100 protein-coding genes and 2 pseudogenes (2 of these 102 only partly in view) are annotated in these 115343 nt (G+C 47.8%); 46 read left to right on the forward strand and 56 right to left on the reverse strand.

Annotation, left to right across the window (positions count from 1 at the left end; translation table 11 throughout):
* The 9 genes from ACSF8W_RS01085 to ACSF8W_RS01125 all read left to right on the forward strand — a co-directional run.
* Positions 1-150: the final stretch of an OsmC family protein gene (locus ACSF8W_RS01085; RefSeq protein ID WP_500844312.1), read on the forward strand. It extends 378 nt beyond the left edge of the window; the window shows 150 of its 528 coding nt (coding positions 379-528); its start codon lies beyond the left edge, outside the window; the stop codon is at positions 148-150.
* Positions 151-1095: 945 nt separating this feature from the next.
* A complete protein-coding gene (locus tag ACSF8W_RS01090; protein ID WP_500844313.1) occupies positions 1096-1479 on the forward strand; it encodes a VOC family protein in 384 nt (127 codons plus the stop codon).
* Positions 1480-1504: 25 nt separating this feature from the next.
* Positions 1505-1867, forward strand: a complete 363-nt coding sequence (locus tag ACSF8W_RS01095) for a cupin domain-containing protein (RefSeq protein ID WP_500844315.1) — start codon at positions 1505-1507, stop codon at positions 1865-1867.
* Positions 1868-1954: 87 nt separating this feature from the next.
* Entirely contained in the window at positions 1955-2362 is a 408-nt protein-coding gene (locus tag ACSF8W_RS01100; protein WP_500844317.1) for a DUF1330 domain-containing protein, read from the forward strand.
* Between the two features lie 497 nt (positions 2363-2859).
* Positions 2860-3261 carry a hypothetical protein gene (locus tag ACSF8W_RS01105; RefSeq protein WP_500844319.1) on the forward strand — a complete coding sequence of 134 codons (402 nt, stop codon included), beginning with the start codon at positions 2860-2862 and terminating at the stop codon, positions 3259-3261.
* 11 nt (positions 3262-3272) lie between these two features.
* A complete protein-coding gene (locus tag ACSF8W_RS01110) occupies positions 3273-3854 on the forward strand; it encodes a GrpB family protein (protein ID WP_500844321.1) in 582 nt (193 codons plus the stop codon).
* A 256-nt stretch (positions 3855-4110) separates the two neighbouring features.
* Entirely contained in the window at positions 4111-4590 is a 480-nt protein-coding gene (locus ACSF8W_RS01115) for a P-loop nucleotide/nucleoside kinase family protein (protein ID WP_500844323.1), read from the forward strand.
* 236 nt (positions 4591-4826) lie between these two features.
* A complete protein-coding gene (gdhA, locus tag ACSF8W_RS01120; RefSeq protein ID WP_500844325.1) occupies positions 4827-6173 on the forward strand; it encodes an NADP-specific glutamate dehydrogenase in 1347 nt (448 codons plus the stop codon).
* A gap of 251 nt (positions 6174-6424) precedes the next feature.
* Positions 6425-7378: a sensor domain-containing diguanylate cyclase gene (locus ACSF8W_RS01125; RefSeq protein WP_500844326.1), complete on the forward strand. Its 954-nt coding sequence runs from the start codon at positions 6425-6427 to the stop codon at positions 7376-7378.
* Between the two features lie 48 nt (positions 7379-7426).
* Here the strand turns inward: ACSF8W_RS01125 and ACSF8W_RS01130 are convergent, their stop codons facing one another.
* The 3 genes from ACSF8W_RS01130 to ACSF8W_RS01140 all read right to left on the reverse strand — a co-directional run bounded on the left by ACSF8W_RS01130 (position 7427) and on the right by ACSF8W_RS01140 (position 11342).
* Positions 7427-8269 (reverse strand): AraC family transcriptional regulator, encoded by an 843-nt coding sequence (locus tag ACSF8W_RS01130; protein ID WP_500844327.1) that lies wholly within the window; start codon positions 8267-8269, stop codon positions 7427-7429.
* Between the two features lie 97 nt (positions 8270-8366).
* Positions 8367-9023 carry an NAD(P)H-dependent oxidoreductase gene (locus tag ACSF8W_RS01135; protein WP_500844328.1) on the reverse strand — a complete coding sequence of 219 codons (657 nt, stop codon included), beginning with the start codon at positions 9021-9023 and terminating at the stop codon, positions 8367-8369.
* Positions 9024-9248: 225 nt separating this feature from the next.
* On the reverse strand, positions 9249-11342 hold the full coding sequence (locus ACSF8W_RS01140; protein ID WP_500844330.1) for a TonB-dependent hemoglobin/transferrin/lactoferrin family receptor: 2094 nt from the start codon (positions 11340-11342) through the stop codon (positions 9249-9251).
* A gap of 210 nt (positions 11343-11552) precedes the next feature.
* Here ACSF8W_RS01140 and ACSF8W_RS01145 point away from each other — a divergent pair.
* The 3 genes and pseudogenes from ACSF8W_RS01145 to ACSF8W_RS01155 all read left to right on the forward strand — a co-directional run.
* A pseudogene (locus tag ACSF8W_RS01145) lies at positions 11553-11714 on the forward strand (DUF6500 family protein); the annotation flags it as partial.
* Between the two features lie 52 nt (positions 11715-11766).
* Positions 11767-12021, forward strand: a complete 255-nt coding sequence (locus tag ACSF8W_RS01150) for a hypothetical protein (RefSeq protein WP_500844331.1) — start codon at positions 11767-11769, stop codon at positions 12019-12021.
* A gap of 174 nt (positions 12022-12195) precedes the next feature.
* Positions 12196-12789, forward strand: a complete 594-nt coding sequence (locus tag ACSF8W_RS01155) for a GNAT family N-acetyltransferase (protein ID WP_500844332.1) — start codon at positions 12196-12198, stop codon at positions 12787-12789.
* A gap of 79 nt (positions 12790-12868) precedes the next feature.
* On the opposite strand, the gene ACSF8W_RS01160 is transcribed toward ACSF8W_RS01155, so the two are convergent.
* Positions 12869-13501 (reverse strand): SDR family NAD(P)-dependent oxidoreductase, encoded by a 633-nt coding sequence (locus tag ACSF8W_RS01160; protein ID WP_500844334.1) that lies wholly within the window; start codon positions 13499-13501, stop codon positions 12869-12871.
* Between the two features lie 417 nt (positions 13502-13918).
* On the opposite strand from ACSF8W_RS01160, the gene ACSF8W_RS01165 reads away from it, so the two are divergent.
* The 3 genes from ACSF8W_RS01165 (at position 13919) to ACSF8W_RS01175 (ending at position 15334) form a co-directional block, all read left to right on the forward strand.
* Positions 13919-14194: a hypothetical protein gene (locus ACSF8W_RS01165; protein ID WP_500844336.1), complete on the forward strand. Its 276-nt coding sequence runs from the start codon at positions 13919-13921 to the stop codon at positions 14192-14194.
* Positions 14195-14358: 164 nt separating this feature from the next.
* On the forward strand, positions 14359-14622 hold the full coding sequence (locus ACSF8W_RS01170; protein WP_500844338.1) for a hypothetical protein: 264 nt from the start codon (positions 14359-14361) through the stop codon (positions 14620-14622).
* Positions 14623-14662: 40 nt separating this feature from the next.
* Positions 14663-15334 (forward strand): HD domain-containing protein, encoded by a 672-nt coding sequence (locus ACSF8W_RS01175; protein ID WP_500844339.1) that lies wholly within the window; start codon positions 14663-14665, stop codon positions 15332-15334.
* Positions 15335-15963: 629 nt separating this feature from the next.
* On the opposite strand, the gene ACSF8W_RS01180 is transcribed toward ACSF8W_RS01175, so the two are convergent.
* The 8 genes from ACSF8W_RS01180 to ACSF8W_RS01215 form a co-directional block, all read right to left on the reverse strand.
* Positions 15964-17286: a DUF1501 domain-containing protein gene (locus tag ACSF8W_RS01180; RefSeq protein ID WP_500844341.1), complete on the reverse strand. Its 1323-nt coding sequence runs from the start codon at positions 17284-17286 to the stop codon at positions 15964-15966.
* A gap of 2 nt (positions 17287-17288) precedes the next feature.
* Positions 17289-19055: a DUF1800 domain-containing protein gene (locus tag ACSF8W_RS01185; RefSeq protein WP_500844342.1), complete on the reverse strand. Its 1767-nt coding sequence runs from the start codon at positions 19053-19055 to the stop codon at positions 17289-17291.
* Positions 19056-19464: 409 nt separating this feature from the next.
* A complete protein-coding gene (locus tag ACSF8W_RS01190; RefSeq protein WP_500844344.1) occupies positions 19465-19986 on the reverse strand; it encodes an NADPH-dependent FMN reductase in 522 nt (173 codons plus the stop codon).
* Positions 19987-20225: 239 nt separating this feature from the next.
* Complete coding sequence (locus ACSF8W_RS01195; protein ID WP_500844346.1) at positions 20226-22298, reverse strand: heavy metal translocating P-type ATPase; 2073 nt, start codon at positions 22296-22298, stop codon at positions 20226-20228.
* Complete coding sequence (locus tag ACSF8W_RS01200; protein WP_500844348.1) at positions 22295-22621, reverse strand: YtxH domain-containing protein; 327 nt, start codon at positions 22619-22621, stop codon at positions 22295-22297. Before ACSF8W_RS01200 ends, ACSF8W_RS01195 begins: the two co-directional genes overlap by 4 nt.
* On the reverse strand, positions 22614-22919 hold the full coding sequence (locus ACSF8W_RS01205) for a magnetosome protein MamC family protein (protein WP_500844349.1): 306 nt from the start codon (positions 22917-22919) through the stop codon (positions 22614-22616). The genes ACSF8W_RS01200 and ACSF8W_RS01205 overlap by 8 nt, the downstream gene beginning before the upstream one ends.
* 6 nt (positions 22920-22925) lie before the next feature.
* Complete coding sequence (locus ACSF8W_RS01210; RefSeq protein WP_500844350.1) at positions 22926-23951, reverse strand: hypothetical protein; 1026 nt, start codon at positions 23949-23951, stop codon at positions 22926-22928.
* Positions 23948-24280: an HMA2 domain-containing protein gene (locus ACSF8W_RS01215; protein WP_500844352.1), complete on the reverse strand. Its 333-nt coding sequence runs from the start codon at positions 24278-24280 to the stop codon at positions 23948-23950. The genes ACSF8W_RS01210 and ACSF8W_RS01215 overlap by 4 nt, the downstream gene beginning before the upstream one ends.
* A 108-nt stretch (positions 24281-24388) precedes the next feature.
* Between ACSF8W_RS01215 and ACSF8W_RS01220 the strand changes: the two genes are divergently transcribed.
* Positions 24389-24781: an HMA2 domain-containing protein gene (locus ACSF8W_RS01220; RefSeq protein WP_500844354.1), complete on the forward strand. Its 393-nt coding sequence runs from the start codon at positions 24389-24391 to the stop codon at positions 24779-24781.
* Between the two features lie 148 nt (positions 24782-24929).
* Here the strand turns inward: ACSF8W_RS01220 and ACSF8W_RS01225 are convergent, their stop codons facing one another.
* Entirely contained in the window at positions 24930-25376 is a 447-nt protein-coding gene (locus tag ACSF8W_RS01225) for a hypothetical protein (protein ID WP_500844356.1), read from the reverse strand.
* A 316-nt stretch (positions 25377-25692) separates the two neighbouring features.
* Between ACSF8W_RS01225 and ACSF8W_RS01230 the strand changes: the two genes are divergently transcribed.
* The 3 genes from ACSF8W_RS01230 (at position 25693) to ACSF8W_RS01240 (ending at position 27059) form a co-directional block, all read left to right on the forward strand.
* The gene (locus ACSF8W_RS01230; RefSeq protein WP_500844973.1) at positions 25693-26022 is read left to right on the forward strand and encodes a DMT family transporter; all 330 of its coding nucleotides are present in this window, start codon (positions 25693-25695) and stop codon (positions 26020-26022) included.
* Positions 26023-26035: 13 nt separating this feature from the next.
* The gene (locus ACSF8W_RS01235) at positions 26036-26272 is read left to right on the forward strand and encodes a hypothetical protein (protein WP_500844357.1); all 237 of its coding nucleotides are present in this window, start codon (positions 26036-26038) and stop codon (positions 26270-26272) included.
* A 238-nt stretch (positions 26273-26510) separates the two neighbouring features.
* Complete coding sequence (locus ACSF8W_RS01240) at positions 26511-27059, forward strand: copper chaperone PCu(A)C (protein WP_500844359.1); 549 nt, start codon at positions 26511-26513, stop codon at positions 27057-27059.
* 81 nt (positions 27060-27140) lie between these two features.
* Here the strand turns inward: ACSF8W_RS01240 and ACSF8W_RS01245 are convergent, their stop codons facing one another.
* From ACSF8W_RS01245 to norV, 3 genes are read right to left on the reverse strand one after another with little or no spacing between them, the layout of a single operon-like run.
* On the reverse strand, positions 27141-27491 hold the full coding sequence (locus ACSF8W_RS01245; RefSeq protein ID WP_428480127.1) for a TehB family protein: 351 nt from the start codon (positions 27489-27491) through the stop codon (positions 27141-27143).
* A gap of 46 nt (positions 27492-27537) precedes the next feature.
* Positions 27538-28689 carry an NADH:flavorubredoxin reductase NorW gene (gene norW / locus ACSF8W_RS01250; protein ID WP_500844361.1) on the reverse strand — a complete coding sequence of 384 codons (1152 nt, stop codon included), beginning with the start codon at positions 28687-28689 and terminating at the stop codon, positions 27538-27540.
* 3 nt (positions 28690-28692) lie between these two features.
* Positions 28693-30201, reverse strand: coding sequence for an anaerobic nitric oxide reductase flavorubredoxin (gene norV, locus ACSF8W_RS01255; RefSeq protein WP_428480125.1), 1509 nt, complete (start codon positions 30199-30201; stop codon positions 28693-28695).
* A 248-nt stretch (positions 30202-30449) separates the two neighbouring features.
* Between norV and norR the strand changes: the two genes are divergently transcribed.
* A complete protein-coding gene (norR, locus tag ACSF8W_RS01260; RefSeq protein ID WP_500844363.1) occupies positions 30450-32009 on the forward strand; it encodes a nitric oxide reductase transcriptional regulator NorR in 1560 nt (519 codons plus the stop codon).
* A gap of 71 nt (positions 32010-32080) precedes the next feature.
* Here the strand turns inward: norR and ACSF8W_RS01265 are convergent, their stop codons facing one another.
* The 6 genes from ACSF8W_RS01265 to ACSF8W_RS01290 all read right to left on the reverse strand — a co-directional run bounded on the left by ACSF8W_RS01265 (position 32081) and on the right by ACSF8W_RS01290 (position 36760).
* Complete coding sequence (locus ACSF8W_RS01265) at positions 32081-33427, reverse strand: sigma-54-dependent transcriptional regulator (RefSeq protein ID WP_500844365.1); 1347 nt, start codon at positions 33425-33427, stop codon at positions 32081-32083.
* A 295-nt stretch (positions 33428-33722) separates the two neighbouring features.
* On the reverse strand, positions 33723-34232 hold the full coding sequence (locus ACSF8W_RS01270) for a hypothetical protein (protein WP_500844367.1): 510 nt from the start codon (positions 34230-34232) through the stop codon (positions 33723-33725).
* 8 nt (positions 34233-34240) lie between these two features.
* On the reverse strand, positions 34241-34915 hold the full coding sequence (locus tag ACSF8W_RS01275) for a C39 family peptidase (protein ID WP_500844368.1): 675 nt from the start codon (positions 34913-34915) through the stop codon (positions 34241-34243).
* A gap of 118 nt (positions 34916-35033) precedes the next feature.
* Positions 35034-35627 carry a hypothetical protein gene (locus tag ACSF8W_RS01280; RefSeq protein WP_500844370.1) on the reverse strand — a complete coding sequence of 198 codons (594 nt, stop codon included), beginning with the start codon at positions 35625-35627 and terminating at the stop codon, positions 35034-35036.
* A gap of 178 nt (positions 35628-35805) precedes the next feature.
* The gene (locus ACSF8W_RS01285; protein WP_500844372.1) at positions 35806-36141 is read right to left on the reverse strand and encodes a carbon storage regulator; all 336 of its coding nucleotides are present in this window, start codon (positions 36139-36141) and stop codon (positions 35806-35808) included.
* A 40-nt stretch (positions 36142-36181) separates the two neighbouring features.
* A complete protein-coding gene (locus ACSF8W_RS01290) occupies positions 36182-36760 on the reverse strand; it encodes a hypothetical protein (RefSeq protein ID WP_500844374.1) in 579 nt (192 codons plus the stop codon).
* Between the two features lie 445 nt (positions 36761-37205).
* Here ACSF8W_RS01290 and ACSF8W_RS01295 point away from each other — a divergent pair, with 445 nt between their 5' ends.
* The 3 genes from ACSF8W_RS01295 (at position 37206) to ACSF8W_RS01305 (ending at position 39247) form a co-directional block, all read left to right on the forward strand.
* Positions 37206-38255, forward strand: a complete 1050-nt coding sequence (locus tag ACSF8W_RS01295; protein WP_500844376.1) for a transporter — start codon at positions 37206-37208, stop codon at positions 38253-38255.
* Between the two features lie 139 nt (positions 38256-38394).
* Positions 38395-38793 carry a DUF2750 domain-containing protein gene (locus ACSF8W_RS01300; RefSeq protein ID WP_428477768.1) on the forward strand — a complete coding sequence of 133 codons (399 nt, stop codon included), beginning with the start codon at positions 38395-38397 and terminating at the stop codon, positions 38791-38793.
* Between the two features lie 91 nt (positions 38794-38884).
* Complete coding sequence (locus ACSF8W_RS01305; RefSeq protein ID WP_500844377.1) at positions 38885-39247, forward strand: HopJ type III effector protein; 363 nt, start codon at positions 38885-38887, stop codon at positions 39245-39247.
* Between the two features lie 110 nt (positions 39248-39357).
* Here the strand turns inward: ACSF8W_RS01305 and ACSF8W_RS01310 are convergent, their stop codons facing one another.
* Positions 39358-39690: a hypothetical protein gene (locus ACSF8W_RS01310; protein WP_500844378.1), complete on the reverse strand. Its 333-nt coding sequence runs from the start codon at positions 39688-39690 to the stop codon at positions 39358-39360.
* A gap of 234 nt (positions 39691-39924) precedes the next feature.
* Between ACSF8W_RS01310 and ACSF8W_RS01315 the strand changes: the two genes are divergently transcribed.
* The 8 genes from ACSF8W_RS01315 to cspE all read left to right on the forward strand — a co-directional run bounded on the left by ACSF8W_RS01315 (position 39925) and on the right by cspE (position 50165).
* Positions 39925-40737 carry a nucleotidyltransferase family protein gene (locus tag ACSF8W_RS01315; protein ID WP_500844379.1) on the forward strand — a complete coding sequence of 271 codons (813 nt, stop codon included), beginning with the start codon at positions 39925-39927 and terminating at the stop codon, positions 40735-40737.
* Positions 40738-41079: 342 nt separating this feature from the next.
* Positions 41080-41868 (forward strand): nucleotidyltransferase family protein, encoded by a 789-nt coding sequence (locus ACSF8W_RS01320; protein WP_500844380.1) that lies wholly within the window; start codon positions 41080-41082, stop codon positions 41866-41868.
* Positions 41869-42103: 235 nt separating this feature from the next.
* Positions 42104-42682: an HdeD family acid-resistance protein gene (locus ACSF8W_RS01325; protein WP_500844381.1), complete on the forward strand. Its 579-nt coding sequence runs from the start codon at positions 42104-42106 to the stop codon at positions 42680-42682.
* 221 nt (positions 42683-42903) lie between these two features.
* A complete protein-coding gene (locus ACSF8W_RS01330) occupies positions 42904-44115 on the forward strand; it encodes an efflux RND transporter periplasmic adaptor subunit (RefSeq protein ID WP_500844975.1) in 1212 nt (403 codons plus the stop codon).
* 9 nt (positions 44116-44124) lie between these two features.
* Entirely contained in the window at positions 44125-47274 is a 3150-nt protein-coding gene (locus tag ACSF8W_RS01335; RefSeq protein WP_500844383.1) for an efflux RND transporter permease subunit, read from the forward strand.
* The gene (locus ACSF8W_RS01340) at positions 47267-48865 is read left to right on the forward strand and encodes an efflux transporter outer membrane subunit (RefSeq protein ID WP_500844385.1); all 1599 of its coding nucleotides are present in this window, start codon (positions 47267-47269) and stop codon (positions 48863-48865) included. Before ACSF8W_RS01335 ends, ACSF8W_RS01340 begins: the two co-directional genes overlap by 8 nt.
* 284 nt (positions 48866-49149) lie before the next feature.
* Positions 49150-49638: a hypothetical protein gene (locus tag ACSF8W_RS01345; RefSeq protein WP_500844386.1), complete on the forward strand. Its 489-nt coding sequence runs from the start codon at positions 49150-49152 to the stop codon at positions 49636-49638.
* A gap of 314 nt (positions 49639-49952) precedes the next feature.
* Positions 49953-50165: a transcription antiterminator/RNA stability regulator CspE gene (cspE, locus tag ACSF8W_RS01350; protein WP_428446033.1), complete on the forward strand. Its 213-nt coding sequence runs from the start codon at positions 49953-49955 to the stop codon at positions 50163-50165.
* Positions 50166-50978: 813 nt separating this feature from the next.
* On the opposite strand, the gene ACSF8W_RS01355 is transcribed toward cspE, so the two are convergent.
* Positions 50979-52265: an L-cysteine desulfidase family protein gene (locus ACSF8W_RS01355; protein WP_500844388.1), complete on the reverse strand. Its 1287-nt coding sequence runs from the start codon at positions 52263-52265 to the stop codon at positions 50979-50981.
* A gap of 739 nt (positions 52266-53004) precedes the next feature.
* Here ACSF8W_RS01355 and ACSF8W_RS01360 point away from each other — a divergent pair.
* Complete coding sequence (locus ACSF8W_RS01360; protein WP_428477758.1) at positions 53005-53313, forward strand: hypothetical protein; 309 nt, start codon at positions 53005-53007, stop codon at positions 53311-53313.
* Between the two features lie 147 nt (positions 53314-53460).
* Here the strand turns inward: ACSF8W_RS01360 and ACSF8W_RS01365 are convergent, their stop codons facing one another.
* Together ACSF8W_RS01365 and mrcB are read right to left on the reverse strand one after the other, a co-directional pair.
* Positions 53461-54006 carry an NUDIX hydrolase gene (locus tag ACSF8W_RS01365; protein WP_500844977.1) on the reverse strand — a complete coding sequence of 182 codons (546 nt, stop codon included), beginning with the start codon at positions 54004-54006 and terminating at the stop codon, positions 53461-53463.
* A gap of 71 nt (positions 54007-54077) precedes the next feature.
* Positions 54078-56507, reverse strand: coding sequence for a penicillin-binding protein 1B (gene mrcB / locus ACSF8W_RS01370; RefSeq protein WP_500844391.1), 2430 nt, complete (start codon positions 56505-56507; stop codon positions 54078-54080).
* Between the two features lie 198 nt (positions 56508-56705).
* Here mrcB and ACSF8W_RS01375 point away from each other — a divergent pair, with 198 nt between their 5' ends.
* On the forward strand, positions 56706-57173 hold the full coding sequence (locus tag ACSF8W_RS01375; protein WP_500844393.1) for an exoribonuclease R: 468 nt from the start codon (positions 56706-56708) through the stop codon (positions 57171-57173).
* 69 nt (positions 57174-57242) lie between these two features.
* Here the strand turns inward: ACSF8W_RS01375 and ACSF8W_RS01380 are convergent, their stop codons facing one another.
* The 3 genes from ACSF8W_RS01380 to ACSF8W_RS01390 form a co-directional block, all read right to left on the reverse strand.
* Positions 57243-58949: a phospho-sugar mutase gene (locus ACSF8W_RS01380; RefSeq protein WP_500844395.1), complete on the reverse strand. Its 1707-nt coding sequence runs from the start codon at positions 58947-58949 to the stop codon at positions 57243-57245.
* Between the two features lie 207 nt (positions 58950-59156).
* Positions 59157-61115: a DEAD/DEAH box helicase gene (locus ACSF8W_RS01385; RefSeq protein WP_500844396.1), complete on the reverse strand. Its 1959-nt coding sequence runs from the start codon at positions 61113-61115 to the stop codon at positions 59157-59159.
* Positions 61116-61370: 255 nt separating this feature from the next.
* On the reverse strand, positions 61371-63068 hold the full coding sequence (locus ACSF8W_RS01390) for a sensor domain-containing diguanylate cyclase (protein ID WP_500844398.1): 1698 nt from the start codon (positions 63066-63068) through the stop codon (positions 61371-61373).
* Between the two features lie 374 nt (positions 63069-63442).
* On the opposite strand from ACSF8W_RS01390, the gene ACSF8W_RS01395 reads away from it, so the two are divergent.
* On the forward strand, positions 63443-65461 hold the full coding sequence (locus ACSF8W_RS01395; RefSeq protein WP_500844400.1) for an exoribonuclease II: 2019 nt from the start codon (positions 63443-63445) through the stop codon (positions 65459-65461).
* Between the two features lie 134 nt (positions 65462-65595).
* Positions 65596-66171, forward strand: a complete 576-nt coding sequence (locus ACSF8W_RS01400) for a DUF1415 domain-containing protein (protein ID WP_500844402.1) — start codon at positions 65596-65598, stop codon at positions 66169-66171.
* A 553-nt stretch (positions 66172-66724) separates the two neighbouring features.
* On the opposite strand, the gene malG is transcribed toward ACSF8W_RS01400, so the two are convergent.
* From malG to malE (ACSF8W_RS01415), 3 genes are all read right to left on the reverse strand, one after another.
* Entirely contained in the window at positions 66725-67615 is an 891-nt protein-coding gene (gene malG, locus ACSF8W_RS01405; protein ID WP_500844404.1) for a maltose ABC transporter permease MalG, read from the reverse strand.
* 11 nt (positions 67616-67626) lie between these two features.
* Positions 67627-69210 (reverse strand): maltose ABC transporter permease MalF, encoded by a 1584-nt coding sequence (malF, locus tag ACSF8W_RS01410; RefSeq protein ID WP_500844406.1) that lies wholly within the window; start codon positions 69208-69210, stop codon positions 67627-67629.
* A gap of 63 nt (positions 69211-69273) precedes the next feature.
* Positions 69274-70455: a maltose/maltodextrin ABC transporter substrate-binding protein MalE gene (malE, locus tag ACSF8W_RS01415; protein ID WP_500844408.1), complete on the reverse strand. Its 1182-nt coding sequence runs from the start codon at positions 70453-70455 to the stop codon at positions 69274-69276.
* A gap of 696 nt (positions 70456-71151) precedes the next feature.
* On the opposite strand from malE (ACSF8W_RS01415), the gene malK reads away from it, so the two are divergent.
* From malK to ACSF8W_RS01430, 3 genes are all read left to right on the forward strand, one after another.
* The gene (gene malK / locus ACSF8W_RS01420; RefSeq protein ID WP_500844410.1) at positions 71152-72261 is read left to right on the forward strand and encodes a maltose/maltodextrin ABC transporter ATP-binding protein MalK; all 1110 of its coding nucleotides are present in this window, start codon (positions 71152-71154) and stop codon (positions 72259-72261) included.
* Positions 72262-72361: 100 nt separating this feature from the next.
* Positions 72362-73297: an alpha/beta hydrolase gene (locus ACSF8W_RS01425; protein ID WP_500844412.1), complete on the forward strand. Its 936-nt coding sequence runs from the start codon at positions 72362-72364 to the stop codon at positions 73295-73297.
* 142 nt (positions 73298-73439) lie between these two features.
* Positions 73440-73625 carry a hypothetical protein gene (locus tag ACSF8W_RS01430; RefSeq protein WP_500844414.1) on the forward strand — a complete coding sequence of 62 codons (186 nt, stop codon included), beginning with the start codon at positions 73440-73442 and terminating at the stop codon, positions 73623-73625.
* Between the two features lie 194 nt (positions 73626-73819).
* On the opposite strand, the gene ACSF8W_RS01435 is transcribed toward ACSF8W_RS01430, so the two are convergent.
* The 3 genes from ACSF8W_RS01435 to ACSF8W_RS01445 form a co-directional block, all read right to left on the reverse strand.
* Positions 73820-76633, reverse strand: coding sequence for an amylo-alpha-1,6-glucosidase (locus ACSF8W_RS01435; protein WP_500844416.1), 2814 nt, complete (start codon positions 76631-76633; stop codon positions 73820-73822).
* 93 nt (positions 76634-76726) lie between these two features.
* Positions 76727-77911, reverse strand: a complete 1185-nt coding sequence (gene malE, locus ACSF8W_RS01440) for a maltose/maltodextrin ABC transporter substrate-binding protein MalE (protein ID WP_500844418.1) — start codon at positions 77909-77911, stop codon at positions 76727-76729.
* Positions 77912-78077: 166 nt separating this feature from the next.
* Positions 78078-79295: a potassium/proton antiporter gene (locus tag ACSF8W_RS01445; RefSeq protein ID WP_500844420.1), complete on the reverse strand. Its 1218-nt coding sequence runs from the start codon at positions 79293-79295 to the stop codon at positions 78078-78080.
* A 344-nt stretch (positions 79296-79639) separates the two neighbouring features.
* Here ACSF8W_RS01445 and ACSF8W_RS01450 point away from each other — a divergent pair, with 344 nt between their 5' ends.
* On the forward strand, positions 79640-79831 hold the full coding sequence (locus ACSF8W_RS01450) for a hypothetical protein (RefSeq protein ID WP_500844422.1): 192 nt from the start codon (positions 79640-79642) through the stop codon (positions 79829-79831).
* A 136-nt stretch (positions 79832-79967) separates the two neighbouring features.
* Here the strand turns inward: ACSF8W_RS01450 and ACSF8W_RS01455 are convergent, their stop codons facing one another.
* The 3 genes from ACSF8W_RS01455 to ACSF8W_RS01465 all read right to left on the reverse strand — a co-directional run bounded on the left by ACSF8W_RS01455 (position 79968) and on the right by ACSF8W_RS01465 (position 82022).
* Positions 79968-80360: a EutQ-related cupin domain-containing protein gene (locus ACSF8W_RS01455; protein WP_500844424.1), complete on the reverse strand. Its 393-nt coding sequence runs from the start codon at positions 80358-80360 to the stop codon at positions 79968-79970.
* Positions 80361-80471: 111 nt separating this feature from the next.
* A complete protein-coding gene (locus ACSF8W_RS01460) occupies positions 80472-80768 on the reverse strand; it encodes a hypothetical protein (protein ID WP_500844425.1) in 297 nt (98 codons plus the stop codon).
* Between the two features lie 102 nt (positions 80769-80870).
* Positions 80871-82022, reverse strand: a complete 1152-nt coding sequence (locus ACSF8W_RS01465; RefSeq protein ID WP_500844427.1) for an iron-containing alcohol dehydrogenase — start codon at positions 82020-82022, stop codon at positions 80871-80873.
* A 565-nt stretch (positions 82023-82587) separates the two neighbouring features.
* Here ACSF8W_RS01465 and gfa point away from each other — a divergent pair.
* Positions 82588-83154 carry an S-(hydroxymethyl)glutathione synthase gene (gene gfa, locus ACSF8W_RS01470; RefSeq protein WP_500844979.1) on the forward strand — a complete coding sequence of 189 codons (567 nt, stop codon included), beginning with the start codon at positions 82588-82590 and terminating at the stop codon, positions 83152-83154.
* A 299-nt stretch (positions 83155-83453) separates the two neighbouring features.
* Positions 83454-84602 carry an S-(hydroxymethyl)glutathione dehydrogenase/class III alcohol dehydrogenase gene (locus ACSF8W_RS01475; RefSeq protein ID WP_500844428.1) on the forward strand — a complete coding sequence of 383 codons (1149 nt, stop codon included), beginning with the start codon at positions 83454-83456 and terminating at the stop codon, positions 84600-84602.
* 115 nt (positions 84603-84717) lie between these two features.
* Here ACSF8W_RS01475 and ACSF8W_RS01480 read toward each other — a convergent pair whose 3' ends face one another.
* The 3 genes from ACSF8W_RS01480 to ACSF8W_RS01490 form a co-directional block, all read right to left on the reverse strand.
* Positions 84718-86556, reverse strand: coding sequence for an alpha-amylase family glycosyl hydrolase (locus ACSF8W_RS01480; RefSeq protein WP_500844430.1), 1839 nt, complete (start codon positions 86554-86556; stop codon positions 84718-84720).
* A 122-nt stretch (positions 86557-86678) separates the two neighbouring features.
* Positions 86679-87599 carry a MalM family protein gene (locus ACSF8W_RS01485; RefSeq protein ID WP_500844431.1) on the reverse strand — a complete coding sequence of 307 codons (921 nt, stop codon included), beginning with the start codon at positions 87597-87599 and terminating at the stop codon, positions 86679-86681.
* Between the two features lie 182 nt (positions 87600-87781).
* Positions 87782-89095 carry a carbohydrate porin gene (locus tag ACSF8W_RS01490; protein ID WP_500844433.1) on the reverse strand — a complete coding sequence of 438 codons (1314 nt, stop codon included), beginning with the start codon at positions 89093-89095 and terminating at the stop codon, positions 87782-87784.
* Between the two features lie 372 nt (positions 89096-89467).
* On the opposite strand from ACSF8W_RS01490, the gene glgX reads away from it, so the two are divergent.
* Positions 89468-91423, forward strand: a complete 1956-nt coding sequence (glgX, locus tag ACSF8W_RS01495) for a glycogen debranching protein GlgX (RefSeq protein WP_500844434.1) — start codon at positions 89468-89470, stop codon at positions 91421-91423.
* Between the two features lie 123 nt (positions 91424-91546).
* Here the strand turns inward: glgX and ACSF8W_RS01500 are convergent, their stop codons facing one another.
* From ACSF8W_RS01500 to ACSF8W_RS01535, 8 genes are all read right to left on the reverse strand, one after another.
* Entirely contained in the window at positions 91547-93127 is a 1581-nt protein-coding gene (locus ACSF8W_RS01500; RefSeq protein WP_500844435.1) for a BCCT family transporter, read from the reverse strand.
* A gap of 62 nt (positions 93128-93189) precedes the next feature.
* Positions 93190-94389 carry an FAD-binding protein gene (locus tag ACSF8W_RS01505; protein ID WP_500844436.1) on the reverse strand — a complete coding sequence of 400 codons (1200 nt, stop codon included), beginning with the start codon at positions 94387-94389 and terminating at the stop codon, positions 93190-93192.
* The gene (locus ACSF8W_RS01510) at positions 94377-95174 is read right to left on the reverse strand and encodes an electron transfer flavoprotein subunit beta/FixA family protein (RefSeq protein WP_500844438.1); all 798 of its coding nucleotides are present in this window, start codon (positions 95172-95174) and stop codon (positions 94377-94379) included. The genes ACSF8W_RS01505 and ACSF8W_RS01510 overlap by 13 nt, the downstream gene beginning before the upstream one ends.
* 29 nt (positions 95175-95203) lie before the next feature.
* Positions 95204-96889 carry an FAD-binding oxidoreductase gene (locus ACSF8W_RS01515; protein WP_500844439.1) on the reverse strand — a complete coding sequence of 562 codons (1686 nt, stop codon included), beginning with the start codon at positions 96887-96889 and terminating at the stop codon, positions 95204-95206.
* Positions 96882-97910: an FAD-binding protein gene (locus ACSF8W_RS01520; protein ID WP_500844441.1), complete on the reverse strand. Its 1029-nt coding sequence runs from the start codon at positions 97908-97910 to the stop codon at positions 96882-96884. The genes ACSF8W_RS01515 and ACSF8W_RS01520 overlap by 8 nt, the downstream gene beginning before the upstream one ends.
* Positions 97907-98971, reverse strand: coding sequence for a hypothetical protein (locus tag ACSF8W_RS01525; protein WP_500844443.1), 1065 nt, complete (start codon positions 98969-98971; stop codon positions 97907-97909). Before ACSF8W_RS01525 ends, ACSF8W_RS01520 begins: the two co-directional genes overlap by 4 nt.
* Positions 98971-100461 carry an FAD-binding oxidoreductase gene (locus tag ACSF8W_RS01530; protein WP_500844444.1) on the reverse strand — a complete coding sequence of 497 codons (1491 nt, stop codon included), beginning with the start codon at positions 100459-100461 and terminating at the stop codon, positions 98971-98973. Before ACSF8W_RS01530 ends, ACSF8W_RS01525 begins: the two co-directional genes overlap by 1 nt.
* Before the next feature lie 65 nt (positions 100462-100526).
* Positions 100527-101306 (reverse strand): SDR family NAD(P)-dependent oxidoreductase, encoded by a 780-nt coding sequence (locus ACSF8W_RS01535; protein ID WP_500844446.1) that lies wholly within the window; start codon positions 101304-101306, stop codon positions 100527-100529.
* Between the two features lie 451 nt (positions 101307-101757).
* Between ACSF8W_RS01535 and ACSF8W_RS01540 the strand changes: the two genes are divergently transcribed.
* The 3 genes from ACSF8W_RS01540 to ACSF8W_RS01550 all read left to right on the forward strand — a co-directional run bounded on the left by ACSF8W_RS01540 (position 101758) and on the right by ACSF8W_RS01550 (position 105591).
* Positions 101758-103206, forward strand: coding sequence for an FGGY-family carbohydrate kinase (locus tag ACSF8W_RS01540; RefSeq protein ID WP_500844447.1), 1449 nt, complete (start codon positions 101758-101760; stop codon positions 103204-103206).
* Between the two features lie 166 nt (positions 103207-103372).
* Complete coding sequence (locus tag ACSF8W_RS01545) at positions 103373-104767, forward strand: MFS transporter (RefSeq protein WP_500844449.1); 1395 nt, start codon at positions 103373-103375, stop codon at positions 104765-104767.
* A gap of 161 nt (positions 104768-104928) precedes the next feature.
* Positions 104929-105591 carry a glycerol-3-phosphate responsive antiterminator gene (locus tag ACSF8W_RS01550; protein WP_500844451.1) on the forward strand — a complete coding sequence of 221 codons (663 nt, stop codon included), beginning with the start codon at positions 104929-104931 and terminating at the stop codon, positions 105589-105591.
* A 98-nt stretch (positions 105592-105689) separates the two neighbouring features.
* On the opposite strand, the gene ACSF8W_RS01555 is transcribed toward ACSF8W_RS01550, so the two are convergent.
* The 5 genes and pseudogenes from ACSF8W_RS01555 to ACSF8W_RS01575 form a co-directional block, all read right to left on the reverse strand.
* Positions 105690-106220 carry an MltR family transcriptional regulator gene (locus ACSF8W_RS01555; protein WP_500844453.1) on the reverse strand — a complete coding sequence of 177 codons (531 nt, stop codon included), beginning with the start codon at positions 106218-106220 and terminating at the stop codon, positions 105690-105692.
* 139 nt (positions 106221-106359) lie between these two features.
* Positions 106360-107388: pseudogene (locus ACSF8W_RS01560) on the reverse strand (PTS mannitol transporter subunit IICBA); the annotation flags it as partial.
* Between the two features lie 117 nt (positions 107389-107505).
* Positions 107506-108651, reverse strand: coding sequence for a mannitol-1-phosphate 5-dehydrogenase (locus ACSF8W_RS01565; protein ID WP_500844455.1), 1146 nt, complete (start codon positions 108649-108651; stop codon positions 107506-107508).
* Between the two features lie 216 nt (positions 108652-108867).
* Positions 108868-110841, reverse strand: a complete 1974-nt coding sequence (locus ACSF8W_RS01570) for a PTS mannitol transporter subunit IICBA (protein ID WP_500844456.1) — start codon at positions 110839-110841, stop codon at positions 108868-108870.
* A 587-nt stretch (positions 110842-111428) separates the two neighbouring features.
* Positions 111429-113072 carry a glycoside hydrolase family 13 protein gene (locus ACSF8W_RS01575; protein ID WP_500844458.1) on the reverse strand — a complete coding sequence of 548 codons (1644 nt, stop codon included), beginning with the start codon at positions 113070-113072 and terminating at the stop codon, positions 111429-111431.
* Positions 113073-113326: 254 nt separating this feature from the next.
* Here ACSF8W_RS01575 and ACSF8W_RS01580 point away from each other — a divergent pair, with 254 nt between their 5' ends.
* The gene (locus tag ACSF8W_RS01580; protein ID WP_500844460.1) at positions 113327-114235 is read left to right on the forward strand and encodes a LysR family transcriptional regulator; all 909 of its coding nucleotides are present in this window, start codon (positions 113327-113329) and stop codon (positions 114233-114235) included.
* Positions 114236-114314: 79 nt separating this feature from the next.
* Here ACSF8W_RS01580 and ACSF8W_RS01585 read toward each other — a convergent pair whose 3' ends face one another.
* Both ACSF8W_RS01585 and ACSF8W_RS01590 read right to left on the reverse strand, forming a co-directional pair.
* Positions 114315-115187 carry a mechanosensitive ion channel family protein gene (locus ACSF8W_RS01585; RefSeq protein WP_500844462.1) on the reverse strand — a complete coding sequence of 291 codons (873 nt, stop codon included), beginning with the start codon at positions 115185-115187 and terminating at the stop codon, positions 114315-114317.
* A 1-nt stretch (position 115188) separates the two neighbouring features.
* Positions 115189-115343, reverse strand: partial view of an ATP-binding protein gene (locus ACSF8W_RS01590; RefSeq protein WP_500844463.1) — the end only. Its footprint extends 2197 nt past the window's final position; the window shows 155 of its 2352 coding nt (coding positions 2198-2352); the start codon falls outside the window, past its right edge — the gene reads right to left on this strand; its stop codon occupies positions 115189-115191.

The raw sequence follows: 115343 nt of genomic DNA on the forward strand, positions 1-115343 counted from the left end.
CAGAACATGACTTGTGAAGTCAAGATGAAGGTCCGAGAAGGGACGGATTCAACGCAGTTAGAACGCCTCCAATCTGCAGCAAAGGCATGCTGTGTTGTTCAGCAAACACTTAAGTCCCCCCCACCCGTAGAGACGACATTTATTTCCTAAAGCCCGTCCATTTTAGATGAAAAACAAAAACTTGCTCATGTCGGTGACAAAACTGCGCTCAGGTTTTGTCACTGTTGCAGTAAATCTGTTGTGGTCAACCATCTGCGAACAGTAAATTAGTTGATTTATCAACCTTAGATAGCATAGTAGCCTCTGCAGTCATATTCGAATCATCCCCCATCATTTGATAATGATATTCAGCAGGCCCATTCAATTAGACCATTTGTCATAAAATACATATAAAACCTTTTAAACTTTAGGGTAAATATTGTAATAACCCTCCCCCTTTTTCTACAACGCCATTTTCTGCGGACCTCAGACTTTTTGACATCTCTCGCAGAATCCCCTTTTCTTGGTGTTTATCCTGCAAACCAATCAGGCATAGTAGAAGAATGACATTTATAAATGCACGGACAGCGTGAAGGCGGTAGCATTAAGATCCTCGCTTTGTCATACAAAACATCAAGGATATGCCGTGAATTACCGTATAATCTACAAGCACAATCGTTATTTCCGGCCATACATAAAAATAATATGTGCTCTTTTCCTACTCCTCTCATTAAGTGGATGTGGAATATTGTACGCCACGACATTAATAGGGCTCTGTACTTTTCAACCTGACCTGACGATTACACCAGACACAGTGCCTCACGCTATCGTTGGGCAGCTCTACCATACTGAGATTTCCGTTTCTAACGCTAATACCCCTATTAGTAAGATAATTCTGATAGGAGACCTGCCCGCCGGCCTTAATTTTACCGTTAACAATGATGAAATGGCGACAATTCACGGTGTAGCCACTGAACGCGGTACATTCCCCATTCGTATTTATGCATCAGCTTATGGCACACAATGTGTTGGTCAGGAGGGAATGAATCCGTATGAGCTGGTAAGTATGGACAAATAAGAAACCATGCTTCCCTGTTTTAAACATAAGGACCAACTATGAACATGAATCAAGTCACGTTCGCGGTGAATGATATGGATGAGTCTGTGGCGTTTTACAACACGCTAGGCTTAATTCAGATAGTGAGTGATGAGCACTATGCCCGCTTCGCGTTACCCGACGGTGATGCCACCTTTTCTATTTACTTGGACCCTGACAAGCAGACGTTGGAACCCAGAGGCGTGGTCTATTTTGAACATGAACAATTGGATGAATTGGTCACCGCTTTAAAAGAAAAAGGGATTACCTTTCTCCAAGAGCCTGTCGATCAACCCTTCCTATGGCGAGAGGCGATATTGAATGACCCATCAGGCAACAAAATCAAACTCTACTGGGCGGGTGAAAACCGTTTGAATCCGCCCTGGCGGATCAAGGATGAGTAATACGAATGCGCAATAAGGAATCGCCATGAAATCAACAACACAATATTGGAACCCATTATTACTGAGTCATCATAAAGAATGGGAAGTCATTGAAGGTTCTGATGGGAATTTGAGCCAGATTACCCTCGCAATGGATGAAACCAGCGGCGACTATACGCGCCTCACACGGTTTGTCGATGGGTATCATACCCAAGCTTTTGGCGCAAAAAGCCATGCCTACCCGGAAGAAATTTTTGTGGTTTCAGGGCGGCTTTACGATGAAGCCTTTGATATGTGGTTAGAACCGGGTCACTACGCCAGCCGTCCGCCCGGTGAGGTGCATGGTCCTTTTCTTGCTGACGGTGACGTCATTATTCTTGAGATGTCTTACCCCAGTCAAAGCCTTTAATGCTTGATACTGCATATTGAGCATATCTCCCCCCCCCCAAAAAAAAACAAACAAAACAAACAAAACAAAACAATAGGAAGATCAAACATGGACGTCATTAATAAACTCTATCCATCCGATGAGCAGATGGAAAAATTAACCGCATCCCCACACACGGGGGAAATCCATCTACTCAATTTATTTAAATTTCGAGAGAAAGCCATCTACGCAGATGGGCGTGAATCTAACCTCACCGGCAAGGAAGCGTACGACCTTTACGGACGTCCCATGCTAGACGTACTCAAACAGTATGGGGCTCACGTTATTTTCTACTCAGAGATAACCGATCTCATCATCGGGCATGTCGACGAACTCTGGGATGGTTTCGTCATTGTCAAATACCCATCACGTCAGGCCCTTCTCGACATGACGGCCTCTGAGGCATTTAAAGCACTCAGCATTCACCGAGAAGCAGGCTTAGCAGGGCAACTCAACATAGAGACACAAGTGCCTTAATTCACGATTCAAAAAGACAATTTACGGTATCAAGGTAGAGTAATGGAAAACAAAGACACGGTAAAAATACAATCCGAAATTCGGGATGAAATGAAGGAAATGAATGCCCAGATTAAATGACTGACCAATAAAGCCACAGAAGCGATGGAGAATGATGAAAATGCAAATCGCGATGCAATGGATCGTGCAGACCAAGACAACAAAAAATCGAAGATTGAACTCTATATATTTGTCCTCCTAGCCATCGCACTCTTTGCCCTGTATTTTTTTGATTTAATTTAGTCGAATCAAACCCTGATTAATAATAAACACTGAAATCACAATGAAAAATCTCATTGATGATATTGTCGTATTAGACAAAAAAACATGAGTGCCATTATTGCAAAATCCGGTGGCTTGTTCCGTCACAGTAATAACGCTATCACCTCACTCGCAGGACGCATCATTCAATGATGTGGCCTGCACAATACATTAAGTACATTACAGGAATAGGTAACATGAAAAGTAAGCATATTTTGTTTTCAGCCATATTGAGCTTATGGGGGCTGTGTTTTCTTGGCGCAACACAAACCAATATGCAAGATATACTTCCGTTACTCAACACCACGTGGTTTGATGCGGTTAATGCGCTGATTGTTAGCAGCATCATAGGTCTTACACTTTCCTTTTCGCCTGTTCGTCAGTACGTAAATCATCACCCTTTTGGCAAAATTGTCACGGGAGTAGTCCCCGGTGTCATCGGGTTAGGTGCTGTCGGTATCGGTGTCATTGGGGCCCTCATCGTATACATAAAAACCGGTGATGTGGCACTCATTCGCATACCCTTGCATGCATCAGTGATTGGCTTAGCATTATTTAGTTGGTACGGCGTGTTACATTTTCGTCAACAGAATGTGTAGTGAGTCAGGCAATGAAAAAAAGCAATTTAATCCCCCAACTTAAGGCATTAGATGTTGGCTTAGCCCGGGGAACGGTACATCTTGCGCACTCCCATGAAAACTGGGCAAAAGCATTTAACCTCATCACCAGCATGCTGGTACCGCAATTGGGTAACGTAAACATTCACCATATCGGAAGCACCGCGATTCCAGGGTGTAGCGCCAAACCCATCATTGATATCGGAATAGGCCACCGTGAAGCCACTTCATTTCAGCAAGAAGCCCTATTGTTAACTGAACTGGGCTTCACCAGCAAAGGAGAATATGGCATAGGTGGACGATCTTACTTTACTTACTACAGTGAAGATGGCCATTTTGATTTTATTCACCTCCATGCGTTCCACCATCATCATCCGGCTTTGCACAATCACTTGGCTTTTCGTGATGCACATTTGCAAGACGCCATCCTCGTCAACGCATACAGCACATTAAAAGCGTCACTGCTCGCCAGTGGGATCTCTCGGCAAGATTACCCTCATGCAAAATCTGGCTATATACAACACGTGCTATCACGCCATCCGCAGAACACCTCCCCAGACGACGGTAATAAATGAAAGTCATGAAGGCTGCACGCGACTCAGTAAAAAGACAAGTTATGTGGTATCAAATAACTGGTCAATAACGCTTGGCTGAAAAACAAAGGAGCCGCTTCTAGTGAAACTTTCAGCGACAAAAACGAATTTAAATGCTTATATAACCTTCAAATGACTTACCACCCTGATCTGTTCTATTGAAATGTGAGCTTTTTCAACTTTACTCAACAAATCGCATTTACCTTTGCAAACAGGGAGCGATTATCAAGGAGTCGCCATGTCTAAAATTTATCTTATCTGTGGCTTTATTGGTTCAGGAAAAACTACCTATTCTCACGAACTCGCACAGTCAGCATCCGCTTTTCGCTTCTCGATAGATGAATGGATGATCCCGTTATTTGGCGAGCACATGCCACGGGAGGATTTCAACCACCGTTTAGAGGTACTGACCGAACAGTTTAAACGCGCAGCAGAACAACTGATTCATTTGGGTATTCCGGTGATTTTTGATTTGGGCGTCTGGTATAAGGCACAGAGGGTGGTGCTGAGTGACTGGGCAAAAAGCATTGATGCTGACTTTGAGCTGATTTACCTCAAATGCCCGTTTGAAACCTGTCGAGCCAGAGCGATAACCCGTAATGACACCCGTTCAGAGAATAGTTTTGAAATGACGGACGAAATGCTTACGCTATTTTGGTCATGGTTTGAAGAACCGGGTGCTGATGAGGCATTCACTCTCATTCAGCGTGATACGTAATAATAGTGCTTGTAAATGGCATTTCTATCGATATGTGACTCTACACCAATACATTACTCCTCTCTCATAATAAACAAAACAAAATAATTTATTTCCAGATTTGGAAGTGCCGTAAAAACACATTCATATTGTTTAGGGGCGGGATCACGTCCCTGCTATAACAACGGTTGGAATAATAATACCTATCCAAACACAACCTCATTACATGGCAGTTTTTACGTTTACAGGAGTTCGACATGAAAGAAGCGGTGCTTAAAGACGCCTTTTTGGCCCGTGTTGCCAGCAATAACCCCCACCAGCCCGAATACCTTCAGGCCGTCACGGAAGTGATCGCCTCTATTTGGCCTTTTGTTGAAAAAAATCCCCACTATATTGACGCTGGTATCCTCGAGCGTCTGGTGGAACCGGAAAGATTGATCCAGTTTCGTGTCAGCTGGGTCGACGACCAAGGCAAGGTGAACGTTAACCGTGCATTCCGCGTTCAGCACAATTCCGCTATTGGCCCTTATAAAGGCGGTATGCGCTTTCACCCATCTGTTAACTCATCGGTGCTTAAATTCTTAGCCTTTGAACAGACGTTTAAAAATGCCTTAACCACCCTTCCTATGGGCGGTGGTAAAGGAGGCAGTGACTTTGACCCGAAAGGTAAAAGTGATAATGAGATTATGCGTTTCTGTCAGGCTCTCATGCTGGAACTCCACCGTCACTTGGGTGCTGACACGGATGTGCCCGCAGGTGATATTGGTGTAGGCGCACGTGAAGTCGGCTTCATGACAGGCATGATGAAAAAACTGTCGAACAGTGCGGAATGTGTGTTTACAGGTAAAGGGTTGTCGTTTGGGGGCAGCTTGATTCGTCCTGAAGCGACTGGCTATGGGCTGCTGTATTTTGTCGAAGCCATGCTCAAAGAAAAAGAGCAAACGCTTGCGGGTAAACGTGTGGGCGTGTCGGGTTCCGGTAATGTAGCGCAGTACGCAATTGAGAAAGCGATTCAAATGGGCGGCCGCGTGATCACAGCCTCTGACTCAGACGGCACAGTGTACGATCCTGAAGGTTTCACCCCAGAAAAACTGGCGATTCTGATGGACGTGAAAAATGAGAAGCGCGGTCGTGTGGCAGATTACGCTCTACAGATGGGCCTTGAATACAGCGAAGGGGAAAAACCTTGGCAATATGAAATGGATGTGGCTTTGCCTTGCGCCACGCAAAACGAACTGAATAGCCATGATGCTGAAATGTTGGCAGGAAACGGGGTTCAACTTGTTGCTGAAGGCGCCAACATGCCAAGTACGGCAGAAGCGGTAGCTGTATTTAACCATGCCGGTATTTTGTATGCGCCTGGCAAAGCGTCAAATGCAGGAGGGGTTGCAACGTCGGGATTAGAAATGAGCCAAAATGCGCTTCGCCTTGGGTGGGGTCGTGAAGAAGTTGATCAACGCTTGCAAGATATCATGCGCCGTATTCATGGTACCTGTGTGGAATATGGCCGTGATGAGTCCGGCCACGTAAACTATGAACTGGGCGCGAATATCGCCGGTTTTGTGAAAGTCGCTGACGCCATGCTGGCACAAGGGGTCTGCTAGACAACGACAACCCTAAGCGTAAGCGCCTTCGCTGATACTTCCATCGGAAACCCATATTGGGTTTCCGATTGTTTATCTCACTGACCCCTTGCATCACCGAGGTCCTCCATCCGCGACATTCGCCGCGCATACCAAATGAGACACAGATCATAAGAGTCAAACAAAAAAGTGATCGTGAGCGACTATTGTCGGCGCTGTTCAAAAACAGGTTGTAATATGTGCATCTCAGGTAACGGTTATAAGGCATATTAATGGAAGTAACGATTGAACTATTAACAAAAACAATCAATACGGTCAAAAATAATATTGCCGTGACCGATAATGACTTTCAGATTCAATTTACCAATGCCGCTTGGGATCAGTTTGGCATACTCAACGGTGTGCCGTCTGATTTTAACTGGGTGGGCGTCAATTACTATTTACCCTGCCAAACCTCGGCACAGCACGGGGATGAATTCAGCCAACTGGCGATAGACGGGCTAGAAAAACTGCGTCAAGGTGAACTTGATGAGTTTAAATTGGAATACCCTTGTCACAGCCAAAATGAAGAGCGCTGGTTTTTGCTCGAAGTCACAACGTTCAATATGGACAAGGCACGCTATTATGTGATTTCGCACATGGATATTACCCATCGCGTCGAGCTGGAAAGGGAAGCTTTACGACTGTCTAAACTCGATGGCCTCACTCACATCAGTAATCGCCGCGCTTTTGATGATTTCATAGAATCTGAATGGCGACGCTGTCGCCGAAACACGTTCCCGCTCTCTTTATTGTTGATTGATGTGGATGATTTTAAATTCATTAATGACACCTATGGGCATCAGGCGGGCGATGCTTGCTTACTGCAGATTGCGCAAATCCTACAAAAATACACGGCAAGAGCCTCTGATATGTGTGCACGCTTTGGGGGCGATGAGTTCATTGTGGCATGGAGCCATATCTCACCCGAACAAGCAGTATCATTGTCACAATCCATCTTGCATGACATTAACCAAATTACCGTCGGAGATAACGAATGCGGCTATCACGATACGGTGTCTGTCAGCCTCGGATTAAGTTCAACCATTCCAGATTGCGACAACCATCATATCCTGCTGTCTCAAGCCGATACGTTTATGTATCAAGCAAAAGAGGCGGGTAAAAACACCCTTGTGTCGGATACCACCGCGCACTCTCATGAACCGTTCACAGTTTGCTGTGGCTGACGGGTTATCCCCCCTCCTTTATTATGCCGATAAACAACGAGGCAGTGATCACTGATGATCTAATGGATTGACCCCACCGTAAACATCAATGGTTAAGCCTCTCTCGCTCACATAGGTATTTGGCGTGAGTCCAAGCTGGCTTTTCACATAACGAATAAGATGAGGCTGATCGCTAAAACCAAATTGCAGGGCAACGGCGGTCCAATCGATGGTGTCTGCGTCGCGTTGATACAGGTATTCAAGAATGGCTTCCAGCTTCCGCATAGATTGGCATTGTTTGAGCGTAAAGCCCGTAACGCGACGAAAGCTGCGTTCAAGGGTACGTTGAGAGCAAAACACACGATCCCCCAGTTCGGCAATCGCCGTGGTATCAAGCAGTGGCAATGCTTTTTCAACCCATTGACTGTGTCTGTCTTGTTGGCCTGTTGCCAACCAAGGTGCCAGTAAACGATCCAATTGCTTTACACATGTATCGGTATCATGTCGTGCCAAAGCAAACAACGTTGGCAATTCGGTGATCCCTAACCATTCCGTTAGATTAACGTCGACCACCTCATCACACGTAGGATGCTCGTAATTTGGTATATCAAGTGCGTACAGTGCACCTATCTTAAATTTCACCCCAATATGGATGAATGCCTCAGTATGATCGATCAAATAGGTTTGTTGATGAGGAAACATCCAATGGCAACCTTGGCCTTGAGCAACATTGCCTGCGATATCATAGTGATAACGATGTTCAACAGGCGACAAGATTAAATGGGCGCAGGGATCCGGATTGAGTTTCGGGAAAGCAATGCCTTGCGATCCCGACGTTTTTTCTATCATCCAATAGCATTCAACGTATTGGCCAACAAGGGATGACTGAGGGGGAGATAACCAATGGAGCATGACCGCTTTTTTCCTCACTGATAACGGTGTTCTTGCCACAAACAAAAAAGGCAGTAAACACAACGTGCTTACTGCCCAGTATATCGCTTTTCAATGATTATGCTGTAACAAGCACATCATCCATCGCTAGACGCGCTTTTGGTAGACCGTGGTTATAGTCTTCACCGTCTTTGTGGTAGCCGATAGCCAGTGCAAGTTCACACACGTGGCCATCCAGTTCAGCGGCAAATTGTTCACCGATCAAGGTTGGGTCAACCCCTTCCATTGGTGTGGAGTCGATACCTAAACGCGCAAGCGTATGCAGAATGTTACCCAGTGCAATGTACACTTGTGCTTTTGTCCAGTTACCGTTGAAACCAGCGTCATCGGTGTTCGCTTCCGCGAAGGCATACGCCCCCATGAACATGTCGTACATGTCTGCAGGCAAGTGACCGCAGGTGACTTCCGCATCCACACGCTTGGCAAACTTCTCTTTGGTGAAGTTAGGATCGTAAGCAAAAAGAATAGTGTGAGACGCTTCTTTCGCATGCGCTTGGTTAAACTGGTGCATGTTGGCAAACGTATCGTGGAAACGTTGCTTCGCCGCGTCTGACTCGACAATCACGAATTTCCATGGCTGCGAGTTAATAGAAGATGCTGACATACGCAATGCTTCTTTGATCACGGCCATATCGTCTGCCGAGATACGCTTCGCTGCATCGTATTTTTTCGCTGTGTAACGTGTATTAAGATCGTTAATGATTGGATGAGACACGTATTTACCCTCTTCGTTTGTTCTGCCAGTGTCGATGCCTTCCGCATCAAGCACCGTACTTATCTCGAAATTGGGTTCATCATAGCGTTTTGATTCAGATTGATAATACCGACTTTCTGTAATTCACTATTTAGTTTTTGTTTATAATCACCCCACACACAAACAAAAAGCCCGACAAGTATGCCGGGCGTGGGACGTAACTATCCGCGTAACACAATAAGAAGATTAAAATTCATACTTCGCTGTAATCGACCAGTTGCGGCCCGCTTCGGTCAAATCTTTGTTTTCTGACGTTTGGCCACGTACATCATTCCAGTTGTAGTACGCTTCATCCGTCAGGTTGAACACACCCGCACGTAACGTCAGATCCTTGATCGGTTTGTAATACGCGATTAAATCCACCACGGTCGCACTTGAGATGGGCAATATGTCATCGCCATTGATGTCGCTGCGGCTTTTCGAAGCCGTGTAGTTTATGTTCAGTGTCGTACCCCAATTGCTGACCGAATCATAGTTAAAGCCGGCCACAAGATTCCAAGGGTTTACGCTGTTTAACGGATCATTGTTGCCGTCTTCCCCTTCGGTATACGCCGCAGCAACACGCGAACTGAAGCCTTCAACAGGCATAAAACCATCCCACCTCAGTCGATTCGAAAACTCAATACCTTTAATGGTCGCTTTACCGATATTCACGTATTGGAATACGGCAGGATCCATCATCGGAATAAAGCTGCCAGATACTTGTTGCTGTTCAATAAAGTTATCGTAATCGCTGTAGAAAATGGCGATTTCACTGCTTGAGATCGCCGTGTGATGACGCCAACCTAACTCATAAGAAAGGCTTTCCTCTGCTTTCAAGTCTGGGTTAGGCTTATTCACGTAACCGTGCATCGGGTTACCAAACGAATAAAAGAGCTCTTGAAAATCAGGGGCGCGGAAACCTTGGCTGATCTGCGCGAACACACGGTGTTCATTATTGAGTTTGTAAATCGCCCCTAGACGTGCAGTAAAGGCGGAGTCTGAGAATTTTTTGTATTCGTTATCTGGGTTTCCACTCGGGTTTTCACTGGCATCGCCCGGATCCGTTTCAAAAGAGTCATACCGAATCCCGGGGGTGATAATGGCATTGCCCACCGTGATTTCATCTTGCAGGAAGAAACCGTAACGACGCTCGCTGGCAGAGGGAATGTAGAAAATTTCGCGATCGGTCCCCGTACTGTTGAACTCACTGTTAATGTTCTTGATGTCTTTATCTAAGTACGATGCGCCATACACCAGATAGTGCTCAACGCTGCCCAGTGTGACGTATTTATCCATTTGCAGATCAAACTGATAGCCGTCATCTTTGTAAATGTAATCTTTCCGTTGATTATTCGTGCCTTTCACACGCTCAGTGACGCCATTTTCTTCTTTGCTTAGCCAATCAAACTGCCACGTTAACGTATCGGCCACGGGTGCCTGCATGGCCCAAATGTGCTTTAGGCCAATTTGATATTGCTCGGTACTGTCTTCACTGGTGCCGTCGGTGTAACCACGGTAAGTTTGATCGCCTTCACTGTCATTGTGCAGGTAATTACCGGTAAATTCTAAACGGTGCGCATCATTAAATTGGTTCTGCACTTTCAGTAATACATTGTCTGCGCTGGTATCTGCATTAAGCGGTTCACCAAAGTTGTCCAGCTCACTGCCGTCACGACGGGTATAACCGACTAAGGTTTCGAGTCCACCGGTTTGATTTGCCACCGCGACGGACTCACTGAACGTGCTGTCTTCCGATGAATAATTAAACTTGGCATGCCCGCCCCACTCACGACCTTTTAAAAAATCCGACGGATCTTTGGTTTCAAAGGCCACAATCCCACCAATAGCATCGGAGCCGTGCAATGAGGACGCCGCCCCTTTCACCACTTCAACCGCTTTAATCATATCCGTATCGACTTCAACGCGGGCTGAATTGATAAAATTATTACCCGTATCAAATTGGTTACCTTGTGATACACCATCCACCAGCACTTTTATTCGGTTACCTTCGATACCGCGAATATTAATACTTTGCACCCCTTGGCGCGCATTGGTTTGTACACTAACCCCCGGCGTGTATTGGAAAAGGTCCTCTAAACCGGTGATCATTTCTTCTTCAATATCTTGGCTAGTCACAACAGCCACAGACGCTGCGGTGTCTTCAAGCTGGCTATTAGTACGCGTGGCGGTCACCACCACTTCATCCAACGTATATTCTTGTGCAGTAACCCCTTGAGAAAGGGCCAATAAAATAGACGCAGTGAGTACAGATTGTTTATAACGATGGGTTGTCAGCATGACTTCAAATCCTTTGAAAACGTTACATAAAAGGGAAAACCGTCGCATTCTATTTTGTTTGAATGATAATTACTATCATTATCATTACGTTTTATTGATTTTATCCATCTTCATGCTTTTGCATCACACAGAAATGCACCTAGGACATAAAGCTCGCTCGTTTGGATTGTCAATGTATTGTTTGAAATGAGTTGTTAATGGATTGTTTACAATGTGGGCGTGTCGTTTTATGCCTTCTTTGCCAATAGAAATGATGACCCTGCCTTATTGATGGAAGCTGCTACATGGTGGATTCAAACCCATCAATTGGATCACTTTGAGAAAGCCAAAAAGATTATTGCTATGGTGGAAGCGGAGCGTGATGGCGATTAACATCGCATGGTATAGTGGCTGATTATTGACAAGTTATAACGACAACGCTTTTATGGATAACACCGATTTTCTCGATTACCTCACCGCTGAATTTAAGCTGTATCACCGTATTCCCACGCAGGAAACACAAGCCAGACGCGATAAAAAACAATTCATCGCAGGCTTGATGAAAGCCTCTCGCTTCTTCGGTGTCGGGTATGATGAACTGCAAGCGATTATCGACAATGAACAACGCAAAGACGCACCGTTATTCACGACATTGGATGAGATGCTGGCTGTGCCTGCTTACCTTCGACATCCAAAATAGTCATCACGTTACCCTTGAATTCAAATAAATAGGTACAACATTCCTCTTCATTTTGCAGGGACGCAAAAATAGAGTCACGAATGTATTTAGCGTCCCAGCATAGTGACCTCACCACACAGGTAATACACGCAAGCAACGACACCAAAACCCCCCCACAAAGACAAGGACTGCATTATGTGGCTAACAGAAACAGAATTAACATCACGTACTATTACCCTTATCCCCTTGCGCCGCGCTCATGCTGATGCGCTGATTGCGGCAGCCACTGATGGCCAACTCTGGGAGCTCTGGTTTACCGGTGTACCAGATGCGACGACCATTCACGATTACATTACCCATGCATTAGAAGAGCAAGCCATCGGGCGTGCATTGCCTTTCGTGGTACGAGATAATGTGACTGGCGATATCATGGGTACGACGCGTTTGTGTAATGCCGATACAAAAAATAAGCGCCTAGAAATTGGTTACACCTGGTATGCAAAGTGTGTTCAGCGATCCAGCGTGAATACCGAATGCAAGCAATTGCTGCTCACTCATGCCTTTGAAAATCTTGACGCGATCGCGGTGGAATTTCGTACCCATTGGCACAATCAGGCATCCCGACAAGCCATTGCTCGCCTAGGCGCAAAACAAGACGGCGTGTTACGCAATCACCAAGTCATGCCGGATGGCTCTTATCGCGACACCGTGGTGTTTTCTATTATTAACCATGAATGGCCCGCCGTGAAAATGCACCTTCGCCATAAGTTAGCGGTAAACAGAGATTAATTAACGTGGTGAGAAATACCGTCGAGCAACAGGCTGCTCGACGGTATATTGATTTGTTATTTTAGGCTCGGAACGAAAATCAGTAGGTCATCTTCGGATCAACACATTGGTAAATCTGCCCGATACTGGCGGTATCACTCAATAATGTGTGCGCAAGCCTTGCCACTTCACTGCGTGTGATCAGACCATGCACTTCACCGCCTTGAGAAAGCACACCGCTATTTGTCGCCTCCCCTTCTTTCAAACCTCCCGGACGTACAATCGTGAAATCTAGCGCACTACTTTGCAACCATGCTTCTGCCAATGATTTTTCACGCACTGCTGCGCCAAATCCTTGCTTGGCACGATCAGAAAGGTACTGCCACGAATCCCCACACCCGAGTGATGTGATAAGCAAGAAGCGACCAATGTTCGCCTGTTCTAATGCATCAATCACATAGCGATGACCAATATAATCCACGGGGATATCAGCATGGAAACTGCCCATGGTGGAAATCACCCATGCCTCCTGAGGTAATGCGGCCACCGTTTCGACCACTTGCGCTTGAACCGTTGCGTCACACGACAACGTTGGGATCCCCATTGCTGCCAAACGGGCATTCTTCTCTGGGTTTCGGGCAATCGCAATCACCTGAAAACCTTGCGCATAAAAATAGTCGGCCATCGCGGCCCCTAAGCCACTCGCAGCACCCCAAATCGCGATAGTTTGCATCACTTACCTCACAATACTAATGAAAATGATAATAGTTTGCATTTATTTATTTGGAAATGCTACTTTTCTGACAGAATTCTTTTTCCGCTCTCTTTATGCCTCCGTCTCAACCATGCGTGTTGCACTTACTCTCTGAACTCAAGCACAAATCGTCTGGCGTTTCATACGTACCTACACATTCAACGCTGTTTTTTAAGTTCATGCACACACTCATACCCACAAAGGCATGTGCGTAAATGCATGCTGTTCAGTGATATAACACCAAAAAAGAAGGAACGTCCCTGTTGTTTGACACCACTTGAACATAAGCTCAAGGCTGACTTGTATCATGCTGAAAAACAACGTACTCAATACCAACGTTCAATGCATTTATTTCGCCTTAACCATAATGGATGGGCGAATTATCTAAGGAATTTCATGGACACCTTCCGCACCCTGTTAGCCACGTGCTTTTTTCTCGTGGGTTGTTATTTCGCGATAAGTATCGTGGTGTCTGACTTTTCTTTAGCTTTATTATTTTCAACATTGTTTGCTTTTATCACGGCACACTTCGTCCTGCCGAGTGATTATCGTCGTCGTGAAAATGGATGGGGAGCGTTAGATTGGGTCTGCGTCTTTATTGACATCCCCTATTGGATCACCGCGTTTATCGGACGCTTTATTGCACGCATTACCATCAATCTTTTTGATTGAACGCCACTTGCAAGCGAAACTCTTGGGATAACTCGCAAACACTAGGTATGATGCTGTTCCTGTCATTGTATTGAAATACCATAACCACCAACACTTTGACTGACACTGATTGTATTGTACATATTCCACCGTGTGATGCATTCACACAAAGATAGGACACCACGTTGTTATTTAAAATCCCGCTGCTCATCATGCTCTTATATTATCACGCACAAAGTCAGCACTCTGTCCGTGCCGGTTTATTGTGGTTTGGTGGTATTTTTTTCCTTACTGCCGTCACAGCCTCTTTAAACGGGTATACGTTGGTACACGTTATTTTATCAACGTTTATCGCCTTACTGTATTTTCACTTATTGGAAAAAGCAGAGAACCTATTACTCTGGTGGCCAACCATGATTTTAGGGGCGGCGGCACTCATTATTTTTTAAATCAACGTGTACAACGTCTATCAATGATGGAGCTTTCTTCATGCCATTATCGCAACGGTTCACGGCACTGTTTAGCACAAAATATCAATCGCTTGCATTGCGATGTTTTGATGTATTAACTGAACATTACAGTGAATCGCACCGGCATTATCATACCCTGCATCACGTGACTGCCTGTCTAAACCAACTCGATAATCTCCACTTAGACGCACGGCACGAAGGAAATACGGATTATTTATCAGCGAATTACCGTGATTTAGCCTTGTCGCTTTGGTTCCATGATGTGATTTACGATCCGACACAACAGGATAATGAAGCGAAAAGTGCGCAATTTGCACAGCAGTGGCTGCGCCAACTCAACGAACCCAATCGCACCATTACAGCCGTTAGCGCCTATGTTTTGACCACGGCACACACAACCAAACACACGATCGATAACACGGCAATCAATACGCACGCGGCAGACACTCTACTGGATATTGATCTCAGCATACTCGGCGCACCAGTCGCACACTTTCAGCAATACGAAACAGCCATTCGCCAAGAATATCTTTTCGTACCAGAGCCACAATACCGACAAGGCAGAATCGCCGTATTACAGCACTTCTTGGATTCCCCCCCTATCTACCGTACCGAGTTATATCAACGTCGGTATGAACAACAAGCCAGACTGAATCTCAACGCAGCCATTCAACAACTGCGCGCTTTGTAGCGTTTAATAAGATAGGACGACACAGTGTGGCATTCGCGATTGGCTTTGCAGGGTTATAGGGCATGTTCAGCGCGGGAATAAAAAAAGCCTCCGCGAGGGAGGCTGTTCATTCTTTATTTTTTCGCTTTCTTAGCTTCTTCTAGAATTTCTCTCATTCGCTGAGCTGAAATACGTGGCTTACCCATAATACTTCTCCTTGTAACAATGAGATACGCTTATTACTGATGAGGTGTCAGCGTGTTAAGTGATATCTATACTTTCAATTAGGTTCAAATCCAATATACCTAACCCACCAAATTTTTAAACATATAATTAACCAGCAAACAACGTAGACTTGACATATTATTGCGCGCGTAAATTATAAAAAACCGCCCAACAAACAGCATCTACACCTATCAATCACCGCCATCTATGCGTATAAGCTCTGTTTATTAACAACACATACGTACACAGCCCACATTCACTTGTGTGATTGGACGCTAAAATTCAAGTGGTAATAATTTTGCGTGCACAGATAAATTGTGACACGAATCAACAATAACTCACCACCAATCAGTTCCGTATCCCTCCCACCTTAGAACGACGATCTCCCCGCCCACCGCATAATCAGCAGGGAGATAAGCGTAATATTAAGTGAGGGACACCACATCGAGTCGTTCAAACTCGGTGTAATTTGGGAAAACCTCTTTCAAAGTACGCTCTGTTGCGCCCATCCATCGACCAAGGCTGATATTGATCTGATCCGTCGCTATCGCAGGCAGCAAACGTCCGCGTTCTACCGTATCTGGCCCTTCTACCGTGTAATCTGGCCACGTACCGATAAACGCATTGCCGTTCACTGGTCCGCCCATGATCAATTGATGCCCGCCCCAACCATGGTCGGTCCCTGTACCGTTGGCTGGAATACGACGGCCAAAGTCAGACATCGTCATGGTGACCACGTCGTCATGCAACCCGAGCGCTTTTAAATGTGCATTGAAGGCCGCCATCGCATCGCTTAACTCTGCAAATTTTTCCTTGTGTGTATTCTCTTGATCGACATGTGTATCAAAGCCGGACAGACGTAAAAAGAAAATCTGCTGACTATGGCCTAATGCGGCACGTTGACGGATCAAACGGGAAGTCACTCGAAATTGCGTGCCTAGACCCGTATCCGGATACAGCGTGTTATCATCAGTTATCGCATCAATGGTATCAATCAACTGATCAGCAACGTTAATGGCATCGTGTCCGGTTGCCAATACCGTTTGTGCAAAGCCATTCTCTGCCGGCAGCGCGTGCATATCCGCCAGTGCTTGAACCGTCATCGGGGTAGCATTCAATTTGCTGATATTATCCCCCTTGATGATGTTTTGGTTGTAAGTCTTCGCGCGCAACAATTGAATGTCCCCCGCATGACTGAACAAGGGCGCAATACTGTGATCCGCTGACAACACATCCATCAGGCGCCCCGCCCACCCGGTTGTCAAGCTGTACCCAACCGCCCCTTTGCACACTTCTGTTTTTTGTGAGTTATGCGAAAACAAGAAGGGCGGCAGCAACGATCCCTGCGTTTCAGCTTGTTCTTTGGTGACAGGCTGACGTAATACACCACAGTTCACGATCACACTAGCATCACCGTCATTACAGACGTCTGCCAGCGCGCGCATAGCCGGGTGTAATCCCAGTGTGACGGCCTGCCCATCGCGACAGGTGCCGATAGCAGGGATCGGCAACAACTGATCTTTCACTTGGGCGATGTCTGGGCGCAAATCATGATACGTCTGATAATGGGACGCAGAAGTAGGGATCACCATGTTCGCAGAATCATTACCGCCATCAAGCATGACGCACACTAACGCTTTACTGCCTGAACGCCCGCTTGACGCCAAGCAGGCAGAAGCGGACAACATACTCGGTGCAGCCACCGAAAATAGCGTCATATTTTTGATAAATTCACGACGTGTAAACATGCTTACCTCTGGATCAAAAATTCTGGGCTGGTGACGACTAACGACAGGGCGAGCATCACTTTATAGTTGATATTACGTTCTGTGCTGATGCCATTTATCAGCGCGTGTGTCAGCCCTTCACTCATGGTGCCATTGAAAAAGCGCTGATTAATCAACGCAGGCAGCATGGCCGCATCGTCTGATTTTGCCGCCGCGACATACTCTGATAAATCAACATACACGGCATTATCACAACGCGGTTTGTCCGCCGTTGGCGTGGCTAACGCACGCGAGAAACGCGAACGTAAGGTGTTGTGGTAACCAATGAAGCCCGTCCATGGCAGGATCTCAAACTCTGGGGCGTACAACCCTTGTTCCAATAACTTGCCGCTAGGCATGAAATCTTGCGAGTAGAAATTAAAGACCGAGTTCGCCGTCAATGGCCCTTGCGCGATGTTGTTGAAGATTTCAATGGCATCCAGTACATGATCACCGTTCACTTTGGCGTTCAAAACACGGAACACTTCCGCCACTGCAATCACAGGCTCTTTCAATTTCATGACGGGGTATTTATCAGGGTCAGACACGGTCATGCCCAGCGCTTCTTCATCCAGTAACACGGCGGCAAATACACTTTTTAGATCACCTCGCTCCCCTTCACCATTGTCATTAAATACCAGCGCTACCCGTTCGATATACGCAGGCGATGGATTCGAGGTGACGAGACGTTGGATCAAATGTCGAGCCACAAAGAGGCCGGTATTCGGGTGTTCGAACAAAATGTCGAGTACATCTTGCACATCTTTAAGTGGTGTTTGGCCTGCTGGTAGCACATGTCCTAACAGGGTTTTCTCACCGTCATCATGCAAACTGCCCCACTTATCAGACGCTGGTGTCATCGGCGCGATAAAGCCTTTACCATCAATAGGACGGTTCGTTTCAGGATCCACAACGCGATCCGAGTATGTCCAACCACTAAACGCGCGGGCAACCTCCTCGACATCTTTCTGGCTGTAGGTATATATCGGCTGGCCATCATTACCGGTTTTCATCGAACCATCAGAGTGCATTTCATACAAACCAAGGGTGAATAACTGCATCACTTCTCGTGCGTAGTTTTCATCCGGATAGGTGCCACGTTTCGGGTTATGTTTACGGCTATTGGCCATGGTCAAGTAACTGCCCATCGCCGGACTCAAGGTGGCCGCTTCCAGCAAATCACGGTAGTTGCCAAAGGCGTGTGTCAGCAAGATGTCGTAATACGCCGCCAAACTTTGTGGATGACGAGAGATATAATTGTATTTGCGGCTCACAACCAGTATTTGGCTTAATGCGAACGCGGCACGCTGGCGTACTTGGTCTTCGCCATAGAGCATTTGATCCCACCACATGCTTTCTCGCATCGGGCTCATCTCATGCTTGACCCAGCGACAGGCATTCGTGGGTTTCGGTAAGCCTTCTACTGCCTCAAGGGTATCAGCCAACATAGCGCGTTGAGACACAACAGGTAACGCAAACTGGTTCTCTAACCATTTCACGTAACCCAACTGTTCAAATTCTTGTTGTTGCTTCGCAGACAGCCCAACGGTGGCTCGGTGTAAGAAGCGTTGTTGCTGAGTGGCGGTCAACGTATCCGGAGATCCCGCCGGTAACCACGATGGGGTCTGCGTTGTGGGTGGCAGAATATCTGTCGGCGGCACAATATCTGTCGGTGGAACTGGCCCCGTAGAATCACTCTCACCGCCACACCCCACCAGCCACACGCTACTAACAAGTACGGTGTAGCACATCCCCTTCCTGATACTTTTCGCTAAATAACTGATCATTTTTATTTTTCTTTTCTGAATATCGACATCGCGCAGCCAAATCATCGGCGTCACAGTATTTCGCCGCCTTTAATAGCACTATTGCGAATTCAGACAAAGCCATCATACTCATGAAAAATCAGACATTCCTTCCAAGTACAATAAACAGAAGATCACAAAGGATATTTCATGCAGCAATGGCTGAAAAATACCGCATAAAAGGGCACAAGAAACACAAAGAAAGGATAAAAAGAGGAAGGCAATTGAGGACGAACAGGAGGAGAAAAAACGCAAACGACGCACAAGCAGTCCCATGGTAGAAACACGGCTACCATGGGTAGTATCTCTCGATCTAAATAGCAGTACAACGCGGCCTAAAAAAGCCAAACAGACACTACAGTGATTTTATGGCACTCACTAACTGCGAATCCAAACTTTCATCCACCAGCTTTTGCGCCGCGAGATCAAAATTATCATAAAAACTCGGCACAGAAAGGCTCGCCTTTACTTCTGCACCAAAAAACGGCATAGAACCCACAGCGGCGGCCAGCACATTCTGCGCCCCACCTGGGCCGGGGGACGTTGCTAGCAATACCATGGCTTTATCCTGGTATACCTTGGGCGCAATGCGGGAACACCAATCAAACAGGTTTTTGTAAGCCGCAGAATACGACCCATTGTGTTCGGCAAACGACACCACTACGGCATCGGCTTGTTGAAGCTTGGCCAAAAAAGCTTTGGCATTGTCTGGTTGCCCGAGTTTTTTTTCATTATCTTCACTAAAAAGTGGCAATTCGAAATCATTCAAATCTAAAACTTCCACCTCATCATCAGCCAAATGCGACACCGCATACGAGACCAATTGTTTATTGATGGACGTACTGCTCGTACTAGCAGCAAAAGCGATCACTTTCATGTTCAATCCTTTTATGATGAAGAGATAATGTAGAGACTGCGGCGACACAAAAACACACACCGTTTAGGCTGTGCCACTTTTCACGGTCACTTGATAACTGTCACACCATAACATTAACAGAACAGTTACATCTACTTTTCCCAAGAAGCTTGCTGACACCCTCTCGGTAACAGGCATAAAAAAGCTGGGCGAGCCCAGCTTTAGAGATACATGATACTTGTACTAACGGTAAAAAACGCTTAACTCACACTATCATCATGCCTTACGGCCAATGAACGAGCGAGGATCGATAACGTTGTGCCGTTATGCAATAAGGCACTCGCAGCAGGGCTCAACCATCCCAAGGCAGCAGCCAGCATGATGCCACTGTTAATGTACTCGGTCAGTTTGATATTACTGTTCACCATCGACATCGCTATATTGGCAAGCTGTCTGGCTTGCGCTACGCCATATAGGTGGTCACGCAACAAGACGACATCTGCCGCCTGACGCGCCAACTCAGTACCTTTGCACATTGCTACACCCACATCAGCTTTCGTCAATGCAGGGGCATCGTTCACTCCATCACCCACGAACATCACGGTACGACCTTGCTGCTTGAGTGATTCGATGATTTCCGATTTACTTGCTGGCGTAGCTTCGGCATACACCGCGTCCAGCTGAAGTTCATCCCCTAACATCTGTGCTTTAAAAGCGCGATCACCAGAGATCATCACCAGTTGTGAAATACCTGACTCACGCAATGCCGCCAGCGTACTGACTACATCCTCACGCAAGTGATCCCGCAAGCCGATCATCCCGATCAACCGCTTTTCATGGGAAATGAAGATAAGGTGCCGTCCCATTTCTTCATACGCCTGAATCTCCGCGTCAACCGCACTGAAGTCAACGCCTTCATGGGCTTCAAGGAAGTGGCGGCTGCCCATGACTAAACAACGATCATGAAGCTGGCTACGCAAACCATGCGCTATCACATATTCCACTTCGCCGTGATCAATGTGCGGTAACGCATTATCCCTTGCCGCAGCCACAACAGCCTGCGATAACGGATGACTGCTATGCTCTTCCACTGAAGCAGCAATGGCCAATAAGTCACGCGCGGTATTGTCACGGCAGAAAGGCACCACATCGGTCACTTCCATGTCGCCGTAGGTCAAGGTGCCTGTTTTATCAAACACACACGTATCCACCTTCACCAACTTCTCAATCGCACTGCCCCCCTTCAACAAAATACCTTGCTGGGCGGCGCGGTACATGATCGACTTGAACGTCACAGGGGTGCTGAGTTTCAATGCGCAGGAGTAATCGACCAAGAAGACAGAAGCAACACGGTTAATATCTTGCGTTAAGGCAAAGACCGCCGCCCCAATGCCCAGCGTGATTTTCACTCGGCGTTTGGCCATTTCTTGGGTAACTTGCTGGATTTCGCTTTTTTCACTCAGCGACTCGTAAATCAACGCCGCAATTTTTGCGGTTGTTGCTTCACTGCCCACCTTATCAACACACACCTTAATGGTGCCATCGTGCACGGTGGTACCGGAATACACTACTGCATCAATTTCTCGACGCACAGGCACACTTTCACCCGTGAGTGTCGATTGGTTGATCAATGCCGTACCGGACACAACTCGACCATCAATCGGAATCGCATCGCCGGGCATCAGCTCAATCAAATCACCTTCTTTAAGCACGCTAGAACACACTTGTTCTTTGCCGCTCTCGGTGATCAACCAAACACGGCTGTCTTTCGGCTGCATCAACTCTGCCAACAGCTGATCACTGCTGCGGCTAGTTTGATGCTCCATGTATTCACCCAAGCTCACCAAACTTTGGGTCATCATGGCGGTACGGTAATCTCCGCGCCACGCTGATAAACCAATCGCAACCGCATCCAGCACTTCCACCGAGATTTCACGCTGACGAAGATCAGAAAAACCTTCATACAATGTTGGGGCAATCAAGGTCGCCGTAGATAGCGCCGCCCAACGCTGAGGCAGCAAGGCCGCAGCCAAGGTACCGATGACATTCAGAGCTACATCGCCGCGCGTGTACACATGCTCTGCGTCTTGTTTATCCCCCTCAGACAAATCCATTTCTTCAAGGCGAGATTTGATCGCGTTGTAACGGATCAGCTCAGGATCATAATGAACGATGATTGCACAAGCCGGCTCATTAAGGCGTACTTCCTTGATCCCCTGAATCGCCATCAGGCTTTGTTTGACCCAGTCACCAATACCGCGATGGTGCTTCAGGCAATGCGCCTTAAAGCGGATCCGTCCAGGTAAATGATGGCGAAGTTGCAATCCAATCATTCTTCACCTTTATGAAGGTTACGGTAATACTCAAGCTCCGCCTGCGTATCTTCTAAGCGCTCTTTCAATTCTTCAACTTCGCCACGTACTGTTGACCAAGCACGCTCACCGGTTGCCGCGACACCTTGCTGAAACTTTTTGTTTGTCAGCAAGTACGCCACGGCAGCGCCTGCTACCGCACCCATCAAATAATGCGTTGTAGTATTTTTCTTTTGGTAGCTGATACCCTGCCCTTGTTGCGTCTGTCCATCAGCCTGAGCGTGTGGGCCGGTTTGATAAGGGCCGTAATACGGGTAGCCATAGTAAGGGTATTGATTATTCATGATCTTTTTTATCCGTCAGCGATTCGTACAAATACAGCCCTGCTGCACCTGAACTCAATAGGGTTAACATCGATAGCACGGGGCGACCGGCCATTTTATCAGCAACATAGGTGGTGGCACCGCTCACGATGCCGGCTTTCATCGCATCTCGGACGACATTGCTCACTAACTGATTCGTGTCAATCTCGCCTTGTTGATGTGCTTTCCATTGGCTTGCTGCCGATGCCGAGCCCCCCAATATGGATCCCACCAGCATGGCACGGCTGGCAGGATGCAGTTGATTTGAGGAGTTACTCATCGTGGTTTACTCTGCGTCTGGACGAGGTGTCAGGTCATGCTGCACATTTTCTTCTTGTACCGCAGGCTGCGCCACGTCATTAGGCTGACGATGACGTTCAACCGAGTCTTTAAAGCCCTCTTTACCCGCACCGACGGTATCGCGGAAAATCTCACTACCTGTTGTAACGCTTTGCTTCACGGTTGATGCAGTTTGTACCGCTGTATCTTTCACGGTTTCGCCGCCACTTTTGACCATGCTACCCGCATTAGAAACCAGCCCCATGATGCCTTTACGCACGTTTTCATTGCTCAGAATCAATGCCGCTGCTGCGCCTACAACCGCGCCTTTCCAAAATTCTTTATCGTTCATTCCCATCGTCCCTAAAATTTGTTTAAACATACCTGCGTCTTCACCCAACGCCCCATCAAGCATGGCTTGAGCCTGCTCAAACATGGCATCAGATGCGTCATGATTATCATGATGATGCGCGTCCTGCTGAGGCATATGCGCATGCATCTGTGGTTGTACTAGTGGATGCATGTGACCCATGTGAGCATGCATCGGGGGTGGCATGTGCGGATGTTGCCCCGTGAAAGGCGGCATCCCTGCTTGTGCCATGTAGTGATGTGCCAGATGCGGATGCATCATAGGCGGTGGCATCATGCCCATATGACTACCATGCCAATGCGGGTGCATGTGCGCACCGGCGTACATGCCTGGCTGAGGACTGCCGTGCGCCATAAATGGCGGCTCAGCGTGTTGATTTTTAGTCGGTTCCGCTGAGGGTGAAGGCGTACCTTGATAAGCCGCAGCCTGCGCCATCGCATGCTGCGCATAAAACGCAGGATGCATATGGGGGGGACAATACGGGTGATGCGCATGCATAGGTGGCGGTGTCATACCCGGCGGCATCTGCCCATAAGGAGGCGCCATTGATGACGCCTCCTGACCTTGTTCAGCGCCAGATGCCATCATTGCGGCCCACGCATTCGGATTGCCATACGGATCAAACGGGCTCTCTTTTTGCTCGTTTTCACGTTTATCACTCATTCACTAACTCCATCTATATCAACAAGCTGGCTCAATAATGCACACGCTTGTTGTGCATCAGCATCCGATTCTGAAAACAACGCATTAATAAGGGAAGGCGCCACCATTGCTGCATCGTATTCAATAAGTATGCTGCTCGTTGCGCTATTCAATTTGTAATGCTTGAACGCGGGCACACTCGCTAACCCGTTTTCTATCTCTTTTGTATTAAAACACGCGAGATGAGCCAGAAGGCCGAGTTTGTATTTCAGCCTGATCCGGCCAGGAATATGGTGTGCAATCGTCACCATGCGACGCAGTTTAAGCGCCATATCTACTTGATTCTTCATAGGTATCACGAAGTATTAACATGAAACCACACTAACACACCATTATGATTTACAAGGTTGAATTTAAGATTACTTTGCGCTAAATCAAGAGAAATGCTAGAGTTGCGAATGGGAATAATTATCATCGGTATTGGCGCTATTATGAACACTTACATTCACCAAACAAACAAACGTTTACGTATTCGTTCGGACTATATTCGTGACCATGCAACGGAGGTGGAAGGGCTAATTTCACAACTTTATGACATCGAAGCAATTACGGCGATCAAACATAAAAAATATGCCGGATCTGTCGCAATTTCCTTCGATAACACGCAGATAAGTGCGGAAGACATTCTCGATACTGTCGAAAGTCATCACTGGTTAAGAGAAAATAATAAGCCGACATTTATTGAAAATGCGGTAACGAAAGGCACCAAAACATTTGCCAAAGGCGTTGCGGTTATGGCGTTAAAACGCATTGCTGGCCCGTCCGTGAGCCGTCTGCTTTTAAGCATGTAACATTGAATAGATATACATCTAATTGAATATTCGCATAAGTAAAATGAAACACATGACGAGGATAATCAGTAGATAAGTAGATAAGTAGATAAGTAGATAAGTAGATAAGTAGATAGCCTACTGCGTCTCTTTGATAATCAAATCACCGCTACGCCGCTTTTAAACCAAATTTCTTCATCGCGCACTTACACAATCCCCCACTCATTGCCGGACACCGTTTACAAGGGGGCGATTTTAAAGGCAACTTTGCCAATGATGTCGACGACTGAGGTGATGCGCTTGAAACCGCAAATCCTTTTCCTGATGGAGCCGAAACAGGCGAACGTGGTGTCATCATTGTTTCGCGCGTGTAAGACACCCCTGTACCGGTATACCCTTCATTAAACCAAGACAGCAATGGGTTTAATGGCGAGCTCAATTCTGAAGCGACTGAGCGCAACATATCTTGTGATAATTGCTTCACTTCACCTGTAAAATCATCATTCACACCCTGTCTGTGCGTAGCATGAGGCTTCAAATTCGCCAGTGCACGTTGCGAGACGTTGTGCGTGTTCATTTTCTTTTTTAATTTTTTTAACGCTTTCTTCGCATCCACGGCATACCCCCTACTATTATCCTCATCAATTTAGCAAAACTCTCCCCCTGCGTAAATAGTAACGATTTGCATTAGCGTTTTTATTCTTTATTGCTACTCCTCGGATCTCAATCGATGTCTGAGCCCGTATTTAAGTCTAAGCACATCATAAAGTTATGGTGCAATAGCGCATCAAGCGTGTCTCCACCAATCACTATTACACACAGGAAATAGTGATTTGCATTTATCTATGATTATCATTATTAAAGAAATAATTATACTACTGCCATCAACATTAAGACCTGAGCAACAGGCAAACATAAAAACGGAGAAAATGATGGGTTGGCTATTTTTATTACTTGGCGTCATGGCAGAAGCCACTTCACATGTTGCATTGCGCGCAACCAATGGGTTTACCAACTGGTTACCCACCACCATTGTCTTGCTCGGCCACCTTCTTGCTTTTCTCTTTTTAGGCCAGGCAATGAAATCCTTACCCGTCGGGATTGTACATACCCTATGGACGGGTCTCGCCATTGTGATTGTCACCGCGATGTCGAGCATCATTTATAAGCAACACCTGGATGCCAAAGTCTGGTTAGGCATGCTGTTTGTTGCTGTAGGTATCGCCATCATTAATTTGGCAGGCGCCCCTCACACGCATTAAGAAGGAGACGATCATGACAGAAGAACGTGCGATCAATCTTTATTATTATCTCGTCCATAACCATGCCAGTCGAAAAGAGATCAATGCTGTGCTTGCTTTACTGCAACAACAGCATAATGTCGATTTACGGCAACTGGACAAGCGATTGAACAAACGTCGCATCACATCACCGAACCGGTTCGACATTAACAGTTATGGTGCAGGGGGATCTCGCACTATGAACCAGACCCGAGGCATGCAAAATGCGTAAGCCGTACACCATAACCATCGGCATTTCGATCGTATGTGCTCACAGTGTCAATGAGAATAAGGATGGAAACTGTTCTCTTTGTCCTGTGACAGGCCTCGTTAAATGTACAATTTATTAACCGCTTAGCACTCCATCCCTATTCTCCCCTGTTATCATTAACTGATAACGCATCGATCAATACTCGGCAGTAACCTTTATGAACACTGCTGCCATCAAAATGGATGAGATGGAGTACATCATGACTATTATCCGAAACGCACTGCTAAGTAGCTTATTCGCCGTTGCCGCTTTCGCACAAGCACATGACGTTCAACTCGGCGACTTAACCATTGCCCACCCATGGTCTAAACAGGTGCCACCGACGTCTCAAGTGGCTGCGGCCTTCTTCGCGATAGACAATCAAGGCATGAAAGAAGACGTGTTACTGCGTGCTACCTCCCCCATTGCCGGCAAAACAGAATTGCATGCTCACACCCATGAAAATGGCATGATGAAAATGCGTGAAGTCGAGAATATTCCTGTGCCGGCCCATGACACCACATTGCTAAAACCTGGCGGCTTGCATGTCATGTTATTTGATCTGGAAACCGTTCCTACACTGGGTGAGATGTTCCCGCTAACGCTGTATTTCAAGCGTGCTGGCAAGGTCAATGTGGAAGTGAAAGTGGAACCTGCGACCTTTGTGTCTGAAGCGATGAAGCAGGAAGGCATGAATGAGGAACCTATGGATCACTCAAAAACGAAGCATAATGAAAAAACAGCCGTGAATAATCACGATCACCATTAATGGCTCACACATCAACGTTAAAATAAAAAATCCGAGCACGCCATGCTCGGATTCTTTATTTATCGCCATATTCTCGCTTCGCTATTTTTTCGCAGAAAACAGCGGCTGATCGGACTTATCTTTCTCTGACCAGAAATTAATATTGAATTGCGCATCCTCGCTTAATTCAATCCGGTGCCAATACTGCGGTGGACTCGTCGCAAATTGCCCCGCGTTGATCACCACGGTCACTTCAGGTTCAGTGGCTTCACTATCCGCAAAACCGAAATAGGTGACGGTGCCTTCCATCACACACAACTGGCCAAACACTCCTTCTGCCGTGTTGTGGTGCGTTAATAGCGCAGGCGGCACTGTCGCTTTCGTGAAAAACGGCGTTGAACGTTGAACCGTCCAATGTGCAGGAATACGTAAATGAGACCCTAATGTAGACATCGTTTTCTCCTTACTACTCTTCATTATTGGTTAATAGCACAACGCGCTAGCGCAGTGCATTTAATAACGTGAATGCTTTGGGTAAATGCTGTTCTGTCACCACAAAACCTTGGGCTTTACCTTCTTCATCAAAGGTCTGGCAAGTGGTCCCTGTACTGTCGAGGTCAACCTGCCAACGATGGGCACCCAACACATTATGGCCACTGAGTTGAATGGGATAATGCGGCGTTTTCACTTTGACCAACATCGGCGGCAATACCACCGCTGTCGGAGTGCCCAATAACGTTTTCGCTAAGGCATTGGCACTCAGTAAAGCAGGCTGTAAATAAGCCATAACCTGACCGTTAATTTCTGCACAGTCACCCAAGGCATAAATATCCGCACACGAGGTTTGTAACTGGCTGTCGACCACGATCCCACGCCCGGTTTGTAACCCCGTTTGTATTGCTAACGCGGTATTAGGCACTAACCCTGCCGCCGCAATCACATGTGAAGAATCAAATGATCGCCCAGAGGCCAACGTCACTCGCACGTGCGGTTCCAGATGATTGTCAGGTTGAGTATCAATGCGTTGGATATGATCACCCAGTGCCAGCGTAACGCCCATTTGCGTCATCACTTTTTCCAGTTTGTGCGCCACCGTTTCTGGCAACAGTGAAGCCATGATACTCGCTGCAGGATCCACCAACGTCACGTGTTTGCCCGAGGTGGCAAAATCCATCGCCAATTCGGCACCTATTACCCCTGCGCCGATCACCGTCACATGAGATGCCGCCATTAAGGCATCCTGACTATAGCGATACTCCTCAAGGCTGTTTAGCGTGCGCACTGTGTGCACGCCGTCCCCTTCCATCGGCGGTATAAAAGCACGCGCACCGGTTGCTAACACTAATTTACCGTAAGCATATGACACCCCGGATGCGGTCACTGTTTTGGCGACGGGGTCAATCGCTTCTACCGGGCAGTGCACATGTAAGGTCACTTGTTGTTCTTGAGCAAAGGCCTCACCAGACTGGCGAACTAAATCCTCGGCGCGTTGCTGACGGCTGAACACATGGCTGAGATCCGGCTTGTTATAATCACTGCCATCATTCGCGGTGAAGACATGAATAGGACACGTTTGATCGCCACGACGGATCGCTTTTACCAATTGGTAAGCGGCAAAGCCGCTCCCAATGATCACAATAGAGTCTGTCATCACTTACTTCCCGCTCACAGGCACAAACACCTCTTTACCCAAGCCGCATTCCGGACATAAAAATGTCTCTGGCACATCAGACCAACAGGTGCCGATGTCAACGCCTTGGTTTGGTTCACCCACTGCTGGGTCATATACCCAGTTACACACGGTACACAGCATGTTTTGTGTATCAACAGAAAACTCAGCGGCATTCACTGGTTCAGCGATGCGTTGTTGCGCTGATGGCTGTACGCTGGGTTGCGCTTGCGGCGGCACCGATACGGCAGGTTCGCTGACAGGCTGTAATGCACGGGGGATCACAGACGACAGATCACGTAATGCCCACTGTTTGGCGATCATACGGCCATGTTCACGGCATTCACGCAATGCTTTACCGTCCGGTTTCCATTTCGCTTTTAAGCCCAGTGTGGTTTCAAACCCAGCATCGGTGAGGCGTGAGTGAATACGGTCAACGGCACCGCCATTCCAGCCATAGCTACCAAACGCACCGGCTTTTTTGTTTTTAAAGCGCAAACCGGTAATCTCTTCCAACATGCCTGCAATTTTAGGCATCATGACATTGTTCATGGTGGAGGATCCGACCAAGATCCCTTTGGATCGAAACACGTTAGCCAGAATCTCATTCTTATCCTGACGGGACACATTAAACACTTTCACCGCCACCGCCGGATCGACATCATGGATCCCTTGAGCAATGGCATCCGCCATCATGCGGGTGTTGTTTGACATGGTGTCGTAAAAAATCGTGATGCGATCTTCTTGGTAGTTATTTGCCCATTCCAGATATTGATGGATGATTTGGGTTGGGTTTTCACGCCACACAATACCGTGCGAAGTCGCGATCATATCGACCGGTACATTGAAGCTCAGCACTTCATGAATTTTAGCCGTCACCAAACCACTGAATGGGGTCAGAATGTTGGAGTAGTAACGCAAGCACTGCTCCATCAATTCATTTTGATCCACTTCATCATTGAAGAGGTGTTCGTCACAGTAGTGTTGACCAAACGCATCGTTACTGAATAACACGGCATCTTCTGTCATGTATGTCATCATGCTGTCCGGCCAATGCAGCATCGGCGCTTCAACGAAAATCAGTTGCTTGCCGTTACCGAGATCTAACGTGTCGCCGGTTTTCACAATATTGAAGTTCCACTCTGGATGGTGGTGGTGACCGACAATGGAATCAACCGCGTTTTCAGTACAGTAAATAGGCGTATTCGGAATGCGCGCCATCAAAGCGGTTAATGCGCCAGAGTGATCTTCTTCGGCATGGTTAATCACGATATAGTCAATGCTGGCCAGATCGATTTCCATCTCCAAATTTTGGATAAACTGCATGCTGAAACGGTGATCGACAGTATCAATCAGCACGGTTTTTTCTTCACGGATCAGGTAACTGTTATAGCTGGTTCCTTTTGTCATTTTGTATTCGGTGCCGTGGAAGTCTTGTACTTCCCAATCGCGCTGGCCAACCCAATGAATGTTATTTTTTACGTGAATAGTCATGTTGTTACCTTTTATGCTAAGTCTTGGGCGTCATCAGCACCCTATTCTGTTTTGTCGTTATCGACATCTGCACTGACTATTGCACGGTGCGTGCCAACTTTTTAAGCTACTGAATTATTAGCATTTACTTAATTTGGCCTTTACTATCAGTGTCATAATGACACCCATCAAACATTGTCAAATTAATAACACAGTGTCACAATGACACTGTTTACCGCTGTTTTTCAGGCTATCAAAAAGGCGTTGCTATGACGAAAAACCGACAAGCGCTGATGCAATTAGCGCTCGACCTGACGCAAGGTATTTCTGCTCAAGATCGGTTTGAGCGACTGCTGACGGTGATTAAATCGCTCTTTCATTGTGACGCCTCTGCGTTACTCGCCTTTCGCGAACAACATTTTTCGCCCTTGGCCATGAATGGGATGTTTGATGATGTGATGGGTCGCCAGTTTGATCTCGACCAACACCCCCGTTTAGAGGCGATCGCCCGTGCGGGTGACATTGTACGCTTTCCCCATGACAGCGATCTGCCCGACCCGTATGACGGGTTAATTCCCAGCCATGATGGGCAATTGCATGTGCATGCGTGTATCGGCCTACCGCTGATCGCCAATGACCGTTTAATTGGTGCGGTCACCATTGATGGATTTGACCCTCACCAGTTTGATCAATTTTCCGATCAAGAACTACGGGTGATCAGCGCACTGGCAGCCGCCAGTTTGCACACCGCCCTGTTAATGGAAAAGCTGGAACAACAAGCCGGGGAAATAACCAGTACGCCTGCCACTGTGCGCCCAGCCAGCGGCAACATCAGCATGATTGGCCAATCAACAGCCATGGATCAGCTGAAAGCACAGATCACCGCCGTGGCGAATACCGACCTCACGGTGCTCATTACCGGTGAAACCGGTGTCGGGAAAGAATTGGTCGCCGCTTCTATTCACGCACAATCATTGCGTCAGCAGCAGCCTTTGGTTTACCTGAACTGTGCAGCCTTGCCTGAGTCCGTTGCAGAAAGTGAACTGTTCGGCCATGTAAAAGGCGCATTCACGGGCGCGATCAGTGATCGCAAAGGGAAATTTGAAATGGCCGATGGCGGCACGCTGTTTTTGGACGAAATTGGCGAGCTTCCCCTCGCCTTACAAGCCAAACTGCTTCGGGTACTGCAATACGGCGATCTACAGCGCGTGGGAGCAGACAAGCACCTAAAAGTGAACACACGGATCATCGCCGCGACCAACCGTCTCTTGCACGAAGAGGTGACTGCCGGCCGATTCCGTGCCGATTTGTATCACCGCTTGAGTGTTTTTCCCATTTCAGCCCCCCCCCTGCGTGAACGAGGCAATGATGTGATTCTTCTGGCGGGCTATTTCATTGAGCGCTGTAAAGCCAAGCTAGGCGTCAATGCCATGCGATTAAGTCCCGATGCCACCCACCTGCTGCAAAGCTATACGTGGCCAGGGAATGTCCGTGAGTTAGAACATGCCATTAATCGTGCTGCGGTTGTTGCCCGCGCCGCCAGCACCGATCCGCACTTTGTGGCCTTAACGTCAGCCCATTTCAACTTGACGTTACAGGATCACGTTTTAACGCCATCATCAACCGCCCCCCTGACACAGGCTGAGACATTGGCAATGCCAACAACATCATTCGGCAATGGGCTAAAATCCGCCACCGATGCGTTTCAGCGTCAGTTGATCGAACATACCTATCAACAGCATCACAACTGGGCTGCAACCGCACGTGAGCTACAGGTCGATACAGGCAACTTACACCGCTTAGCCAAACGATTAGGCCTGAAACCGTAATTAGCAACATTATGCCCACAAAAAAGCCCATGCTAAGCATGGGCTTTTAGGATTTATCCGTGATTATAATGTCACTCCCTCGCAGCATAGCCATTATTATAATGACGTACATCAGGCACAATATTGTGTTTATTCAGCAAGCGATACATGGTGGCGCGTGATACACCCAGATCTTTCGCCGCAGAAGCCACTTGTCCACGGTGTGTTTCCAATACCGCGACCAACACATCCTTTTCCGCTTCGTCTTTTATGTTTCGCAGACTCTGCTTTAGGTTCGCCTTACTTGGCAGATCAAAATGTTCCGCCTTCACTTCATTCCCTTCCGCCAGCAGCGCGGCACGCTTCACTTGGTTGATCAACTCCCGAACATTGCCCGGCCAGCTATAGCGTAACAACAACTGCTTAGAATCTTCAGAGAACGTCGACGCCATGGTGCTATATTCACGTGCAAACTTGGTCAAAAAGGTTTCAGCGAGTAAAAAGATATCAGACCCACGCTCACGCAATGTTGGCACTTTAATGTGGAACACATTCAGTCGGTAATACAGCTCTTTACTGAACTCCCCATTCGCCACCGCCACATCAAGATCCGCACTGGATGTCGCGACAATGCGTACATCTGACGCCGTTTCTTCATCCAACGTTTCACTGCTGGGTGCTTGCAGATAAGCCAAGAGGTTATCTTGCATTTCCTTTGACAGCTCCTCGACATTATCGAGCATCAAGGTACCATCAAACGGTGCACCGTCTTCATTGCGATAGGTACCGTCCAATAACGCCAACTTTTCATCATCACGCGTCAACGAAGAGCAATTCACCAGGATAAACGGCGTATTCTTACGTTTTGACAAATTATGAATAGATTTCGCAATCAGTTCTTTGCCTGTCCCGTTTTCACCAGTGAGGAAGACATTCACTTCCGTCATCGCCACGCGGCGTACCATGTCACGTAACTGCTTAATCGATTTCGATTCACCAAATAAGCCCATGTCATGTTGAGACGTAATTTCAACCCACGAGCTAGATTCGATGTCCAGCATCCCCAGCTGATGACCTATGGTATCTAACAAATGGCTACCAGGAATTGGCACGGTAAAGAAATCGACACAAAAATTATTAATGAATTGACGAATCGCATCCGTTTTCATCTGTTCCTTTTTAATGATCGCAATCCACTTCACTTGTTTGGTTTTATTTGCCCTCAAAGATATGCTATTTAAGCTAAAATCATTATTGCTTAAATCAACAACGCAGATACAGGGACTGTATTCTTCCAAGATTGAATCAGCCGTTCTTAGGTCATAACAGCAATGTGTTTTCCAACCTGATTGTTCAAGAAGCGCAATCCAAGGTTCGTAATTACATCCAATTGCAACTAAACGACCGTCTATTGATTTATTTTGACTTACTGCCACCATCGAAGTCACCTTCTATCAACTTATATTTATTATCGATGTATTAAAAATATAGGCAATAATCAGATAACTTGCAGCGTGTTAAATGTAAGAAATGTCACATGAGAATTAAACAATCACAACTATTAATAACAAATAAGATAACTATCAATAAGTTACACATGCAAAAATAAACAATTTTTAATGGAACTTTTTCTTATCACCATCGAGATAACACATACAAAAAAGGCATTGCGATTAGCAATGCCCATGAAAATAACAAAAAAGTGATATTGATATCAAAAAAGTATTACATCACTCAGTAACCATTAAAGAGAATAGCGCTCTCCAACTGATTTTTAAATAACGTCTGTCGATTATAGCCATCAATATCTGCTTCAATATCCAGCACCGTTTGTGTATTGATCACGGTACCGTCATAAGCGTTCTGCACCACCACACCGGCGACATCGGATCCCGGTTTACCGCCATAGATATTATTGTCACCGACTTTTATTACTTGAAGAGGATCGGCATAATCGTAGGTTTGTTTACCGTCTTGGCTCGTGAGTATTCCGTTATTGATCGTGAAGTCTGCAATATGGGTGGAGAGTACCGTCTCCCCATTGATTGCCGTGTTAATGGAGAGTCCGATATTAATAATGTTATTGTTGACAGAGACAAATCCCCCCCGCAAGGAGGACATTTCACCATCACTTAACGATGCAATGGCGACGTCATCTACCGACAAAAAACCAAGAGATGCATTCGCAATCAGTGCCGTGCTGCCTATTGCTGTCGCAACAAGCAATCTCGTTGACTTTCTCATACTAGCCTCTAATAATCATTTGCACCAGGTAACGTAATACTGAAGGTAGACAGGGAGTCTCTCGCAACGGCTTCTGCTACTGGTGAGGGGGAGTAAATATTATAATTATCAGCTGTAATAAAGCTTTCCCGACCAATCCTTGCTCTGTTTTTCACTAACAACACGGAACCTTTGTAGTAATGTTTAAAATCGTCGATGGCCATTAACATCGTACCGCGAGAAGGGTCGCCTAATATCACGTTATCAGTATTCATACCTTTAATCACCACAAAGTGCATATACCCATCAAAGTTAACAATGGTGATCGCAGGGATCCGTAACTGACGGAATTTTTCTAATGGAATATTATAGCCATTCGCATCCAACCCAAGAGAAATAAGGTACTTTTTCATATCCAACATGGAAAAGCCTTCTTGCTCTATTTTTTCTTGATTGCCATTTTTAAACATATACTCAAAAATTACATTTTCTTTCGCTTCAATCCCATAGTGAAATTTCAGCAATGATGCAACGGCAGCGGACCCACAGCTAAAATCATACTGCTGCCGGAATACATCACCAAATAATTGTTCTTGATAGCTTTGCACAGGCACATTGTAGCCGCCTCTATTAGGAAAATAATCCAACGCAAATGCGCTTGATGTGGTTAATAAGCTGAGAAGCAATACAGTTGATTTGTTCATACGCGTTACCGCCTACCCAACGTGATGACCTGTTTATTCACTATAAGCAAAACCGTTCAATCACAAATATTAGAAATGATACCTCAACGAAGAAAGGGCCTTGCGGCCCTTTATTTTATTAATATGAGCCACCCGGTAAGGTACCTCCACCTGAGCCAACAAGCGCTGCATTGGTACTTGTTGTTTGTTGAACCATTGAGTTGTTACCCACGTTCTGACCGGCAATGTTGATACCTGATGCGCTCTGGTACGCGCCGCCCATCATGTTAGAGTGATCCACCATCACTTCAGATGCAGCACCCTTACAGCATGCCCCGCCGTAGGTCACTTCGGTTGCCATTACGCCACCGTAAAGCTTTGACTTAGCAAGATAGTGATTGAGTTCTTTCTCAATGTGTTTATCAATTGAAGCATCCCACTCTGAATTATCTTCGTCTTTCAAGTAGTAGGTATTGCCCACATTTTTCATACTCAGATAATCATCATCAGAGTACTCACTTTTGTTGTAATGCACTTTTTTGCTGTAATCTAAATCAACATCAATTTTTGCTGATTTATTTTTGCTGCCTTCGATGGTGACATCACCATCGTGCTTGTCATAATATCCGCCGCCATATTTGCTATCATCGTACTTGTTATCATAGCCGCCATCAGCCATTGCGAATGGCGTGGCAATTAATGCTGCTAAAAGCATAACGTTAGTTTTACGCATGATACTACTCCAAAATATGTTATCTATTTTTATAATGCACATCCGTGTGATATGGTTAACCTATTGTTATAACCATAAATAAAGAAGCACATTTGTTACCCCTGCGAAACCAATGCAATTTATCTTATTATTTGATTGGTTGCTGACACATACTGTGCCAGCGTAGATAGACTAACAATTACTTCAATGTCAGGTTTACCACGGTTGCATTTTGAATTAACACATTATTACCGGTGTTTTGGACGATATTAAACACACCTGATGAATTGCTTAACGACCCAGCGTCAATGACATTATCACCCGTTGTATTGTTATACGCCCCATTACCTGCAACATCGCCATACATATCTGAACTGGCTGAAATATTATCCAGTTTTAACTCGTATTCACCACCACGGGATACGGTCATCACTTCATCTGTCAACAATTCAGAATTTGCTAGAATATCCAACTCATCAGCCGCTGTCGCACTCATTGAAATAAAGGCCGCCGCTATCAGTGTTAAATATTTCATGACATCCTCCTGAGGGCTGCGTACAGCCCTCAGTTATGTATTAATTACCGGCTAACATGGCATTGGTGCTAGCACTCTGCTGTACCAACGAGTTATTACCCGCATTCTGACCTGCAATGTTGATACCTGACGCACCAGAGAAGGCACCTGACATGTCGTTACTGTGCGTTACCGTTAAGCTTGATGGCGCTTGTGGCGCACCGTAACCTTTACCGTAGTAGCCACCTTTGTCTTCACAACATGCGCCACCGTAAGAAACGCTGCTGTACGCAACAGAACCATCAAGTTTTGATTCTGCGGTGTTCCAGGTTTCTTCAATTTTGATGGTCCAATCTTGGCTGTAATCATGGGTACTATTATTAATGTACTCATGCTTGTCAGTATTGTTCACATCATACATTTTCAACGTGTCATCGTCTGACTTATACGTTTTTTCAATGTTGTACTCTTTATGCACACTCTTACTTAACGTGGCATCAAGATCTTTGTTGAATGAATCGGTAATGGTTTTGTCATTGCCGTCATCATAATAAGGGTTGTACGGGTCATAATATGAATTTGCAAGTGCTAGAGGAGAACTTACTACTGCTACTAATAGTGCGATATGTGTTTTACGCATGGTATTACTCCAAATATATTGAGTAGTTATTTTCTTATAATCACCCGCATGTGTTTGCGAGATAACTTAACTATAGTGTTGGCAAGTTTAGTGTCTGTATTATTTTTAATAATTTTTGATCCATTTAAATCTGAACTTTTTATTATTTATTTCCATTACTTATATTGCCTAAAATATGAAAATTCGTCTCACCATTTCAATTTTTAGAATACTGCCTTATTCATTGGAAACCCGAGTAGTCCAACGTAATAAATAGATAACCAAAACTTCTCAAGTGTAAGACTGTATCTGAGAATCTCAATTACACTCTTATTCTCACCTCAACTATGATTTTCTTATCTGAGTTATCTGTTATTTATCCAGCAACCATGTAAAAAAGTGCTAATCCTACCCCTCTTGTTATGCATTAAAGAGTCGGTAAATCAATAGAGTAAGTGAGGCTATCGTGAGCACGTTCAATAATAAAAGCTTTATCGCGCTTCTTGCTTTGATGTCAGGGAGCGTCGCGGCAGACACGACCGATGCGACGCAAGGGCAACAAAAACCTAAACGTGTACAAACCTTTGGGGATTTACTGGATCCTGATTTGCCCGGCGTTCTTACGCCCAAAGGCTCTTTTGTGATCGATGGTAGTTTTTCGTATACCCAAAACTCGTCAAACAGTGTCTCTATCGTCGGTTACACCGTCCTACCGTCGCTGATTGTCGGGTTAATCCGCGCCAGTGATATTGACAGAACGACTCTCACCTTTGGGTTAACGGGCCGTTACGGTATCACTAACCGCTTAGAAGTGGAGGCTCGCGTGCCTTGGGTTTATCGCTCAGATTCTATTTTTGAACGAGAGCTACAACAAGGGGTGCCGAGTGATACTTTACGTACCGTAGAAGGCAGTGACATCGGTGATATCGAAGCCGCCTTTAAATACCAGATCAACATGGAAAATCCCCCTTACTGGATTGCAGGTTTGCGCTTTAAAACCACAACGGGTACCTCACCCTATGATGTGCCTATCAACGATCTCAGTGACTTTGAAGAACTGCCTACCGGCTCAGGATTCCCCAGTATTGAACCCGGACTTACCATGATCCTGCCAATGGATCCTGCGGTTATCTATGCCAACCTGAGCTATATCTGGAATATCAAGGACGATGTTGAAGTGGACGTTACCGTCGATAATGAGGATGGCACCACCAGCAGTTTGCAGGCCAATACCATTGATCTGGGGGATACCATTTCCTTCAGTGCAGGGATGGGTTTCGCGGTGAATCCTAAATTTTCGTTCAGCCTAGGCTTGAGTCATAAAACCATTTTGAAATCGAAGATCAACGGTGAAACGCAATCTGACGCAAAATTGCTGCAGCTTGACTCCATTTCCCTCGGCGCAAACTATGCGATAAACCCAGAAACGACCTTGAATGTTGGGGTGAATGCCGGCCTAACCGCGGATGCGCCCGATTTCCAGCTCTCCGTTCGTATTCCTTATACCTTGCGTTAATACACCCCATTCACTTTCCCACTGCTTTTTTGTTTGCCCTACAGCTTGTCTGTAGGGCAAACGACGGCTAACACAATGACTAAAGTCTAATTTTCCTCTATGCTATGACGCTATTACTATGTGTTACAGGAAAAGACAAATGTCTACGCCATTAGATCCAAGCCAAATTGAAACAATCCAAGCGTATGATGCTGAAAAGCGTTACCAATATTTGGTGAAAGAAGTGGTTGCTAACCGCGAAATTTGGATTCTGACCGATGAGCACGGTTGTGTGATGCTCAACACGGACGATGAAGATTGCGTTCCGGTTTGGCCAAACAAAGAATTCGCTGAATCTTGGGCGACAGGTGACTGGGATAACTGTAAAGCAGAAGCTATTTCTTTAAACAAATGGCACAGCCGCTGGACACATGGCCTTGAAGATGACGAATTGGCCGTGGTAATTTTCCCGAACCTAGACGAAGACGGCTTGGTTGTTTTCCCTGATGAGTTAGAATTTGAACTCAAGCAGCAGACTAAAAAACAAGGTCAACGCTAATTAATACAGGCTCGTGAGTGCATTCCACACGCTCACGAGCTTGATTCATCACAACACAACAGAAGAAGACCGACAAAAGGAGAGTATCGCGATGGAAACGCTACTTCATCACATCAAACACCAGCCAGAAACCCTCAGCTTCAACACCGTGATTGACACCATTAATCAGCATTACGATTTTTCCCCGACAGCCTTTACCAATGGCTTAGGCAAAGAAACCTTGCACAATGCGCGAGGAAAAAATGAAGGATCGTGCCGTATTTTTGCATTTGCTCAGCGCCATGCATTATCAGAAGCAGAAGTGCTGGCTTGTTTCGGTGAGCATTATCGCCTTGATGTACTGCAACATCCTGAAGGGGATGATCATCAAAATATCCGTAATTTCATGAAGTATGGCTGGCAAGGGATTCAATTTGAGACCAACGCATTAACGGAAAAATGCGTGAACGTCTAATCACAAACCACGGCTTGTGTTGTCTCTCTGCAGTGATGGTACCGTAGACCGGTACCCTAAGAGAGTGCGAGCGCGTGGCTTGCAATAACGCATGAAATCACAGCGGTGAATTATTTCAATGGCTTCTGGCAATGTGAGCAGTTTGCCGGTGGCTTCATGAAGAACGGTGAACGCGAAGGGCTGCCACACGCATCGCAAAACTTGGTTGAACGCACGGTCATCATTGTCACGGGTACCAATAGCGCCAACAAGGCCAACATGGTGTATAGCGGCGGTTGAATATAGATAATCACAGCACCGACGACAACATTACTGCCAATGGTATATATCGGCCACAATTTACGTTTCCGCGCCACATCCTTCCCGCGCTGGAACAGCATGTAACTGCCTACGGCCATCCCTACCCACACGATGGCAAAAATAATGATCAAATCCTGTTGCATGACAAATCTCTCGGTTAACAAACGGCGGTATTCTAGCACTCTTTTGAGCGCCAGTTCGTCACTGTCATGGAATGTTACACATAGAAAAAGTGACGCATAACTTAAGTGAGAACCGGATCACAACCTTTTAATGATTAAGGATATTTCGACCTTGGTCGCATTGAAAACCCACAATCAGACCCGATATCTTCAGTAGCACCACATCAGTTTCGGTGGTGAGATCAAGGAGATTCAATGAGCGCGAAGTCTTTGTTCAGAACTTGCTTTGTCCTATTGTGTATTTTAGGTCGAGGCCCTGTTGCCAACGCAACGGTTCCCCAGTTCACAGATGCGGATATCGAACATCCCGCATCACCCACACAAGATACCAAGGACAGTTTCCAACACTCACTCAGCGGCCTTTACGCCATTCCAAGCTTTCGAGCTGCCACCATCAATCAGCCATTCACTGACTTTGACCGCCTTTATCAGCAGGCTGAACCCGCACAGCATGAATTGCAGCAATTGCTAACTCAAATCAGTCTTCACACGTCAACCCAACCCGTGTTACCCGGCGTGAAGGCGAAGCAACGTGCCCAGTATAAAATTGCCACTGAACTGAATGGCCACCCGGAACATTTAACCGATTTAGCCCGTGGCAGTTTAGTGGCAAACGACATTGCCTCTTTGGTGGATGCCTACACCCTGCTTAGCCGTGAAACCACCGTGTTGGAAACAAAAAACCGCTTTAAAAATCCTGCATCTTCCGGCTACCGCGATTTAAAAATGCTGGTGCAACTGCCACACAGTGGCATCATCGCAGAAATTCAGCTTCATCTTGATGCCATCGCTGATATTAAAAGTGGCCCAGAGCATGATATCTACGAATCCATTCAGCAAATTGAACGTAACGCCCAAGCCGAACAGCGTGCTATGAATGACATTGAATTGGCGACCGTCGCACAACTGCGCCATCAATCGCAAGAAATGTACCAGCAAGCCTGGCATCAATACTTGCATCCGTCACACACAGTTCAGGCGTCTCAACCCTTGCCGCTTGCCAGCTGATCACAACACGGCAAAAGAAAAACAGAAAGATAGAAAGATAGAAAGAAAAGCACATACATTCCCCCCCCAAAGGAGCCTGAGACTGGCTCCTTTTTTATCTCACCACCATATCCTTTGCGCCCACACGATGGGCTTTCATCACAGAATCTGAAATCGAATCGAATCATCCGCCATATAGGCGAAATGGTGTGAGCAAAGTTCATCTCTCGTTCAGCTAACTCTGATACTCTTCGTCCTGTATCGCGATACAACACTCAATATACGTCTTTTTTCTCATCGGCATTACCCGTTGATACCCCCGTTTACGTATAGCCAGAGACCCCTGGCACAAGGAGTTGTTGAATGGACGTGAAGTCGTTACTTCGCACATGTTTTATCCTTTTGTTTGTTTTGGGCCGAAGTTCAGCCGTTGCCGCACCGGTAATGACTGATCACAACAAACAAGAATATGAGTACCCAGCTCGCTTATCGGAAGGCAGCAAAAAATCCTTCCAGCAAAGCTTGAGCGGCCTATACAGCATTCAAGATTGGCGTGCGCCACGTATTGCCCAACCGTACTCGCAGTTTGATGCACTGTACGCACAAGCACCGAACGCACAAAATGAACTGAGCAATCTGATGCAAGAAATTGGCATGCTGACACACACGGAAGTCATCTTGCCGGGCGTCAAATCTAAGCAACGTGCACAGACGAAGATCGATACAGAACTGGCAGGTGATGTCACGAAAATTACTGACCTTGCACGCGCGTCATTAGTCGCAAAAGACATCCCGAGTCTTGTACAAGCATTTGAGTTGATGGGAAAAGAAGCCACCTTGGTTGCGGTAAAGAACCGTTTCAAAAACCCAACAGCATCTGGCTACCGTGACTTGAAGGTTTTGGTGCGTTTGCCTGAATCACAGTTGATTGCCGAAGTGCAATTACACTTGGCCGCCGTTTCTGATGTCAAAAACGGTGAAGAACACAAGATTTACGAACAAATCCAACGCATTGAGCGAGTAGCACTCTCTCAACAGCGTGATGTCTGCGAGTTTGAAAACGCGCAAATTAACCAATTGCGTGCGACCTCGAAAGCCTTGTACCACACGGCATGGCAGCAGTATCTTCACCCTACGGCGATGGCGGTGTAATCCCCCATCCTTACCGTACCAAGGTGCACGTCACTACCTTCGTAACAAACATTCATAATAAGCCTTCCTAGTGTGGCATCACTTTTTCGGTGGTGTCGCGCTTCGTCTTATCTTCACGTATTTTCCCTGAAAGATCATATCGTCAGCTGACCTCAACTAGACTTGGAGTGATTATTCACCATGACGGCAGCGCATTGGCACTGCTCGTTATACCGATCACAGCGAGGGGTTACGCATGGAAACACCAAGTCAAACACCGGCATCCTCTACCGGGCATGCTTTTTTATCGAAAGGCTGGAAATGGTTTGTCATTGTCGGCCTGCTTATCGCGCTCGCCGGTATTGGCGCGATCAGTTTGCCCATTGCCGCAGGCATTACTATCACAACCATTATTGGCGCGATCTTTTTGTTTAGTGGCTTAGTACAGGCCTATCACACCTTCAGTATTCACGTATGGAAAGTCAAACTCTGGTATGTACTCAGTGCCGTACTCTATATTGTCGGTGGGCTATTCATCCTGTTCAAACCACTGGCTGGTTTGGTGACCATCACGATGCTGATGGTGATCATCATGATTTTTAACGGTGTCACGCGCATGATCTTTGGCATGAGCAACCGTTCCTTACCCGGTAGCACATGGATCATTTTGAGCGGTTTGCTGTCCGTCATCATTGGGGGGTATTTCTTTTCTTATCTCGACGATCCAACATTTTCTTTATCGTTACTGGGGATCTTTGTTGGCGTGTCATTGTTAATAGAAGGGATCAGCTTTGTCTTCCTTGGCCTACAAATGAAAAAACTCGCGGAGTCATAAAGCACTTATTTATCCTTTTTCATCCTTTTCTCCATGCGGTCGTACACGTAGTAACTGACTGAAAAGCGACCGCATACTTCCCCCTCCCATCACCTCCCTTGCCACTTAACGCAAAGTTAAGACATAAGCCCATAAAAATATTCAATAAGCTTTCATAATCCGCAGGCTTTTGCTGAGCGTGCGCTTGTCATTGATGAATGGGGTGGACATACGCTGTGATTATGATGAATTTGTGCACATTAAAACGCTTGTCTCTCACGGCCGTATGGCTCAGTGCCAGCCTGCTGCAAGGATGTGACAAGCAAGAAGCCCCCGCCGCACAGGGGCCACAATATGATATTGGTTATGTCACCATTCAGACCCAACCGGTGGAACTGAAAGATGAAATGCCCGGCCGGACACTGGCCTCTTTTGAGGCAGAGGTACGCCCACAGGTAGGCGGGATCATCCTGCGCCAGCTGTTCGATGAAGGCACGATGGTAAAAAAAGGCCAGCCTCTTTATCAGATTGACCCCGCTCCTTTCCAGTTACAGCTCGACCAAGCACAATCGGAGCTGAGAAAAACGTTAGCGAATCAGTCTACCGCGCGCAATCGCGCAGAACGCTACCGCCGCTTGGTGAGAGAGCGGGCAGTCTCTCGGCAGGATTTCGATGATGCCGTAGCGACCTATCAGGAAGCGCAATCCAACGTTGCCAGTGCCGTTGCCGCTGTGGAAAATGCCAAAATCAACCTTAACTATACCCGCGTTTATTCACCGATTGCCGGACGTGCCGGACGCTCCACCGTCACCGCAGGGGCGCTGGTGACGGCTAACCAAGGCTCGCCTTTAGTGACCGTGCAAACCTATGATCCGATGTACGTGGATCTCACGGCATCGAGCACCGAACTGCTGCAGTTTCGCCGTGAACTCGCCCAAGGGCAATTTACCCGCACCCACAATGAATCCAAAAACATCACGCTCTTTTTAGAAGACACCACCACCTATGGGCACCGTGGGGCGATCCTGTTTTCTGATATCAATATCAATGAAGCCACAGGATCTTTTGTGTTGCGGGTGAGTTTCCCTAACCCAGACCAGATTTTGCTGCCAGGCATGTTTGTGCGCGCATCACTGCCACGCGGGGTGATCAATAAAGCCATACTGATCCCAGCGAAAGCGTTGTCTCGCACCCCCAAAGGCGATGCACAAGTCTTTGTCATCAATAACGAAAATACCGTCGAAATAAAAACAGTCGAAGCTAGCCGACTCGTCAACAACCAATGGCTCATCACCAAGGGGCTGGATGTCGGACAAAAAGTGGTGGTTGATGGATTGCAGTTCGTGCGTTCCGGCAGCCCTGTCGCGAAATCCCATGAGATCAGCGCACCGGCGGCTTCTCCCTCAGGGACTCAGCACACCCCGCCACACTCTCCTCAAAACAGTCAGCAATAGGAACGCGTTATGGCTCATTTTTTCATTGCTCGTCCTGTTTTTGCTTGGGTACTCGCGATATTAGTGATGCTCGCGGGGGTGATAGCCATCATCATGCTGCCCATTGCGCAGTATCCCACGATTGCCCCACCCGCTATTCAAATTTCAGCGACTTACCCGGGGGCATCGGCCAAAACAGCGGAAGACTCCGTAACGCAGGTGATTGAACAACAAATGAACGGGTTGGACAACTTACTCTATATGTCCTCAACCTCAGACTCGTTCGGGAACACCACCACGACCCTGACCTTTGCCGCAGGGACGGATCCCGATATTGCGCAAGTACAGGTACAAAACAAATTGTCAGCGGCCACCCCGTTGCTGCCCATTGATGTGCAAAACCAAGGGGTGCGGGTCGAAAAAGCCAGTAACTCCATTTTAATGGTGATCGGTTTTGTGTCTGACGATCCTTCACTCGATAACAATGACATTTCGGATTACATCGCCAGTAATGTGCTTGACCCACTAAGCCGAGTGGATGGTGTCGGTCAAACACAGCTTTTCGGCGCCGAATATGCCATGCGCATTTGGCTCAACCCCTTCCAATTAGAAAGCTTTGATTTAATGCCGTCAGATGTGGTGGCGGCCATTCAAGAACAGAACGCCCAAGTTTCTGCCGGGCAACTCGGTGCCGCACCGACAATGCCACAGCAACAACTCAACGCCACAATCACAGCCCAGTCCCGCTTACAAACTGTCGAGCAATTTGAAAAGATCCTGCTAAAAGTGAACCCCGACGGGTCGCAAGTGCTGATTGAAGATGTGGCCGAGGTGCAATTAGGCGCGGCGTCATACCAAACCGTGTCTGCATTTAATAAACAGCCTGCCTCAGGGATATCCATTGCCTTAGCCACCGGGAAAAACGCCCTAGAAACGGCCGATGCGGTACGTGAAAAACTGGACGAACTGAAACCCTTCTTTCCCGAAGGGATCAGCGTCGTTTACCCCTATGACACCACGCCCTTCATCAAAATCTCTATCGAGGAGGTGGTCAAAACCTTACTCGAAGCCGTCTTTTTGGTGTTCTTGGTCATGTTGCTGTTTCTGCAAAGCTTGCGTGCAACCTTGATCCCCACTATCGCCGTGCCTGTTGTGGTGCTCGGCACGTTTGCAGTCTTGCTGGTACTGGGGTATTCCATCAATACCTTAACCATGTTCGCCTTGGTATTGGCCATCGGTCTATTGGTGGATGACGCCATTGTAGTCGTAGAGAATGTCGAACGGATCATGGAAGAGGAAGGGCTTGACCCACGCGCCGCAACAGAAAAATCCATGCATGAAATCACCAGCGCCCTGATCGGGATCGGGATGGTATTGTGTGCGGTCTTTGTACCGATGGCGTTCTTTGCCGGGTCAACCGGGGCCATTTATCGTCAGTTTTCCATCACCATTGTCACAGCCGTAGCTCTGTCGGTGATGGTCGCGATCATCTTAACCCCCACTTTGTGTATCAGCTTACTGAAGACCACCGACGGCCATAAAACAACGGGGTTTGCGGGCTGGTTTAACCGCCATTTTGACAATGCCACCACAAAGTACACCAAAGCGGTGACATTCATTACCCATCGCAGTGTGCGTTTTTTGCTGCTTTACCTTGGAATTGGGGTGGTGATGGCCTTGATCTTTTTACGTCTCCCAAGTGGTTTTTTACCGGATGAAGATCAGGGGGTGATGATGAGTATGGTGCAACTGCCCAGTGGCTCAACCCAAGGCCAAACGCTGGAAATCCTCGATCAAGTCGAAGACTATTTCTTAGAAAAAGAAAAGAAAAACGTGAACTCGGTTTTCTCCGTCGCCGGCTTCAGTTTTGCCGGTGCCGGTGCCAATACCGGCATGATGTTCGTTTCACTCAAAGACTGGGATGAACGTACTCAGCCGCAGGATAAGGTCAACGCCATTGTCCGACGGGCCATGGGCGCATTTACCCAAATTCCAGAAGCCTTGATCTTCGCTTTTGCCCCTCCCGCTATCATGGAGTTGGGTAATGCCACCGGTTTTGACATGTTCTTACAAGACCGATCGAGTATGGGCCACGAAGCCATGACCCAAGCTCGCAATCAATTGCTTGGCATGGCCGCACAAAGCAAACTTTTGACTGCTGTGCGCCCCAACGGTTTAGACGATACACCGCAATACCACATCAAGATTGATCAACTCAAGGCGCGCGCATTGGGGGTGTCTATCAATGACATCAACACCACACTCGGCACTGCGTTTGGTAGTCGCTACGTGAATGACTTTGTCGACCGAGGCAGGGTCAAGCAGGTGTATGTCCAAGCGAATAAGCAGTATCGCATGAACCCGGAAGACATCATGGAATGGAAGGTGCGTAACAGCGAAGGCGATTTAGTCGCGATGCGGGTATTCAGTGAGGGGGAATGGACCTATGGTTCCCCTCGCCTTGAACGCTATAACGGTACGGCAGCAATGGAAATTCTGGGGGAACCCGCGCCCGGCGTCAGTACTGGTGATGCAATGCTAGAAATGGAACGTCTGGTCAGTCAATTGCCCGCCGGTGTGGGGGTTGAATGGACGGGGATGTCGTATCAGGAGCGCATTTCCAGTGGTCAGGCACCGCTACTGTATGCCCTCTCCATTTTGATTGTGTTTCTCTGCCTGGCGGCCTTGTACGAAAGTTGGGCTGTACCGTTTTCGGTGATTTTGATTATCCCGCTAGGCATCCTCGGGGCGGTGAGCGCCACCTTGTTCTTCGGGCTGGATAACGATGTCTATTTCCAAGTGGGGTTGCTAACCACGATTGGGTTGGCATCCAAAAACGCTATCATGATCGTTGAGTTTGCCAAGTCTTACCATGACGCCGGTGAAGATCTTTACCACGCCGCTATACATGCGGCCAAAATTCGCCTACGTCCAATATTGATGACCTCACTGGCCTTTGGGATGGGGGTGGTACCACTGGCCATTTCCAATGGTGCGGGCTCAGGGGCGCAAAACGCGGTGGGGACAGGCGTTGTCGGTGGTGTACTCACCGCAACCTTCCTGGGTATCTTCTTTATTCCCCTGTTCTTTGTGGTGGTCACGCGCGTGTTCCACGGTAACGATCCCGAACCAGCAGACAAGTCTGCCAGCCTCGAACATAAGGAGCCGAGCCATGACTAATCCATCTGGCGTTGCCCTCTCTGTCATGGTGGCGTTGATCGTCTCTGGTTGCGCCAGTTTTATTCCTGACTATCAACGCACGGCCTTACCTGTGGCACCTGAGTGGCCGGTACAGTCCAATGCGGCGGAAGGCGCGAATTACTCCATTTACACGGCGACGAACAGCAACACGTATGCGACCAACCCGCTCGTGCTATCCAGTGACGCGGTACCGAATGCCTCGACCTCCCCGCACACACCGGCCGCGCCCCCGCCATCCCATCAACAAGCGGTGTCGGTTGAACAAGATTGGCGCTTATTCGTACAAAATGACAATATCCGACAAGTCGTAGAATTGGCCCTAAATAATAACCGCGATGTGCGCATCGCCATCTTGAACATTCAGCGTGCTGAAGCGCTGTTTGGTATTCAACGTGCCAGTCGCTTACCAAACATTGACGCCACCGCCGGTGCGGCCAATCAACGTTTACCGGAGAACGTCACCAACGGCAATTCAACCATCAGCCGACAATACAGCGTGGATCTCGGGATCACCAGTTATGAAATCGACTTTTGGGGCCGCGTGGCCAGCCTTGAGCAACAAGCCTTAGAGCAATACATGGCCACTGTTGAAGCCAGAAAAAACACCCAGCTCAGTTTAGTCAGTGGGGTGATTGAAGCTTACCTCACCCTGCTTGCGGATCAGTATTTATTACAGCTAGCAAAAGACACCTTAGTCTTGCAGCAAGATTCACTTAACCTGACCCAGAAAAGCTTAAATAGCGGCGTCGCCACCGGCTTGGATGTGGCACAGGCACAAACCACGGTTGCCACTGCGCTGAAAGATGTCGCCCGCTTCACTAGCCAAGTGAATGTGGACATCAATGCACTTACCACCTTGGTTGGCACCCGTATTCCTGCCAACCTGTTACCACAAAAAACAGAACGTATTCAATTTGCCCCCATTCAGGTGGGCATGCCGTCTACCGTGCTGTTACGCCGTCCGGATATTCAGGCGTTAGAACATCAACTTATTGCGGCCAACGCCAGTATCGGGGCTGCACGTGCCGCCTATTTCCCTGCCATATCGTTAACCGCCACAGGCGGATTGTTGAGCGCGTCAGCCAGTGATCTCTTTTCCAGTGATAGTTTAAGCTGGACCTTTACCCCGACCTTGGTGCTCCCCATTTTCCGTTGGGGCGAGTTGGATGCGCAATTAGACGTTGCCAGAGCCGATCAACAAATTGCGCTCAATCAGTATGAAAAAGCTATTCAAACCGCTTTCAAGGAAGTGGCCGATGCGCTCGCCAATCAAGCAACGTTGAAAGATCAAGTCGCCGCACAGCAAATGCTCGTCAACGCGACTGGAGACAGTTTTCATTTGTCCAATTTGCGATTTGATGAAGGGGTCGATGATTATTTCACGGTATTAGATTCACAACGCTCTTACTACACCGCACAACAAGAATTGATCAATACCAAACTCTCTGAACAGTTGAATTTCCTCACGTTATACAAGGTACTGGGAGGGGGATGGGTGGCATCCGATGTCAGTTCACCGCCATCCAAAGGCTATGTGCCAGAAGAGAAGGACACATCCCCGCCCCAATAACATAAGATCATTGAATACTCAGCACGAAAAGAGCGGGCGCCGGCTATCAAGGAAGATAGCCAAAGCGGAAACAAGGACGGAAAACGAAAAACAAAAGACGGAAGAGAAGACACATTGTGTGCCATAGGTAACACGCAGGCACGTAACCAATGAAAACCGGAAAAGAGAATGTAATGGCGGTGGAATATTCACCATCTTTTGAATGCAAACACCGCAGCACATGACAGGATGGCGCACAACGACCCTCACCCTCCCAGCCGTTTCGGGAATAAACAGAGATCATTGTGTTGAAACCATTTTCCACCCTCGCAGGGCGCATCGCGGCATGCATAACCCTGCTATTGCCACTAAGTACACAGGCACAGGTGCCCGAATCGTTCTTTTCTTGCCTCAATGGTGGTAATGCCATCACCTTTTCTAAATTAAACGACACGTATCGACTCACGATCAGCCACAACGCAACCGTAGACTTTGATGAAACCTGCCCCGAGAAATACGTGTCGTTCACGCGTGACACCCAAGAACAGGAATTGGCCTTTCGCTATAAAGCGGTGTGCCATAAACCTGCTGATGAGGAAAGCCCTGAGGTACGGTTTGAAATTTACGACTATTCACGGTTTGCGGGCCCCGATGCCCCACATTACGAAAAAGGGACGGTGACATGGCAAGGCATTTTTGTTCGTCAATTGTTTTGTACTAGCAATGAACAAAGTTTGCTCCAAGACCTGGTACAGAAAAGTCGCTATGGGCGTGTGCTGGTTGCGCCCCCATAATCGGACACCCATTCTTCAGATGAAACCGTGCTAAACGTGGCACCATTTTGCAAGGAAGCGCATAAATTTCGCCTATTACAACAGAATAACCATTAAAACCTTTACATAACTCGAAACTGATGTATTATCCATCTCGCTCTGTTGTTCGGAGTTATTAATGAAACTTCAAGTAAAAGTAAGCCTCAGTATTTCTTCGTCATTGTTGTTATTCTCAGTGTTTCCCTTAGCTTTATCGTCACATTAAATAATTCAAACTGTCAGTGCATCGCTTTTTTGCGATAATTTTATGAATTTAATTATATAAGGGACATATTATGTCTAACAAAACAACTGGTATCGTTAAGTGGTTCAACGAAGAGAAAGGTTTCGGCTTCATCACTCAAGACAACGGCGGTGCTGACGTATTCGTTCACTTCCGTGCTATCGCTTCAGAAGGCTTCAAAACTCTAGCTGAAGGCCAGAAAGTATCTTTCGAAGTAGAACAGGGTCAAAAAGGCCCTCAAGCAGCTAACGTAGTAGCGCTATAATTTCGAAAGTCGACGTAAATGGCGCTAGCGCCATTTACGTCACTTTTCACTCTCGTCACGCAAGCATTTATACCGTATCTTCAAAAAGCTTACCCCTTCTCGCCCCTGCTTTTTCAATATCGTTACTCTTTGCATCCCATTCGCTATATCCACAATCATAAAACTTCATTCTTCATTACCTGTTTATTTTACACACAATCATTTGCTCTACCGATCACATCATAAGGATACCTATGTCTCGATCCACTGGCCGAAAACGATTTTGGTTTCAACAATCTCGTGAAGAAAATTACACAGCACAAAAGGAAACATTTAATCAATGAAAGTAAATTTTAATTTATTTAAAGACGCGATTTCGTGGGAGTCACACATTCATCAACTAAATAGTGACATATTATTACGGCATGTATTGATGAATGGAAACGTAGAGAATATTCATCTCGCTTTTTCATACTGCGAAGTGTCAAATGAGGGGGATATTAAAAATAGAGAGAATGAAATCATTGGTAATTTTACGATTTCATATTGATGCAGAATCAGCCCATTACTTATCATAATGCCCCGAAAACACACCCATTTGGCTTAGCTATCACGCCATTGATCAACCCGTGAACGCCATTTCGTAAGCCGTTGAATGCTATGATGGACACCCTACCCAGCGACGCCGATGACACTGTCGAGTCCCAGCCCCGAGTGTCACCATACCACTGAAGAACAGCGTATCCATCATAAATAACAATGTTATTGATATTGCCAACTATGCCTTTCCATTGCGTACTAGACATAGTTTAACAATCAATAACTTGGCTACAATTACTTGTGTACCATGATCTCTAGGATCTGCACGTCAGTTTGTGTCATTGCGCCATTTGCCAATGCTGACATGTTACGAATAGAACTGTCCACATCATCCGCCACAATACCTTCACTGCCTGTCACGCGGATACCATCCAACGCCATCAACGCGGCTTTCAGTGCGGCACTTGCTGATGAAGACACCTTCATGGCACAACTGGTCTTTGCACCGTCACAGATAATACCGGTAATATCACCAATCATGCTGCAAATCGCATCACTGATCTGGGTAAACTGACCGCCAAGCAACCACGTCATGCCCGCCACTGCGCCCATTGATGCCGTTGTTGCACCACATAGCGCAGACAGCTTATTTTGGTAGCTCTTAATATAAATCGCCATCAGGTGAGACAGCATCAAAGCACGGATCGTTGTTTCTTTATCCGCTTTCACATGCTCAGCCACGACAACAACAGGCATGGTTGCCGCAATGCCTTGGTTACCTGAACCTGAGTTACTCATTGCTGGCATCATTGCGCCATCCATACGCGCATCAGACGCGGCAGAGGTACGACGCAGAATGTCTGTCATCAAACCGCCAGTCAGCAAACCGCGGTCAACGTTACGCTGGAACGTTGCACCAATTTGCAAACCATAATTCCCCGTCAAGCCTTCTTCTGACAACGCATTATTCAAATCGTACGCTTGTGAAATGAAATCAATGTCTTCCAGAGGCGCATTCAACGCAAAATCGTAAATATCGTGCGCCGTCGCTTGCTCGAAAATGTTTTCTTTTTTCACCGGAGCAGAATCCGTCGGCTGATCGGCAATGAACGTCACGGTGCCATTCACTTCAATCGATACCACATTGGTGTGGCCATCTGCGATGATCACACTCGCCGTCTCTTCCGCTGTCTCAACAACGACTTTCGCATACAAAATATTACTTACGGTCGCCACGCCTACTGCTACGGCATTGTTATCCAATAGCACTTTGGCTTTCGCAACATCATCTGCGGTAATGTGTTTTAGCACTTCAAGACCGGCATCTGGCTCACCCGCCAAAGCACCCACTGCCGCAGCAATCGGCAAACCGACCATACCCGTACCCGGTACGCCAACACCCATGCCGTTTTTCATTAGGTTAGGTGACACAAACGCGTCAATACGCACAGGCTGACCTTTTAAAGCGCGAGTAGCAATGGCTGCAGCCAATGCCACCGAAACAGGCTCGGTACAACCTAATGCAGGTACCACTTCACGTTTAACTGTCTCAATAAAACCGATCCATAGGTGCTTTTTCATTATCAAAAACCTTTATTCAAGCGTAAGTAGAGGTAACGGGCTGGGCTGTGTTTACCATCAGATGCCCTTGTTCTTATAAGGGATAATTTACACCGTTCAACAGATAATTGTTTTCTCATATGCCCTCCCTTTGCCCATGATGGGAGGATTATTTTCTCCTAAATGCACATATAAAAGTAAGTTTCACCACGCAGGCATTATGCGTACAAAAAAACACCTACCCCATCATCTAAGTCCCCTAAGCCATTGAATAATCAATAGACCTAAGGCCGTATAGCGGTATTTAGCGGGGCAGACCACACCATTCAACGAGAACAACGCCCCACGTTGCACATTTACCCGCTCACGATCACGCTATTGTTATTATTATCAGGTATTTTTCCTTTTTTCCTCACCCAAAAAATCACGGCTAACATCACAGCTTGATGTTCGTGTTATGTACCACCAAGCACCACAATGTGCCGTCGGTTTAACTCTTTTTATTTGTACCGTGCAAAAAAACATCACCATGCCAGCATAACGCCAAGATAAGCCGTCAAGGCATAGAATTTACTAGTTACTCAATAACTTAAATCCAATCCATCAACCATTCACATTGCGTGAACGCGGGCTCGTTACGATGAATAAAAATGCTTACTTTCTTACCTGTCTGTTATGTGCCTCACTTAGCGCGCCTGCGATGGCATTACCCAAAGAAAAACCTCGTTCACTGATCTTTTCCTGTGAAAGTAATCAAAAGATGATTGAGTTGAGACGTGATGAACGTCACTTCGATTTAAACATCACCGATCTGAAAAATAATCGTGTTATTTTCTCTGAAAGCTGCAAAAAAAGTGCGCTAAAAAGTAATCGCTATCAACGCGAATTCGTGACGGGTAACATGCTGACCTGCAAAAATGAAGACGCTCGCTTTACCCTGTTTGACTACATGAATGAAGAAAAAGAAATCGTACAGAGTACTGGGATTGATGTGCAGGTAGAGGAAACGAAATTTACGTATTACTGCAAGAAAAACACCATCAACTTCATTCATGAGCTCGTGCAGTAAACCGCTGTGCGCTAGCAACACTGCGTCGTAGGCGCCACAAACAAAAAAACCAACCGCAACGATTACCGTTAGGGTTGGCTTTTTAACACTGTAGCTAGGGTGTGTCCCTAAATTAACTAAGGCAACGCAGTGTGATCGTATACCGTATTATGCAACGTGTTTTTCGTTAGCGCGCGCAGGCAGTAACTCGTCGACAATCAATTTCAATAAGAATGTCTCTCGTTCAATCGACATCCCCTTCTTGTCACTGTTCGCCATGGTATGCTCATTGTGTGCAATAGCATCGAAAATGTTGATCCACACCGGTTTCATGCCGTTATTGATTTCATAATCTTCAAGGTTCGTTTCGCCCAACTGCGCATCAATCGTACACACAAAGCAGTAGGATTCCATGTGCATGATATCGTGATCCGGTTTGTACCACGGGCGATATTCCTCGTAGATGCCAAACGCTGTGATATCACGAATGTTCTGCGCACCGGTTTCTTCTTCCAGTTCACGGATCAACCCTTGTACCGCGTCTTCACCCTCATCGATCCCTCCCCCCGGCAACGTGTAGTCATGGTAGCGTGCGGTGTAAAGCATCAAGATGTTGTCACCCTGCAGGATAATGCCTCGTGCCGCTTTGCGGTGAAACATGCTGCCTTCAAGATCCAATAACTCAGGGTTTACGGTTGATTTCAATAAACGCATGTCGAACTTATCTCGGTTGACCAGTGTAGAGCGCAGCATTGTAGCGATCGCACCTGCGTGACGCAAATACCTTACCAATCAAACAATTTATTGAAGAAGGTTTCAACCTGCTTCACACCTTCTTTCACGCCATCCTCGACATGCTGTACGCCACGCTGTACCTGCTTAACGGGCAGTATCTCACACCCTTCACGCAATTGGCCCTGTGGATCCCACGTCGGCAGATACACATTGCCCGTACAACTTTGCGCCAACACACCCCGTTGATCGCGGTAATACTCAAAATCCACCACACGATCGGGAACCGGTATGACCAAAGGTTCTGGATCACGGTGTTGGATATAATCGGCATACAAACGCAACGGGCCAGAGGAACCGGTCAGTTTCACGGCTTTGTTATCATCACGCCCCATCCATATGGTCACGACTTCGCGTCCATCAACCCCGACATACCAACTGTCTCGGCCTTGGTCAGACGTTCCGGTTTTTCCTGCAAGTCGTGATGAAGGCAACAAGGAATTCAAATAACGCCCCGTCCCTTCCGTGACGACTTTCTGCAAACTGAACATGGTTAACCATGCGGCTTGCGGTGACACCATTTCGCTGGATGTCGGCAAATGTTGATACAAAATTCGACCGTCTTTATCCACCACGGCACTCAACGATGTCAATTCACTGCGCTGTCCGCCGTTAGCGATGGTTTGATACATTTGCGTCACTTCCACTGGCGTCAGCGTGAAAGCCCCCAATAGCATTGACGGTAACTTCGGCACTTCATTTTCATTGATGCCAAGGCGACCCATAGTATCAATCACGCTATCCAGCCCCACTGCCATTCCAAGGTTCACCGTGGGAATATTGTAGGATTTCGCTAACGCGCGGTATAACGGCACTTCACCACGGTATTTACGGTCATAGTTACGCGGTGACCATTTTTCGCCATTTTCACCCCGTACAGTGAGCGGTTCATCTTTCAGGCTGGTCGCTAAGGAGAATTGTTCCGGCTTTTCCAGTGCCGCCAGATAAATCGCGGGTTTCACCACTGAGCCGATCTGGCGTTTGGCATCGACCGCGCGGTTAAAACCGTCATAACCCGGACGTGAACCGCCGACAATGGCACGGATTTCACCGGTCATTCGATCTGCCACCACCACGGCAGTTTCCAGCTCATTACCGGCTTTGGCTTCTAGCGTCGGAATCACTTTGTTCACCGACTGCTCCACCATGGCTTGTGAACGCGGATCAAGCGTGGTGAATAGACGTAGCCCTTGGCCAGGTTCATAACCTCTTACCTTGGCTTCCAGTTCACGTTCAAGCTGGCCAAAATAGGCAGGCTGACGATTAGAAATCTGCCCTTTGGCCTGCAAATCTAAATCGTGCTTGATGGCCGCTTTATAATCAAACCGATCCAACGCACCATTATCCATCATCAGCTTCAAGACGAGATCACGACGGCGCTCTGCTCGCTCAGGGTAACGCCATGGGTTGTAATAAGACGGCCCTTTCACCAAACCGACCAATAACGCTTGCTGGTCAACACGCAATTCAGACAATGGCAAACCAAAATAAAAACGCGCACCCAATTCAAAACCGTGCACAGCATCGCGACCACTTTGCGCAAGGTACACTTGGTTAAGGTAAGCATCTAAGATTTGATCTTTGCTGTAACGGTAATCAATGATGATCGCCATATAGGCTTCACGGAATTTACGCCACAGGCTACGCTCACTGGACAAAAACATGTTTTTTGCCAGCTGTTGCGTCAGGGTACTGCCCCCTTGTACGGTTTTACCGGCTTTCAGGTTGGCCAAAAAGGCACGTGCAATCGCCGTCGGTGAGACGCCATCGTGCTCATAAAAATCGCGGTCTTCGGTCGCGATTAAGGCATCAATTAATGGCTTTGGCATTTCTGCCATTGGGCGATAAATACGCTGTTCATCGGTTTTGGCTTCCAACATGCCCAGCATTTTCGGCTCGACACTGACATAGCCTAACTCGCGCTTTGTATCCCCTTCGATAATCCGTTTTACTTTGGAATAATCAAATTGGGCAATAATATGGCGGGCTTCTTGTGCCCCATCACGAAAATCAAACGGGCGACGAATAAATTCCACTTTCAATCGGCTGGTTGAATACTCCCCCGGTTGCGTGGGCTTATTCACTTTCCGGTATTTCAGGACCTTCAGTTCGCTGATCAAGTCTTCATATCGGATCAGCGCGCCAGGCTGCAACGTTAACTCACGGGCATAGACGACCGAAGGCAACTGCCAGAGCTGCCCTTCAAATTTTTCGGTTATTTCGCCATTCAGCGCAAAGCCCATTTTGATGAGTCCACCCCCAACGGCCAGAACACCGACAAGGCATGAATATGTCACCCAGCGCGGAACACGCCTTTTTTTACGTGGCGTTGCCGATGCATTGGATGATGACGTCGCGGTATGATCCGCATTCACGTCAGCCTGTTTCTGCTCTGATTCATTCGGTGTGTGTTGCTTGCTCATAGTCACTCTTCATCACAAATTCGCGCCGACCATACCCCAAGCTAATCAGTGTAATGTCAAAACCCTGTCAAAGCCGAGTATCGCCAACGGGGAACTGCCCCCTGTATTTGCAACCTGCGAGGCAACTAACAAGCGCTAGCAATTTCATGCAAAATCACTCAAAATACGCGCCCTTGCAAACCAAAGAACAGAGTAACCATGGAACGCGATTATAGCCTTGAATGCCTGATGACCATGCCGCGACACGAACTGGAAGAGTTCAGCCTTCGCGTGATCAGCCGTATGGTGCCAGAAGAAGCGATGCAAGAACTGTTTACTTTCGAACAAGAAGAAGTCGACAGTGAAGAGCGGATGAAGTCAGCACAGTTCGATGCCATGTTGCGTATGAATGCGATCGCCTTGGGTGAAGTGGCCGCCGCCTTTGCCGAGTCAGAAATGGCCAAGCAAAATACTGAGCGCATGACACGTTTGATCTTATGGCACTTCTACGCCATTTCTTTCAATCTGGAAGAAGCCGTCACGCTGGAACAGCATTGTGAGCAAGTGGAAGCGATCCTGAATAATGCGCCTCGCGATGCGTTTGGTTGGGTGAAAGTGTTGACCGAGTTGCTGCACACTTATGCCGAACTGAATGAAAAGCAAAACGAAAAACAGAACGAAAAGTAAAAACATACAGCACGAATAATACGACAGCCCGCCATGTTAACCAGAGCGGGCTGTTCTTTTTTGCATTGGCTACCCTTGCAACGACGCTTGATGCTTCTCAATCAAATCCGCCATCGCGTCTTCTGCACGCTGCTGAACGTGCTTCAGACAATCTTCGTGCCCCATGGCTTCCACCACTTCGTAATAGCACTTCAATTTTGGCTCTGTCCCTGACGGGCGCACGACAACGCGCGATGCATCATCAAGATGATAAATCAGTACATCACTGGCCGGTAAGTCGATGGTTTCAACCACGCCGTCGGCATCAATACGCTGTGATGTTTTCAGATCATCCGTACGCACCACGGCACGCCCCGCGATCGTACTGGGTGGTTGTGCCCGCAACGTGTCGCCAATCGGCGGTGAACCGGGTTCTAAGGCAATACTGCGTTGCGCATTAAGATATAACCCATGTTCACGATAAATCGCTTCTATGCGATCCCACACGGTCGCGCCATTGGCGGCTAACTCGGCGGTTAATTGCGCGAATGCCACCAAAGCTGATAGCCCATCTTTGTCCCACACTGTCGTGCCTACGGTGTAGCCCAAAGCCTCTTCGTAAGCAAACACAAACGGCTGCTCCTGCGTTTGCTTTTCCATCGCCACATTCGTGAGCCATTTGAAGCCTGTCAGGGTCTGGAAATACTTCGCCTCTGCCGATTTGGCAATGTTCTCCAGCAAACTTGACGAGACAATCGTGGTGCCGACCAAGGCTTCATTGGGAGTGACACGGGTAAGCAGGTAATGCCCGAGCAACATGCCGACCTGATCACCCGTCAACATTTTATATTCGCCCTCTTCTGTGCGCACGGCCACTGCAAATCGGTCGGCATCTGGATCATTCGCGCAAGCCAATGTCGCACCGTGCGCTTGCGCTTCGGCAATCACCATATCCATCGCCCCCGGCTCTTCCGGATTGGGGAAGTTTACGGTAGGAAACGTGCCGTCAGGTTCACGCTGTGCTTTTACACTGTAAACCTGATTAAACCCCGCATCTGCCAATAAGGTTTCAGCGAGATCAGCCCCGACGCCATGCATGGCGGTATAGGCGATACTGACCAATTCTGGCGCAGTATGGTTAGAGAGAAAAGGACTGCTGTTCACCGCCTGACGGTATTGCGAATAAAAAGCATCGCCCAATAACGAGAGTAAGCCTAGCGGTTCAATTTGAGACAGGGTTAAATCCGGTAGGGGGGCTTGCGCGGCAATGTCGATCTGCGCGGCAATACCGCTGTCATGCGGCGGAATGATTTGCGCCCCATTGCCCCAATAGACTTTAAACCCATTGTACGCGGGCGGATTATGGCTGGCTGTCACCACCACCCCGGCTGCCGCATTCAAGTGCCGCACACCAAATGCTACCACAGGCGTCGGCGCAACGGTTTCGGTAAGGTACACATGGATCCCAAGTGACCCCAACATCACCGCCGCATCTGTCGCAAATTGCTTGGAGTCCGGTCGGCCGTCATAGCCAATCACCACCCCTTTCGCGGCAGCATCATCAACCTGCTGCAGCAAGTATGTGCCCAACCCTAACGCCGTTTCTTGGATCACAAGGCGATTCATCCGGTTTGGCCCAGCCCCAACAATTCCCCTTAATCCGGCAGTACCGAATGCTAAACGGGCGGTAAACCGTTCTTCCAATGCCAATTGATCATTCGCATCAATAAGCTGCTGTAATTCTTCTCGTGTGGTTGGATCTGGATCACGAGCCATCCATGTCGATACTTTATTCATTGAGTTGAGGTCCTGACTAACACACAAAACTCAGTATAGCCTGATCACCCCAGAATCAAACCCTGCGGTTTATCACCCTCGATCGGGCACTGCCGAACCACAAACCGACGCCAATCAACCAATCAATCAACCAATCAACACCCGTCACAAATTACAGGCAAAAAAAATCCAGCCCTAAGGCTGGATTTCTGTATGCGTTACGAAGGATTAATCTTCGTTGCGAGGCTTACGGTCACGGCGAGGTGCGCCGCTTGCGTTTGCGTTGCTGTGGTTACGTTCGCCACGGAAGCTACCACGGTTGTCGCCGCCACGGTTACGGTCGAAACGACGTTCACCATTACCACGGCCATTGCCACCTTCACGGTTGCCATCGCGGTTACCACGGTAGCCACCACGGTTGCCGTCACGGTTACCATCGCGGTTGCCGCCACGGTTACCATCGCGGCTGCCGCCACGGTGTTCACGTAGCACTTCACCTTCAACAACAACAGCTTTCACGTCGTTCTGACGGATACGCAGTTTCTTCAGTTGCGCTGCAACTTCAGCAGTCATCTTCTTAGGAAGCTGAACGTAAGTGTGCTCAGGAGCCAGTTTGATTGCACCGATGAACTCTTTGCTTAGGCCAAGTTCGTTTGCGATTGCGCCAACGATGTCTTTAACCTGAACGCCTTGCTCACGGCCAACCTGTAGCTGGTACGTATCCCAGTCAGCGTTGTTGTAAGTGCGACGTTCGCCACGCTCACCGCGCTCACGACGCTCGCCGCCACGCTCACCACGTTCACCGCGATCGCTACCACGACGGTCACGACGCTGTGCTTCACGCTCAATCGCAGCAACCATTGGATCTGGACCTTTGTAGAACAAAGGACGGCTGCCTTGCTGGCGTTGAAGTAGCATTGCAGCAAGTGTTGTAGCGTCAACTTCGATAGTTTCTTGAAGCTTTTCAACAAGCTCAACAAACGCTTCTACGCTTGACTCGTCTTTCTGAGCAGCAAGCTCAAGACCTAGACGGTTCAGACGTGCTTCAGCAACGGCGTCACGTAGCGGAAGTTGAATTTCTTCCATGCGTGATTTAGTTACACGCTCGATAGTGCGAAGCATACGGATTTGGTTAGTACGAACCAATAGGATCGCTTTACCGTTACGACCTGCACGACCTGTACGGCCGATACGGTGGATGTATGATTCTACATCGAACGGGATATCGTAGTTGAATACGTGTGTAATACGTGGAACATCAAGGCCACGTGCCACAACGTCAGTTGCAACTAGGATGTCGATAACGCCACGTTTGATATGATCAACAGTACGCTCACGTAGAGACTGAGGAATATCACCGTGAAGTGCAGCAGCTTTGAAGCCACGAGAAGACAACCAATCAGCTAGACGCTCGGTATCTTGACGTGTACGTACGAATACGATTGATGCATCTGTTTCTTCAGTTTCAAGAAGACGCATCATTGCTTCGTCTTTCTCTACGCCTTTAACAACCCAGAACTGCTGCTCAACTTGAGATACAGTACGGTTTTCACCTGCAACGTCGATGCGTGCTGGTGTACGTAGGAAACGGTCAACGATTTCTTTAACGATTGGAGGCATAGTTGCAGAGAACAGAACGCGCTGAGCAGATTCTGGAGCCTGTTCCATGATCCAAGTTACGTCGTCAACAAAGCCCATCTTCAACATTTCGTCAGCTTCATCAAGTACGAAAGTCAGTACTTCATCAAGGTGTAGACGGTCACGAGTGATAAGGTCTTTAACACGGCCAGGTGTACCAACAACGATGTGAGCACCGTTCTTAAGTGCACGCATCTGATCAACGATAGAAGCACCACCGTAGATCTCAAGTACTTTAAGGCCTTTGATGTTCTGACCAAGTACTTTGATTTCAGCCGCTACCTGAATCGCTAGTTCACGCGTTGGCGCCATAACGATTGCTTGTGGTTTGTGCTGGTTGATGTTCAGTTTGTTCAGTAGCGGTAGAGAGAATGCTGCTGTTTTACCAGTACCTGTCTGCGCTTTACCAAGTGCATCAGTACCAGTCAATAGAAGTGGAATTGACGCCGCCTGGATAGGGGTAGGCGCAACGAAGCCCATTGAGTCAAGTGCGGATAGTAGCGTGTCAGCCAGTTCTAGCTGACGAAATTCTGTAACAGATTCTAGCATTGGGATCCCAATATATAATCTAACTAAAAACGGGGCCCCTTCGGCTTTAAACGGTTCTGCAACAGCAACCACAAGCATGGGCCTCGACGATTTGAGGCGCGCATTGTCTGCCATTACTCGATAAAAAGCCAGAAAAAATTGAGCAACGTCACAAAATAACTGTCAATAACCTATTATTTATACAATGCGAACAACGCCACAGCTATTCTCTGCCTGTTACATCCTAAATCTGTGATTTCCTTAACGGCACTTGCCTCAATTTACCTCACATTTAGCATGCTGAAGCACGCATTTATATGGGTACAACTGATTGCGACCGGCTTTTTTCGCTTGATATAGCGCTTTATCCGCACCATCAAGTATACACATCGCCTCATCCCCACATTTCGGTATGCAGCTGCACACGCCCACACTGACGGTGACAATACCGAACTCACTTTGACGGTGAGGAATATTCAACGCGGTAATCGTTTTAATAATCCGCTCGCAGAGGATATTGACCTCACTCACTGACAGCGACGGCATTAAGCACGTGAACTCCTCTCCCCCGTATCGGCTCACAATCGCGTTCGGGTAGGGTTTCATGATCACATCTAATGCATTAGCAATACGCTTTAAGCACGTGTCCCCTTCAATATGCCCATATTCATCATTGAAGCGCTTAAAATGGTCCACATCAATCATCACCAAATGCAGTGCGTTGCCTTGTTCGGCGGCCAATTCCCAATAACGCCGTAAAGAAAGATCGAAAAAACGGCGATTGGCAATACCGGTTAAGCCATCTTGCATGGACCATAATTCTAATTGTTTATTGGCTTCTTCTAACGCTTTGTTTGCCAATTTTATGGCTTGGGTGCGTTCATTCACCCGCTCTTCCAACTCTAAATTCAACTGCTGCAACATCTCGTGATTACGGCGGATCACAATTTGCTGCCCTAATGCGGCACCAAACAACTTCAAAATTTCTTTTTGGTGTTCTGTCAATATACGTTGGTTAATCAAGTTATCGGCAGCCACCCAACCGATACAGTTATCACCGTTCCACATCGCGATCATGGCGTTCCACCCCACCCCGACCTGCGTCGTACCGAAATACAGCGGGGCATTCTCTTTAACCACCACGTGATCTTTGCGGCTTAATGCTTCATTCACTAACGGGTGATCAGGAATGGCGCTGGTAAAATTGGCGCGAGAAACCAAATTACCATCAGGGTCAGTCCCAAATGTGCCTCGCATTTCATTTTTATCAAAGTCCGTCAAAAATATTGCCATTCGGTCAATGGCTAAATACTGGCGGGCAAGCACAACAGCATCATGATAGAGCTGATCTAGGCTGCTCGCTTTAGATAGAGTTAATGTCACATCGTGCAGGTTTTTCAACAGCGACAGATAATGCGTAATAGAATGGTTTCTGACTTCGAGTTCAGCCTCGACACTGCGGCGGGAAATATGGTGAGCCAAGACTTCATCTTGCAGCAAACGTGCACTAAGGTCAGAAGCAATCAGTACTAACAAAGACTCAAGCACCCGTTGCTGTGCTTCAAGGTATTTGGGCTGTATGGTTTCAGCATACAGGTAGCCCACCGAACGAAAATGGGTACGAATAGGCATAACAAAGCGAGTTATTGGCCGTTCGTCTTTATCCCAAATAGCCGCATAGTCCTGATTATCCACTTTCTGTACGGTGTGCTCATCCTGTTTATCTTGCGCAAAATAAACAAGGGGTACATCGGTGAACGCGTGCAGAGGAATGGGGGTAGGATAATAGCGGAACGCCCCCTTCACCCAACACGCCATCGCATGGCTTTCTCCCCCTTGATCAACCACAAACGTGATCGTGTCTAACTGTAATGATTGGTTCAATGTTGAGAGCAAGCAAAAGCACCAATGCTCCATCTTCGCTTGTCTCGCCAATTGATTTGCCAATAGTGAGAGTGCCTCACGCTTTTCCATATCCATATTCCGCCAAATCGACACTTATCCCACCGAGTTTAAGGCAAAGCGATAAACAGCCAGCAGTTCCTTGTCTGTATGATGAGCAACTGCACAATTGCTCTCGTTTTGTTTCACTCACAGGAGGATGTTTTATAAAGGATTCTGGCACAGAAGGGAAAAGGCGGACGTCTATTTTTTGATCACGGTTATAGGTTTCCGCAATCTTCATCAATAAACGCGATGAACGGCATCTGATTTCATAGTTTTGTCTCGTTTATTATGTACACTTTATTTTTACATCTTCCTTATCGGACGTTCTCGGTCGGGTTAAACTTGGTTTTGCTGGCTGAAAACTTTATAGTGTCCGAGTTAACAACCTGAGACCGGGCATAATGTTTCAAGATAATCCTCTACTAGCACAGCTTAAAAAACAGATTCAGGAAACCCTTCCTAAAAAAGAAGGCACCATCAAGGCCACTGATCGCGGTTTTGGTTTTCTGGAAATTGACAACAAAGACAGCGTTTTCATTCCGCCTAACTATATGAAAAATGTCATGCACGGTGACCGTGTTATGGCCGTTATTCGTACAGAAAAAGAGCGTGAAGTGGCTGAACCGCAAGAGTTGATTGAGCAAAACCTCAATCGCTTTATTGGTCGCGTGAAAATGATCCGCGATCGTCTGCACGTCGTGCCGGATCACCCACAGTTAAAAGAGGCTATTAAGGCACGCCCTGTCAAAGGCTTGAACCCAGAATTGCTGAAAGAAGGCGACTGGGTAGTGGCGATGCTGACGCGTCACCCTTTAGTTGGCGATAACAAAACGTTCTTCTGTGATATCAAAGAAAAAATCACCGACAGCAACGACAAAATTGCACCATGGTGGGTTACCCTAGCCCGTCATGATCTGCCCAATGCAGAGCCTGCGCCACAAGCCAGCTGGTCAATGCTGGACGAAGGCCTTGAGCGTCAAGACCTGACAGATGTGCCATTCATCACTATCGATGGTGAATCCACCAAAGACATGGATGACGCACTTTACACCGTCGTTAAAGAAGACGGCAGCTTCGAAATCACGATTGCGATTGCTGACCCAACCTCTTACATCGCCGTGGGCGATAAGATGGATGACGAAGCACGTCAGCGCGGTTTCACCATTTACTTGCCGGGTCGTAACATTCCGATGTTGCCACGCGAGCTGAGTGATGAGCTGTGTTCACTGCTTGAAGATGAAAAGCGTCCAACGATTTGTTGTCGTGTGACTGTTGATGCTGATGGCGTCATTCAAGATGATATTCATTTCTTCGCTGCATGGATCAAATCACAAGGTCGTCTATCGTACGACAACGTGTCTGATCTATTGGAAAACGGCGAATGTGAAGGTTGGGCACCAAACGCCGTCATCGAAGAACAAATTCGCGCACTGCACAAATTTGCGAATGCGCGCAGTGCATGGCGTGCAAGTAACGCCGTGGTATTCCCAGATCGTCCAGACTACCGCTTTGAATTGAGCGAAGACAACGACGTAGTGGCGATTCACACTGACCCTCGCCGTACTGCGAACCGCATGATCGAAGAAGCCATGATCACGGCAAACATCTGTGCCGGTCGTGCACTGCGTGACAAATTCGGTCTGGGTGTCTTTAACTACCACAACGGTTTCAATCCAGAAAAACTGGATACCGCGATGGAGTTCCTGACTAACGCTGACGCTCCGTTTGAAAAAGAGCAATTGGTCACGCTGGAAGGCTTCAGTGCCCTACGCCGCTGGTTAAACGATCAAGACTCACCGTACCTTGATAACCGCCTACGCAAGTTCCAAGCGTACAGCGAAGTGGGTAATACGCCTGCGCCGCATTACGCAATGGGTCTGGATGCTTACGCAACGTGGACGTCACCAATCCGTAAATACGGCGACATGATCAACCACCGTTTGCTAAAGGCTTTGATCTCAGGTCAAGAACCAACGCAAACACCGGATGACACCGTCGGCGACGAAATTGCGCTGCACCGTCGTAGCCACCGTATGGCTGAGCGTGACGTGGCGGATTGGTTGTACGTACGTTTGCTTAAAAATGCGGTGAAAGAAGCGACTGTCTTTACAGCAGAAATCTTCGACATTAACCGCGCAGGTATGCGTGTTCGCCTGCTGGAAAATGGCGCTGCTGCCTTTATTCCTGCACCACTGATTGTGGATAATAAAACGCGCATTGAGTGCAGCGGTGAACTGGGCATTATCAACATTGATAAAGTCAAAGAATACCAGCTGGGCGATCAGTTTGAAGTGACGCTCGCCGAAGTGCGCACTGCGACACGTCAGCTTGTGGCAAAACCGGTAAAACAATTTCCGGACTTGGCCACAGAAGCACCGGCTGACAACGCAACAGCAACGGATGAACCCGTAAAAGCGTAATAACGCGATTTAAGATATAATCCTAAGGGTCTGCACATGCAGGCCCTTTTTTTACGCCTGTTTCCCCCCTGCGTCCTCAACACGCAGGGCAACCATAAAGACCGTGACGGTCAATAATTACAGATAAGTCAGCTATGTCAGAATCTACCCCGAAAAATACCCTCTGCCCTATCGAGCAAGACGTACAACAATGGCTAGAAGCCGTTGTTATCGGTCTGAACTTGTGTCCATTTGCCGCTAAACCGAACCGCAATAAGCAAATCGACATCTACGTCGATGATACCGCCGCGGAAGACGTGCTACTTGAAGCGATTTACCAACAACTCAAGCGTTTGGACGAGACGCCCGTTGAACAACTGGAAACCACCTTGGTCGTTGCCCCTAACCTGTTCCAGGACTTCGATGACTACAACCAGTTCTTGGATTTGATTGATGCGCTAATCTTCCAATGTGGCTATGACGGCACTTACCAAGTTGCCAGCTTCCACCCGCATTACTGTTTTTATGGCACCCAGCCTGATGATGCAGAAAACCTCACTAACCGTGCACCCTACCCGATCTTCCATTTGATCCGCGAAGCCAGCATGGAAAAGGTATTGAAGCATTATCCTGACCCTGAAGGGATCCCAGAACGCAATATTGCCTGTGTCGAAGCCTTGTCAGCAGAAGACATCAAACGGTTATTTCCGTTCCTGACAACATCCAAATAACGCCAACGACAGACATAAAAAAACCCGAACATACCGTTCGGGTTTGGTTACTAAAACTTACCTTCAATAGGATGAAGAATAAGCCAGCTATGCAGCAACGCCAATATAGTGAGCTTAGTGATGTTTAACAGATCGGCGGCCAAACCAACGTTAAGCGCTAAACTCGAGAGTCAACTGCCCAAGTGAAAAGGCAGGCATATGTCTATTATTTTGAACATTTTAATACTCAGTAAGTATTATATTCTTAGTGTATACCAAACAGAAGAATTAAAATAATTTATTTCATTTAATGTTTATTTGTTATAAAAATCACTGTTCAATATAAATAAAGCACGTACTTTCCCCTTCCATCCTGAATCGCTCTCATTTCCACCTTGAATAACCTTACATTAACAATCAGTTGCATACCGTCATGTTTTTAACTTCCTGTGCCTTTGCATTTACATCATGTGAATATGCGAGTGCTTAAAATTTTTTTTTGCATTAAAAAAAAGAGCCCACTCTCCATGGGCTCTTTTACTTTTTATCAATAACAGACATCAAGGTGTCATTATTAGCCTTTCACACCGCCAGAGGTCAGGCCGCCCACCAAGAATTTTTGAGCTAGCAAAAATACCGTGGTAATTGGAATGGCGGATAATACCGCCGCCGCGGCAAAATCACCCCACAAATAGTTCTGCGGATATAAGTATTGCTGCATACCTACGGCGAGGGTGTAATTATTCACATCCGTCAACAGCAAGGAGGCCACGGGCACTTCTGTCACCACACCAATGAATGACAGAATGAACACAACAGCAAGAATTGGCACTGACAATGGCAATAAGACCAAACGGAAAGCTTGCCATGGTGTTGCCCCATCCAATGCCGCCGCTTCTTCTAACGAATTATCAATCGTTTCAAAGTAGCCTTTAATGGTCCATACGTGCAGCGCAATACCCCCTAAGTAGGAGAAGATTAACCCGCCGTGCGTATTTAACCCCAAGAACGGGATGTACTGGCCTAAACGGTCAAACACAGCGTACAACGCAACCAGACCCAATACCGCCGGGAACATCTGGAAAATCATCATCCCTTTCAAGATGGTGCTTTTACCTTTAAAACGCATACGTGCAAACGCGTAAGCACTGGTGGTGGATAGCGCAACAATAATCACCGAGGTGATCCCCGCCACTTTTACTGTATTCCATAGCCACAACAAGACAGGGAAAGGCGGAGGCGTCACACTGCCATCACTGTTGGTGACAGACATCCCCAGCGCCAAACGCCAGTGATCCAATGTCGGATTACTTGGGATTAACTCACCACTGGCGAAGTTACCTTCACGCAGCGAAATCGCAATCACCATCAACAAAGGCAGAATCATTGCCGTTACAAACACACACAATGCAATGTGCGTCGCCCAGACCTTGTACTTTAAAGATTTCGATTGAACCATTGGCATGACTTTACTCCTTAGTCCTGCTCAAGCTTTGTATTGGTGAATTTCAGGTTAAGCAATGCCATGCCGCTGACCAGAATGAAGATCACAGTCGCAATCGCACCGGCTAGGCCGAAGTCTTGGCCACCGCCCCCTTCAAAGGCAATACGGTAGGTGTAACTCACCAACAAGTCGGTGTAACCCGCAGGCTCAGACGTACCCACCATGTTAGGGCCACCCGTCGTCAATAGCTGAATCATCACGAAGTTGTTAAAGTTAAACGCAAAGCTGGCAATCAACAGCGGCGTCATCGGCTTAATCAACATCGGCACCGTGATTTTGAAGAAGTTCTGAATCGGCCCTGCGCCATCAATGGCTGACGCTTCATACAAGTCATCAGGAATGGATTTCAACAAGCCCATGCACAGAATCATCATGTAAGGGAAACCCAACCACGTGTTCACAATCACCACCATGACACGTGCCGTGATCGGATCAGAGAACCATGACGGTTTAATACCGAACAAGCTATCCAGCAGCATGTTGATTTCACCGAAGCTTTGGTTGAACAAGCCTTTGAAAATCAAGATAGAGATGAAAGATGGTACCGCATAAGGCAAAATCAGAAGAACACGATAGATACCGCTGCCCTTTAAAGGCTCCCACTGCACAATACACGCCAGTACCATGCCCAATGCCAACGTCAGTGATACCGCCAAGAAAGCAAACACCACAGTCCAGACAAAGATGCCCATGAACGGCTCTTTAATGCCGTCATCTGTCAGCACGCGCTCAAAGTTCGCCATGCCTACGCCAACGACAAACCCAGGTGAAATGGGCTTATCGACAAACTGACCGTTCGCATCCACAGGTTGGTAGTAACCAATTTCCATGTTCGGCTTAAACAATTGCTGAGTTTGGTTATTCAGCAACGTTTGACCATCATCTTGCAGGGTAAATAATGGGGATTCCGAAGCAAACTTACGCAGGCCGCTCATACGAATGTCGGCGCCACTTGGCATTGACAATTCCATTTGGCTTAATGCACTACGGTTTTGAATAATGGTTTTAATGGTCGCTTTTTTGCCTTCTACTGCGCTGACTTCACGCAACGCCATCGCTTCATCGCTAACCGGCGCAGACAAATCAAGCACGGAAGAAGCCAGCAAAGTGCCGCCGTCTTTGATGATGATCTGATGGCCATTTTTCACCTGATACAAATCAAAGCCGTAACTTTTGCCAGATAAAAACGTGCGTTGCTGCAACACATTTTGTGTGCGTTCCATCGACAACTGATTAGAAGCACTGTAGTTGGTAAACGCAAGGCCAACGGTATAGATCAGCGGGAAGATAACAAAGACCACCATCCCCGCAACACCCGGATAAATATAACGGTGCGCGTAGGTTTTCTTACTCCCGAAAATATACAGCGCTAACGCGGTGAGAAAAACGGTCAGCAAGGCGAAGGGAATTTCACCTTGTGCATACATCAGCACCGTCGCGTAGCCATTGACGATACCGATCATGCCTAATAATGACCATTTCAGCCATTGACGATAATTAAAGGTTGGGCGAGTTTTTGGGATATCCAAAAACGCTTCGCCTTGAACTGACTGCATCTCAGCTCCTTGCTCGCAATAAGAGGAATAAAATAGGGAGAGATCCCTCTCCCCAAGACGGAATTATTTTAAAAGGTGGGCGGCCGCACCATTTTGTGCATCTTCGACACGCTGGCGACCATCAACAATATTTTGAATGGCATTACCTTGCGCGTACCAAAATGCGGTCATCTGTGGCACGTTTGGCATAATTTCACCGTTCATGGCGTTATCCATGGTGGCGGCAATACGCTCATCGCTGTCCAATACCGACTGGAAAGATTTCAATGCGACCGCACCGAGTGGTTTGTCTGCATCAACTTTTTCCAATCCGTCATTGGTTAGCAAATAATTTTCAATAAATTCGACCGCCAAATCTTTATTCGGTGAGGCTGCACTGATCCCAGCGGTTAATACCCCAACAAACGGCTTAGAAGGATTGCCGTTTAATTTCGGTAATAACGTGACGCCGTAATTAATGCCGGATTTATCAATATTATTCCACGACCATGGACCATTGATGGTCAATGCGACATTGCCTTTATTAAATTCAGCTTCGGAGATGCTGTAATCCATATCAGCAGAGATCACCTTTTGATCCACCAGCGATTTGACAAAGTGCATGCCATTTTTTGCACCGCGATTATTCAGGCCAACGTCTTTCACGTCGTACCCCTCTGCGGTGAACTTAAAGGCATAGCCGCCGTCGGCAGTAATGATTGGCCATGTGAAGAATGGCTCACGCACATTCCACATAATGGCTTTTTTACCGTCTTTCTGGAGTTGCTTGTCCAGGTCGGCAATGTCTTCCCAATTTTTAGGCGGTTTAGCAACCAGGTCTTTATTATAAATGAGAGAAAGTGCTTCCACCGCAATCGGATAACCCACCAACTTACCGTCGTAGGTCACAGCATTCCAAGCAAAATCAATGATTTTGGCTTTCATTTCTTGGCTTGGATGCACCTCTGTCACAAGGCCCGATTTGGCATAGCCACCGAAGCGATCGTGTCCCCAGAAAACAATATCCGGGCCATCCCCTGCGGCAGCCACTTGTTGAAAGCGGTCAGCTAAGTTATCAGGAAACGCCACAGTCACTTTCACACCCGTATCTGCTTCAAACTGCTTCCCGACTTCTGCTAAGCCGTTATACCCCTTATCACCATTTATCCAGATGGTCAGTTGGCCTTCTTCAATGGCGGCATGTGCATTGAGCGAACCCAGTACAGCGAGGGTGCACAATGCGACGGTGCTGAGGACTTTCTTCATTTTTAACATCCTTCATGATTGTTATCTATGCGTGCGACAGAATACGGCTATAGCACAACTTGCATGGTCTATAATCCATTAGTCATAGGTATAAGGCATCATCCTGCCCCCTACGCCCCCGGCCACCAAGCAACAAAACCGTGATCTTCGTCGTGTTCAATAGTGATGCAGATCTAATTCCAACGCTTGATTGTGATACGCCGCACATAGTACGGATAATAAATATCACGTTCATCCTCTATACCTACAAAGTGTGATCTAAGTACTCCTCCCCCCCTCATCCCCCTAATTTATTTCGCGTTAGGAGGATGTTTACAACCTATTCCTCGGTAATATTATCGTTATGCCCAACAGGGTAGTTGAAGATGCTCAGGCTTAGGCGAGTTGGCGTTTTTCACAGTAACCACTTCATTTAGATGATCGTGCTGTTTTATTTTCGGGGAAGTAAATAAGGCAGGTTGAGTCAGGTGGCGCGGTATTCGGTTCACGATGCATGCGCTACCTTTTTTTCTACGCACTCCGTAACTGAGCGGTAAATAAGCCGTAGTCAGACGTTACTGAATAATAACAGCCCAGACACACTTACCTAAAAAGCATCACGCATGACTGGAAATCCAGCAAAAATTCTTTACCCGCAAGGCCGTGCTTGAATATCATGCGCCTTGCAGGCAACAACAAACTTAGAGGATAGGCTCGATGACGAGTGTTACTTTACGCAATGTATGTAAAGCATATGGAGATAACCTGATTTCAAAAAACGTTGATCTCGATATTGCTGAAGGCGAGTTCGTCGTTTTTGTTGGTCCATCAGGCTGTGGTAAATCAACCCTTCTGCGTTGTATCGCAGGGCTAGAAGACATCACATCAGGCGACTTGTTCATCGGTGAAAAGCGTATGAATGACGTCCCTCCGTCAGAGCGTGGTGTCGGTATGGTCTTCCAGTCCTACGCCCTTTATCCCCACCTTAACCTATTTGATAACATGTCTTTCGGCATGAAACTGGCCAAAGCTGACAAAGGCGAAATCAAACGCCGTGTTGATCATGCTGCTGACATTCTTCAGCTGGGTCACTTACTGGAACGCAAGCCGAAAGCCCTGTCTGGCGGCCAACGTCAACGTGTGGCAATTGGCCGTACGTTGGTTTCGCAACCAAACGTTTTTCTGCTTGATGAGCCACTGTCTAACCTCGATGCGGCACTGCGTGTGCAAATGCGCATCGAAATTGCCAAGCTGCACAAGCAACTCGGCTGCACCATGATTTACGTGACACACGATCAAGTCGAAGCGATGACCATGGCACAGAAGATCGTCGTGCTCGATGGCGGCTATGTTTCGCAAGTAGGTAAACCGCTTGAGCTGTACCACTACCCACAAAACCGCTTTGTCGCAGGCTTTATAGGTTCACCAAAAATGAACTTCATGAGCGTGTTTATTGAAGAAGTGGAAGATGAGCGCGTGATGGTGCAATTGGCTGACGGCAACAGCTTCTGGATCCCAGTGGATGGCACAACAGTCACCAAAGGCGCGCGTATGTCGTTGGGGATCCGCCCTGAACACCTTGTACCTTGTGCCGAAGGCGATGCGTGCATTGAAGGGACCATTCAAGTGGTTGAAAAGCTGGGTTACGAAACCCAAGCCTACATCAATCTGGATCACATGGATGCGGACTTCATCTACCGCCGTCCTGATACCTTGGATATCGAATCTGGCGACAAATTCAAAGTGGGCATTCCGGCACATCGTTGTCACTTGTTCCACAGCAACGGGCAAGCGTGTCGTCGCTTGTACCAAGAACCTGGCGTATAAGCCTCACCTTTTCCCCCTTACATTAAAGCGCTGTCTATTCAGCGCTTTTTTTGTATCGCTTCTTTATTTATCGCGTTTTTTGTATGGAGCCTGCCCCCCTATGTGTGATCCTCGTGGTAAACAGATTGATCTTCGCCGTGAACCGTTTGATCCCCGTATAAAACAGTATGACCCGCGCCGCATGGTGGTGCTCCCTGACTTTGTCATCCCGCAACTCAATACAACCCGTACCGTGCGTATTTATCTGCCCGTGGACTATTTCACCGCCCAGCCCCTCCAAGAACACGCCCCCCAACGGCACTACCCTGTGCTCTATATGCATGACGGACAAAATGTCTTTGAACCTCAACTGTGCATTTCAGGCATGAGCTGGCAAGCAGGGGAATATCTCGATGCCTTACAACATAGCAGCGACTTTACCGGAGCGATTATTGTGGCGGTGGATTGCAGCCCCGAGCGTGAACAATTTGGCCGGCGGGATGAATACTCGCCGTGGCCCTATGAACCACAAGCCACTCTTGCCCATTGGCCAGAAGCCGCCGTACCACAAGGCGGCGACGGCAACGCTTATTGCCGTTTTATAATCGAGACGCTCAAGCCGTACATTGACCAGCATTACCGCACCCTGCCACAGCGTGAGCACACCACCATCGCAGGCAGCTCCATGGGCGGTTTGATCAGCCTGTATGCCTTGTTAACCTACCCTGAAACTTTTGCCAGCGCGGGCGTATTTTCGCCGGCCTTTTGGTTTGCCGAAACCGCCATGAAAACCTTGATTGCCGCGACATCGCGAGAGTACCTCACACAATGGCCACTGACGGTGTACATGGACATTGGTACTGAAGAAAGCAGCGGTCATGCGGGTTTCCCTGCCCTGTATCATGATTTAGCGGTTGATATCGCCAAGCAACTGCATACCTTTGGCCCCGAAGTTCAGTGCCGGTTTAATGTTGACCCCGGCGGGATCCACAGCGAAAGTGCATGGGCACGGCGCTTTCCGGCCTTCATCGAGCACTGCGTCTTACGCAGAGCTTAACCGGGAAGAATGGAAGACTCGGGCATCTCTTTCTACACTCAAGCAGAGGGTGTTGACGAGCGACAGGCTTCATCAGTGCGCGCGACAACCGACTTGTCTTGTCACACATTTCGGCTAAATTCCGCGAAATGGAGGATCAGCCATGAGCAGTCATGACAGAATTGAGGATATCGAACAACGCATTTACCTCGCTTACCAAGAAGGGGACTACCAAGAAGCGAAATCACTTGAAATAAAGCTGAATCGACTCAGAGGGAAATTCAATATGCTTGATGAGCGAGAGCCCTATTCCTTAGAAGGGCGCATATTTTGGGATGATGAACAGTAGATACCAATACCCTGACACCGGGCACCGTGGCGTTATCAGCAATCGATATCCACATGTTTTATCCTCCCCTGTCACTCTAACAACGAGCATATACCTGAAAACAAATACCCATAAAAAAAGCGCTGATCACTCAGCGCTTTTTACTTTTCCTCGCCGCATGACACGACGAGGATAAACACTCATTAGTCCGCCCATTAATCCGCGGCGTTAACGAATCCTGCCTGCTCAACATCCTGCTGCAACACGTGCATGCCATTCAGCATTGGGAACGATTTGTCGACGGCCGGGGTCGCAAAGTGCAGATCGCCAATGTCCAGTGCAAAACTCGGTTGAACACAAGTCATCGACACGGCTTCACCATTGACCTGACAAGTCGCGGTTTCAGGATCAAACGTCACCATCACCGGTGTCGTGCTCGCAGCAATAGAGACACGGTGCTTGGCTTTCAATGTATCCATGAAGATGCACTCGATGCTAACCGATGTCTCCGTCGCGACCGACAAGGCAAACTGCTGTTGGCCATCAACACATTGCACATCCACCAGCAACGCATTGTTATCACTGAAACGCAACGTCGCTTGTGCCTGCTGCCAGCAGCTTGGTAAACACGGTGCCAACGTCACTTTATTATCGAGTAGGTTCGGCTTAAAGCCCATGTAGTCTTGGTAACCGTTACGGGTAAATTCAGACACCGACCACGCCTGTGCGTACGTCCCGGACGTCGTGACTTGACCGCTTTCATTTAAGAAGGCATCCAAGTTTTCACTCATGGTGCCACGGTGACCGATGTGCAAAATTTGATCCGCCAAGTTTTGCGTTAACTGGTAAGCAAAATCGGCATAACCGTATTCAATCAAGCTTGAAACGGCAAAACCGGCATTCCAGCCCCAAATGGTGCCGTTATGGTACGCCGCATCCTTATGGTATTCCTCACGGTTTGCGTGATAAGGGTGGAAAATCGGATCATGCTGAGACAGGGACGTGATCCCCCATGGGAACAGCAACTCACTGATGGCATTTTTCACCACCTTCGCACCCACGTTTTTATCCAGCAGCGAATTATCAAACGGTACCGTCAGCGTCATCAACTGGTTAGTACGCACTTGCAGATCACGGCGATTGTCTGCATGCAGGCGGTCTGCCAACAACTGGCTGTCTGTATCCCAGAACATCAGCTGGAAACTGGCTTTCACCTTGTCAGCCATGGTTTGGTAACGGGCTGCATTGGCGTCATCCCCCGTCAGTTTGGCCAGCTCCACCGCCACCAACAAACTGGTGTACCACAGTGCCTGAATATCGTTAGCACGATCACCACGGGCAGACCACGGTAAACGCCCTTCCAGCTTGGCATCCATCCAGGTGTCAGGATCACGGTGTGTCATCAAGCCATAGGCATCCAAGTAGTGCTTTTCGATCCCATCAATGTAGGTCTGCACCACCGGATAAATCGACTTGGCGTAGTCTGCATCACCGCTGTAACGTAAGTAATCCCACACTTCACGTACCATCCACGGCGTACCGTCGGTGGTGTTGTAAATCATATTGGTCTTGCTAGTCACGCGGTTCGGGATACGGCCGTAGTTGATATCTGCCGGGTCCTGCATCTGCATTTGAGCGAAGTTATCAATGATCGTCTTCGCATCATTGAAATCACCGTTCACTAACGTGATACCCGGTACGGCGATGAAAGAGTCACGGCCCCAGCAATCTTTAAACCACGGCAGGCCCGCCCAAATACCTTTGCCATATTCGCTTGAAACAAACACTTTGCCTGCGGCTTTGGCCCACATCAGCGCACGGTTATAGTCCATGTCTGATGTCCACAGGTACGAGTGTGTCAGCATGTCATACACATTCTGCTGGTGTTCCGTCACACCGTCACCTGCCAGCATACGGTTGGCTTGTGCAATGGCCGCGTCTGCGGTTTCCGCAAAGGCCAGATACACCGTCATGCCCGTGGTTGGTTGCTTCGATCGGATCACCGGCTTCACGTGATGGCCGCTGAAGAACGCCTGCTCTTTCAGGGCGGGCGTCTGAGCAAACGTAGTTTCTTCAAAATCAAACGCTGTATCGGCCACCAACGCGATGAAAGACGGGGTACCAGCTTGGCGCAATGCCGGCGCCAATGCGTACACCACACCATTGTCAAATGCCGTCACCTCAGACGCACTGATCGCCAAATTCAATTGTGGCGCCACCGCTAACAAAGCAGGCTGATCGGCACGTACCGTGATGGCCGCATTACGCTCGCCATTGTGCAAGCCTGAAAATAGCATCAAGGTATCTTCGACCTTATTGCCGCCTTGGGCGTACGTGTGCGTGACACCGTACGGGAACAACTGAGCCTGTGTCGCTTGGGGTTTGGCATTCACAACGCCATCAACAAACGTCGCAAATGTGCCAAGGTACCAACCTTGCTTATGACGGTATTTCCCCGCAGCAACAAATGCATGGGTACTGCCTTCGTAGTAACCGTCTACGTTGTCACCAAACACAAAGGGCGCACTGCTCTCAAGCGTGATGGCCACGTGCTCAAACAATGTGTTCGGCGCTAATACAGCTCCACCTTTACCGACCAATTCGTGCTTGTTCGCCGTCACATCAAACGAGAATGATCCCAGTGCGCGAGAAGCCGCTTCTTCCACATTATCGCCGCCTTTGTCGATCGTCATGCGTAACGCATTATCGGTGACAGCTAACTGGACCGTATACAAACCGGTTTCAGGGGCATGAAACACCAAATCATTGCCGATCCCTTTTGCCGGAACTACGACTTGCGCCTGACCTAAGAAACAATCCACCGCTTTATATTGATCAGCTGCAAAACACAAATCTTCAGTGCCTTGCTGATCGGTGATTTTAAAACTGTGTGCATCCGCAGACAAACACACCACGGCCTGATACACGCCGTTACCAACGTAAGCCATCGGGGTATCGTCACCCCAACCATTGAATGTGCCTTTTACATATAACTGCGCAGAAAATGGCGCTACGTCCATATGACTCATACCCTATCCTTCCCAAAACGTCGTGACTGACTTTGCACGTACAAAAATGCGCAATCTCCGGGCGAAGATTGCGCAATCACTTTGTCTAAAAAATTACTTACGGATCTGCGTGACCGCGGTATCCAGTGCTTCTTTCACGGTTTGACGACCTAACAGGGCGTTTTCAATCGCCGCCCCTTCAGCAAACCAGTACGGCGTCATTTCCGGAATATTCGGCATGATCTCGCCGTTTTCTGCGTTTTGCATTGAAGCCGCAATACGGCTGTCTTTTGACAACTCTTGCTGGTAAGACTTCAGTGTCACCGCACCCAATGGCTTATCAGCGTTCACTTTTGCCAGACCTTCATCGGTGATCAGGTAGTTTTCCAAAAACTCCACCACCAAATCCTGGTTCGGACTCGCCGCGTTAATACCTGCACTCAATACACCCACAAACGGGTTGGATTTACCGCCGTTAAGGGTTGGGAAAACAGCAACGCCGTAGTTGATCTTGGATTTTTCAAGGTTACCCCATGACCAAGGACCGTTAATGGTCATTGCCACGTTACCTTTGTTGAACTCGGCTTCAGAAACCGCGTAATCCATGTCTGGGTTCACGACGCCTTTTTGGGCCAAATCCACCAAGAATGACAAACCAGCAACACCTGCTGCGTTATTCAGGCCAATTTGTGTGCCGTCAAAACCAGTGTCTGTTTTCTTGAATGCATAACCGCCGTTCGCAGAAATCATCGGCCATGTGAAGTAAGCATTTTTTACATCCCACATGATGGCTTTCTTGCCTTTCGCTGCCATGGCTTTTTCAATCGCGTACAGCTCTTCCCACGCTTTCGGTGGCTCAGGCAACAAGTCTTTGTTGTAAATCAGAGACGGAGATTCAAGCGCAATCGGGTAACCCACTAATTTGCCTTCGTACGTGACCGCATCCCAGCTGAAATCGACCAGTTTGTTTTTAAATTCTTCAGATGGTTTGATTTCTTTTAGTAGGCCGGCTTTCGCGTAACCCCCAAAGCGGTCATGCGCCCAGAAAATCACATCCGGACCACCGCCCGTTGCCGCGACTTGCTGGAACTTGGCTTCCAATGAATCCGGGTATTGAACCGTTACCGCCACACCCGTATCGGCTTCAAATTGACGGCCCACTTCCGCCAGACCTTCGTAGCCTTTATCACCATTAATCCAAATCAGAATTTCGCCTTCCTGCATGGCCGATGCTGCCATTGGAAAAGCCATCGCTGCGGTTAGGGTACACAGAGCAAAAGTTTTCGTTATACGCTTCATTCCATTCATCCATTGTGCTTGGTTTATATGCCCTCAAGGTACCTCCTACCCCCCAGAATGAGCATCCTCCTTGCGCCTACGCCCCCCTGTGTTTTCCATCATTTTGTGAATGCGGGCACAATTCGTTTCTCACGCCCGTCACTTTCATCAGATACACGGCGTCGACTCACTTTGACGCACCCTGCTCATCTTGCTTTAGCCCCAAGCGATTGGCCAGCGGCTCTATCGCCCAGCCTTGCAGCACCACAGAGATCAACACAATGAAAAAGACAATGTGCATAATAGTCTGCGCCTGTGGCACCCCCGCAGAGGCAGGGATCAAGGCAAAAACAATCGGCGTGGCGCCTTTTAATCCAATGGCAGCAATAAAAGTCTGCTTTTGCCACGACGCACGCCGAAAAGGCACATAACACAGAAACACCGCCAGCGGCCGTGCAATGAGCATGAGCAAACACGCAGGAACAACCGCCAACAGTACATCACCCAGCATTGCCAGCGGAAAGAACTGCAGCCCCAAAATAATGAACATTAAGGCTTGAGCTAACCACGACACACTATTGAAGAAGTGTTTACTGATTTCTCTTCCGCGTCTCACCCCGTTACCAATCACCACCCCAGAGACATAGGCGGCCAATAAAATATTCCCCCCCAGTAACTCACTGCCGTACGTTGCCATGAAAAAACACGCCAATATGAAGACGGGGATCAGGCCGTATTCTTCCAAACGATTATGATTGAGTAACCACACACACAGCTGGCCGATAAACCAGCCCAATCCCATCCCCACCACAATCTGCTGGGCCAAAGTCAACAGTAACGTACTGTAAGAGGCTGGCTGACCGCTTGATAACAGCATATCCGTCAGCATGATCACTAACACCAAAGCCACCGGGTCGTTCGTGGCAGATTCAAACTCCAACACGGTATCCGTATTGTCTTTGAGCTTGAGTTTTTTCGATTCCAAAATTGAGAATACCGCCGCTGCATCGGTCGAGGCCACGACAGCGGCAAATAACAGGCACAGCAGCAGATCAAGGTTGAACAAGAATGCAAGGCTGCCACCTAAAATGCCGGTCGTCAGTAGTACACCAAATGTCGATAACAGACCGCCTTCTTTATAAGCAATGGCGATGTTTTGTTTTGACGTATTTAGCCCGCCAACAAAAACGATGATATTGAGTGCCATGGCACCAATGAATGATGTCACCGCAAGATTGTCGTAAACAAAACTCCACTCTCCATTGCCAAATGCCAGTCCAATCCCCATAAAAATCAGCAACGAAGGAATGCCCAATGTTTTCGAAGGTTGATGAAGTAAGATACCGATCGCCACCAGCAACGCCATCCCTAACAACATGTATTCAATATTGATGCTTTCGACCATACAGCCCCCTTATTGGCTCTGTTTTTCATCAGTGCAGGGTGATCTCATACCAACCTTGTAAAACTGATACTTTATAAAATTTTATAATGACTAAACATTCGGTTAATACAGTCTAACAAAATAGAAATCTCGTCCCTGAATGGCCAGTAAACACAGGGAAGATCTTATAAAATCATGCATTTCTTGAGCCTTGGCTGATCTCAGCTACGCTTAAAAACAGAGGCTTAATACGGATTTGTATGATGGCATCTCAAAGCCTCTACGCACAACGGCAGATAACGACACTCTCGATGTTCAAGCATGGCAGGTATCTGTCGCCAAACCATCGCAACAGGAGTACAACGATGAAATTAAAAGCACTATTGATCGCGTCTAGTTTTTTCTTGGCCAACATGGCGTTTGCGACTAATCATTGCACCTGGTACATCCAAGACCGAGGATGGTGCACCCCTTACTTCCCAGCCAGCAGCAGCCAACCCGCCCCTCAGAAAAAAACCATCGACTGTGAACAAGTCAAACAATGCCAAGCCAAGTAATGGCCGATTATCAATGTGATACGTTAGGCATACCACACCCTGATAATAATGGCAGTCAACAGCATACATAATGGATAGATACAGAAAAGCCTTGAACAGGGTTCAAGGCTTTTTATTAACGGTAGCTCATTGTCTATTATTTTGCAGGCGCAAAATCAACCGCCGCTTTACGGTGTGCGGTGTAAATGGCTTCACCATCACTTTCTGCATCAAAAATCACATTCACGTCAGGAGAAAATAAAATTACATCGCCGACTTCGGCAACATATTTATTGCCTTCCATATCACGCACCACAATTTTACCTTTCGTCACTACCTTATATTCAGCTGCATCATAAAAATATTCAAATCCGACACCAGGTGCCATCGTAAAATGGCCGATCGTCAATTCTGCACAGTTATTGGTAACGGCCACTTCAGCCATGTCACTTTTCAGCCCTTCAACGTTAAGCAATTTGCTTAAGTCATTAAGCTTCAGTGAACCCGATTTAATTAGCGTGATACCCGGTTTATGGGTTAATGTCGTCATTTTTACTGCCTTATAATTCAATGAAGACGGTGACAGCCAATACTGAAACCTTCTCTCCATTTTTATGTTGCTATTTAAATTAAAAAATACGTGCGCGCGTTTATAATGCGATTAACGGCCGCTGCGATGAAAGATGGTATTTGATTCCATATCAGACGCTTCCACTCTTACTGAACGACTGGCATTCAATGACAAAGGAATAAATACGCGACCATGTTCATCTGTTGTGAACGATGCATCGTTAAGTTGAGGAACATTCGTCACCTTAACCGTTAATCCTGATACAGGGTGAGATTGCTCAGTTGCCTGAACATAAATACCGCTATTAGAATCAGTAAGTTTAAGCACGGCTGCAGAGGCTGACATAGAAGTGATAAGTAACGTTGAAAGTGCTATGACTTTAAACATGTTTGGTACCTACAATGATCGATAATTCATTTTGTGAACTCAGAAAGATCGCCATTGACGACCTTTCTGTTTCGTTCCGACAAGTTATTAGCTATCGTTTTATTACATACGCGCGTTGAAGATTGCGATGATCTCTTCCAGGCTAGCTTTACGTGGGTTCGTTAAAGAACAAGCATCATTGAGTGCATTTTGCGCCATAAATGCCAATTTATCTTCCGTTACACCCAGATCAGCTAAACGCTGTTTTGTGCCCACTTTTTCAGAAAGTGAATCAAGCGCTTCAAGGGCGGCATTAACGGCTTGCTCTTGTGTCATCGCTGATACGTCAACCCCCATTGCTTTCGCAATATCAACAAAACGCGCAGGTACTTGCTGTGCGTTAAAGCGAGAGACTTCTGCCAACAGGATGGCATTACACAATCCGTGAGAAAGGTCATACACACCACCTAACTGGTGTGCCATTGAATGTACATAACCCAGCGATGCATTCGAGAAGGCCATACCGGCCAGATACTCGCCATACTGCATCGCATCACGGGCTGCACGGTTTTCACCATCATTAACCGCCGTCTCAAGATTTGCAGCAATCAATTCAATCGCTTTGATTGCTGATGCATCGGTAATTGGCGTCGCTGCGGTTGAAACATAAGCCTCTACAGCGTGTGTCAACGCATCCATACCTGTTGTTGCCGTAAGGAACGCCGGCATAGCCACCATTAACTCTGAGTCATTAACGGCAATGATTGGCGTAAAGTGTTTATCTACCACTGGATACTTTGTTTCATCTTCCTGATTGGTGATGATGGCAAACACTGTCATTTCAGATGCCGTACCTGCGGTCGTATTAACCGTAACAAGTGGCAATTGTGGCTTTTTCGAAAGGTGAACACCTTTTGAATAATCACGAATATGGCCACCATTCGCTGCCACTAAGGCAATACCTTTCGCGGTATCGTGAGAGGAACCACCACCGAATGAAATAACAAAGTCACAGTGACTGCTTGCAAGGAGTTCAAGGCCATCCTCAATATTTTTTTCAGTCGGATTAGGCTGCACACCATCATAAATAACGAAGTCAAGGTGATGGGCCTTCAATTCAGCGGTTAGTTTGCTGACCAAGCCTACATCAACTAATACACTATCGGTCACAATAAGTGCTTTTTTCAATTCTTTTGATGCCAATTCCGCACCTAGAGATTGAATAGCATTTGGACCCATAAGGGTAACTGGTGGCATGTAAAATACATTGCTCATAATAAAGCTCCGTTAATTTAGCGTATTGGCTACTCACCGCATCAGCCATGAGTATTAAATGGGTAAAACAAGATTAGATATTTATTTCTGTCTAATCTGTATTGCTATGTCATATATAACGTGTTGTTCGTTGTGACTAGCGTATTTCGTTTCGATGGAGCCATCATAACCATTACCAATTAATGATCAATACCAGAAATAATTAAAACACTATTACTATACAGAAACAATAAAAGCAACCCATTAAATATCAACACGTTAAGTGAAAAACAAACAAGAAAAACCCATAAAAACGCACTACAATCTCGGTAATAGACTTTTTAAGCGACTGATTTGTGTGTTTTTCAACCACAATTATTATTACCTCTCAGTAAAGGTCTTTTTTGAATTAACACGATTATCAACCAAGATGAAATAAATTATTATATTCGTCATTGGCAGCAACAACTGTTAATCCCATACTCTTTTATCAAACGACTAAATACCCTTGCTTTATATAACAGGGGATGTGAACAACATGAAAAAACAACTTACAAAGCTACTGACCTTTATGAAAGGAACAAAAATGAACGTTATTAAATTACACCCATCTATTGACCAAGGTTTTACAGCCACTCAAGAAGGGTTCAACGGTGGTGTATTAAACTGCAAATGTAAAACGAATAAGGTGAGTGTTAAACTAACGGGCCAGACGGCACATAATCACGCTTGCGGTTGTTCTAAGTGCTGGAAGCCAGAAGGCGCTGTATTTTCTCAAGTCGCTGTTATTTCACGTGATAATCTTGAAGTCATTGCGAATGAAGACAAGTTAGCCATTATTGATGAAGCGGCTGCCATTCAGCGCCATGCATGTAAAGCATGTGGTACGCATATGTATGGCCGTATTGAAAATGGTGCGCACCCATTCTTTGGCCTCGATTTTGTTCATACTGAATTATCGGATGACAAAGGTTGGTCGGCGCCACAATTTGCGGCTTTCGTGTCATCAGTCATTGAAACAGGCACCGATCCTAAAGATATGGATGCCATCCGCGCACGTTTTGAAGCGCTAGGTCTACCTACGTACGACTGCCTATCTCCAGCGCTAATGGATGCCATCGCGACGCACATCGCGGCGCAAAATAAAGCATAAATTGCCACCCCATCATTTGGCTATGCTTGATAGCCAAATGGTTTCGGCATGAAGGTGATTGAGGTCGCTAAGTCATTTTTGCCCTCATCGCTCTACCGCTTCACGACTCATATAGGGTAATGACTGTATTCGGTCATTTTTGTTTTGGTCGAAATATCAAATTTTCGTGATCCCCTATACTGATCCTCATGAAGCACTACAGATAAAGAGAAAACTTAACTACGCTTATAGCGATTCCGCGCTTACCTTACTCATTATGCTTACTTTTCTACCGATAAGTGATCAATAAGGAAAAACCAATGGCACTTGATATCAAACCTGGTCAAACATCAATCAAATCAAAAGCAATGGTCGCCTGGGCTGCTGGCGAACCCCTTAAAATGGAAGAAGTCGACGTACAACTGCCTAAAGCCGGTGAGGTGCTGGTCCGCATCATTGCGACAGGCGTTTGTCATACCGATGCCTTCACATTATCAGGGGATGATCCAGAAGGTATCTTCCCTTCCATCTTAGGTCATGAAGGTGGCGGTATTGTTGAAATGATTGGCGAAGGCGTGACAAGCCTTGAAGTAGGCGACCACGTCATTCCGCTCTACACCGCAGAATGCGGTAAATGTAAATATTGTCTGTCAGGCAAAACGAACCTTTGCCAAGCCGTGCGAGAAACACAAGGTAAAGGCTTGATGCCTGATGGAACGAGCCGTTTTTCAATTAATGGCGAAACCATTTTCCATTACATGGGCTGCTCAACGTTCTCTGAATACACGGTGTTGCCTGAAATTTCATTAGCCAAAGTCGCTAAAGAAGCGCCACTTGAAGAAGTCTGCCTACTCGGCTGTGGGGTGACCACGGGCATGGGTGCTGTGCTTAACACAGCGAAAGTACAAGCTGGCGATACGGTGGCGGTATTCGGCTTGGGGGGTATTGGGTTATCAGCCATCATCGGCGCACGTATGTCTGGTGCAAAAACCATCATTGGTGTCGATATCAATGAAAGTAAATTCGAGTTAGCGAAACAGTTGGGAGCAACTGACTGTATTAATCCGATGAAATTCGACAAACCCATCCAAGAAGTGATTGTTGACATGACGGATGGCGGTGTGGATTATTCCTTCGAGTGTATCGGTAACGTTAACGTGATGCGTCAAGCACTTGAGTGCTGCCACAAAGGTTGGGGGGAGTCGGTGATCATTGGTGTAGCAGGTGCCGGCCAAGAGATCTCAACGCGTCCATTCCAGTTGGTAACAGGCCGTGTATGGCGTGGCAGCGCATTTGGTGGCGTAAAAGGTCGTTCTGAACTGCCTGAAATCGTCAACCGTTACATGGCGGGTGAATTTGGCCTGCAAGAGTTCATCACTCACACCATGGGCCTGCAAGACGTCAACGAAGCCTTTGACTTAATGCACAAAGGTGAGTCTATCCGTACCGTGCTTCATATGGATAAATAAGCCGTCGCGTTTACCCATCGCATAACTTGATTTCGCACGGGTCACTGACACAAAAAGCCGCTATAAAAGCGGCTTTCCATTTTATCAGATAACAGCGTGCTCCACGCTTACCCATTTAATCCCGCTGCAAAATCAATGATGCAAGTGGCGCGAGCGTCAACGGTAATGTCCCTACCCCGTTTGCCACTGTTAACACGGCTTTCACCTCACCATACAATTGTTCAGTCAACGCATACTCACCATCGCTAAGCTGCCATGCATCAATCACATTCGCTGGCAAATGAAGGTGCAATTCCCCTTTTTCATCCCCTGCAACGGGTGCATCTGCAAAGTTCGCCACCACTAACAAGTGCTGATCGGCATCATAACGGGTGAAGGCAAACAGCTTGTCGCCATAGTACGGGGTGTGTTCACGGTTATAACGGTGGATCTCTTGGTATTCTCCCATCAAGGCTGTGCTGGACAGGGTAAATGACAATAAACGCTGATAGAAATCACGCAGCGCTTTTTCATCCTCTGTCAGTTGTCCGCCATCAAACGCACCGTTATTCATCCAACGTTGATGATGCGGCACACCGGCATAATCGAAAATGGTGGTGCGAGACGGTTGACCAAAGCCCGCCATGTCCGCCCCCGGCTCACCGACTTCCTGACCAAAATAGACCATTGTTGGAGACGTACTGAGCGTGGCAGACACTAACATCGCAGGTTTGCCTTTTTCCGCGCTCCCCGCAAATTCCGGACTGGCGACCCGCTGCTCGTCATGGTTATCCAAGAAATGCAGCATATGATGTTCAATGTCCATCAACTGCGCTTGCACATCCACCAGCGCATCCGTTGAACCGTGCCCTTGCATGACTGCTTTTAGCGTGTCGTACAAATCCACCTTGTCATACAGGTAATCCATCTTACCGAGTTGAATATAGTCGCGGTACAGATCCGGCTGGTACACTTCCGCCATCAAAAACGCATCGGGGTTGGCCTGCTTGATGCCCGCATTCATGAAACTCCAAAACTCGACCGGCACCATTTCCGCCATGTCATAACGGAAGCCGTCGACGCCCATCGCAATCCAATACAGCGCAATGTCACGGAACTTCAGCCAGGAGTCCGGCACGCTTTTTCCCTGCCAAAACGCAAAATGCTCAGCATGCCCCAATAAACGGTAGTCTTCCGGCAAGCAATCAAAATCTTTCGTGCCATCTGGACGTACCCCGTAATTCACTTTTACGGTTTCATACCAGTCATCAAACGTCGGCTTCGCCAAACGTGAACCATTGCCCGTCCATTTGGCCGGATATTCATGATACGGTGTCGCCAAATCGGCATGTGCGTCGCCACCTAGGGGCTGATAACCGTTTTCAGCGTCAGGTAATTGAAATGCCTGGTCCGGAATATAGTAGAAGTTATTATCACGGTGATATTCCACCGCTGTGTTATCACGCGCACCAAAATCTTCCACGCCCTCAGGATTCGTTAGCCCTTGATAACGGCGGGCAATATGATTGGGCACGATATCAATGATCACCTTTAGGCCATGTTGGTGACTGCGGGAAATCAACGCCTGAAACTCTTCCAATCGACGGGCAGGATCATCCGCCAAGTCAGGGTTCACGTTGTAGTAATCTTTCACCGCATACGGCGAACCTGCTCGGCCTTTCACCACGGCAGGGTGATCGTTTTCAATCCCAAAAGCGGTGTAATCCCCCACCAAGGCATGATGTGGTACACCGGTATACCAAATATGAGTCACACCCAAGTCTTTGATCGCCGCCAGCGCGGTATCAGTGAAATCATTGAATTTCCCTACACCGTTTTCTGCGGCTGTGCCCCACGGACGCTGCATGGTGTGTGTATTACCAAACAAGCGCGTGAACACTTGATAAACGACGGCTTTGCCAGCGGCTTCCTTTGCGAGAGGCTCCGATGCCTTGGTTACTGCTACTTCTGTCATGATGGGTCTTCTCTATCCCTGTTAAAAAGGCAGACACGGGTCTGCCTTTCCTTTCTATTATGATGTTGTTGTCTTTTATTGCTGCTTGATAAAGGGGAGCGGCCTAATTACGCGCTCCCTTATCAACGTTTAATCAATTGTAAAAACGTCGCTTCAGCACTTGGCGATCCCGCACGCTTGGCTTCTTCCATCAAGGTCAGCGCTTTTTTCATGTCGTTGTTCTCGACGGCTGCTTTAATCTGTTGATTATAAAACGCCTCGCTTTCTGGCAGCATGTTCACGCTCGGCACAGCAGGTGTATTCCCTGTGATAACAACCGGTGTTGCCGTCACTTTTGCGGGTGCATGATCTGCAACAGGGGTTGCCGCGACAGGTACGACGGCAGGTGCTATTGCAGGTACTGCGGGGGCGGTCACACGGAATGAGCGCATCGCTAATGGCTTAAGATCCAATTCCAACGAACCAAACGTCGCATGTTCAATCGTCGGATCAGTCACCATGGGGCGGGCTAACCCCAATTCTTCGGCTCTAATGCGCTCCGGATGAGGGATTTGGATCTCGCCAACGCGGTAATCTTCGGGTGAATAAATCACCATATAAGGTGTGGTTTCTCGATCCATCACAACACGATCTTGATAGCTGGCCAAATGGAACATATCTGACAGCTTTACATCGAAGTCATCCAAAGCGATGGTCTCAACCACCTCAAAGTGCGCATTCAACAGCAGGACTTTCGGCGCAAACACGCCCACACTACGCATCCAGCTTTTTATGTCGACCTGCATGCGCTCAACATTCTCCGGCAGGGCAAAAGCGGCGAAGTAGCTCTTGCCATCCGCAAATTCGCCTATTTGAGAGTGGGCATCAATGGTGACGTCAATGCTTGTTCCATCCATCGGGATCCAAGCAAAATTACTGAATGCAGTACAGCATGCCGGTTGTGTGATCGTGACATCTTTTACCGTTTCTGCTGTCGGTGACGCCGCGCAGCCAAGCAACGTTGCGGCCAATATGGCAGCCAATGTGGTTTTCATTATCTTCATGTTATTCTCCCTACCCTTCTCGAATGATGTTCCCCGACAAAATGTGTGTGCGGGGATGACGGGGGTAATTGGTATATGTCTATAGACGCATCCAGAGTATCGCCCACAGATATATACCGCTTATCCTGCCCAACCTCTAACGGAAAAAGGCAGCCCGAAGGCTGCCTTGAATGAAATGTGATTTAGAACCAGATTTCTGCGTGAACACCGAATACCGTCTCGTTGTCACCGTCTTTAATACCTAGGTGACCCGCACTTGCTGCATCATCAGCAATGATGTGGCTGACGTAAGGCTTGATCTGTGGACGACCAAAGTAGTCAGCATTCACCGTAAATACCGCTGCCACTTCACCGTTTAGGATTTGGCTTTCTACTGCATCGCCAGTACGGCCCCAGTAACCTTCTTTACCGTTCTCGTAGCCGTATGATGCGGTGAATTCCCAACGGAAGTTGTCGTTCACTTTGTACGTAGGACGCACTGCAATCAAACCACGCTGCAAATCTTCTGCACCGAACAGGGTATCAAGTGCTTGGAACCACGTCAGTTCAGAACCCATCTGCCAGTTTGAGCCTAGGTTTGCCACACCGTATGTGGTGAAGAACACTGACTCATCAGAATCAGGGGCTGAGTTCCAGCTACCGAAGTTCAGACCACGGTTAGAAGCCAGACCTTTACCGTAAGTTAGACCTGTTTGAGACCAACCATCGAAGCCATAGTAAGAGGTGTTGTATGTCATACCGACACCCACGCCGCTGTCTGCTGCGTCACCGTCTTTGTTCGCTTGATGCATCACTTTTACATCAAAATCAAATGAACCGCCCAGTGCTTTTACACCGTAGTAGTAGAAGTCCAACGAACTAAGTGTAGTGCGGTCGCCATCTGCAATGCCGCCTTGTGCAGGTGGTACGCCGTCAAGACTACCCGCTTCTGGGTCTGCAGAAACGATTGCAATACCACCGCGTTGGCCATCATCAAATTTGGTTTCAAAACCAAGGCCTTGGCCTGATGATTGTTTCCAGAATTCACCCGACATGCCACTTGCAGAACGGTTTAGGAAGCGACGACCAGACCAGATTTCAGTGTCTTCAGGCAGGTAAGGTAAGTTGCCCAATGCCACGTACGCTTCTTTAATTTCAAACTGCGCGCTGTTATTCCACTTCTGGCTGCCTGGTGAACTGTAGTAGTACGAATCACCGTTACCGTATTCAGCACGAATAATGAAATCACTGTAAACACCGTTCGCAAACTCTGTGTGTTTTTTCAGTACAAATTCAACCTGCGAACTACTTTTTCCGTAAGTACCCGCGGTCTTGTAATCTGGTTTACCAAATTCACCATCGAAAGATTGGCCATCCAGCATACGGTAGTTCATGGAACCGTAACCGTGGATTTCCCACCCATCAGTCAACACATCAGTGGCAGATTCAGCAGCTACGTTGTATGAAGTTAGCGCGGTAAGAAGTGCCGCTGCTACAGGTACTAACTTGTGTTTCATAGGAATGTCCCTTTAATTTTATTGTTATCTCGACGGCCATCTCGCTGTCTTTTCGGGACTTATATTCAGGGCAGGTACAGCTTCCGTCATCCTCCTGATATGGGGCGTAGACAGGAGGATGACGGGGGCGTAGAAAAAAAGGAGTAGGAAGGTTTCGTGATACGCCTCACGAACGTTAGGCGTACGCCTGTAATAAAACTACGAAACGTCACGAAAAAATAAGAGTTGTATCAACAAATCACATGCATGTTGACAGAAAACATAACTGAATTTTTTTTCATTTATTTTTGAAATAAATGATTACTTGACTGGGCAAAATTTCGCGATTAAATAGCAGAAAATGATGTCTAATTTAGCTAAGAGATAAACAGGATGTTCGCCACTTTAGCGCAGCCGTTTCCATTGGGAGCGACATTATGTGATCAGGGTTGCAATTTTTCCCTCCATAATCCAGATAATAAAAAAATTCATCTTGTCTTGTTTAACGACAATAATACACAATGCCTTATTCCGCTGGATAGGCAATATGGTGATATCCATTACACGTTCGTGGAAGGAATTCGTGCAGGGCAAGCCTATGGCTACCAGCTTGACGATAAAGATAAAGACGGTCAAAGGCTGTTGCTTGACCCGTATGCGCAGGCGTTAGATGCCGTCCCGCATTATGTGGAACCCTTCACCGCAGAGCAGAGCTGGCAGTTTGCAAAATCTGTCGTGGTTAACCATGACTTTGATTGGCAAGGCACTCGCCTGCCGCAAATTCCCCGTGAAGCGACCCTGCTACTTGAAACCCACGTCAAAGGCTTTACTCAGCTGCACCCAAATATCGACCCCGCCTTACGTGGCACCTATTTGGGCCTATGTCAGCCTGAAATGATAGCCTTCTTCAAAGAGCATAGTATTTCAACACTTCAGTTGCTGCCCGTTACATCGTGCATGTCAGAGCCACACCTGCTGAAAATGGATAAGGTCAATTACTGGGGTTACAACAGCTTATGCTTCATGGCGCCCGAGCCGCGTTATGCGCAGCACGATGCGGTGACTGAAATGAAAACCATGGTGCGCGAACTGCATCGTCATGGCATTGAAGTGATCATGGATATCGTGTTTAACCATACGGCAGAAGGCGGTGAAGGGGGGCCAGTCTTCCACTTAAAGCGCCTCGACAAACACTATTATCTACAAGATGAGAATAAGCATTACTGCAATTATACTGGGTGTGGTAATACCGTTGATCTTAACTATCAGCCTAGCCTGAATATCGTGCTCGACACCCTGCGCCATTGGGTGATCAACTATAAGATTGATGGCTTCCGTTTTGATTTGGCGTCCACTTTAGGCCGTCAAGGGGCTCGCTTTAATCACCACAGTGCCTTTTTTAAGGCCATTGCTCAGGATCCGGTATTAAAACAAATTAAATTGATTGCTGAGCCGTGGGATGTTGGGCCAGATGGGTATCAATTGGGGCATTTCCCGCGCGGTTGGAATGAATGTAATGATAAATACCGCGACACAATAAAAAGTTATTGGTTGGGCCAAGAGAATAATATGAAAGAATTCGCCACCCGTTTTATGGGTTCGCGCGATTTATTCAGTGCTGGTCAATGGCCCGATAAATTATCCGTTAACTTTATTGCTTACCATGACGGATTCACCTTGCAAGATTTGGTGAGTTATAACCAAAAGCACAATCATGCCAATGGGGAAAATAACCGTGACGGGCATGGCGATAACCGCTCAAATAACCACGGCATTGAAGGTGATACCGACAACTACGCCGTCTTATGTCGCCGAGAGCGCCAAAAACGCAACCTGATGGCCACATTGCTATTCAGTTTTGGGATGCCACACCTGCTGGCGGTCGATTTGCTGTCACACAGCCAAGGCGGCAACAATAATGCCTACTGTCAGGATAATGCCATCAGCTGGGCCGACTGGACGGGTAGTAAAGACAAAGACGAGTTCCGTCACTGGCTTGCCACGCTAATCGCCGCCAGACAACAGATCATGGTGCCCTTCACGCGTGCCTTTAGTGGTCCACATCGCGGTCATCACCGTATTAGCTGGAAGCGTTCTGATGGTCATGTGATGAATGGCGAAGATTGGCAAAAGATTGAGTCTTTTGCGCTATTCCTTGGCATTGAGAAAACCGGCGCTGAGCTGATGTTTTTGATCAATCCATCCGCCATTCCGACACGCTATCGCTTACCGACTGGCGAACGCTGGCAGATTGTGTGCGATACCTCCGAAGGCACTCACACGACTCGACAGGTACAGACCACCTATATGCAAAGCGCCCTCTCGATGACGATTTTGTATCGGAAATAAACGTTTCGAGTTTCGGAAAATATAACGCCTTACGGTCTGCACAATACAGAAACCGTAAGGCGTTTTTTTCACTTCACTGTTAGCGCTCGTTATTTGATGCCATTGAGCGATTGAAATACAAGGTCACGACTTAATAATCGGCATCGGATGTTTACGCACGTTCATACCTGTGAATATAGATCTGAGTAATGCGAAGTTCATTAGCAGCACCACCAGCAACGCTGGAAAACCACCCAGATTCGACATCATCTTGATACCATCAATCCCCGAAAATGCCGTCATCACCCACGCAATGGTCGCTATTATCACCCCCCATAGTACTTTCAGTCGTCTTTTCGTCACCGCACGGTGATGTTGCACCAAGTGCGCGTGTTGATCCAATGTCTTTTTCTCCATGGCCTCTTTTTTCATGCACAGTGTGGCAATGGCTTCCGTGTTTGAGTCCGCCGCCGTGACATAAGCAAGAAATGCCACGGTCACAAACACCATGATCAACAGTGACGCCAAGGGTAATTGTTCCAGTAAACCGTAAATCACGGCACCGGGTCCATGGCTGTTCAATAGTTGGTAGAAAGCGCCGTTATGCTCAACATCGAGGGTCAGGATCGTGCCAGAAAAAATCGACATCCAAAGCATGGAAAACAACGCAGGAATACACCAATTGACAATGATGAAATCTCTCACCGTATAACCACGCGCAATCTTACCTAAAAACAAAGCGATAATCGGCGCCCAAGCTAACCAGTTTGCCCAATAGAATACCGTCCAGCTCATGGGCCAATGATCGGTATCATCAAACCCTATCCCTAAACTGCGCGAAACAAAGGTCGCCACATAATCACCCATGGCATCAACCGAGCGTTCAATAATGGACAGCGTAGGGCCAAACACCAATGCCATCACGGCGATGGTGACAAAAAAAACGGCGTTGATGGTCGACAGACGGGCGATCCCTTTTTGTAATCCCGAGACCGATGACGCAACAAAACTCACCATGATAAAAGCAATCACGGTACCAAGCAGCAGGACATTATCCTCAAGACCGGTGATCTTACTGACACCACTACTCAGTACTAATGCCCCCGTTCCCAATGATGAAGCCATCCCCGCGACCAGGGCAAACATCGCAAGCGCATCAATCCCCCCGCCGACCCGCTTAGACAAACGCGCCCCCAGCACAGGCGCAATCGCACTCGCCAACGAAAACGCGCCCCCTTTACGGTAATACGCCAAGGCAAAGGCCAAGGCTGGTACCGCGTAAATCGCAAAGGGCGTGACTGACCAGTGTAAATACATGGTGGAAAGTGCAAACTCTGCCGCCGGTTCTGATATTGGTTCAAACCCCATTGATACGGGCGGCTGATACAAATGGTACAACGGCTCTGCAGTCCCCCAAAACAGCATGCCCGCTGCCGTGGTGGTACAAATCGTGATAGCCCCCCAACGCCACTTGGTTAACATGGGTTCGGCATGGCTTCCCCCTATACGCTGACGACCAATAGGTGAAAACAAAGCGAGCAATAACGTGGCGACCATCAAAAGTCCGCCGCAAGAAAACAGCCAAGAGAAATGATTTAAGATCCAATGATTAATCGCTGTTGTTGTGGCAAGAAAGCCCGATAGATCAATAAAACTCGCCATCACGGCAATAATCAATAAGATCATGGGCGGCAAGAAAACCCGCCAGCGAAGTACACTCTCCATCTTTGACTCCTTGAGTTATACGTTTTTTATAATGAACAACAACGAATACTGTTTGTGTTTGCTTACTCCACGGTGATGTGTACCTTGCTTGGCGTGATCGCCTGCGATAACTTGGTCGCCAAAGATAGAAAGGTGTCGACGTCCATGCATGCCGCCTTGTCTGCACGTCTAAAAATGGGCGCATTGAGATCATTATTGACGGCCAATACCTGCTTCACTTGTGCAATACCGGCCAAAAACTGCACCGAGCCAGAAACGCCTAAGGTGATCGCGATGTCTGCCTCCACCGCCACCCCAGATAAACCAATTTGATATTCCCGATCACACCACCCCAATTCAACCAGTGCACGAGTACAACCAAACGCAGCGTCCATTTGTCCCGCAAATGCTTTCACGCGTGCCACATCTGCGGGGCCATTCACACCCCGCCCCGCCACGACCACTACCTTAGCTGTCGCTAAAGAACGGCTTTGCCCCACATCATGACGATGTATGACATGCCACGCACTGCGGGCTGGGGGCAATAACCGTTCAATTCTGGGCCTGTGCATCGTCGTTTCCGCCTGAAACGGCGCAATCATTCTTAGCCTGACCGTAACCATTTGTGGACGCGAATTTGGCGTGATGATCCGTGCCATGATCTCACCACCAAAAGCGGGGCGGATCTGAATCAGGTCGCCATTACGGCGCATGCGTAATTCGGTACAATCTGCCGTCAATCCCGTCTTTAGCTGCGTGGCAACCCAAGGTGCTATAGATTTACCTTCTGGCGTCGCGGCAAACAGCACCGCGTTATAGTGACCCTTCTCAATCACTTTTTTTACCGCGAGCCCGGCACATTGTGGATCGCCGGCGAGATAACACGTATCTTCAAACAAGATGACATTGGCAAGAGGCAATCCCGCAAAGGTACGGGGATCAATCCAATCGCTCATGGCCACCACGGTCAGCGCTTCTTGCCGGGTCTCACTCAGCATTGTTGCCCACTGCACGAGTTCGAGACTGTTACGGCTCAGTTGCCCTTCCTCAATATCGGCCACCACCAAAATACCCAGGTATTCTTGCTTGGCAGCGTCATCCATGGTTTGGGCGTGATAGACAATGGCATCATGTTGGCAAGCTGGGATGCACTTGCGGCAGTAGCGGCAATTGGCGGTTAATGCCATGATGCCGTTATCCAATGCCAATGCAGAAAACGGACAAGACGGCACGCAATCTTCACACCCATCACACCGGTCAGGATCAATCGTTATACGTTGCATGCCACCTCCCGCAGAATACGTACAAGCTGCTCAGTAACGGCCTCATCACTCCCCGTCAGCATTTGGCAAGATGCGGCACGTTGGCGAGGTACGTACACCCGCTCCACTTCTGTGGCAGAACCTGCCAATCCGTAACAATTGGGGTCGTTATCGGCCAGATCGTCCAGCCCTATGCATTGCCACGTTTTCTGTCTCGCAGCCAATTTATGCTTGAGCGACGGCACACGGCACGGGAACGCCGCCAGATTCACCATCAATAACACAGGCATCGGCACCGACACCGTTTGTTCACACAACGCCGTGCGCTGGCACAATTGCAAATAGGTAACCGAAGCGCCGAGCAGCCGATCCACGCTGTGCACATGATGTATCCCCAGTTGTGCGGCTAATGACGGACCAACTTGTCCGGTATCCCCATCCGTCGATTGCTTACCGCATATCACCACGTCATAAGCTGTTCGCTGCATGGCTTGCGCCAGCGTATAAGACGTTGCCAGCACATCCGCCCCGGCAAAATGCGGGCTGGAAATCAAAAAACCGCGATCCACACCGAGAGAAAACGCGTGCGACAGCACGGCCCCCGCGTGAGATGGTCCCATGGTAAAGACATCTATTTCGACCTCTCTGTCGAGGTCTGCTTGTCCACTTTTCGCCATCATCGCTTTAAGCTGTAAAGCGGCTTCGAGAGCTGCTGAATCAAACGGGTTCAACGTTGCATTGATACCCGTTCGTTGAAGCGATTTTCCTTGTTTGGCGCTATCACCAACCTGTGATGCAGCTGCCACGGGCACTTGCTTTACACACACCGCAATCTTCATTTTTCAAACTCTCGCACTGACGGCTTAATCCGTGGAATCGTGTGCGAGTAGAAGTGATGATTGTGGGGATTAAACACACCATCAGGGTCAAACACCGCTTTTAACTGACGCTTCGCCTCGTGATAACGCACTGGCAATTGGGGTAATATCGCCGCCGCTTTTAACTTACCGATACCGTGTTCAACGCAAAGTGCACTCGGCACGGTCTCAACCATCGCCAGTATCGTCGTTAATATCGCGTTAGCATTCACGGTTTGTGATGCCGTATGAGGCAAAAGGTTAAGGTGCAGGTGATTGTCTAATGCATGGCCAAACAAGGTATAAGGCACGCCGTTCCCGTCCTCTCCCGCGTCTTCGTCCACCAGCAACGCTTTATAACGCTGTAAGGTCGATAAAAAAGAGCCTTCAATTTTAAGATCCGTGGCCATCTTCACAGTGTGGCGATGCGCGGAAGCATCACACTGTCGCAATAACATGTTGGTCACTTCTGGCGCAAGCAAACGTAACTGGCGCAGACGGTGGTATTCACCATCATCCATCGCTGCCCACATGGCGCCGTCGTCTACCCCCTGCTCCATCAATGCCATCAGCAAGGTTTCACACCATGCTTCTACAACGTCTGCGTCATGATGATGTAACTCTACATACAGCGCAGCGTGGCAATCTGGAAACGGGGGCAACGTTTGTAACGCCGTCATGTGCGGGCGTTGTGCGGCCATTGCGCTTAACATGGAACGATCAAGATATTCAATCGCCACCACAGGGTGGGCGGCACCGCCTTCAACCACCTCCGCTTTCATGTTGTCCGCAAACGAAGCTGCAGCCGATTCTGTATCAAAAAACGCCACCACCGCCCAACGGCACGTTGGTGCGGGCAATAACGCCAGCGTGATCCCAGTGATCACCCCCAGCATCCCTTCGCCGCCCACCAGCACATCCACCAAATCGGCATTTGCGAATAAGCCTAATGCACAAGGGTCAAAGGACAGCGTCGCGCCCATTGGGGTTGGGCAGGTATGCTCATGAAACACATACTCGCCACGACGAACCGACCAAACTTGGCCGTTTGCATCCACCCACTCTAACCCCGCGACATGTTGCCCTGCTCGTCCATAGCGATGACCGCAAATCCCCCCTGCATTATTGCTGACGATACCGCCTATCGACGCTTGTGCTTCTGACGGATCCGGCGGCCAGAACCATTTTGTCTCCTTAGCAGCACGCAACGCCGCTGCATCGCTCACCACATTATGATCAGCGAGGTACGCAAAACCGCTTTCCAGTTCGGTAGTTAATGCCGCTCGTGACAATCCGGGCGCAACCGTTAACAGTAAGGTTGTCTGTTGTGTTTCAGTCTCCTCGACATATGCGAGTTCTCGAATCTGATTGAGTTGTTCTAGCACCATCACATGCCCGCCCATGGGCACACCTGCACCGGTAATACCGGTTCGGTTTCCCTGACAAATCAATGGGATCTGTGCCTGACAACACACTTTCACGATATCTGCCACGTGCGCTGTTGATGTTGGAAACGACAAACTGTCCGCCCATCCGCTCAAACGCGATTCATCCGACATATACGCATGATATTTGTCCTCAAACGGCACGACACCTTCAATCGCAGCCAATGCAGGGGGGACGGATACGGGTGAAAGTAACGGGGAATCTATGAAATCAGGCATCGGTAAACTCCTTTTCCGATTGCGGTGTCGCAACGTCAATTGGGCTCTCCGTCAGTGCATCCAGCAACGGAGGCAACAACAGATGTAAATCGCCAACCAAGGCCACATCGGCTTGTGACAGCATGGCAGCCGCAGGATCTTTATTGATCGCGATGATCGTACGGCTTTTTTCGATCCCAGCTTGAAATGCCGACGCGCCCGATGCCCCTGCCACAATACACAGATCCGGCGCAATCATATGGTTTGACACCCCCACTAACGCCGCCATGGGTAGCCATGCATTTAACACCACCGGACGGGTTGCCCCCACAGCAAAACCTGCCGCTTCTGCCTGTACCGCTAAAGCTTCACACTGTGCTTTACTGCCTACGCCTTGCCCTAAAATCAGCACCTTTCGCAGAGACTGCAGCGGTGACGTTGCAGCTAATCGCCGTTGTTGACGTAATGGATAATGAGGATGATCGTTTTTCGAAAGTAAGGTGTCTGTTGCAACGCGTAACCACGTCACCATCGAGCGTGCAGAGGCACTCGCTGCCGTTGATGCGGAGCCTGTCACTCGGGCGCTCACCAATAACGGCAACGCGGTGGCTTTCAGTGTCAGGGATAAATTTTCCGCATAAGTTGATCGCGTGACGCCCCATCCGCCTGCATGACGCTGGATCTGTTGTACATTCACCGCATGTGCAAACTGATAACGCGCGCCCAAACGAGTGACCCATTGCGCCGAATGCACACCAAGCGCAAACACAACCAATGTCGACTGTGATAGTGCTGTCGCCGCCGCATGATACGTGGCATCAGTCATCACTTGCTTTGGCTGATCTGCACAATTAGCCGCGCCGAATGCCAACGTAAACAACGACTGTACGGCAAGGGCTGATGCCTCGCCATTCTCCAGCTCAATCACGACACACGGTGTGTATTGGGGTTCTGCCATAAAAGGCTTGAGCCACTGCATCCAATGCGTTAACTGGCCGCAGGCAAGCGGGGTGCTCTGTTGTGTGATCACCGTAATGGTCATGCGTGATCCTCTCTTGTAGACAGCGCCTGAACAGCCAGTTCAACCCACGCTTCAACCTTTTCGCTGTCACTGCTGGTAGCCGAGGGCATCTCTACCCATACGGTTTGACGCTGGGTCTGTTTTATCGTCAGTGCAGTCTCTATCAAACAAGGCGATGAGAGTGAGATCGCGATACTTTGCGCTATCAACGGTTGTTTCTTGGCTTCGAGTTTCTGTTTTAAACTAGGTATGCGCAGATACTGCGCCCCAGCCACATTGCCCACCAGTAACACCACGGGCGGTTGTACCTCGTAGTGTGATTCCATTTCTCCCTCTACCGTGGTGACATGCAGCATTGGGGAACCGCAACGCATTTCATCCAGATGGAAATCCACCACCTGTTCTAAGCAGGGATACCCCAAATACTCCGCAAGCAAATACCCGGTTTCACCGCTACCCCCCACAGCACTTTGTTGACCTAGCACAATCACATCCATCTGCTGTTGCTGTACATACTGCGCAAGCCCTAACGCTACATCATGCGCATCCGTAAACCTTGCGTCATGAGAGGCGGCTAAGTCTGGATGTGACTTTAAGATATCGGCTGGCATTACCGTTAAGCGGGTGACGGGTGAAAAGCCCAGTGCCATCACCTGGCGCAGTAGTGTATCCGGCGTGCTATTGCCCACCGTGACTGCTTGCAAGCTGATATCAGCAGCTGCCTCCTTTCTACAAAAAGCAGAGACAGAAGAAACAGAGGGACAAGAGGAAGAAGGAAAAGAAGAAATGGAATCGACCGTTTTTGTACTTATCTTGTGTTCCCCACAACGGAGTGCCAATTCAAGCGCTGACTCATCATAAGGATTAAATTGCTGACGTAACCATCCAAACGGCAACGGATGATCCCCAACGGCAGACACCTCCTGCCCCAATGGGACAGAAGGTGACTGAACAGCCAGTAATGGCGAAGCCGGAACGAATTGCTGTTGATTCTTAGACCAACCCGCCACCGCACTCTGCCATTCCTGTTGCGGTAGCTGACTGACATCCGCTACCGCTTTGAAACAGACGAGGATCTTCATTACTTCGCCGTTTCAGTTTTTACGGGATAGTTTGGTACCGGATAAATCGTCCCGAAGTTCATAATACCGTTCGGGTCAAATTGCTTCTTCAAGCCTTCAAGGATGTAGTAGGCCCCGGTGCCGTGCTCTTCTTGCGTCCACTGCGTCCGGTATTTACCTAGACCGTGGTGGTGGCCGACAGAGCCGCCCGCTTTTAAGGTTTCTTCAATGATGATGGAGTGAATCGCATGGTGATACGTCATACGCTCCGCTTCTGGCCCGCAGGCTTTCACACTGTAGTCATACACAAAGTAGACGTTTGTGCCCGTTAGATAACTGTGTGAAGAGTGGCCACCCAGCATGGTGATGTCTTCAAGGTGAGGGTATTCATCGCGAATACGGGTTAATGCATTCACATAGATATCGTAAATGCAGCTCCAATTGCCGGACACTTCCGTGGTGAAGCCCATGTGGTGGTTCGCCAGAATATGCTTGCGCTCTTCTTCCAGCTTTTCCGGGCCCCAGTTAAGTTGGTTGAACCACGCTTCAACAATTTTGCCATCCACTGGCGTACACTCATTCGCATACGGCACGAGCAGCTCATCAATCCCCGCCACGGTTGCATCCGCTAACAGCTTGTTCCCTTCCGCCATGAAAATCAGCACGCACTGATCAGGAGCAAATTGATCAAACCCATGCTGTGAACCGTCTTCTGCGTCATAAAGACGCGCAATAGACGGATGATAGCCATTCACCATCACTTCACGCAGAATCTCAAACCCGGTCTTCATACTGTCCAAGCGATAGGCGCGGAACTGGTTATATTCCGGCGTGTATTTAAACAGCTTCACAGAGATTTCAGTAATGAAACACAGTGCCCCTTCATTACCGGTAATGATATGGCGAATATCTGGCCCACACGCACGACGCGGCACGTTCTTAATTTTCGCTTTATGCCCATTCGGGAACACGGCTTCTAAACCGACCACCATGTCTTCAATGCCACCGTATAACGTCGAGAACTGACCGATACTGCGTGTCGCAACTAAGCCGCCCATATGCGCGATCGGTTTAGATTGCGGTGAATGCCCCGTGGTTAAGCCCAGCTTACGTACTTCATCTTCCAACACTTGCAATGGCACACCGCATTCGGTGGTAGCAATCATGTCGGTTTCGCTGATGGCAATAATGCGGTTCATTTCAGAACCATCAATCACAATCGAGTTTTCAACGATAGTTTCCAAGCCGCCTTCTGTCGCACTGCCTCCAGTACGTGGCACACAGTTAATTTTGTGCTCATTACAAAATGCCAACAGCTGAGACACCTGATCACTGTTTTGCACTTTCACAACAGCAGCAGGTAGCGGTAATTCATAGATCCCCATGATCGTTTCGTATTTACGGTAACGGTCATGGCTATTTTCTTTTAATACGGATTCATCGGTAATGACTTTTTCTGGACCCACAATATTTGAAACTTGATCGACAATTTGTTCACGAGTAAGAGACATAATCATTCCACCTATTGAATTAAATTGGATATATTTTTAAACAAAGTAAAATCAAGAAAAAAGCATTAACGCATTAAATAACCACCATCCACAGCCAGAATATGCCCATTCACATAATTAGATGCATGACTGGAAAGGAATACCATTGCGCCCATTAAGTCTTGTGTTTCACCCCAACGGTTAGACGGGATATGATTTAATACACGCTGATTAGATTCAGGATTTGCGCGGGTTTGCTTGGTAATATCCGTGGCGTAATAACCAGGGGCAATCCCGTTGACTTGAATATTAAATTGCGCCAACTCATCACAATATGCCTTCGTCAGGCCAGCAATACCGTGTTTGGTTGCGGTGTAAGCCGGTGACCACTGCCCACCTAGATAAGAGAACATGGAGCAGATATTGATAATTTTACCGGCGCGTTGCGGGATCATCACCTTAGCGGCTTCATGGCTGATTTCAAAGGCGGCGGTTAAGTTCAGCGCGACCATTGGATCCCACTTGCTACGGTCAAACTTGGTCACGTCCGGTTCATTAATACACATGCCAGCGTTGTTCACGAGAATATCAACGGTGCCAAACGTTTCCTGACAAGCCGCCACCACTTTGGCTGGCTCACCCATTACAGTTAAATCCACTTGCATAAAGGCGGTTTTTACGCCCTCTTTTTCTAATAATGCCTGTGTTTTACCTTCATCATCAATATAACTGGCAATGAAAATATTCGCACCGGCTTTCGCGAGTGCCAATGCAAACGCTTGCCCCAAACCACTATTACCACCCGTGACAATCGCCGTTTTACCTTGCAAAGAGAAAAAGTCTAATGAGAAGTCTTCGATGTTCATTGTTACAGCTCCATGTTTGAGGCATAAAAAAAGAGAAAAGTCATACTTCCCATTTAAGGGAAGTTACTTTTCTCTTCATCTCTTCAAGTAACTGGCTATTTTTATACCATCTTCATGAATTAAAATGATGTGATAAAAATCACAACCTGTTATTCATTTTAAAATAAAACCCATAAGTGAATAATGGTCACATTTCATTGGCTATTTATTTCTTATTAATGGCTTGCACTCTCACATTCTCCATAAAGTACGATTACCGTTTTATTATCAGTATCATTTCTTGACTGCATTCACAGTTTTTCTCAAAACGATCACTTATAAAAATAACCAGTTACTCAACGTGCATAGAGAAAAGTAACTCTCCTTTAAATAGGGAGGGCGACTTTTCTCTTTTTTATTGCCAAAAATTAACTTCACCGTTTCCAGCGTGGTCATTTGGTAAGGAGTTCCAATGCGCAGCAAATATTTAATGAGTGTTGATGTCGGTACCCAAAGTGCAAAAGTCATTATTTTCGATTACGACGGTAATATTCTTTGCCAAGGCAGCGAGCCGCTACAAAAAATTCATGTGCCCGCCCCCCTACTGGCCATTCATCCCGATGATGATTTATGGGATTCGCTGTGCTTGGCCTTTGAACGTGTGATGGATAATTACTTGGCTCAGGGCCATCAACCGGATCAAATCCAAGCCATGGGCTTATGTGTGATCCGCTGCTGCCGAACCGTTGTGAAAGACAACGGGGAATTGGCCTATCCGGTCATCGGTTGGATGGATAAACGCTTAAATACCCCTTATCACTATCAACCCGAATTCAAAGGCACTCGCTATGTCAGCACCAGCTCGGGTTATATCACGCATCGCTTAACCGGTCAGTTTACCGACACCTGTGCCAACTATATTGGCTGGTGGCCCATGGATGACCAAACCCTTGACTGGAGCATCGATCCACAAAAATGGAAAGACTGTAACCTGACCCGCGACATGGTCATGGATGTGGTCAAACCCGGTGAAGTGCTCGGCACACTGCGCCCAGAACTGGCGGAACGTTTCCGTTTACCGGCACAACTGCCCGTTGTGGCAACGGCACACGATAAAGCGGTGGAAGCCCTTGGCGCAGGCTCACTCAATGATGGCACAGTACTGATTTCACTGGGTACGTATATTGCCGCCCTCACGCAAGGGAAAGACTACGTCAAAGATTCCCAACACTTCTGGCCATTTCAGGCATCGATCCCCCATCGCTACATCTATGAATGCTGGGGGGTACGTTTGGGCATGTGGACCGTCAGTTGGTTCCGCGATCAATTCGGCGAAGCGGCGTTAGCAGAAGCGCAAGATAAAAACATTCAAATTGAAGAGTTGTTAGCGCAAGAGGCCAGCACTGTCGCCCCTGGTAGCGAAGGCTTAATGACCTTGCATGACTGGGCAGCGCCGCCACACGCTGAATTTCGTAAAGGTGCGATGATTGGCTTTGATAGCCGTCACACCCGTGCCCACATGTACCGTTCGTTACTTGAAGGCATTGCTTTCACCTTGAAAAACCATGTCGACCGCATGAATGCGGAACTCAACATCCCCACCCAAGATTTGGTTGTCTCGGGCGGCGGTGCCAACAGTGATCTTTTCATGCAGATCCTATCTGATGTGTTTGGCGTGCCTGCCCGCCGCAATGTGATGCGTGGTTCGGCGGCGGTCGGCTGTGCCATTAACGCCGGTATGGCTGTCGGTGCCTTTAATAACTACGAAGACGCCATCGAAAAAATGGTCAATGTGGATCAAGTCTTCACTCCGAACCTTGATCATCACACGTTCTATAACGCCCTCAATAGTGGCGTCTATCAACACATCCAACAGCACCTTGATCCGTTGCTTCAAAAGCTCAGTCCTTTAGTAGATTGAACGATCAGCTTGATTAGAGCTGGTGAATGAAAAAAAAAAATGGATTAAATCAGGTGAATTCGGCCACATTGACGCATCACCTGTTTTACCCCGCGATTTCAACTTTTCTATGACGTGTGGCTGGTATGCCTCTGTGCAGAGGCATTCCGACTAAAAGGACATAACCATGGAACAAACCAACAAGCCGTCCGCAGACGCAACTGCCACTGATACGGCATCGCAAAACGATAATATACACAGTTCACCAGCGGGCATGAGTAAACAAGCACGCTACATCCAACTGTTACTGCTAGTTATTGCTGGTGGCGCGATTTATCCCATGCTGTACATGCGCCAGATCTATCAGACAACCATGCTGGATGCGTTTCAAATCACCAACGGCCAGTTAGGGGAACTATACTCCATGATGGGGTTACTGTTCTTCTTATCTTACGGCCCCAGTGGTTGGCTGGCTGATAAAATGAAACCCATGCTGCTCATTGTGGTGTCTTTATTTGCCACCGGCTTATTGGGCCTCTGGTACAGTACCCTGCCGAGTTTTAGCGCCTTATTGATCATTTTTGGCGGCTGGGGGATCTCAACCGGCCTGACGTTCTGGGGCGCGGTCATGAAACGCATTAAAGTGCTGTCAGGGGATAATGAATCAGGCCGCTTTTACGGTATTTATGATGGTGGGCGGGGCTTGATTGAAGCCTTACTGGCCAGTATCGCGTTGTATATCTTCTCTGTCGTAGCAGGCGGCAGTGATGAGAATGTCGTCGGGGCGTTAGTTTATGTCATCTACATGTACTCTTGGCTTTGTATTGCGCTTGGGGTCATTTCGCTCATCACCTTTATTTTTGAAAAGAAAGAACCGATCTCAGAGGTCGATACTCAGAAAGTCAAAAGTGACAATTTATTGGGGGATATTATCGCTATCCTCAAGCTGCCTGAAGTCTGGTTGATTGCCCTGATCATTTCTGCCGGTTACCACCTGTTCTGGTCAACCTACAGTTTCTCGGCTTATTTACAGGAAGGTAACTGGGGCTTTACTGCCGTCATGGCCGGTACCATCACCACCATCAAACTGTGGCTGCGCCCTATCGGGGGGATCGGCGGCGGTTTCCTTGGCGACCGTTACTCCAATGTGCGCGTGCTGAACTACGCGCTAGTGGGCAGTGCGTTAGGCTTACTAGGGTTAATTTACGTGCCGATGTTTGGGTTTGGTGGCGGTGTAACTGTCGGCTTATGTATCTTCTTTATTTTATTCGTTGGACTGCTCACGTACGCCATCCGTGGTTTGTACTGGGCAATCATTGAACACCTTGACGTGCCGGAGAAAAAACTGGGGCTGGCTATTGGGATCATCTCGGTGCTCGGCTACTGTCCGGATATTTTCATCCCGCTGATCAACGGTTACATCATGGATGCGGCCGATAACCACCAGCAAGGCTATCAGCTGTACTTTGGCTACACCATTGCGATGACCGTCGTGGGGATTGCCGCCTGTTATGCCTTGCAAGCCCGCGCCAATCAACGTCAATCACAAAACGATATACCTGCCGTTGAAGCAACTCACTGATTTGTTAAGCCAATCTCGTTCGCTCCATGCAAAGGATGCCATAATGGCATCCTTTGTTTATTAATCAATCAAATAACCGTTAAAAAGCGTCCCTAAGAGAACATCCAAAACAAAAAGAAACACTTCCCTACACAAACACAATAAGAAAGAGAGACAACAACGTGCCCATTACTGATATTTTCAGCAACAGCCCTATCATTGCCTCCGTCAAAGATCCCGCCAGCCTCGATGCTGCCATTGCCAGTGACTGCAAAGTCGTCTTTATCCTCTATGGCTCCATTTGTAACATTGGTCGCATCGTGCAACGGATTAAAGCAGCGGGCAAACACGCCTTTATTCACATTGATTTATTGGAAGGTGCCTCAAACCAAGAAGTGGTGGTCGAATTCTTGAAGATCGTCACCCATGCGGACGGCATTATCAGCACCAAATCCCATATGATCAAAGCCGCCAAAGCGCACGGTTTCTACACCATTTTACGCTTATTCCTGATTGATTCGATTTCGTATTTTAATGCACAAAAACAGATGACAAACTGCCAGCCAGACAGTATTGAAGTGATGCCAGGGGTCATGCCGGTCGTGATTCAGTGGATCCGTGCTCGTAGTCCCATTCCTATTATTGCAGGCGGACTAATTTGTGACGAAGAAACAGCCAATATCGCACTGGATGCGGGCGTGAATGCCATTTCCACCACCAATCGGGATGTATGGGCCATGGCTACACCCTATACCGCATCCCACAGTGCAGGCTACAGTGCCAAACCCGGCGGTTCATCGACACCCACGGTATACATCAAAGGTAGAACACCGCAACAAGCTTGATGCCTGCACAAGACATCGTCCCAAACGGGTAAAAAGATAAACGAGACAGGTAACAACACGCGACGGACGAATCAAAAAAGGCGGGCAGGCAAAGACCGTCAGAATGGACTGTCTTTGCCTAATTCATTACAGATACCGGCAATGGCTAATGCCATGGTGGATTTGATCACCTGCTCCTGACGTGCCAATTGCATCTGATAAAACGTCATATCGGTATCATCATCCGGCGGCATCACATCCAACTGCACCATGCCCATATTTTTCACGGCATGCAGCTCTTTGATGACATCTAAAATCGCCGCATCCGTAAAGCGGTATTCATTGCCATCGCGGTTAAGAAAATCACGCAGTTTCATCATGGCATCAATGTCGTGATACACCGCATCCGCCACCACGCCTAAACCTAATAGCAGTTTCAGTCGTACCGTGATTTCCCCGAGAGGCCCTGACTGGGACAACAAGGGTTCCACCACCGATTTCACCACAAAATCATCTTTACGGAAGATGCGCTGCAATAAGCCTTCCACGGACTCATCAAATACGTCAATGGCAGCAATAAAGAACCCTCGCACCGTCTGCGCATCGTTCAAACGCTCTAAAATGTCTGTTTCTTGATCACTATTCGCCATACACTGCTTTCGTTAAACGTTTCATCCACTTTACCCTCGGGCATATCCGACAACCCACTGAGGATAAACACATTATTCTAACGGGTTCAGAGCCATGAAGACATGGCTATCTCTTACTTTCTCACCGTTTGCGGGGTTATTGTTCAGTCTCTGGTTCTGTTTTCAGCAATAATGCCGCGACAATAAACGAGACTGCCGTTGAAGCCACAATGGCTAAGCTCACGCCCAATACATCCGCTTTTGGCGTTAACAACAAAATAGCGACAATAGATCCCGGTGATGCCGGTGCCACAATGCCTGCCTGTATAATCACTAAGGTAAAGATCCCCGTCATTGCCCCGGCTATCGCAGCCAGAATCAAACGCGGCTTCATCAGTACATACGGGAAGTAGATCTCATGGATCCCTCCGAAGAAATGAATAATCGATGCGCCACCGGCAGTTTGTCGTGCCGTACCCTGACCAAAGACCATGTACGCCAACAAAATCCCCAGGCCCGGTCCCGGATTTGCTTCAATCAAGAAGAACAGGGATTCACCGACTTCACGCACTTGCTGAATACCCAAAGGGGTCAGAATACCGTGGTTAATGGCATTATTGAGGAACAAGATCTTCGCCGGCTCAATAAAGACCGACACCAGTGGCAGCAACCCGGCCTCTATCGTGACTTTGACGCCCGCCGTTAACGCGGCCGAGGCAATATCCACCGCCGGACCAATGAAATAGAAACCAACAATGCCGCACACCATGCCGACGATGCCGGCTGAGAAATTGTTCACCAACATTTCAAAGCCGCTTTTTACTTTACCGGTCAGCGCCTGATCAAAACGGGTGATCAACCAACCCGCTAACGGGCCCATCATCATGGCGCCGATGAACATCGGGACTTCGCTGCCCGTGATCACGCCCATGGTGGCAATCGCCCCCACCACCGCGCCGCGTTCACCGCCAGTAAGCTTACCGCCACTGTAGCCAATGAGCAGCGGCAGCAAATAGATAATCATGGGTTCAACCAATGTGGCTAACTCGCGGTTCGGCCACCACCCGGTCGGGATGAACAATGCCGTTAACAAGCCCCACGCGATAAAGGCGCCAATGTTGGGCAGCACCATATTGGTCAAAAAGCGGCCAAGGTTATGAATTCTAATTTTCGTGGCAGCAGAGAACATAATTACCTCATGATTTCCATATGATTTCGCAAACACGCACAGGGACCGAAGCCCCTGTGCGTGATAATGTGCTCATCCGTTGTTCATCTGGCCCTGCAGGCAGGATGCCATAAGAACTTATAACGTATGATAGAGCGCTTCAATCTGTTGCGCGACATCACTGTCGGCAGCCAGACCGGTGTATTTTTCCAGTGTGGCACGTAAGCCAATGTCATTCAGTGACGTTTGTAACTCAACGGCTTGTGGATCCGTGTCGTTAGTGTATTTAAATGCAGCGGCGATCCCTTTCAGTAGCAGCTGGTTGTCGGTACCGTATTCAATAGTACCTAGCAACGGCTTCACTAAACGGTCATTGGCCCCCAGTTTACGGATCGGCTGGCGGCCGACACGGTCAATTTCATCACGCAGATACGGGTTCGCAAAGCGGCTCAGAATTTTCTCGATGTACGCGTTGTGCATGTCGCGGTCAAAGCCGTAACGACGAATCAACACTTCACCACTTTCTTGCATCGCGGTTTTCACCTGTACACGAATATCTGCATCTTCAATCGCATCACGCACGGTTTCATGGCCTTTCAACGCGCCAAGGTACGCTGTCAGGATGTGACCTGTATTAAGCGTAAACAGTTTACGTTCCACAAACGCCATCAGGTTGTCGGTGGTTTCCATGCCCGCGATAACCGGGATATTCCCTTTGAACTGCTGCTTATCAACAATCCACTCGCTGAAACTTTCCACGGTCACTTCCAGTGGATCATCGTTGGCCGCATCAGACGGTGGCACAATGCGGTCAACCGCTGAATCCACAAAACCGACTAACTCATCCGCCTGAGCGTGATAAATCGCATTCAGGTGTTTATACACCTCATTTTTCAGGTGAGTGGTACCACGCACCATGTTTTCACAGGCAATGATATTCAGAGGCTGATTGTTACCCGCCTCAAAGCGGTGCGTCAGACCTTTGGCGATGGTTTTCGCAATGATATCCAACACGTTAGGGCCAACTGCAGTGGTCACCATATCGGTATGGATCATCTGCTCAATCACCGCGTCGCTGGCGGAATTGACGGCAGTAATGTGCGTCACGGTATCGACCACACACTCACTGCCAACCACTTTAACTTTGTAAGATTGGTCATGGCTAAGTTGGTCAACCAACGGCGCATCGACATCAGCAAAAGTGACTGCCACGTTAGCATCTGCCAACACTTTACCAATGAAACCACGACCGATGTTACCTGCACCAAAATGAACTGCTTTCATGATTATTCTCTCTATAACTTTACGAATTTGGGGTGGGGCCAGTGGGGGAACACACTGGCCCCGTTACACACAATGAACCTGTTTGTAGCGACTGATTTGTTGCAACGACTTGGCCTTTCACTTTTCCACTTTCAGACCCCACCCGTAGGAGTTAGGTGGGTTGGAGCAACACCGGATTACATGTTGTCTTCAAGCAGTCAGCACCTCGGCCTTCCATCACGCGGCGGCGTCACCTGCCAGAATCTGCAGGACTTCATCCGCACTGTTCGTGCTGGTCAGTCGTTCAATCGCATCAGGGTCATCAAGCGCATTCGTAATAGTGGTAATCACTTGAATATGCTCATCGTTTTTAGCGGCAATACCAATCACCAGCTTGGCAACATCGTCATCATCATCGGTAAACTGCACCCCGCCTGGGTATTGGCAAATCACAATACCGGTTTTAATCACGCGGTCTTTTGCTTCTACCGTGCCGTGCGGGACGGCGATAGATTCACCCAAGTAAGTCGGTACCAGTTTTTCACGCTCAAACATGGCATCCACATACTCAGTTTCGGCATAACCCAGCTTCACCAGTTGCTCGCCGGCATAGCGGATCGCCTCTTCTTTGCTGGTGGCCTTCAAGCCAAGGTGAATATTCTTTGATTCAATCTGGAACACTTGTGGCTGTGTTGCTTGTTGTGCATCTGATGACGGCGCATACGTATCATCGTTCGCAGCAATCGGTGATACTTTTACTGTTTTCACCATCTCGCTGTCGTTGGCCGCTTCCGGCGAACTCGCGGCCACAATGCGGGTCACTAAATCGTTGTACACCTGGCTATCAAGGAAGTTAGTCAGAGAAATATGTTTTGCGTGGGCAGCATGCTTACGAGCACGCTCGGTTAAATCTTTATGCGTGATCACGATATCGACCTCTTGCGGTAAGCTATTGATGGCACAGTTGGTAACGCTGATTGACAGTCCGGCTTCCTGCACTTTCTTGCGCAGTAGGCTGGCACCCATGGCACTGGAGCCCATGCCGGCATCACACGCCACAATGATGTTACGGACGTTTGCCCAATCCACACCGCCTTCTGCCAATACCGCGGATGGTGCACCTTTACTGCTACTTTTCATGCCTTTCATTTTTTGTGTCGCAGTGGCAATGTCATCGCCTTCTTCATCGGTCTCTTTCTGGGTTTTCATCAAGAGTGCAGCCACCCCGAATGACACGGCCGTTGATGCCAGCACCGACAGAATCACACCCACAAAAGAGGCTTTCGGTGTCATCAGTAGAATGGCAAAGATAGAACCCGGTGAAGCAGGAGACACGATACCGGCATTAAACAATGTCAGAACAAAGATACCTGTCATACCGCCAGCAATGGCTGCCAGAATCAGACGAGGGTTCATCAAAATGTATGGGAAGTAGATTTCATGGATACCGCCGAAGAAATGGATAATCGACGCACCACCCGCTGTTTGTTTTGCCGTACCGCGACCAAACACCATGTAAGCCAACAAGATACCCAGACCCGGACCCGGGTTTGCTTCAATCAGGAAGAAGATGGATTGACCCAGCTCGTTCGCTTGCTGAATACCCAGTGGCGAGAAGATACCGTGGTTAATGGCATTGTTCAGGAACAGGATTTTTGCTGGTTCAACAAAGATAGACGTCAGTGGCAGTAAACCTGCAGTCACCAGCATGTTAACGCCACCCGCCAAGGCAGTAGACAGCACTTTGACGAAAGGACCGATCATGTAGAAGGCTAAAATGGCACACAGCATCCCGACGATACCGGCCGAGAAGTTATTCACTAACATCTCAAAGCCACTTTTCACCTTGCCATCAACCCAACGGTCAAAGCGTTTGATTGCCCAGCCGCCCAGCGGACCGACCATCATCGCACCCATGAACATCGGAATGTCAGTACCGACAATCACACCGATGGTCGTGATAGCACCGACCACGGCACCGCGATCGCCACCGACCAATTTACCGCCGGTATAACCAATCAAGAGGGGCAACAAATACGTGATCATGGGGCCGACAATTTTGGCCAATTCCTCGTTGGGAAACCAACCTGTCGGTATAAAAAGTGCGGTAATGAAGCCCCACGCAATGAATGCGCCGATATTGGGCATCACCATGTTAGATAGGAAGCGGCCAAAATTTTGTATCTTGACCTTGGCATCTGGTGATATCATTCGAATTCCCCGTCTGAAGTGAAAAGTGATTAAGTCATTAAATGTGTTAGATACGGTTCGCCAAAACCGTTTCAATTGCTTAGTACCCAATTAATCTAACACAGATTTTCTCGACGTCACTGATGACGGGTTTTCTGTGACCTCCCCCTCTGTTTTATTCTCAACAAGTATTTTTTGCGTGACTTTCCTAGCATCTTTTCAATGAAACTTTATTACATATTGAATATTTCTTATTTGTCAATAAATTTACAAGTGACAAAAATCACAAAACACCACTAAGCGTGACTGATATTTAATGCGATATAGATCACGCAAATTAATTTTTCCGATAAGCACCCCCTTACTTTAAGTGACAAGCATCACACCAAGCTCTCCTGTTTCATTCACCGCTGCCCGTCATTCTCTTTGCATTCTTCGATCAGTCACATTTTGTAACTTGATTACAGAAATACCAGCAAAGGATAAGCGACGATTTAAAATCATTGCGGCATGTCCAGTGCTATACAATGTAAAAAGCCCCTATCCCACCGAATCAACGGCAAAGATAGAGGCTTCACTATATGCGCTCGTGTAATGGCAATGACACCTTATGCAGGCAATACAACCGCAAATGATTCGTATGGCTGTAGAGTCACCGTCTGCGCCAATGTGCTTGGTGCGGTGTAGTTACTGATCAGGCATTCAACCTGCTCTGCTTGCAGAGATTCTGGCAAATCAACCGTTACGCTTTCACGGGTAAAGTTGCTCAGTACCAGCACGCGTACATCATTATTAGCACGCACATAACCGAATACAGCAGGGTGATCTTCAAACACAGGTTCAAAGCTGCCATATACAATCACAGGCATCGCTTTACGCAGCGCAATCAAGTGCTGGTAGTGGTAGAAAATCGAGTTAGGATCATCTAACGCTTGCGCCACGTTAATGTGGGTGTAGTTCGGGTTCACATTGATCCACGGCTGCGCTTCAGAGAAACCGCCGTTAGCCGAATCATCCCACTGCATTGGCGTACGTGCATTATCACGGCTGTTGACATGAATAGCCGCCAACTGATCTTCCGGTGACACGCCGTTTTCCGTGCGCACTTTGTAGAAGTTTAGGGTTTCGATATCGCGGTAATCGTCAATGCTTGGGAACGCCACATTGGTCATACCAATTTCTTCCCCTTGATACACGTACGGGGTGCCTTTCATCATATGCAAGGTCGTCGCCAGCATTTTGGCTGATTGCACACGGTATTCCCCTTCACAACCGTACTTAGACACAATGCGTGGCAAATCGTGGTTATTCCAGAACAGGGAGTTCCAGCCTTCGTCTGCTAACTCTACCTGCCATTTGGTCAATACACGTTTCAGTGCCGGCAAATCAAGTGGGATTGGCGACCATTTGTCACCGTGCTGCCAGGTCAAGCTGATATGCTCAAACTGGAACACCATCGAAAACTCATCACGGGCTGGGTTGCTGTACAGCTTGGCAATTTCTGGGGTCGCATCCCACGTTTCGCCGACAGTCAACACGTCTTTGTCACCAAACGTGGCGCGGTTCATTTCCTGGATCAAGCCATGTAAACGCGGACCGTTACCGGTGATTTTCTTGTCGATTTCTTTACCGATCAAATCAATCACATCCAGACGGAAACCACCGACACCTTTGTCGATCCACCAGTTCATCATCTTGTGCACTTCTTCCTGCACTTTCGGGTTTTCCCAGTTCAGATCAGGCTGACGTTTAGAGAAAATGTGAAGGAAGTATTCACCGGTTTGCTCGTCAAATTCCCACGCGGTGCCGCCAAACACGGAGCCCATTTCATCTGGTACGCCGCCGTCTTCGTTTGGCTTGCGCCAGATGTAATAATCACGGTATGGGTTGTCTTTTGACTTGCGCGCTTCTTTAAACCAAGGGTGCTCGTCTGAGGTGTGGTTGACCACCAAATCCATGATAATACGAATATCACGCTGCTTGGCTTGTGCCAGTAATTCGTCCATGTCCGCCATGGTGCCAAACATTGGCGCAATGTCCTGATAATCAGAAATATCGTACCCGTTATCATCCATCGGTGACTGATACACCGGCGATAGCCAAAGGACGTTAACGCCTAAGGTTTGCAGGTAATCTAACTTACTGATAACACCGCGTAGATCCCCCATACCATCGTTATTGGAATCGCAGTAACTGCGCGGATAGATTTGGTATACAACGGCATCGTGCCACCATTTCGGCGTGATGTTCATGGTTACGTCCTTAACTGTAAGAATGCGTAGAGCGCGACGTGAATGCGCTGAAAGTTGCCTTTATAGTAATGCGTCCTTCACGCGCGTAAAAATACACAAAGCCGACAGTGATATAGGTTTTTGCTATATCACAAAAGAAATAGGCGACTTTGCTCACAAGACTGGCGCAGAACACTTTGTGATGTATTTCAATAAATGTGAGACTGATAAAACAATTTTTCACGACGTAACCGCTTTTATCAGCCTGTGACATTATGGACAAACTTTACCGCCACTTTCTGACCACCGCCCAGCTCGGTAACATCAGCCAAGCCGCCGAACTGCTGGGGCTAAGTCAACCCAGTTTGACAAACAACATCAAGAAGCTTGAACAGCAATTGGATGTGCCGTTATTTATCCGCCGCTCGAAAGGCGTCGAACTGACGGAGTTTGGGCAATTAGTGAAAAACCAAGCACTGGAGATGCAACGGCGGCACGATAGCATGGTGCACCAATTGGCGGATATGAAGGCACGTAAAACCGAAAAAATCAAAATGGGCACAGGGGATGCGTGGTGGGAAGTGTTTGTCAAAGCCAGCCTGCACCATTATAGCCAACAGTACCCCGGCATTTCTTTTCAGATTGAATTTGGCAATCACCTGAAGCTGATGGATATGCTGATCCACGGCCATATCGACTTATTCATCGGTCATGAAATTGAAGGATTGTCGCGCCGCTGTCAGGTGCTATTTACGCCACTGTTGCAAGATGAAGAAGCGCTGTTCGTCCACCGCTCACACCCGCTGTTATTGCAAGGTTTCACGCCAGAGGCGGCGTCGATGTATCCGCTGCTGCTGGTCACGCCGGATCATGATATCCACCAGCATTTAATTGAAAATCCGCAGCCCAAGTTATTAGAGAAAGAGCGTAAACAAATTGCCGAGCGCATGGTGTATGAGATCCAATCGCTGACGGCCAGCCTCGATATGCTGGCCGTCACCAAAGCGATCATGCCGTACTCCAGCTCTATGGCGGACTACTTTGCCCAGTTTGATATTGTTGCCTTGCCTAACCCCGCCGCCCCACAAAAAGGCAATGTGGGGCTTTATCACCTCACCGATCCTCTGCCCGCGCATGTCATGGCATTTAAGCAGACATTGGTTGGGTATAAAGACGGGAATTAAAGATAGCATCTACAAAAATGGCAGCACCGAAGCACTGCCATTCTCTCTCGATAAAAAACGCTAATAAGCGTGAAGCGTGTTATCTCGCCATCACCGCAATCGACGGCGGGCAGATGTTCTCTTTACGGAACTCCTGCATCACACGCAAGGTGATGTCCGTCTCAAACAGTTTTTCAAACTTGATATCCACCACGTAGGCTTTACAGGTCAACTGAATCGCCAAATAGTTATCAGTGATCGTCTGTTTCACCAATACCACCACCGGTTTAGGTAGGTGGATATAACGGCTGGATGACGCCGCTTCCTGAATAATGTCGCGTGCCTTGGTGATATCTTGGTCCATACCGATATAAAACGGGATCACTACCTGCATATCCAGACCACCGTAGTTACCGCTCACCGTCACGTCATTCAAGAACTTGTTGTTCGGGATCGTGATAATGTCATCGTTCAGTGTTTGCATACGCACAGAACGTAAACCAATGGTGATGATATCCCCGTAATGGCCTTCAAACGTCACACGGTCACCGACTTGGAACGGGCGATCAATCATCACGGTTAAGCCCGCAATGAACGAGGCGGTCAAGTCTTTCAGGGCGAAACCCACCGACACCGCAATCGTACCGCCGATCAATGCCAACACACGGTCATCAACACGGAAACTCAACATGAACACGGTCATCGCCGTGGTCATGTAGATGAAAAATTGGAAGAACGATTGCAGCTTTTGCATCAACATTCGGCGTTGAGCAAACTGGCTGCTGACCCCGTCAACCAACGACTGAATAAAGCGCAAGAACAACCATGATCCCGTCATGATGATCAGCGATAACGCAACCCCACTCCAACGGATCAAGCTGGCAAATTGATGCAGATTATCAATCTGCAATTCTTCGGCAAAGGCAACCGGGCTGACGCTCAGTGCTACGAATAAAGCTAATAATCGAAACATCTTATTTCACCAATAAATGCTGACGGTGCAACACATTCGTAATATGACGGAACCAGTGATCGGAAATTCGGGCTTTATCATCACTCCACTCGATATAACCGCGGCTCTGGAAATAACGCAGGGTGCTGATCACCTCTGCAATGCTCAAACGACTGC

This window comes from Photobacterium sp. 270122K, from assembly GCF_059941365.1.

Coding starts and splice junctions, on each gene's coding strand:
- ACSF8W_RS01455 (WP_500844424.1), bottom strand. CDS start 80,360: ATGACGACATTAACCCATAAACCGGGTATCACGCTAATTAAATCGGGT.
- ACSF8W_RS01520 (WP_500844441.1), bottom strand. CDS start 97,910: ATGACCATTACGGTGATCACACAACAGAGCACCCCGCTTGCCTGCGGC.
- ACSF8W_RS01555 (WP_500844453.1), bottom strand. CDS start 106,220: ATGGCGAATAGTGATCAAGAAACAGACATTTTAGAGCGTTTGAACGAT.
- ACSF8W_RS01315 (WP_500844379.1), top strand. CDS start 39,925: ATGAGCGCGAAGTCTTTGTTCAGAACTTGCTTTGTCCTATTGTGTATT.
- malG (WP_500844404.1), bottom strand. CDS start 67,615: ATGCCAATGGTTCAATCGAAATCTTTAAAGTACAAGGTCTGGGCGACG.
- malK (WP_500844410.1), top strand. CDS start 71,152: ATGACGAGTGTTACTTTACGCAATGTATGTAAAGCATATGGAGATAAC.
- ACSF8W_RS01210 (WP_500844350.1), bottom strand. CDS start 23,951: ATGAGTGATAAACGTGAAAACGAGCAAAAAGAGAGCCCGTTTGATCCG.
- ACSF8W_RS01545 (WP_500844449.1), top strand. CDS start 103,373: ATGGAACAAACCAACAAGCCGTCCGCAGACGCAACTGCCACTGATACG.
- ACSF8W_RS01375 (WP_500844393.1), top strand. CDS start 56,706: ATGGAACGCGATTATAGCCTTGAATGCCTGATGACCATGCCGCGACAC.
- ACSF8W_RS01265 (WP_500844365.1), bottom strand. CDS start 33,427: ATGGTGGCAGTAAGTCAAAATAAATCAATAGACGGTCGTTTAGTTGCA.
- ACSF8W_RS01155 (WP_500844332.1), top strand. CDS start 12,196: ATGTGGCTAACAGAAACAGAATTAACATCACGTACTATTACCCTTATC.
- ACSF8W_RS01280 (WP_500844370.1), bottom strand. CDS start 35,627: ATGCGTAAAACTAACGTTATGCTTTTAGCAGCATTAATTGCCACGCCA.
- mrcB (WP_500844391.1), bottom strand. CDS start 56,507: ATGAGCAAGCAACACACACCGAATGAATCAGAGCAGAAACAGGCTGAC.
- ACSF8W_RS01270 (WP_500844367.1), bottom strand. CDS start 34,232: ATGAGAAAGTCAACGAGATTGCTTGTTGCGACAGCAATAGGCAGCACG.
- ACSF8W_RS01360 (WP_428477758.1), top strand. CDS start 53,005: ATGATTGAGTTGAGACGTGATGAACGTCACTTCGATTTAAACATCACC.
- ACSF8W_RS01215 (WP_500844352.1), bottom strand. CDS start 24,280: ATGAAGAATCAAGTAGATATGGCGCTTAAACTGCGTCGCATGGTGACG.
- ACSF8W_RS01100 (WP_500844317.1), top strand. CDS start 1,955: ATGGACGTCATTAATAAACTCTATCCATCCGATGAGCAGATGGAAAAA.
- ACSF8W_RS01570 (WP_500844456.1), bottom strand. CDS start 110,841: ATGATATCACCAGATGCCAAGGTCAAGATACAAAATTTTGGCCGCTTC.
- ACSF8W_RS01365 (WP_500844977.1), bottom strand. CDS start 54,006: ATGCGTTTATTGAAATCAACCGTAAACCCTGAGTTATTGGATCTTGAA.
- ACSF8W_RS01165 (WP_500844336.1), top strand. CDS start 13,919: ATGGACACCTTCCGCACCCTGTTAGCCACGTGCTTTTTTCTCGTGGGT.
- ACSF8W_RS01245 (WP_428480127.1), bottom strand. CDS start 27,491: ATGTCTACATTAGGGTCTCATTTACGTATTCCTGCACATTGGACGGTT.
- ACSF8W_RS01485 (WP_500844431.1), bottom strand. CDS start 87,599: ATGAAGATAATGAAAACCACATTGGCTGCCATATTGGCCGCAACGTTG.
- ACSF8W_RS01380 (WP_500844395.1), bottom strand. CDS start 58,949: ATGAATAAAGTATCGACATGGATGGCTCGTGATCCAGATCCAACCACA.
- ACSF8W_RS01395 (WP_500844400.1), top strand. CDS start 63,443: ATGTTTCAAGATAATCCTCTACTAGCACAGCTTAAAAAACAGATTCAG.
- ACSF8W_RS01565 (WP_500844455.1), bottom strand. CDS start 108,651: ATGAAAGCAGTTCATTTTGGTGCAGGTAACATCGGTCGTGGTTTCATT.
- ACSF8W_RS01325 (WP_500844381.1), top strand. CDS start 42,104: ATGGAAACACCAAGTCAAACACCGGCATCCTCTACCGGGCATGCTTTT.
- ACSF8W_RS01275 (WP_500844368.1), bottom strand. CDS start 34,915: ATGAACAAATCAACTGTATTGCTTCTCAGCTTATTAACCACATCAAGC.
- ACSF8W_RS01540 (WP_500844447.1), top strand. CDS start 101,758: ATGCGCAGCAAATATTTAATGAGTGTTGATGTCGGTACCCAAAGTGCA.
- ACSF8W_RS01460 (WP_500844425.1), bottom strand. CDS start 80,768: ATGTTTAAAGTCATAGCACTTTCAACGTTACTTATCACTTCTATGTCA.
- ACSF8W_RS01445 (WP_500844420.1), bottom strand. CDS start 79,295: ATGGTCGAAAGCATCAATATTGAATACATGTTGTTAGGGATGGCGTTG.
- gdhA (WP_500844325.1), top strand. CDS start 4,827: ATGAAAGAAGCGGTGCTTAAAGACGCCTTTTTGGCCCGTGTTGCCAGC.
- ACSF8W_RS01580 (WP_500844460.1), top strand. CDS start 113,327: ATGGACAAACTTTACCGCCACTTTCTGACCACCGCCCAGCTCGGTAAC.
- ACSF8W_RS01305 (WP_500844377.1), top strand. CDS start 38,885: ATGGAAACGCTACTTCATCACATCAAACACCAGCCAGAAACCCTCAGC.
- ACSF8W_RS01340 (WP_500844385.1), top strand. CDS start 47,267: ATGACTAATCCATCTGGCGTTGCCCTCTCTGTCATGGTGGCGTTGATC.
- ACSF8W_RS01230 (WP_500844973.1), top strand. CDS start 25,693: ATGGGTTGGCTATTTTTATTACTTGGCGTCATGGCAGAAGCCACTTCA.
- norR (WP_500844363.1), top strand. CDS start 30,450: ATGACGAAAAACCGACAAGCGCTGATGCAATTAGCGCTCGACCTGACG.
- ACSF8W_RS01160 (WP_500844334.1), bottom strand. CDS start 13,501: ATGCAAACTATCGCGATTTGGGGTGCTGCGAGTGGCTTAGGGGCCGCG.
- malE (WP_500844408.1), bottom strand. CDS start 70,455: ATGAAGAAAGTCCTCAGCACCGTCGCATTGTGCACCCTCGCTGTACTG.
- ACSF8W_RS01175 (WP_500844339.1), top strand. CDS start 14,663: ATGCCATTATCGCAACGGTTCACGGCACTGTTTAGCACAAAATATCAA.
- ACSF8W_RS01320 (WP_500844380.1), top strand. CDS start 41,080: ATGGACGTGAAGTCGTTACTTCGCACATGTTTTATCCTTTTGTTTGTT.
- ACSF8W_RS01575 (WP_500844458.1), bottom strand. CDS start 113,072: ATGAACATCACGCCGAAATGGTGGCACGATGCCGTTGTATACCAAATC.
- ACSF8W_RS01240 (WP_500844359.1), top strand. CDS start 26,511: ATGACTATTATCCGAAACGCACTGCTAAGTAGCTTATTCGCCGTTGCC.
- ACSF8W_RS01490 (WP_500844433.1), bottom strand. CDS start 89,095: ATGAAACACAAGTTAGTACCTGTAGCAGCGGCACTTCTTACCGCGCTA.
- ACSF8W_RS01525 (WP_500844443.1), bottom strand. CDS start 98,971: ATGAAGATCCTCGTCTGTTTCAAAGCGGTAGCGGATGTCAGTCAGCTA.
- ACSF8W_RS01355 (WP_500844388.1), bottom strand. CDS start 52,265: ATGAAAAAGCACCTATGGATCGGTTTTATTGAGACAGTTAAACGTGAA.
- ACSF8W_RS01500 (WP_500844435.1), bottom strand. CDS start 93,127: ATGGAGAGTGTACTTCGCTGGCGGGTTTTCTTGCCGCCCATGATCTTA.
- ACSF8W_RS01425 (WP_500844412.1), top strand. CDS start 72,362: ATGTGTGATCCTCGTGGTAAACAGATTGATCTTCGCCGTGAACCGTTT.
- ACSF8W_RS01390 (WP_500844398.1), bottom strand. CDS start 63,068: ATGGAAAAGCGTGAGGCACTCTCACTATTGGCAAATCAATTGGCGAGA.
- ACSF8W_RS01505 (WP_500844436.1), bottom strand. CDS start 94,389: ATGCAACGTATAACGATTGATCCTGACCGGTGTGATGGGTGTGAAGAT.
- ACSF8W_RS01115 (WP_500844323.1), top strand. CDS start 4,111: ATGTCTAAAATTTATCTTATCTGTGGCTTTATTGGTTCAGGAAAAACT.
- ACSF8W_RS01400 (WP_500844402.1), top strand. CDS start 65,596: ATGTCAGAATCTACCCCGAAAAATACCCTCTGCCCTATCGAGCAAGAC.
- ACSF8W_RS01180 (WP_500844341.1), bottom strand. CDS start 17,286: ATGTTTACACGTCGTGAATTTATCAAAAATATGACGCTATTTTCGGTG.
- ACSF8W_RS01220 (WP_500844354.1), top strand. CDS start 24,389: ATGGGAATAATTATCATCGGTATTGGCGCTATTATGAACACTTACATT.
- ACSF8W_RS01385 (WP_500844396.1), bottom strand. CDS start 61,115: ATGCTAGAATCTGTTACAGAATTTCGTCAGCTAGAACTGGCTGACACG.
- ACSF8W_RS01235 (WP_500844357.1), top strand. CDS start 26,036: ATGACAGAAGAACGTGCGATCAATCTTTATTATTATCTCGTCCATAAC.
- ACSF8W_RS01450 (WP_500844422.1), top strand. CDS start 79,640: ATGAAATTAAAAGCACTATTGATCGCGTCTAGTTTTTTCTTGGCCAAC.
- ACSF8W_RS01335 (WP_500844383.1), top strand. CDS start 44,125: ATGGCTCATTTTTTCATTGCTCGTCCTGTTTTTGCTTGGGTACTCGCG.
- ACSF8W_RS01310 (WP_500844378.1), bottom strand. CDS start 39,690: ATGCAACAGGATTTGATCATTATTTTTGCCATCGTGTGGGTAGGGATG.
- ACSF8W_RS01140 (WP_500844330.1), bottom strand. CDS start 11,342: ATGCTGACAACCCATCGTTATAAACAATCTGTACTCACTGCGTCTATT.
- norW (WP_500844361.1), bottom strand. CDS start 28,689: ATGACAGACTCTATTGTGATCATTGGGAGCGGCTTTGCCGCTTACCAA.
- ACSF8W_RS01530 (WP_500844444.1), bottom strand. CDS start 100,461: ATGTCTCTTACTCGTGAACAAATTGTCGATCAAGTTTCAAATATTGTG.
- malF (WP_500844406.1), bottom strand. CDS start 69,210: ATGCAGTCAGTTCAAGGCGAAGCGTTTTTGGATATCCCAAAAACTCGC.
- ACSF8W_RS01200 (WP_500844348.1), bottom strand. CDS start 22,621: ATGAATAATCAATACCCTTACTATGGCTACCCGTATTACGGCCCTTAT.
- ACSF8W_RS01105 (WP_500844319.1), top strand. CDS start 2,860: ATGAAAAGTAAGCATATTTTGTTTTCAGCCATATTGAGCTTATGGGGG.
- ACSF8W_RS01130 (WP_500844327.1), bottom strand. CDS start 8,269: ATGCTCCATTGGTTATCTCCCCCTCAGTCATCCCTTGTTGGCCAATAC.
- ACSF8W_RS01330 (WP_500844975.1), top strand. CDS start 42,904: ATGATGAATTTGTGCACATTAAAACGCTTGTCTCTCACGGCCGTATGG.
- ACSF8W_RS01475 (WP_500844428.1), top strand. CDS start 83,454: ATGGCACTTGATATCAAACCTGGTCAAACATCAATCAAATCAAAAGCA.
- gfa (WP_500844979.1), top strand. CDS start 82,588: ATGAACGTTATTAAATTACACCCATCTATTGACCAAGGTTTTACAGCC.
- ACSF8W_RS01435 (WP_500844416.1), bottom strand. CDS start 76,633: ATGAGTCATATGGACGTAGCGCCATTTTCTGCGCAGTTATATGTAAAA.
- glgX (WP_500844434.1), top strand. CDS start 89,468: ATGTTCGCCACTTTAGCGCAGCCGTTTCCATTGGGAGCGACATTATGT.
- ACSF8W_RS01300 (WP_428477768.1), top strand. CDS start 38,395: ATGTCTACGCCATTAGATCCAAGCCAAATTGAAACAATCCAAGCGTAT.
- ACSF8W_RS01205 (WP_500844349.1), bottom strand. CDS start 22,919: ATGAGTAACTCCTCAAATCAACTGCATCCTGCCAGCCGTGCCATGCTG.
- ACSF8W_RS01585 (WP_500844462.1), bottom strand. CDS start 115,187: ATGTTTCGATTATTAGCTTTATTCGTAGCACTGAGCGTCAGCCCGGTT.
- ACSF8W_RS01285 (WP_500844372.1), bottom strand. CDS start 36,141: ATGAAATATTTAACACTGATAGCGGCGGCCTTTATTTCAATGAGTGCG.
- ACSF8W_RS01195 (WP_500844346.1), bottom strand. CDS start 22,298: ATGATTGGATTGCAACTTCGCCATCATTTACCTGGACGGATCCGCTTT.
- ACSF8W_RS01480 (WP_500844430.1), bottom strand. CDS start 86,556: ATGACAGAAGTAGCAGTAACCAAGGCATCGGAGCCTCTCGCAAAGGAA.
- ACSF8W_RS01150 (WP_500844331.1), top strand. CDS start 11,767: ATGGATAACACCGATTTTCTCGATTACCTCACCGCTGAATTTAAGCTG.
- cspE (WP_428446033.1), top strand. CDS start 49,953: ATGTCTAACAAAACAACTGGTATCGTTAAGTGGTTCAACGAAGAGAAA.
- ACSF8W_RS01290 (WP_500844374.1), bottom strand. CDS start 36,760: ATGCGTAAAACACATATCGCACTATTAGTAGCAGTAGTAAGTTCTCCT.
- ACSF8W_RS01090 (WP_500844313.1), top strand. CDS start 1,096: ATGAACATGAATCAAGTCACGTTCGCGGTGAATGATATGGATGAGTCT.
- ACSF8W_RS01185 (WP_500844342.1), bottom strand. CDS start 19,055: ATGTGCTACACCGTACTTGTTAGTAGCGTGTGGCTGGTGGGGTGTGGC.
- ACSF8W_RS01095 (WP_500844315.1), top strand. CDS start 1,505: ATGAAATCAACAACACAATATTGGAACCCATTATTACTGAGTCATCAT.
- ACSF8W_RS01110 (WP_500844321.1), top strand. CDS start 3,273: ATGAAAAAAAGCAATTTAATCCCCCAACTTAAGGCATTAGATGTTGGC.
- ACSF8W_RS01430 (WP_500844414.1), top strand. CDS start 73,440: ATGAGCAGTCATGACAGAATTGAGGATATCGAACAACGCATTTACCTC.
- ACSF8W_RS01465 (WP_500844427.1), bottom strand. CDS start 82,022: ATGAGCAATGTATTTTACATGCCACCAGTTACCCTTATGGGTCCAAAT.
- ACSF8W_RS01535 (WP_500844446.1), bottom strand. CDS start 101,306: ATGAACATCGAAGACTTCTCATTAGACTTTTTCTCTTTGCAAGGTAAA.
- ACSF8W_RS01515 (WP_500844439.1), bottom strand. CDS start 96,889: ATGCCTGATTTCATAGATTCCCCGTTACTTTCACCCGTATCCGTCCCC.
- norV (WP_428480125.1), bottom strand. CDS start 30,201: ATGACTATTCACGTAAAAAATAACATTCATTGGGTTGGCCAGCGCGAT.
- ACSF8W_RS01190 (WP_500844344.1), bottom strand. CDS start 19,986: ATGAAAGTGATCGCTTTTGCTGCTAGTACGAGCAGTACGTCCATCAAT.
- malE (WP_500844418.1), bottom strand. CDS start 77,911: ATGAAGCGTATAACGAAAACTTTTGCTCTGTGTACCCTAACCGCAGCG.
- ACSF8W_RS01125 (WP_500844326.1), top strand. CDS start 6,425: ATGGAAGTAACGATTGAACTATTAACAAAAACAATCAATACGGTCAAA.